Source organism: Burkholderia sp. Ax-1724, from assembly GCF_011752995.1.
In the GTDB taxonomy this organism is placed as follows: domain Bacteria; phylum Pseudomonadota; class Gammaproteobacteria; order Burkholderiales; family Burkholderiaceae; genus Paraburkholderia.
On the sequence record NZ_VWWL01000019.1, the window covers coordinates 57672 to 171192 of the forward strand.

At 62.9% G+C, this 113521-nt stretch carries 112 protein-coding genes and 2 pseudogenes (2 of these 114 only partly in view); 50 read left to right on the top strand and 64 right to left on the bottom strand.

Features of this window, described 5'->3' with window-relative positions; translation table 11 throughout:
* The 7 genes from F3J19_RS22085 to F3J19_RS22115 form a co-directional block, all read left to right on the top strand.
* On the top strand, positions 1-655 hold the end of the coding sequence (locus F3J19_RS22085) for an efflux RND transporter permease subunit (protein ID WP_167046024.1). The gene continues 2474 nt to the left of window position 1, outside the view; only the last 655 of its 3129 coding nucleotides appear in the window; its start codon lies beyond the left edge, outside the window; it ends in the stop codon at positions 653-655.
* Positions 656-669: 14 nt separating this feature from the next.
* The gene (locus tag F3J19_RS22090) at positions 670-2232 is read left to right on the top strand and encodes an efflux transporter outer membrane subunit (RefSeq protein ID WP_167046336.1); all 1563 of its coding nucleotides are present in this window, start codon (positions 670-672) and stop codon (positions 2230-2232) included.
* Between the two features lie 525 nt (positions 2233-2757).
* Positions 2758-3021 (top strand): hypothetical protein, encoded by a 264-nt coding sequence (locus F3J19_RS22095; RefSeq protein WP_167046027.1) that lies wholly within the window; start codon positions 2758-2760, stop codon positions 3019-3021.
* A gap of 31 nt (positions 3022-3052) precedes the next feature.
* Positions 3053-3349, top strand: a complete 297-nt coding sequence (locus F3J19_RS22100) for a hypothetical protein (protein ID WP_167046030.1) — start codon at positions 3053-3055, stop codon at positions 3347-3349.
* A gap of 166 nt (positions 3350-3515) precedes the next feature.
* A complete protein-coding gene (locus F3J19_RS22105; protein ID WP_167046033.1) occupies positions 3516-3752 on the top strand; it encodes a hypothetical protein in 237 nt (78 codons plus the stop codon).
* A gap of 44 nt (positions 3753-3796) precedes the next feature.
* The gene (locus F3J19_RS22110; RefSeq protein ID WP_167046036.1) at positions 3797-4105 is read left to right on the top strand and encodes a hypothetical protein; all 309 of its coding nucleotides are present in this window, start codon (positions 3797-3799) and stop codon (positions 4103-4105) included.
* Between the two features lie 2 nt (positions 4106-4107).
* A complete protein-coding gene (locus F3J19_RS22115; protein ID WP_167046039.1) occupies positions 4108-4371 on the top strand; it encodes a hypothetical protein in 264 nt (87 codons plus the stop codon).
* A 186-nt stretch (positions 4372-4557) separates the two neighbouring features.
* Here the strand turns inward: F3J19_RS22115 and F3J19_RS22120 are convergent, their stop codons facing one another.
* Positions 4558-7059 (bottom strand): penicillin-binding protein 1A, encoded by a 2502-nt coding sequence (locus F3J19_RS22120; protein WP_167046042.1) that lies wholly within the window; start codon positions 7057-7059, stop codon positions 4558-4560.
* Between the two features lie 541 nt (positions 7060-7600).
* On the opposite strand from F3J19_RS22120, the gene F3J19_RS22125 reads away from it, so the two are divergent.
* The 3 genes from F3J19_RS22125 (at position 7601) to F3J19_RS22135 (ending at position 10829) form a co-directional block, all read left to right on the top strand.
* Positions 7601-8293: a hypothetical protein gene (locus F3J19_RS22125; protein ID WP_167046045.1), complete on the top strand. Its 693-nt coding sequence runs from the start codon at positions 7601-7603 to the stop codon at positions 8291-8293.
* Positions 8294-8764: 471 nt separating this feature from the next.
* A complete protein-coding gene (locus F3J19_RS22130; RefSeq protein WP_167046048.1) occupies positions 8765-9445 on the top strand; it encodes a PspA/IM30 family protein in 681 nt (226 codons plus the stop codon).
* Positions 9446-9635: 190 nt separating this feature from the next.
* Positions 9636-10829: a tetratricopeptide repeat protein gene (locus F3J19_RS22135; RefSeq protein WP_167046051.1), complete on the top strand. Its 1194-nt coding sequence runs from the start codon at positions 9636-9638 to the stop codon at positions 10827-10829.
* 130 nt (positions 10830-10959) lie between these two features.
* Here the strand turns inward: F3J19_RS22135 and F3J19_RS22140 are convergent, their stop codons facing one another.
* A complete protein-coding gene (locus tag F3J19_RS22140; protein WP_167046054.1) occupies positions 10960-11646 on the bottom strand; it encodes a TetR family transcriptional regulator in 687 nt (228 codons plus the stop codon).
* Positions 11647-11907: 261 nt separating this feature from the next.
* Here F3J19_RS22140 and F3J19_RS22145 point away from each other — a divergent pair, with 261 nt between their 5' ends.
* Together F3J19_RS22145 and F3J19_RS22150 are read left to right on the top strand one after the other, a co-directional pair.
* On the top strand, positions 11908-13398 hold the full coding sequence (locus F3J19_RS22145; RefSeq protein WP_167046057.1) for an NAD(P)/FAD-dependent oxidoreductase: 1491 nt from the start codon (positions 11908-11910) through the stop codon (positions 13396-13398).
* 144 nt (positions 13399-13542) lie between these two features.
* Positions 13543-14541: an alpha/beta fold hydrolase gene (locus tag F3J19_RS22150; RefSeq protein ID WP_167046060.1), complete on the top strand. Its 999-nt coding sequence runs from the start codon at positions 13543-13545 to the stop codon at positions 14539-14541.
* 76 nt (positions 14542-14617) lie between these two features.
* Here F3J19_RS22150 and F3J19_RS22155 read toward each other — a convergent pair whose 3' ends face one another.
* The 5 genes from F3J19_RS22155 to F3J19_RS22175 all read right to left on the bottom strand — a co-directional run bounded on the left by F3J19_RS22155 (position 14618) and on the right by F3J19_RS22175 (position 18953).
* A complete protein-coding gene (locus tag F3J19_RS22155) occupies positions 14618-14803 on the bottom strand; it encodes a hypothetical protein (protein WP_167045885.1) in 186 nt (61 codons plus the stop codon).
* Between the two features lie 44 nt (positions 14804-14847).
* Positions 14848-15666 carry an ABC transporter permease subunit gene (locus F3J19_RS22160; RefSeq protein ID WP_167046063.1) on the bottom strand — a complete coding sequence of 273 codons (819 nt, stop codon included), beginning with the start codon at positions 15664-15666 and terminating at the stop codon, positions 14848-14850.
* Positions 15663-16595 carry an ABC transporter permease subunit gene (locus F3J19_RS22165; protein WP_167046066.1) on the bottom strand — a complete coding sequence of 311 codons (933 nt, stop codon included), beginning with the start codon at positions 16593-16595 and terminating at the stop codon, positions 15663-15665. The genes F3J19_RS22160 and F3J19_RS22165 overlap by 4 nt, the downstream gene beginning before the upstream one ends.
* On the bottom strand, positions 16592-17761 hold the full coding sequence (potA, locus tag F3J19_RS22170; protein ID WP_167046069.1) for a polyamine ABC transporter ATP-binding protein: 1170 nt from the start codon (positions 17759-17761) through the stop codon (positions 16592-16594). The genes F3J19_RS22165 and potA overlap by 4 nt, the downstream gene beginning before the upstream one ends.
* Before the next feature lie 91 nt (positions 17762-17852).
* Positions 17853-18953: a polyamine ABC transporter substrate-binding protein gene (locus F3J19_RS22175; protein ID WP_167046072.1), complete on the bottom strand. Its 1101-nt coding sequence runs from the start codon at positions 18951-18953 to the stop codon at positions 17853-17855.
* Positions 18954-19379: 426 nt separating this feature from the next.
* On the opposite strand from F3J19_RS22175, the gene F3J19_RS22180 reads away from it, so the two are divergent.
* Positions 19380-20681, top strand: coding sequence for an Nramp family divalent metal transporter (locus tag F3J19_RS22180; protein ID WP_167046075.1), 1302 nt, complete (start codon positions 19380-19382; stop codon positions 20679-20681).
* A 55-nt stretch (positions 20682-20736) separates the two neighbouring features.
* A complete protein-coding gene (locus F3J19_RS22185) occupies positions 20737-20940 on the top strand; it encodes a DUF1289 domain-containing protein (protein ID WP_167046078.1) in 204 nt (67 codons plus the stop codon).
* 283 nt (positions 20941-21223) lie between these two features.
* Here F3J19_RS22185 and F3J19_RS22190 read toward each other — a convergent pair whose 3' ends face one another.
* Positions 21224-22816 carry an ABC-F family ATPase gene (locus F3J19_RS22190; protein WP_167046080.1) on the bottom strand — a complete coding sequence of 531 codons (1593 nt, stop codon included), beginning with the start codon at positions 22814-22816 and terminating at the stop codon, positions 21224-21226.
* Between the two features lie 430 nt (positions 22817-23246).
* Between F3J19_RS22190 and F3J19_RS22195 the strand changes: the two genes are divergently transcribed.
* On the top strand, positions 23247-23456 hold the full coding sequence (locus tag F3J19_RS22195; protein WP_167046083.1) for a dodecin: 210 nt from the start codon (positions 23247-23249) through the stop codon (positions 23454-23456).
* Between the two features lie 298 nt (positions 23457-23754).
* Here the strand turns inward: F3J19_RS22195 and F3J19_RS22200 are convergent, their stop codons facing one another.
* From F3J19_RS22200 to F3J19_RS22215, 4 genes are all read right to left on the bottom strand, one after another.
* Positions 23755-24849, bottom strand: a complete 1095-nt coding sequence (locus F3J19_RS22200) for a BMP family ABC transporter substrate-binding protein (RefSeq protein WP_167046086.1) — start codon at positions 24847-24849, stop codon at positions 23755-23757.
* A gap of 159 nt (positions 24850-25008) precedes the next feature.
* Positions 25009-25938, bottom strand: a complete 930-nt coding sequence (locus F3J19_RS22205; RefSeq protein ID WP_167046089.1) for an ABC transporter permease — start codon at positions 25936-25938, stop codon at positions 25009-25011.
* A gap of 59 nt (positions 25939-25997) precedes the next feature.
* Positions 25998-27104 carry an ABC transporter permease gene (locus tag F3J19_RS22210; protein ID WP_167046092.1) on the bottom strand — a complete coding sequence of 369 codons (1107 nt, stop codon included), beginning with the start codon at positions 27102-27104 and terminating at the stop codon, positions 25998-26000.
* Positions 27105-27140: 36 nt separating this feature from the next.
* Positions 27141-28685 carry an ABC transporter ATP-binding protein gene (locus F3J19_RS22215; RefSeq protein ID WP_240159157.1) on the bottom strand — a complete coding sequence of 515 codons (1545 nt, stop codon included), beginning with the start codon at positions 28683-28685 and terminating at the stop codon, positions 27141-27143.
* 321 nt (positions 28686-29006) lie between these two features.
* Here F3J19_RS22215 and F3J19_RS22220 point away from each other — a divergent pair, with 321 nt between their 5' ends.
* A complete protein-coding gene (locus F3J19_RS22220; protein WP_167046098.1) occupies positions 29007-29939 on the top strand; it encodes a LysR substrate-binding domain-containing protein in 933 nt (310 codons plus the stop codon).
* Between the two features lie 139 nt (positions 29940-30078).
* On the opposite strand, the gene F3J19_RS22225 is transcribed toward F3J19_RS22220, so the two are convergent.
* Positions 30079-31515: an 8-oxoguanine deaminase gene (locus F3J19_RS22225; protein ID WP_240159138.1), complete on the bottom strand. Its 1437-nt coding sequence runs from the start codon at positions 31513-31515 to the stop codon at positions 30079-30081.
* Positions 31516-32110: 595 nt separating this feature from the next.
* Here F3J19_RS22225 and uraH point away from each other — a divergent pair.
* The 4 genes from uraH to F3J19_RS22245 all read left to right on the top strand — a co-directional run bounded on the left by uraH (position 32111) and on the right by F3J19_RS22245 (position 35806).
* Entirely contained in the window at positions 32111-32464 is a 354-nt protein-coding gene (uraH, locus tag F3J19_RS22230; RefSeq protein WP_167046101.1) for a hydroxyisourate hydrolase, read from the top strand.
* 253 nt (positions 32465-32717) lie between these two features.
* The gene (locus tag F3J19_RS22235) at positions 32718-33911 is read left to right on the top strand and encodes a urate hydroxylase PuuD (RefSeq protein ID WP_167046104.1); all 1194 of its coding nucleotides are present in this window, start codon (positions 32718-32720) and stop codon (positions 33909-33911) included.
* A 282-nt stretch (positions 33912-34193) separates the two neighbouring features.
* On the top strand, positions 34194-34460 hold the full coding sequence (locus F3J19_RS22240; RefSeq protein WP_167046107.1) for a helix-turn-helix transcriptional regulator: 267 nt from the start codon (positions 34194-34196) through the stop codon (positions 34458-34460).
* Complete coding sequence (locus F3J19_RS22245; RefSeq protein ID WP_167046110.1) at positions 34457-35806, top strand: type II toxin-antitoxin system HipA family toxin; 1350 nt, start codon at positions 34457-34459, stop codon at positions 35804-35806. The genes F3J19_RS22240 and F3J19_RS22245 overlap by 4 nt, the downstream gene beginning before the upstream one ends.
* Positions 35807-35997: 191 nt before the next feature.
* Here F3J19_RS22245 and F3J19_RS22250 read toward each other — a convergent pair whose 3' ends face one another.
* The 9 genes and pseudogenes from F3J19_RS22250 to F3J19_RS22290 all read right to left on the bottom strand — a co-directional run bounded on the left by F3J19_RS22250 (position 35998) and on the right by F3J19_RS22290 (position 43639).
* On the bottom strand, positions 35998-36510 hold the full coding sequence (locus tag F3J19_RS22250) for an ureidoglycolate lyase (protein ID WP_167046113.1): 513 nt from the start codon (positions 36508-36510) through the stop codon (positions 35998-36000).
* On the bottom strand, positions 36507-37517 hold the full coding sequence (gene alc, locus F3J19_RS22255) for an allantoicase (protein ID WP_167046116.1): 1011 nt from the start codon (positions 37515-37517) through the stop codon (positions 36507-36509). Before alc ends, F3J19_RS22250 begins: the two co-directional genes overlap by 4 nt.
* A 103-nt stretch (positions 37518-37620) precedes the next feature.
* Entirely contained in the window at positions 37621-38142 is a 522-nt protein-coding gene (uraD, locus tag F3J19_RS22260; RefSeq protein ID WP_167046118.1) for a 2-oxo-4-hydroxy-4-carboxy-5-ureidoimidazoline decarboxylase, read from the bottom strand.
* A complete protein-coding gene (gene puuE / locus F3J19_RS22265; protein ID WP_167046121.1) occupies positions 38139-39089 on the bottom strand; it encodes an allantoinase PuuE in 951 nt (316 codons plus the stop codon). The genes uraD and puuE overlap by 4 nt, the downstream gene beginning before the upstream one ends.
* Positions 39090-39498: 409 nt before the next feature.
* Positions 39499-40425 (bottom strand): muramoyltetrapeptide carboxypeptidase, encoded by a 927-nt coding sequence (ldcA, locus tag F3J19_RS22270; protein WP_167046124.1) that lies wholly within the window; start codon positions 40423-40425, stop codon positions 39499-39501.
* 224 nt (positions 40426-40649) lie between these two features.
* Positions 40650-41189, bottom strand: a pseudogene (gene tadA, locus F3J19_RS22275) (tRNA adenosine(34) deaminase TadA); the annotation flags it as partial.
* 200 nt (positions 41190-41389) lie between these two features.
* A complete protein-coding gene (locus tag F3J19_RS22280) occupies positions 41390-41794 on the bottom strand; it encodes a DnaJ family domain-containing protein (protein WP_167046129.1) in 405 nt (134 codons plus the stop codon).
* Between the two features lie 194 nt (positions 41795-41988).
* The gene (locus tag F3J19_RS22285) at positions 41989-42588 is read right to left on the bottom strand and encodes a 2'-5' RNA ligase family protein (protein WP_167046132.1); all 600 of its coding nucleotides are present in this window, start codon (positions 42586-42588) and stop codon (positions 41989-41991) included.
* 148 nt (positions 42589-42736) lie between these two features.
* A complete protein-coding gene (locus F3J19_RS22290; protein ID WP_167046135.1) occupies positions 42737-43639 on the bottom strand; it encodes a LysR family transcriptional regulator in 903 nt (300 codons plus the stop codon).
* A 269-nt stretch (positions 43640-43908) separates the two neighbouring features.
* On the opposite strand from F3J19_RS22290, the gene F3J19_RS22295 reads away from it, so the two are divergent.
* Both F3J19_RS22295 and F3J19_RS22300 read left to right on the top strand, forming a co-directional pair.
* A complete protein-coding gene (locus tag F3J19_RS22295; protein WP_167046138.1) occupies positions 43909-45237 on the top strand; it encodes an MFS transporter in 1329 nt (442 codons plus the stop codon).
* Positions 45238-45319: 82 nt separating this feature from the next.
* Positions 45320-46300 (top strand): amidohydrolase family protein, encoded by a 981-nt coding sequence (locus F3J19_RS22300; protein WP_167046141.1) that lies wholly within the window; start codon positions 45320-45322, stop codon positions 46298-46300.
* 85 nt (positions 46301-46385) lie between these two features.
* On the opposite strand, the gene F3J19_RS22305 is transcribed toward F3J19_RS22300, so the two are convergent.
* Together F3J19_RS22305 and F3J19_RS22310 are read right to left on the bottom strand one after the other, a co-directional pair.
* Positions 46386-46745 carry a hypothetical protein gene (locus F3J19_RS22305; protein WP_167046144.1) on the bottom strand — a complete coding sequence of 120 codons (360 nt, stop codon included), beginning with the start codon at positions 46743-46745 and terminating at the stop codon, positions 46386-46388.
* A gap of 173 nt (positions 46746-46918) precedes the next feature.
* Positions 46919-47599, bottom strand: coding sequence for a protein-L-isoaspartate(D-aspartate) O-methyltransferase (locus tag F3J19_RS22310; protein WP_167046147.1), 681 nt, complete (start codon positions 47597-47599; stop codon positions 46919-46921).
* 229 nt (positions 47600-47828) lie between these two features.
* Here F3J19_RS22310 and F3J19_RS22315 point away from each other — a divergent pair, with 229 nt between their 5' ends.
* Together F3J19_RS22315 and F3J19_RS22320 are read left to right on the top strand one after the other, a co-directional pair.
* The gene (locus F3J19_RS22315; RefSeq protein ID WP_167046150.1) at positions 47829-48668 is read left to right on the top strand and encodes a MetQ/NlpA family lipoprotein; all 840 of its coding nucleotides are present in this window, start codon (positions 47829-47831) and stop codon (positions 48666-48668) included.
* A gap of 29 nt (positions 48669-48697) precedes the next feature.
* A complete protein-coding gene (locus F3J19_RS22320) occupies positions 48698-49684 on the top strand; it encodes a sulfonate ABC transporter substrate-binding protein (RefSeq protein WP_167046153.1) in 987 nt (328 codons plus the stop codon).
* 132 nt (positions 49685-49816) lie between these two features.
* On the opposite strand, the gene F3J19_RS22325 is transcribed toward F3J19_RS22320, so the two are convergent.
* The 6 genes from F3J19_RS22325 to F3J19_RS22350 form a co-directional block, all read right to left on the bottom strand.
* Complete coding sequence (locus F3J19_RS22325; RefSeq protein WP_167046155.1) at positions 49817-51166, bottom strand: MFS transporter; 1350 nt, start codon at positions 51164-51166, stop codon at positions 49817-49819.
* A gap of 174 nt (positions 51167-51340) precedes the next feature.
* Positions 51341-52351 (bottom strand): Gfo/Idh/MocA family oxidoreductase, encoded by a 1011-nt coding sequence (locus F3J19_RS22330; RefSeq protein WP_167046158.1) that lies wholly within the window; start codon positions 52349-52351, stop codon positions 51341-51343.
* Positions 52352-52378: 27 nt separating this feature from the next.
* Positions 52379-53266 carry an amidohydrolase family protein gene (locus tag F3J19_RS22335; RefSeq protein WP_167046161.1) on the bottom strand — a complete coding sequence of 296 codons (888 nt, stop codon included), beginning with the start codon at positions 53264-53266 and terminating at the stop codon, positions 52379-52381.
* A 12-nt stretch (positions 53267-53278) separates the two neighbouring features.
* On the bottom strand, positions 53279-54124 hold the full coding sequence (locus tag F3J19_RS22340) for a TIM barrel protein (protein ID WP_240159139.1): 846 nt from the start codon (positions 54122-54124) through the stop codon (positions 53279-53281).
* Positions 54121-54861 carry an SDR family NAD(P)-dependent oxidoreductase gene (locus F3J19_RS22345; RefSeq protein WP_167046167.1) on the bottom strand — a complete coding sequence of 247 codons (741 nt, stop codon included), beginning with the start codon at positions 54859-54861 and terminating at the stop codon, positions 54121-54123. The genes F3J19_RS22340 and F3J19_RS22345 overlap by 4 nt, the downstream gene beginning before the upstream one ends.
* Positions 54862-54923: 62 nt before the next feature.
* Positions 54924-56270, bottom strand: coding sequence for an MFS transporter (locus F3J19_RS22350; RefSeq protein WP_167046170.1), 1347 nt, complete (start codon positions 56268-56270; stop codon positions 54924-54926).
* Positions 56271-56448: 178 nt separating this feature from the next.
* On the opposite strand from F3J19_RS22350, the gene F3J19_RS22355 reads away from it, so the two are divergent.
* Complete coding sequence (locus tag F3J19_RS22355) at positions 56449-57366, top strand: LysR substrate-binding domain-containing protein (RefSeq protein WP_167046172.1); 918 nt, start codon at positions 56449-56451, stop codon at positions 57364-57366.
* Positions 57367-57407: 41 nt separating this feature from the next.
* Here F3J19_RS22355 and F3J19_RS22360 read toward each other — a convergent pair whose 3' ends face one another.
* Positions 57408-58325, bottom strand: coding sequence for a glyoxalase/bleomycin resistance/dioxygenase family protein (locus tag F3J19_RS22360; protein ID WP_240159140.1), 918 nt, complete (start codon positions 58323-58325; stop codon positions 57408-57410).
* 493 nt (positions 58326-58818) lie between these two features.
* Here F3J19_RS22360 and F3J19_RS22365 point away from each other — a divergent pair, with 493 nt between their 5' ends.
* The 8 genes from F3J19_RS22365 to F3J19_RS32720 all read left to right on the top strand — a co-directional run bounded on the left by F3J19_RS22365 (position 58819) and on the right by F3J19_RS32720 (position 66763).
* A complete protein-coding gene (locus tag F3J19_RS22365; RefSeq protein WP_167046175.1) occupies positions 58819-60303 on the top strand; it encodes an MFS transporter in 1485 nt (494 codons plus the stop codon).
* 111 nt (positions 60304-60414) lie between these two features.
* Positions 60415-61485 (top strand): phosphate ABC transporter substrate-binding protein PstS, encoded by a 1071-nt coding sequence (gene pstS, locus F3J19_RS22370; RefSeq protein WP_167046178.1) that lies wholly within the window; start codon positions 60415-60417, stop codon positions 61483-61485.
* Positions 61486-61588: 103 nt separating this feature from the next.
* The gene (locus tag F3J19_RS22375) at positions 61589-62164 is read left to right on the top strand and encodes a DUF1003 domain-containing protein (RefSeq protein ID WP_240159141.1); all 576 of its coding nucleotides are present in this window, start codon (positions 61589-61591) and stop codon (positions 62162-62164) included.
* 120 nt (positions 62165-62284) lie between these two features.
* Positions 62285-63208: a polyphosphate kinase 2 gene (gene ppk2 / locus F3J19_RS22380; RefSeq protein WP_167046182.1), complete on the top strand. Its 924-nt coding sequence runs from the start codon at positions 62285-62287 to the stop codon at positions 63206-63208.
* Between the two features lie 146 nt (positions 63209-63354).
* Positions 63355-64134 (top strand): acetoacetate decarboxylase, encoded by a 780-nt coding sequence (locus F3J19_RS22385; RefSeq protein ID WP_167046185.1) that lies wholly within the window; start codon positions 63355-63357, stop codon positions 64132-64134.
* A 49-nt stretch (positions 64135-64183) separates the two neighbouring features.
* A complete protein-coding gene (locus F3J19_RS22390; protein ID WP_167046187.1) occupies positions 64184-64966 on the top strand; it encodes a 3-hydroxybutyrate dehydrogenase in 783 nt (260 codons plus the stop codon).
* A 9-nt stretch (positions 64967-64975) separates the two neighbouring features.
* Positions 64976-66226, top strand: a complete 1251-nt coding sequence (locus tag F3J19_RS22395) for a patatin-like phospholipase family protein (protein WP_167046190.1) — start codon at positions 64976-64978, stop codon at positions 66224-66226.
* Between the two features lie 6 nt (positions 66227-66232).
* Complete coding sequence (locus F3J19_RS32720; RefSeq protein ID WP_240159142.1) at positions 66233-66763, top strand: hypothetical protein; 531 nt, start codon at positions 66233-66235, stop codon at positions 66761-66763.
* 150 nt (positions 66764-66913) lie between these two features.
* On the opposite strand, the gene F3J19_RS22405 is transcribed toward F3J19_RS32720, so the two are convergent.
* The 4 genes from F3J19_RS22405 to F3J19_RS22420 all read right to left on the bottom strand — a co-directional run bounded on the left by F3J19_RS22405 (position 66914) and on the right by F3J19_RS22420 (position 73486).
* On the bottom strand, positions 66914-68140 hold the full coding sequence (locus F3J19_RS22405) for an acetate/propionate family kinase (RefSeq protein ID WP_167046193.1): 1227 nt from the start codon (positions 68138-68140) through the stop codon (positions 66914-66916).
* Positions 68137-69594 carry a bifunctional enoyl-CoA hydratase/phosphate acetyltransferase gene (locus F3J19_RS22410; protein WP_167046195.1) on the bottom strand — a complete coding sequence of 486 codons (1458 nt, stop codon included), beginning with the start codon at positions 69592-69594 and terminating at the stop codon, positions 68137-68139. The genes F3J19_RS22405 and F3J19_RS22410 overlap by 4 nt, the downstream gene beginning before the upstream one ends.
* Before the next feature lie 33 nt (positions 69595-69627).
* Positions 69628-72333, bottom strand: coding sequence for a DUF3141 domain-containing protein (locus F3J19_RS22415; RefSeq protein WP_167046198.1), 2706 nt, complete (start codon positions 72331-72333; stop codon positions 69628-69630).
* A 394-nt stretch (positions 72334-72727) separates the two neighbouring features.
* Entirely contained in the window at positions 72728-73486 is a 759-nt protein-coding gene (locus F3J19_RS22420) for an SDR family oxidoreductase (protein ID WP_167046351.1), read from the bottom strand.
* Between the two features lie 95 nt (positions 73487-73581).
* Between F3J19_RS22420 and F3J19_RS22425 the strand changes: the two genes are divergently transcribed.
* Positions 73582-74490: an AraC family transcriptional regulator gene (locus F3J19_RS22425; protein ID WP_167046201.1), complete on the top strand. Its 909-nt coding sequence runs from the start codon at positions 73582-73584 to the stop codon at positions 74488-74490.
* A 497-nt stretch (positions 74491-74987) separates the two neighbouring features.
* Here the strand turns inward: F3J19_RS22425 and F3J19_RS22430 are convergent, their stop codons facing one another.
* From F3J19_RS22430 to F3J19_RS22515, 19 genes are all read right to left on the bottom strand, one after another.
* Positions 74988-75227 carry a hypothetical protein gene (locus F3J19_RS22430; RefSeq protein WP_167046204.1) on the bottom strand — a complete coding sequence of 80 codons (240 nt, stop codon included), beginning with the start codon at positions 75225-75227 and terminating at the stop codon, positions 74988-74990.
* A 107-nt stretch (positions 75228-75334) separates the two neighbouring features.
* Entirely contained in the window at positions 75335-77392 is a 2058-nt protein-coding gene (locus F3J19_RS22435) for an AAA family ATPase (RefSeq protein ID WP_167046207.1), read from the bottom strand.
* Between the two features lie 2 nt (positions 77393-77394).
* Entirely contained in the window at positions 77395-77835 is a 441-nt protein-coding gene (locus F3J19_RS22440) for a hypothetical protein (protein ID WP_167046209.1), read from the bottom strand.
* Positions 77836-77840: 5 nt separating this feature from the next.
* Positions 77841-78767, bottom strand: coding sequence for a hypothetical protein (locus tag F3J19_RS22445; RefSeq protein ID WP_167046212.1), 927 nt, complete (start codon positions 78765-78767; stop codon positions 77841-77843).
* 283 nt (positions 78768-79050) lie between these two features.
* The gene (locus F3J19_RS22450) at positions 79051-79212 is read right to left on the bottom strand and encodes a hypothetical protein (protein WP_167046216.1); all 162 of its coding nucleotides are present in this window, start codon (positions 79210-79212) and stop codon (positions 79051-79053) included.
* 23 nt (positions 79213-79235) lie between these two features.
* The gene (locus F3J19_RS22455) at positions 79236-79808 is read right to left on the bottom strand and encodes a zinc ribbon domain-containing protein (protein WP_167046219.1); all 573 of its coding nucleotides are present in this window, start codon (positions 79806-79808) and stop codon (positions 79236-79238) included.
* A gap of 84 nt (positions 79809-79892) precedes the next feature.
* Positions 79893-80246 (bottom strand): hypothetical protein, encoded by a 354-nt coding sequence (locus tag F3J19_RS22460; RefSeq protein WP_167046222.1) that lies wholly within the window; start codon positions 80244-80246, stop codon positions 79893-79895.
* 263 nt (positions 80247-80509) lie between these two features.
* A complete protein-coding gene (locus F3J19_RS22465) occupies positions 80510-81058 on the bottom strand; it encodes a GNAT family N-acetyltransferase (RefSeq protein ID WP_167046225.1) in 549 nt (182 codons plus the stop codon).
* Between the two features lie 190 nt (positions 81059-81248).
* Positions 81249-82058, bottom strand: a complete 810-nt coding sequence (locus tag F3J19_RS22470; protein WP_167046228.1) for a TIGR02391 family protein — start codon at positions 82056-82058, stop codon at positions 81249-81251.
* An 8-nt stretch (positions 82059-82066) separates the two neighbouring features.
* Positions 82067-82588, bottom strand: coding sequence for a hypothetical protein (locus F3J19_RS22475; RefSeq protein ID WP_167046231.1), 522 nt, complete (start codon positions 82586-82588; stop codon positions 82067-82069).
* A gap of 321 nt (positions 82589-82909) precedes the next feature.
* Positions 82910-83308: a DUF2513 domain-containing protein gene (locus F3J19_RS22480; protein ID WP_167046234.1), complete on the bottom strand. Its 399-nt coding sequence runs from the start codon at positions 83306-83308 to the stop codon at positions 82910-82912.
* A gap of 28 nt (positions 83309-83336) precedes the next feature.
* Positions 83337-83744, bottom strand: coding sequence for a GNAT family N-acetyltransferase (locus F3J19_RS22485; protein ID WP_167046237.1), 408 nt, complete (start codon positions 83742-83744; stop codon positions 83337-83339).
* Positions 83745-84277: 533 nt separating this feature from the next.
* Positions 84278-85042 carry a DUF4145 domain-containing protein gene (locus tag F3J19_RS22490; protein WP_167046240.1) on the bottom strand — a complete coding sequence of 255 codons (765 nt, stop codon included), beginning with the start codon at positions 85040-85042 and terminating at the stop codon, positions 84278-84280.
* Positions 85043-85235: 193 nt separating this feature from the next.
* Positions 85236-85862: a hypothetical protein gene (locus F3J19_RS22495; protein WP_167046244.1), complete on the bottom strand. Its 627-nt coding sequence runs from the start codon at positions 85860-85862 to the stop codon at positions 85236-85238.
* A 13-nt stretch (positions 85863-85875) separates the two neighbouring features.
* Positions 85876-86463 (bottom strand): hypothetical protein, encoded by a 588-nt coding sequence (locus F3J19_RS22500; RefSeq protein WP_167046246.1) that lies wholly within the window; start codon positions 86461-86463, stop codon positions 85876-85878.
* A 26-nt stretch (positions 86464-86489) separates the two neighbouring features.
* Complete coding sequence (locus F3J19_RS32725; RefSeq protein ID WP_240159143.1) at positions 86490-86627, bottom strand: hypothetical protein; 138 nt, start codon at positions 86625-86627, stop codon at positions 86490-86492.
* A gap of 1 nt (position 86628) precedes the next feature.
* Positions 86629-86781, bottom strand: a complete 153-nt coding sequence (locus F3J19_RS32730) for a hypothetical protein (RefSeq protein WP_240159145.1) — start codon at positions 86779-86781, stop codon at positions 86629-86631.
* A 41-nt stretch (positions 86782-86822) separates the two neighbouring features.
* Positions 86823-87221: a type II toxin-antitoxin system VapC family toxin gene (locus tag F3J19_RS22510; RefSeq protein WP_167046249.1), complete on the bottom strand. Its 399-nt coding sequence runs from the start codon at positions 87219-87221 to the stop codon at positions 86823-86825.
* The gene (locus tag F3J19_RS22515; RefSeq protein WP_167046252.1) at positions 87218-87463 is read right to left on the bottom strand and encodes an AbrB/MazE/SpoVT family DNA-binding domain-containing protein; all 246 of its coding nucleotides are present in this window, start codon (positions 87461-87463) and stop codon (positions 87218-87220) included. The genes F3J19_RS22510 and F3J19_RS22515 overlap by 4 nt, the downstream gene beginning before the upstream one ends.
* 314 nt (positions 87464-87777) lie before the next feature.
* On the opposite strand from F3J19_RS22515, the gene F3J19_RS22520 reads away from it, so the two are divergent.
* Complete coding sequence (locus F3J19_RS22520; RefSeq protein WP_240159162.1) at positions 87778-87972, top strand: AlpA family phage regulatory protein; 195 nt, start codon at positions 87778-87780, stop codon at positions 87970-87972.
* A gap of 15 nt (positions 87973-87987) precedes the next feature.
* Here F3J19_RS22520 and F3J19_RS22525 read toward each other — a convergent pair whose 3' ends face one another.
* Genes F3J19_RS22525 through mobH form a run of 4 tightly spaced genes read right to left on the bottom strand, consistent with a single transcriptional unit; the run spans position 87988 to position 93520 of the window.
* On the bottom strand, positions 87988-88434 hold the full coding sequence (locus tag F3J19_RS22525) for an SET domain-containing protein-lysine N-methyltransferase (RefSeq protein ID WP_167046258.1): 447 nt from the start codon (positions 88432-88434) through the stop codon (positions 87988-87990).
* 56 nt (positions 88435-88490) lie between these two features.
* Positions 88491-89189 (bottom strand): DUF4400 domain-containing protein, encoded by a 699-nt coding sequence (locus F3J19_RS22530; protein WP_167046261.1) that lies wholly within the window; start codon positions 89187-89189, stop codon positions 88491-88493.
* Between the two features lie 11 nt (positions 89190-89200).
* On the bottom strand, positions 89201-91342 hold the full coding sequence (gene traD, locus F3J19_RS22535) for a type IV conjugative transfer system coupling protein TraD (RefSeq protein WP_167046263.1): 2142 nt from the start codon (positions 91340-91342) through the stop codon (positions 89201-89203).
* Positions 91343-91366: 24 nt separating this feature from the next.
* Complete coding sequence (gene mobH / locus F3J19_RS22540) at positions 91367-93520, bottom strand: MobH family relaxase (protein WP_167046266.1); 2154 nt, start codon at positions 93518-93520, stop codon at positions 91367-91369.
* Positions 93521-94224: 704 nt separating this feature from the next.
* Here mobH and F3J19_RS22545 point away from each other — a divergent pair.
* The 8 genes from F3J19_RS22545 to F3J19_RS22580 all read left to right on the top strand — a co-directional run bounded on the left by F3J19_RS22545 (position 94225) and on the right by F3J19_RS22580 (position 101337).
* Positions 94225-94671: a lytic transglycosylase domain-containing protein gene (locus F3J19_RS22545; RefSeq protein ID WP_240159148.1), complete on the top strand. Its 447-nt coding sequence runs from the start codon at positions 94225-94227 to the stop codon at positions 94669-94671.
* Positions 94668-95717, top strand: coding sequence for an ATPase, T2SS/T4P/T4SS family (locus F3J19_RS22550; RefSeq protein ID WP_167046269.1), 1050 nt, complete (start codon positions 94668-94670; stop codon positions 95715-95717). Before F3J19_RS22545 ends, F3J19_RS22550 begins: the two co-directional genes overlap by 4 nt.
* Before the next feature lie 67 nt (positions 95718-95784).
* Positions 95785-96132, top strand: coding sequence for a hypothetical protein (locus F3J19_RS22555; protein ID WP_167046358.1), 348 nt, complete (start codon positions 95785-95787; stop codon positions 96130-96132).
* Positions 96133-96144: 12 nt separating this feature from the next.
* Positions 96145-96510: a VirB3 family type IV secretion system protein gene (locus tag F3J19_RS22560; RefSeq protein WP_240159150.1), complete on the top strand. Its 366-nt coding sequence runs from the start codon at positions 96145-96147 to the stop codon at positions 96508-96510.
* Positions 96504-99188, top strand: a complete 2685-nt coding sequence (locus tag F3J19_RS22565; RefSeq protein WP_167046364.1) for a conjugal transfer protein TraC — start codon at positions 96504-96506, stop codon at positions 99186-99188. Before F3J19_RS22560 ends, F3J19_RS22565 begins: the two co-directional genes overlap by 7 nt.
* Entirely contained in the window at positions 99181-99981 is an 801-nt protein-coding gene (locus F3J19_RS22570; protein ID WP_240159152.1) for a conjugal transfer protein TrbJ, read from the top strand. Before F3J19_RS22565 ends, F3J19_RS22570 begins: the two co-directional genes overlap by 8 nt.
* Positions 99982-99992: 11 nt before the next feature.
* On the top strand, positions 99993-100277 hold the full coding sequence (locus F3J19_RS22575; RefSeq protein ID WP_167046271.1) for a hypothetical protein: 285 nt from the start codon (positions 99993-99995) through the stop codon (positions 100275-100277).
* A gap of 31 nt (positions 100278-100308) precedes the next feature.
* Positions 100309-101337, top strand: coding sequence for a type IV secretion system protein (locus tag F3J19_RS22580; protein WP_167046274.1), 1029 nt, complete (start codon positions 100309-100311; stop codon positions 101335-101337).
* A 2-nt stretch (positions 101338-101339) separates the two neighbouring features.
* On the opposite strand, the gene F3J19_RS22585 is transcribed toward F3J19_RS22580, so the two are convergent.
* Entirely contained in the window at positions 101340-101609 is a 270-nt protein-coding gene (locus F3J19_RS22585; protein ID WP_167046276.1) for a hypothetical protein, read from the bottom strand.
* Positions 101610-101684: 75 nt separating this feature from the next.
* On the opposite strand from F3J19_RS22585, the gene F3J19_RS22590 reads away from it, so the two are divergent.
* The 4 genes and pseudogenes from F3J19_RS22590 to F3J19_RS22605 all read left to right on the top strand — a co-directional run.
* Positions 101685-102431 (top strand): VirB8/TrbF family protein, encoded by a 747-nt coding sequence (locus F3J19_RS22590; RefSeq protein ID WP_167046279.1) that lies wholly within the window; start codon positions 101685-101687, stop codon positions 102429-102431.
* Positions 102428-103456 (top strand): TrbG/VirB9 family P-type conjugative transfer protein, encoded by a 1029-nt coding sequence (locus F3J19_RS22595; RefSeq protein WP_167046282.1) that lies wholly within the window; start codon positions 102428-102430, stop codon positions 103454-103456. Before F3J19_RS22590 ends, F3J19_RS22595 begins: the two co-directional genes overlap by 4 nt.
* 2 nt (positions 103457-103458) lie before the next feature.
* Complete coding sequence (locus F3J19_RS22600; protein WP_167046285.1) at positions 103459-104793, top strand: TrbI/VirB10 family protein; 1335 nt, start codon at positions 103459-103461, stop codon at positions 104791-104793.
* Positions 104727-105215: pseudogene (locus tag F3J19_RS22605) on the top strand (TrbG/VirB9 family P-type conjugative transfer protein); the annotation flags it as partial. The gene F3J19_RS22600 and the pseudogene F3J19_RS22605, both read left to right, overlap by 67 nt.
* A 575-nt stretch (positions 105216-105790) precedes the next feature.
* Here F3J19_RS22605 and F3J19_RS22610 read toward each other — a convergent pair.
* From F3J19_RS22610 to F3J19_RS22630, 5 genes are all read right to left on the bottom strand, one after another.
* Positions 105791-107149 carry an MFS transporter gene (locus F3J19_RS22610; RefSeq protein WP_167046288.1) on the bottom strand — a complete coding sequence of 453 codons (1359 nt, stop codon included), beginning with the start codon at positions 107147-107149 and terminating at the stop codon, positions 105791-105793.
* A gap of 335 nt (positions 107150-107484) precedes the next feature.
* Positions 107485-108228 (bottom strand): SDR family NAD(P)-dependent oxidoreductase, encoded by a 744-nt coding sequence (locus F3J19_RS22615; RefSeq protein WP_167046291.1) that lies wholly within the window; start codon positions 108226-108228, stop codon positions 107485-107487.
* 63 nt (positions 108229-108291) lie between these two features.
* Entirely contained in the window at positions 108292-109470 is a 1179-nt protein-coding gene (locus tag F3J19_RS22620) for a porin (RefSeq protein WP_205193149.1), read from the bottom strand.
* Positions 109471-109645: 175 nt separating this feature from the next.
* The gene (gene aroQ, locus F3J19_RS22625; RefSeq protein WP_167046294.1) at positions 109646-110092 is read right to left on the bottom strand and encodes a type II 3-dehydroquinate dehydratase; all 447 of its coding nucleotides are present in this window, start codon (positions 110090-110092) and stop codon (positions 109646-109648) included.
* 70 nt (positions 110093-110162) lie between these two features.
* Positions 110163-110684 carry a nuclear transport factor 2 family protein gene (locus F3J19_RS22630; RefSeq protein WP_167046297.1) on the bottom strand — a complete coding sequence of 174 codons (522 nt, stop codon included), beginning with the start codon at positions 110682-110684 and terminating at the stop codon, positions 110163-110165.
* A 496-nt stretch (positions 110685-111180) separates the two neighbouring features.
* Between F3J19_RS22630 and F3J19_RS22635 the strand changes: the two genes are divergently transcribed.
* The 3 genes from F3J19_RS22635 to F3J19_RS22645 all read left to right on the top strand — a co-directional run.
* Positions 111181-112104 (top strand): NAD-dependent epimerase/dehydratase family protein, encoded by a 924-nt coding sequence (locus F3J19_RS22635; protein WP_167046299.1) that lies wholly within the window; start codon positions 111181-111183, stop codon positions 112102-112104.
* A gap of 111 nt (positions 112105-112215) precedes the next feature.
* Positions 112216-113043, top strand: a complete 828-nt coding sequence (locus F3J19_RS22640; RefSeq protein ID WP_240159153.1) for a TIM barrel protein — start codon at positions 112216-112218, stop codon at positions 113041-113043.
* Positions 113044-113333: 290 nt separating this feature from the next.
* Positions 113334-113521, top strand: the start of a protein-coding gene (locus tag F3J19_RS22645; protein ID WP_167046302.1) for a LysR family transcriptional regulator. It continues 739 nt past the right edge of the window; 188 of the gene's 927 nt are visible here — the first part of the coding sequence; the start codon lies at positions 113334-113336; the stop codon falls past the right edge of the window.

A 113521-nucleotide genomic window follows, 5' to 3' on the forward strand; every position in this document is an offset into this window, starting at 1 on the left:
CGGTGCGCAAGGCATCGACGTCACGCACGCGGTGGACCGCGCGCTCGCACCGATCCGCGCGACGCTGCCGGTCGGCTACCGCATCGAGATCGGCGGCTCGGTCGAGGAAAGCGCGAAGGGACAAACCTCGATCAACGCGCAGATTCCGATCATGGTGATCGCGGTGCTGACGCTGCTGATGATCCAGCTGCAAAGCTTCGCGCGCGTGCTGATGGTCGTGCTGACCGCGCCGCTCGGGCTGATCGGCGTCGTGCTCACCTTGCTGCTGTTCGGCCAGCCGTTCGGCTTCGTCGCGATGCTCGGCGTGATTGCGATGTTCGGCATCATCATGCGCAACTCGGTGATTCTCGTCGATCAGATCGAACAGGACATCGCCGCGGGACACAAGCGTTTCGATGCGATCGTCGGCGCGACCGTGCGGCGCTTCCGGCCGATCACGCTGACCGCCGCGGCGGCCGTGCTCGCGCTGATCCCGCTCCTGCGCTCGAACTTCTTCGGGCCGATGGCGACCGCGCTGATGGGCGGCATCACGAGCGCGACGATCCTCACGCTGTTCTATCTGCCCGCGCTGTATGCCGCGTCGTTCCGCGTGCGGACCGACGAGCGCGAGCCGCCGACGCCCGCCGGCTCCGGCGGCGCGCATACCGGAAACTGAGCATGAGCACCCGCATGGCGACTCCCGCACTCCCTCGCCGCCCGCGCTTCGATGCGCGGGCCCGCATCCCGCGCATCCCGCTCGCCGCGAGCATCGCAAGCGTCACCTGCCTGCTCGCCGCCTGCGCGTTCGGACCGAGCGGCGAGCCGCCCGCGATGCCGCAGCCCGCGCACTACGGCGCCGAAGCATTGCCGACGCAAACCGTGCCCGCGCAAGGCGTCGCGCAGCAGTTCGTGAGCGGCGCGCAGCCGGTGCCCGAGTGGTGGAAGCTATACCGCTCGGATGCGCTGAACGCGCTCGTCGACGAAGGCCTGCGCAACAGTCCGACGCTCGCGGCCACCGACCGCAGTCTCGCCGCCGCGCGCGAGCAGTTGCGCGCGCAGGTCGGCAGTTCGCTGCTGCCGACCATCGACGCGGGCGGCCAGGCGATGCGCAATCGCGCGCTCGCGATTCCCGAAGCCGGGCCGAACACGTTTCTGTACAACGTGTTCGTCGGCCAGTTGCAGGCGCATTACACCTTCGACCTGTTCGGCGCCGCGCGCCTCGCGAACGCGGCACTTGCCGCGCGCGTGAACGTGCAGGTCTATCAGTTCGATGCCGCACGCCGCGCGCTGGCCGCGAACATCGTGAGCGCAGCGCTCACGAGTGCCGCGTTGCACGCGCAGATCGACACGACCGAACGGCTCGTGAGCCTCGCCAACGATCAGGCGCGCGACACCGCGCGGCGCTATGAACTCGGCGCGGTATCGCATGCCGATCTGCTGAACGCGCAGCAGAGCGCGGCCAGCGTGTCGGCGAGTCTGCCGGCGCTGAAGCAGCAATGGCTGACGACGCGCCACGCGCTCGCGGTGCTGCTCGGCCGCACGCCGGACACCGCGCCCGCCGATCTCGATCTCGCGCAGTTGCATCTGCCCGAGCAGGTGCCGGTCGTGGTGCCCTCGGAACTGCTGCGTTCGCGGCCCGATATTCAGGCCGCCGACGCCGCGCTGAAGGCCGCGGCGGTCGACGTCGGCGTGGCGACCGCGCAGATGTTCCCGAGCCTGTCGCTGTCGGCGTCGATGGGACAAGGCGGCTTTAGCTGGCCGGTCGCGCTGTCGGGCGCGGGCGCGATCTGGAGCCTCGGCGCGTCGCTGTCGCAGCCGCTGTTTCATGGCGGTGCGCTCTTCGCGCAGCGCCGCGCGGCCCAGGACACCTACGAGGCCACGGTCTCGCAGTACAAGCAGACCGTGCTCGCCGCGTTCCAGAACGTCGCCGATACGCTCGCCGCACTCGATCACGACGCGCAATCGCTCGATGCGGCCAACGTCGCCGCGCGCTCGGCACAGGGCGTGTTCAACGAGACGTCGGCGCGCTACCGGCTCGGCGCGCTGCCCGTTGCATCGACGCGCTCGAGCGAACAACAGTGGCGCAATGCGCAGCTCGACGAGATCCGCTATACGAGCGCGCGGCTGACCGACACGGCGGCGCTGTTTCAGGCGATGGGTAATCCGCCGGTGAGTGAGGTGGGAGCGTCGTTGCCTGCGGCTGCGGCTGCGGCGGCGTCGGATACGGCGACAAATGCCAACGTGCCGAACTAAACATGGGATTCCGTAGGGAGCATGGCGTACTTATCCCCAGTTTATGTTGAAGAGCCTGTTGAAAACTCTCTGACAAGCGCACTAACGCATTGAACGAACGGGGATTTGTCCGGGCGGCGCGAAATGAGCCTGTCGATCTGATTCTCTGACGGGCAAGTATTGGTGCCGCTGTCGCTCAACGGCGAGGCTTCGGGGTTTTACTTCCGGTCATGCCCGATCGTCGGTCGCCCGATGTCCCATGGAAATAGACCTACGGCCTGGTAAGGGCCCGGATCAATTCCTGGCTGCGAACCAAGCAATACATCGACCAGGACGATAACAGTCTCCCACAATGTTGCACGCTATCGTCAATTGCCACGAAGTGCGCTCCCGAGGCTGCCAGAGATGTACTTCAGCATTTGCAGCGGTTTCGGGGCCTCATTCTTTTGTCATACGCGATTCGACGCCATGATACGTTTGCCCGCTGATCTGACTTGGGTATGGACGGCGTTCCGACTCAACAACCAATGCGGGGGATTCCAGGTCATGCCCACACCACACTCTTTCGTCGTCTCATTCAACGAGGAACTTCAGCAATTCGAAATGTGCTCGCTCAAAGACTCAGACCTCACGCCGCTGCGTGAGAACGCCGTCGTCGCTCCGTGGCGTCTTGATGCCATTCCAGGCGGTGAGCTGACCGAGAACGTCGCCAATCGCCTCGGGGCATGTGCTCTCGGCATCCTCTCGATCTACCACCCCGGGCTTAAAGAGCGCCTGCGCGTGAAGCCGGATCAATTCCCGCTGCCGTGACGGCTGGTCAGTTTGAGAGGACGGGATTGAGATGGAAAAAAGGCCACCGCGATGCGTCGTCATCGCTTACGACGAAGATCAACAGGCACTGAAAATTTGCACGCTGTATCGGGACTCGCTTGCCAGACGGATGGATTCCGCCCTGATTGTTCCATGGCTTCTTGAAGATGTTGACTTCAAACTTGATGATGAATCGGCCCGAACCATCGGAGGCGTTATCTTCGGCCTTCTGGCCGTGCATCAACCGGAATTGAAGCAATACATCAGCGTCACCCCTCATCCGAACTCAATCGGGCATCCCGAGCCGCCTCAGTGCGACGAAAAGTAACCGGAACGGGCGCATGCGTAATAGCAGAGAACATGTATCGATACTCCTGGGCTTATGTACTGTGCCCACAACATACATTTCAGAGCTAGCCTCGACATGAAAATGGGCCGGATCAATGTAGAAACTATTAATGGCAAGCCACCCAAACAAGCGATGTGTCGTCGTCATGTGGTCCGAAGAAAAGCAGGCGCTCATCTCGTATACCTTGGACGTTGAAAAGATACTGGCCGTGACTCAACGTCTCTTTCCTATGGAATTGCCTCTCGCCAACTACGGTTACTCACTGGACGACGAGTTCGCACGACGATTCGGCGGTGCAACGCTAAATCTGTTAGCGCTGTCCAATCCCGATTTGAAACCACATATCAAAGTTACTCCGGCGCCAACCACGACTGATGAATAAGCAGCGCGCGTTTTCCAATTACCAGAGTTGCAGAGGATACTGACATGCCTAAGCCTCCCCGCGCGACAATCGTTTTCTACGACGAAGAAACACGGCAATTGAGGATATGCACCGTTTTTAGGCGCGAAGTGCAGTCAGTCATTGATCGCGAATTGGCCCGTAGCGGCGGGATGACGATTCCCCCCGATGCACAGGAGCATAGTTCGCAGCCGATCGATGATGAAGATGCCCGCAAACTAGGTGCACTGGCGATACTGATGCAGGCGGGCGTACACGACGATCTTCGTAAGCGCCTTCAGATCACAACTGCGGAGCCGATCAACTGGACGCCAACGCAACCAGCCACGGAGTAATTATGGTCACCGCAAAATCGTTTGTTGTTTCGTATAACCCGGAATTGCAGCAACTCGAAGTTTTCTCGGTTAAGGATGCAGACCTTGCCGCGTTGCGCGGAAAAAATGTCATTGCGCCATGGCGCCTCGAAGATATTCCCGGCGGAGAATTGACAGAAAACATCGCGAACCGACTCGGCGCAACAGCGCTCGGCATCCTCTCGATCTACCGCCCCGAGATCAAAAAGCGCCTGTGCGTGAAGCCGGATCAATTCCCGCTGCCCTGACGATCATGATGAACAACCCGTGCAGGGAATATTGAAGGTGCGTGATCCTGCCGTGGTCTTTCTATACGACGAAGCAACCCCACGGTAGCTCACAACTACCTGCCCTTCCTCAATCCGCCCAACCCCACAGCCAACGCAGCCCTCGTCAAAACACCACGAAAGCCGCGCCGGCTCAGAACCACAACCTCAAGGCTTGTTCGTCTCGAACAGATCCATGATCTGCTTCTTCTCGCTCGACGACACGCTCGGCGGCGGCACCGCCGGCGGCGTCATGCCGGCCGGCCCCACTCCGCCGACCGCGTCGCTCGCGCCCGCCGTCGGGGTGCCCGAGTCGAGGCCGATGCTCGCGACGAAGCCATGTCCCGGCAGCATGTCGGTGAAGAACAGTTCGCCGTCCATCGCGGTCACGCCATCGGGCTGCGGCGGCTCCGCCTGCGGCACGCCGCGCAACGCGCGCTGCATGTATTCGACCCAGATCGGCAGCGCGAGCTGCGCGCCGAATTCGCGGCTGCCGAGACTCTTCGGCTGGTCGTAGCCCATCCACGCGACCGCGACGAGCGACTGCTGATAGCCGGCGAACCAGCCGTCCTTGGCGTCGTTGGTCGTGCCGGTCTTGCCCTGCAGGTCCGAGCGATGCAGCACGTTGGTGCCCGCGCCGGTGCCCGCGGTCGCGACCGAATGCAGCAGACTGTTCATGATGTACGCGTTGCGCGGCTCGAGCGTGCGCGGCGCGTCGCGGCCGGCGACGAGCGGCTGCGCGCGCGAGATCGGCACGCCGCGCGCATCGGTCACTTCGCTGATCAGATACGGGTTGATCCGGTAGCCGCCGTTCGCGAACACCGAGTACGCGCCCGCCGACTGCAACGGCGTGACGAGGCCCGCGCCGAGCGCCATCGGCAGATACGGCGGGGTCTTGTCGGGGTCGAAGCCGAAGCGCTGCGTGACGAAGTCCTGCGCGTACTTCGTGCCGATGAACGACAGGATGCGGATCGACACGAGATTCTTCGACTTCTGCAACGCGAGGCGCATCGGCATCGGGCCATCAGGCTGATCGTCGTCCTTCGGCTCCCACGCGTCGCCGCCCGGCGTGCTCGGCGGGAAGTACAGCGGCGCGTCGTTGATGATCGTCGCCGGTCCGAGCCCCTTGTCGAGCGCGGCCGAATAGATGAACGGCTTGAAGCTCGAACCGGGCTGGCGCCAGGCCTGCGTGATGTGGTTGAACTTGTTCTTGTTGAAGTCGAAGCCGCCGATCAGCGCGCGAATCGCGCCGTCCTGCGGCGTCAGCGACACGAGCGCGCCTTCCACCTGCGGCAGCTGCGTGATCTGCCAGTTGCCCTTGTCGTCGGCCATCAGGCGCACGATCGAGCCCGGCCTGATGCGCAGCGTTGCCGACGCGCGCGGGCTCAATGCCGCCGCGACGAAGCGCAGACCGTCGCCCGTCACCGTCACCTGGGTGCCGTCCACCAGTTGCGCGGCCACCTGCTTCGCGCTCGCATCGGTCACGACGCCCGCGATGATCTCGCCGTTGTCCGGATGATCGGTGAGCGCGTCGTCGATGGTCTGATCGCGATCGTCGCCGGCCGCGGGCAGTTGCACGAAGCCCTCCGGTCCGCGATAGCCGTGGCGCCGCTCGTAGTCCATCACGCCCTTGCGCACCGCGTGATACGCGGCGTCCTGATCGGCGGAGTCGATCGTGGTCGTGACGTTCAGGCCGCGCGTATAGGTCTCGTCCTTGTACTGCGCGTACATCATCTGCCGCACCATTTCGGCGACGTACTCGGCGTGCACGCTGTACTCGTTGCCCGGGTTCTTGGTGTGAATCTCTTCCTTGATCGCCTCGTCGTACTGCTGCTGCGTGATGTAGTTCAGCTCGAGCATGCGCCGCAGGATGTACTCCTGACGGATCTTCGCGCGCTTCGGATTGACGACCGGGTTATACGCGGACGGCGCCTTCGGGAGGCCCGCGAGCATCGCGGCCTGGGCGAGCGTGATGTCCTTCAGGTCCTTGCCGAAGTACACGCGCGCGGCCGCGGCAAAGCCGTACGCGCGCTCGCCCAGATAGATCTGGTTCATGTACAGCTCGAGAATCTGGTCTTTCGTGAGCGCGCGCTCGATCTTGTAGGCGAGCAGCATCTCGTAGATCTTGCGCGTGTAGGTCTTCTCGCTGGAAAGGAAGAAGTTGCGCGCGACCTGCATCGTGATCGTGCTCGCGCCCTGCGAGGCGCCGCCGTGCGCGAGGTCGGCGAAACCGGCGCGCAGGATGCCGACGAAGTCGACCCCGCCGTGTTCGTAGAAGCGGTAGTCCTCGATCGCGAGCACCGCTTTTTTCATCTGGTCCGGAATGTCCTGAAAGCGCACGAGGCTGCGCCGCTCCTCGCCGAATTCGCCGATCAGCACGTGGTCCGCGGTATAGACGCGCAGCGGCACCTTCGGGCGATAGTCGGTCAGCGCGTCGAGCGACGGCAGTTGCGGCCCCATCACGACGAGCGCATAGCCGACGATCAGCGCCCCCACCACGACGGCGGTCGCGATCAGGCCGAAGAACCACAGCACGAACGACGTGCCGAACGAGCGGCGGCCGCGCCCCACGTCACGCGAAGCGGCATTGCGACCTGGAGTGCGTTGGCGGGAGTCCCGGTCTTCACCGGCCGGAGAATGGGAGGAATGCGGTCGTTTGATGATTGGCATGACTTGAATAGTGGGCGTGCAACCGCACGCCTGTCCGCGCGCTCGCGATGCGCGCCTGGGTCGTGATCGAGCATCCGGGCCTCGGCGTACGCCGCCGCGCGGACCTTGCCCCCGGCCGGCCGCACGGCACGCCTCGAACCCTGTCCGGCGCAACGTAACAGCACATTTTAAATAAATCGGCCGAGATTCAACGCAGTTTTTTTGTAAGAATTCCCTTCGTGAAGCGGCGCGCCAAGGCAAGGACCTGTAATTTCGGGAAGCGCATGGTGCGAGCCGCGCGCGACCGGCAATTTATGCGAGGTTATCAACAGAAAATGTTGAAAGGGCTGTGGACAAACTGCCTGGAAACGCTACAACTCATTGATGTCACGGGATTTTCGTGCAACGAACATTTCGTATCCGGGCAACTCGTCATATGATGAAGCCGGCGCGCCCGGCCCTGTTCCGCGCACGTGCCGACGTACCGTGAATGCACAGCTCGGACGCACGGCGCCGGATGCACGCCGTGCCCCACTCATGCCAACAAGCCTGCGAGCCGATCATGACCAAGCCCAGCGAGCGCATCGTCGTATTCGTCACGACCGCGCAGAAGCGCGCCATCACCCAGACCGCGGAGGATCTGGGCATCAGCGTGAGCGAACTGATGCGGCGCGCAGTGCTGAGCTTCGGCGCGACAAGCGAGCAGGTCAAGGCGGCGAGCATCGTCGACCGGCTGCGCGCACCGCGCGCGCCCGATGCGCTGAACGCGGCGCTGCAACGCGTCGCGCGCGGAACGCGGCATGCGCGAGCGACGACACCCGCGAGTGTGCCTCACAAGGCAAACGACGCCAAGGCGCCGGGCCATGCTGCGAGTGCCGCCGGGTCGGTGAACAGCGTGCCCGCAGCCGCCGATTCAGCCCATGCCTCAAGCACTGGCGACGCGACACGCGCTCCGTCAACCGGGCATGCCTTAGCGCCCCCATCCACCGGGGACCACCCCGCCTCCCTGCTGCCCGCCGGCGTCGCCGCGGCACTCGCGGCCGAACAGGACGAGCAGGCCGCGGCCACCGCCGAAGCCGTCGCGCGACTCACGGCGGCCCGAGCAGCCGAAGCCGACGACTCGCCGCCATCGCAGCCGCAGCCCGGCTCTGCGGCACCGCTGCGCAACTCGCTAAAGCGCCGCCGCCTCGACAAAGCCAGCGACGACGACGAACCGCGCAGCGACACCAGCACGGAAGGCGGCCGCTTCGCGTGAACGGCAATCACCACGCATGACGCCCGCCCGATGCTGCGTCGCTATGCACAAAGCACGCGCAAAACGCCTCAAGAAACCGCTCTCTGTTGCAGATCGTTACATCGGCGCATGACACATGACCAGCCGTCGGCAACCTGGGCCGCCACACCGATACCGCAACTACGACAACAGCCTCCGCCGCCCGGCAAAACCCGCGCGCAGCCGCCTCGCGCAAGCCATTTCGAGACAAAGCCGATGGTGTAATATCCGCCGTCAAGTGCAGGCTCGCGAGGCGCTTTCGCTCATCGAAACGTCATCGATTCAAGCCATGCTCGCGAACAATTCGGGGCCGCGCTATTGCAATTGGCCGGTACGCCCCGAACTCCGGTCCGAACGTTGCGCAGCATCGCGCGCGGCGGCGTAAAGTAGCAGTTCAAGGCAGTCGCGGCGCGTGGACATCGTCGGCGCCGCTTACATTCTCTGGAGGTTTTCATGTCGCTTTTTGACAGCATTTCGCGCACGCTCAAAGGTCTTCTGAACGATGCGGCCGACTCGGTGCAGGATCCGTCGCGCGACTCGCGCCAGATCGTGCGCGAACTCGACGACAGCATCGGCAAGGCCGAGAACTCGCTGATCGAGATTCAGGCACAGGTCGCCACTCAGCAGAGCAAGCGCGATGTTGCCGCGGACAAGGCGAAGAAATACGAAGACGGCGCGCGCCGCGCGCTGCAGTCCGGCGACGAGGCGCTCGCGCGTGAAGCGCTCGGCGCGCAGGCCACCGCCGAAGCCGAACGCGATGCGCTGACGAAGGAGCTGACCTCGCTCGAGCCGTCGGTCTCGCAGCTGAAGAGCCAGATCGATGACATGCGCACGCGCCGCAACGACCTCAACGCACGCTCGAACATCCTGCAGGCGAAGCAGCAGATCGCGCAGGCGAAGGATACGGCGGCCACCGCGCTGGGCGGCATCGGCGGCAAGAATCTGTCCGAAGATTTCCAGAAGCTCGAAGACAAGGTCGCGCTGTCGAACGCGCGTTCCGACGCACGCCTGAATTCCGCCGACGAGAAAAGCGGCAAGGCGCTCGACGACAAGCTCGCGGACCTGAACCGCGGCCCGTCCGTCGACGATCGTCTCGAAGCGCTGAAGAAGCAGCTCAACACGCCGGCGCAGTAATTGTGCAGCGATCAGCGTGCCGTGGCGAGCGTGCCGCGGTACGTGTACGTGAATCGCCGCGCCTTCGAGGTACGCGCGGCAACCGCAGTGCTTGCCGGACCGCCGCTCGCGGCAGAGCCGGCATACCGGCCGCTCATGGCGGCCACCGCAATCGACTGAAGGAGACGGGCGCGCCGCGCCCGGTCCGCACATGAAAAAATTTCTCGCAACCGCCTGCGCTTCGCTGCTGCTCGTTTCGGCCGCCGCGTTCGCGGTGCCGACGGTGCAGCAGATCGAATCGGCGATGTCGCAAGGCAACTGGCAGCAGGCCGATGCCGGCCTCACCGAAGTGCTGCAGGCGCATCCGAACAACGCGCGTGCGCACTACCTGTACGCGCAGGTGCTCGATCGCGAAGGCCATTACGGCGACGCGCTCGCGCAGGTGCAGCAGGCGAAGACGCTCGATCCGCAGATCCGCTTCACCGACCCGGGCCGTTTCGCGCAAACCGAAGCACGCCTGCGCCGCGATGCGGAAAACGCGGGCGGCAACGTCACCCGTCACGCCGCGAATCCGTTCGCGCAGCAGAATGCGCCTGCTGTGCAGCAACCGTCGGCGATGATGCCGCAAGCGCAACAATCTCATGGTCCGGGGGTGGGTATGTGGATCGGTCTCCTTATTCTGATCGCGATCATCGCGCTCGTGCTGCGCTGGACCTTGCGCCGCGCCCGCACGCAGGAAGACACGCGCGCCGACGACGAGCGCCGCACGCAACTGAAGCGAGCAACCGACATGCTGAACGCGGTGCGTTCGATCAAGCTCGACGTGAAGATTTCGACCGCGCCGGGTCATGAAGCGCTGGAAAAGGAAGTCGAAGCGACGGAAGACCAGTTGCGCGGCGTCGTCGAAACGCTCTCGAACGGCAAGAATCCGCTGCCGCCGTATCAGCTCGACGAACTCGAACAGCGTATCGCGAGCTTGCGCGCGCGCGCCGACGGCCGGCCCGATCCTGCCGCAGCACCAGCGCCCGGCAGCCAGCAATCGGCCTATGCGCAGGAAGCCGAGCGCTTCGGTAGCCCGCAGGCGCCTTATCCGCAGCAGGGTCCGTATCAGCAGCAGCCGCAGGTCATCGTGCAGCAAGGCGGCGGCATGGGTGGCGGCATGGGCGGCCTCCTGACCGGCGTGCTGCTCGGCGAGGCGCTGAACCATGGGCGCGACCGCGTGGTGGAGCGCGACGTGATCGTCGACGACGACGAATTGCGCCGCCGCGGCAACGATGGCGGCAACGATGGCGGCAACGGCGGCGGACTCGACTTCGGTCAGGGTTCGAACGACTGGAACGACAACAGCGGCGGCGGTATCGACATGGGCAGCAACGACGATTCGGGCGGCTGGACCGATACCTGATCCCCGACCCTGATCTGATATCGCGGGTCGCCATGCGGCCCGCGTCGACGAAAACAGGCTCCTTCGCGAAGGAGCCTGTTTTTTTGCCGGCCGGTTTTGCTGAGCGCTGCGCAGCGCGAATTCGTCGACCTCAAACCTGCGCCGGCTCATCCGCGCTACCGGCCGCGTGTTGCGCAAGCAGTACCGCCCCCGCGAACAGCCGCACGATGAAGCGCTCCGCATAATCGATCAAGGCGTCGCGCCGCTCGGCACTCGCGTCGATGTATTCAGCGGATAGATGAAACAGTTGCAGCACGACCTGCGTGCAGACTTCGTCGACGGTCCCGCGCGCTAACTGTGGCATCAAGTCGAGCTGCACGACGTCGTCCGCCATTTCCGCCGCCACCTCGTGCAGATTCGCGCGCACCGCTTCGCGCAGTGCCGGCGAGGTGCCGTGATATTCGGCGAGCGCGCTCAGAAACGCCGCGCGGTTTTCCTGCGCGAACGCAAAGAACGCCAGGCAGGCGCGACGCGGCACGCTATGCGGTTCGTCGTGCGCGGCGAGCCAGCGTTCGCGCCGCAGCATCGGCCGCAGACGCCGGCTTACCGATTCGACGGCTTCGCGCGCCAGATCGTCGAGCGTGCTGAAATGGCGATAGAACGTGTTCGGGTTGAGCCCCGCCTCGCGCGCGAGTTCGCGCAAGCCGAGGCTCGCGAAACTGCGGCCGCCGGCGGTCAGCCGCAGCGCGGCTTCGATCAACTTGCGTTTGCCGGGCGGCAATTCCTGGCCGGCGAGAAGCGCCGCTTCGGGGAAGGAGGTCATGGGGTTTTCGGGCATGACGCTGTAGGTGCCACAGTGGGTACCACGGTAGGTGCCGCCGTGGGTCCGTTTGATAGCAGCACTCTAAACGATCTTGACGCAATGTGTACAGTTGTCTACCCTGCGCTTTACGCTGCGCGTGTAGACAGGCGTAGACGTAGAGGCTGCCCGCCTCGGCCCGACGTTCGCAACCGGAACGAACACCCGTCGGCGTAACTGTCGGCGTACCCATTCGCCCTACCTGTCCTACACCGCTTTCACCCCATGCCGGAGACCACCGTGACGCCTGCCCCTTCCGCTTCATCCGCGACGCCGCGCATTGCGATCGTCGGCAGCGGCTTTGCCGGCATCGGCATGGCGATCCGTCTGCTGCGGATGGGCATCGCGTCGTTCACGATCTACGAGGCCGCGAGCGATATCGGCGGCACGTGGCGCGACAACACCTACCCCGGCGCGGCCTGCGACATCCCCTCGCATCTCTATTCGTTTTCGTTCGAAGCGAACCCGTCGTGGTCGCGCGCATTCAGCGGTCAGGCCGAAATCCTCGCGTATCTGCGGCACTGCGCGCGCAAGTACGGCATCGAGCGCTACGTGCGCTGCAATGCGAAGGTGAGCGCGGCGCGCTTCGACGACACGCGGCAGCTCTGGCATGTCGACATCGATACGAACGGCACACGCGAAACCGTCGAGGCCGACGTGCTGATTGCCGCGAGCGGCCCGCTCTCGCGTCCCGCCTTGCCGCGCATCGCGGGCATCGAACGCTTCGCGGGCAAGCTGTTTCATTCGGCGCGCTGGGACCATGCCTATCCGCTCGACGGCAAACGCGTCGCGGTGATCGGCACCGGGGCCAGCGCGATCCAGTTCGTGCCGAGAATCCAGCCGCGCGTCGCGCACCTCGATCTGTTCCAGCGCACCGCGCCGTGGGTCATGCCGAAGCCCGACAAAGCCGTCGGCCCGCGCATGCAGCGGCTATTCCGCGCGCTGCCGTTCACGCAGCGTCTCGTGCGCAGCGCCATCTACTGGCAGCTCGAATCGCGCGCGCTGGCGTTCGTCGTCAATCCGAAGCTCATGAAGCTGCCGACGAAATTCGGTCTCAGCTATCTCGAGCGTCGTGTGCGCGACCCGGCGCTGCGCGCGAAGCTGACGCCGAACTACCGGCTCGGCTGCAAGCGCATCCTGCTGTCGAGCGACTACTACCCCGCGGTTTGCGCGCCGAACGTCGAGGTGGTGACGAGCGGCATTCGCGAGATCGTCGCCGATGGCATCGTGACCGAAGACGGTGTGCATCGTCAGGTGGACGCGATCATTTGCGGCACCGGCTTCCAGGTCAACGACGTGCGCGCGCCGTTCGAAGTGAGCGGACTCGATGGCGCCGATCTGAGCACGCTATGGCTGCGCGACGGTCCCGAAGCCTATCTCGGCACGAGCATCGCGAACTTTCCGAACTTCTTCATGATCGTCGGCCCGAATACGGGGCTCGGCCACAACTCGATGATCTATATGATCGAGTCGCAGTTGCAATACATCGTCGATTGCCTGCGCGTATTGCGCAGGCGGAACGCTCGCACGATGACCGTGCGCGCCTACGTGCAGCGCGATTTCAATGCGCGTCTGCAACAGGACATGCGCCGCTCGGTATGGACCACGGGCTGCCATAGCTGGTATCAGACGAATAGCGGCAAGGTCACGGCGATCTGGCCCGGCTTCACGTTCGCGTTTCGCAGGCGCACGCGGCGCGTGCGGCCCGAGGATTACCGCTTCGCGCGTTGAGGCTGGGCGTGCCGCCCTGCCTGGCGCCGGGCCTGGCGCTTTACTTGCTGCCGGGCTGCCGCAGGCAAGGCGTGACTGGCGAAAAGCATGCGGCCCCCGAGCGACACCCACACCGAACAACTAACAACACAGGGAGATAAGAACATGGCAGACACCGGCTCCACCTCATCCGCTTCCGCTGCGATGCTGCCGCGGCGCCCGCTCGCCGCGCGTCTCGGCATCACGAGCGTGCCGCGCGACGAACTGCGTCGGCGCTATACGCAAAGCGGCTCGAAGTTCGTGACGATCATGGGCGCCGACGTGCATTACGTGGACGAAGGTGCAAGCGAAGACGCGGGCCAGGGCAGCACGATCGTGATGATTCACGGCTTCGCTTCATCGCTGCATACGTGGAACCGTGTCGCCGACGAGCTGAAACGCGCGCATCGCGTGATCCGTCTCGATCTGCCGCCGTTCGGCGTGACGGGACCGCTGCATTCGGCGAGCGGCGCGATCGAAACGATGGACCTGCCGACCTACCGCCGCTTCATCGACACGTTCATGCAGGCGCTCGGCATCGCGCGCGCGACGCTGATCGGCAATTCGCTCGGCGGCCTGATTGCATGGGACTACGCGCTGCGCCATCGCGGCGCCGTCGAGCGGCTCGTGCTGATCGATTCGGCCGGCTTTCCGATGAAACTGCCGATCTACATCGACCTGTTCAACCGCTCGCTGGTGCGCGTCAGTTCGCCGTGGTGGCTGCCCGAGGTGATCGTCACAAGCGCGGTGCGCAACGTGTATGGCGATCCGCGCAAGCTCGACCCGCTGACGCTGCGCCGCTACGTCGAGTTCTTCCACGGCGAGGGCACGCGCGCGGCGATCGGCAAGATGGTGCCGACGCTCGACTTCCGCGCGCTCGACACCGAGGCGCTGAAAACGCTCGACGTCCCCACGCTCGTGCTGTGGGGCGCGAAAGACCGCTGGATTCCGACCGCCCATGCCGCCGAGTTCGCGAGCCGCATTCCGGGCGCGCAATCGGTCATGTATGCGGAACTCGGCCATATTCCGATGGAAGAAGCGCCCGAGCGCGTGCTCTCCGATCTGCGCACGTTTCTGGGGACGCCAGCGGTTCATGCGCGGGTCCAGGCGGACGTGCAGGCCTGAGGAAACGCGCCGCGCCTCGGTCTAAGCCGATGCATCGATCCGCCAGCCTTGCCGGCACCGCCGCAGGCCGGCGCTCTCAGCCGCCGCCGCTCAGCAGCCGCAGCAGGTCCCACAGGAACTTGCAGATCATCACGATCAGTTCCCACAGTCGGTAAAGCGGCTCCCAGTCCATCACGCGCGCCAAGCACTCGAGCAGGGTCATCGGTTGGAAAAACAGCAGTCCGCACAACAGCGGTCGAAGAAAGAAATAGCCGCCGCGCACGCGGCGCGCCGCACGTCCTTGCGCGCGGGCACGCTACGTCCGCGTCACACCGCCATCATCGCGCGCTTGCGCTCGGCGCGCTGCATGACGAAGTTGGCCGCGACCACCCCGACCGTCACGACCGCGATGAACAGCGTCGCAAGCGCGTTCATCTCGGGATTCAGGCCCAGGCGCACGCGCGAGAACACGACGAGCGGCAAGGTCGTCGAACCGGGGCCGGACAGGAACGCCGACAGCACGAGGTCGTCGATCGACAGCGTAAACGACAGCAGCCAGCCCGACACCAACGCCTGCGAAATCAGCGGCAGCGTGACGAAGAAGAACACGCGCAGCGGCGTCGCGCCGAGGTCGAGCGCGGCCTCTTCGAGCGACGGATGCAACTCCCGCACACGCGACTGCACGATGATCGCGACGTACGAAATGCACAGCATCACATGGCCGATCCAGATCGTGAAGATACCGCGTTCGGCCGGCCAGCCGATCAGGTGCGCCATTTCGATGAACAGCAGCAGCAGCGAGATGCCCTGAATCACTTCGGGAATCACGAGCGGCGCGTTGATCATGCCTGTATACAACGTGAAGCCGCGAAAGCGCCCCATGCGCGCGAGCACGAAACCAGCCCAGGTGCCGATGACGACCGACGCGAACGCCGTCATCAAACCGATGCGCAGCGACAGCCACGCCGAGGCGATCAGCTCGTCGTCGTGCAGCAGCGCCGCATACCAGCGCGTCGAAAAACCGGTCCAGACCGTGACCAGTTGTGATTCGTTGAACGAATACACGACGAGGCTCACGATCGGGATATACAGGAACAGAAAGCCGATGCCGAGCGCGATCAGCTGCAACAGGCGATTCGGCTTCATTGGCGGCCCTCGTCCAAGGCCTTCGCCTGCGCATGCTGGAACAGCGCCATCGGCACGAGCAGCAGCAGCACCATCGCGCACGTCACGGCGGATGCCATCGGCCAGTCGGCGTTGTCGAAGAACTCGTTCCACATGACGCGGCCGATCATCAGCGTGTTCGCGCCGCCGAGCAGCTCAGGGATCACGTACTCGCCGACCGCCGGAATGAACACCAGCAGGCAGCCCGCGACGATGCCGTTCTTCGAGAGCGGCAGCGTGATCTGCCAGAACGCCTTCCACGGTTTCGCACCGAGGTCGTAGGCGGCTTCGAGCAAGGTCAGGTCCATTTTCACGAGGTGCGCGTAAAGCGGCATCACGAGAAACGGCAGGTACGAATAGACCATGCCGATATAGACGGCCGTGTTCGTGTGATACAGCTCGATCGGCGTATGAATCAGCCCGATCGACATCAGGAAGTTGTTCAGCAAGCCGTTGTTCTTCAGGATGCCGATCCATGCGTAGACGCGGATCAGGAACGACGTCCAGAACGGCAGCATCACGGCCATCATCAGCAGATTGCGCGTGGCCGGATTCGAGCGCGCGATGTAGTAGGCCATCGGGTAGCCGATCAGCAGACACAGCACGGTCGAAATCGCCGCGACCACCACCGAATTGACGTAGGTCGCGAAGTACAGGCTGTCGGTCAGCAGAAACGCGTAGTGCGACAGGTCGAGCGTGATATGCAGCGCGCCGTCGGCAAAGTCGACGAGGCGCGTATACGGCGGAATGCCGAGCTGCGAATCGGCGAAGCTGATCTTCACGACCAGCAGGAACGGCACGAGGAAGAACAGCAGCAGCCAGATGAACGGCCCCGCCACCACCGCGGTGCGGCCCGTGAGCTTCAGGCGCCGCACCGGCCACACGAAGAACGACACAAGCGCCTCTTTCATGACGTCAGCACCACGCCGGCCGATGCGCTCCAGCGCACGTACACTTCGTCGCCCCAGGTAGGCGGCTCGATCTCGGTGAGCGCGAGGCTCGTCACGTTCGCGATCACGGTCTTGCCGCCCTCAAGCTTCACGTGATAGAGCGAATAGCCGCCCATGTACGCGATATTCGTGACGACGCCCTTGCCCCAGTTGTGCGCGCCCTCGGGCGGCTTGCGCGTGAGCGCGATGCGCTCGGGGCGCACCGAGATCGTCACGGGCATGCCGAGCGGCCCCGTGATGCCGTGATTGACGTGCAGCTGGCACGGCAGGTCCGGCGTTTCGATAAAGACGTGATCGGCTTCGTCCTCGACCGTATGGCCGTCGAACAGATTGGTCGAGCCGATGAATTCCGCCGAGAAGCGGCTGTTCGGATACTCGTAGACCTCGTGCGGCGTGCCGAGCTGAACGATCTGGCCTTCGCTCATCACGGCGAGGCGGCTCGCCATCGTCATCGCTTCTTCCTGATCGTGCGTGACCATCATGCAGGTCACGCCGACCTGGTCGAGAATATTGACGAGTTCGATCTGTGTGCGCTGGCGAATCTGCTTGTCGAGCGCCGACATCGGCTCGTCGAGCAGCAGCAGCTTGGGGCGCTTGACCAGCGAGCGCGCCAGCGCGACGCGCTGCTGCTGGCCGCCCGACAGCTGATGCGGCTTGCGCTTCGCGAAGCGGCCCATTTGCACGAGTTCGAGCGCGTTGTGCACGCGGTCTTTCAGTTCGGCCTTCGGCACGCCTTCCTGCTTGAGGCCGAACGCGACGTTCGCCTCGACCGTCATATGCGGAAAGAGCGCGTACGACTGGAACATCATGTTGACCGGCCGGCGGTACGGCGGCAGTTGCGCGAGGTCTTCGCCGTCGATCAGGATCCTGCCCGAGGTCACGGTTTCGAGCCCGGCCATCATGCGCAGCAAGGTCGACTTGCCGCAGCCCGAACTGCCGAGCAGCGCGAACAGCTCGCCCTTCTTCACCGACAGATTGACGCCCTTGACCGCCACGGTCTCGCCGAACTTCTTCACGACGTCGACGATCTGGATGAACTGGTCCGCTGCGTCGCCCGTCACGGCGTTCGGGCCCGGGGACGGCGCGCCCACCCCCGCCAGCGCGCCCGGCTGGTCACTACTGATCATAATGCTGCTTCACTCCGGCGTTTGACGAACAAAGCCCCCGGTGAACACCGAGGGCTTCATGATGATGCGGATTCCCTGCTGCGCGCCGCGCTCAGCGGCCGGACTTGAGTTCGGTCCACAGCCGCGTTTGCAGCCGCTGGATTTCCGGCGGCAACGGCTTCAGCAGGAACAGCGTCTTGATGGTCTCAGGCGACGGATACACGGCCGGATCGTTCGCGACGTCCTTGTCCACGTACTTGCGCGCTTCCAGGTTGGTGCTCGGATAGTACACGGCATTGGTGATCGCGGCGTGTACCTGCGGCGTCTCGATGTAGTTGATCCATTCGAGCGCGGCTTCCTTGTGCTTCGCGTCCTTCGGAATCGCCATCACGTCGAACCAGACCGGCGCGCCGCCCTTCGGAATGTAGTACTCGATCCTGTACGGCTTCTTCGCTTCGATCGTGCGATGCTTGGCGATCACGACGTCGCCCGACCAGCCGTACGCGAAGCAGATGTCGCCACCGACCAGATCGTTGATATAGCCCGACGAGTTGAACTGCGTGATGTACGGACGGATTTTCTTCAGCACTTCGAGCGCGGCGCGATAGTCGGCCGGGTTCGTGCTCATCGGATCCTTACCCATGTAGTGCAGCGTGGCCGCGAACATCTGATCCGGCGCATCGAGCACCGACACGCCGCAGGCCTTCAGCTTCGAGATGTTCTCGGGCTTGAAGAGGATGTCCCAGTTATCGAGCGGGGTGTCCTTGCCGAGAATCTGCTGGGCCTTCGTGACGTTGTAGGCGAGCCCGGTCGTGCCGTAAGCCCAGGGCACCACGTACTTGTTGCCCGGATCGGCGCCGGCGACGAGCGCCATCAGCGACGGGTCGAGATATTTAAGGTTCGGCAGCTTCGATTTGTCGAGCGGCTCGAAGATGCCGGCGGCGATCTGCTTGCCCGCGTAGTTGCTGGTCGGCACGACGATGTCGTAGCCCGAATTGCCGGTGAGGAGCTTGGCCTGCAGCGTGTCGTCGCTGTCGTAGTTGTCGTACCTGACCTGCACGCCGGTCTGCTTCGTGAAGTTCGGGATCGTGTCCTTCGCGATGTAGTCGGACCAGTTATACACGTTGAGCTGCGTATCCTTCGCAGCGGCCGTCAACCACGGCGCCGCGCACAAGACCAGCGCCGCCACCTGCCCCACTACCCGTCGTTTCATCCCGTTCTCCGATCCCGTCGTCACTCAAGCCGCTGCGTCGCGCGCGGCCCCCGAAAACCCCGAAAACTACCACCAATTACCGCGCGGTCCAAAAAAAACGCCGAGCTGTCGCGCAAACGGCACAGCTCGGGCCGCACCGCTGCAAAATGGCCGCAATTTTAACGGGTTATCGGCGCGTGTCCACCTAAAATTATGCGGGATTATGGGGCTGATAACCGGGTGGCCGCGGCTTGCGCCGGCGTCGCCAGCCCGCCGTTATCGCACTGTCATCCCGTTGTCAGGTGAGCGCGCGAGTAGCGGTGCACAATAGGCGCTTGAGGCTGGCGCCGCCATCATGCAATAGCCGCCCTGCCTCGCTCCACCGCCCGCCGCGCGCGACGGGCAGGTGGCTTGCAAGAGGATGCGTCTCTCCGACCTCAGGCACCGATGAACACCAATCCTTTCGCGTTGCGCCCCAACCGCCGCCGGCGTCTGCCGGGCGAGCCCACGCGGCCCGCGCACTGGTTCTCGTTCCTCGGCGCTGGCGCGCTGATCGCGGTCGGCTATATCGACCCCGGCAACTGGGCGACCGCGCTCGGCGCCGGCGCAGGCTACGGCTACCGGCTGCTCGGCATCGTGCTGCTGTCGAGCGCGATGGGGATGCTGATGCAATGGCTGTCGTCGCGGCTCGGCGTCGTAACCGGGCGCGACCTCGCGCAGCTATGCCGCGAGCGCAACGGCCGGCGCGCGACGCTGTTCCTGTGGCTGACGAGCGAGGTCGCGATCATCGCCTGCGACGTCGCCGAGGTGGTCGGCAGCGCCGTTGCACTGCAACTGCTGCTCGGCGTCTCGCTGACGGTCGGCGTGATGATGTCGGCGGTCTGCACGTTCGCGCTGCTCGCGCTCCAGCAGAAAGGCGGCCGCCGCCTCGAAGCGGTGATCGCCGTGCTGATCGGCTTCGTCGGCCTGTGCTTCGTCGTGCAACTCGCGCTCGCGCGGCCCGACTGGCGCGCGGCGCTGGCCGGCACCGCGCCGAGCGTCGAGCTGCTGAGGAATGCGGGCATGGTGTGGCTCGCGGCCGGCATCGTCGGCGCGACGGTCATGCCGCACAACCTCTATCTGCACTCGGCGCTCGTCAAGCATCACGCGCCGGACGGCAGCGACCCGCGCATCAAGGTCGCGCTGCACGTGGTCAATCTCGATACGTTCGGCTCGCTCGCGTTCGCGTTCGTCATCAACGCGGCGCTGCTGATCGTCGCGGCGGCCGTGTTCTACGCGAGCGGGCATCGCGACGTGACCGATCTCGCCGACGCGCACCGGCTGATCGCGCCGCTCGTCGGCAGCCGCTGGGCCAGCATCCTGTTCGCGGCGGCACTGCTCGCCTGCGGCCTGAGCGCGACCGTCACCGGCACGCTGGCCGGTCAGACCGTCATGGAAGGCTTTCTGCAAATCCGGCTGCCGCGCTGGAAACGCGCGCTGCTCACACGCGCGCTCGCGATCGGGCCGGCGCTGCTCGCGGTCGCGCTGTTTGGTCCGCGCGGCTCGAACCAACTGCTCGTCGCGAGCCAGGTGGTGCTGAGCCTGCAATTGCCGCTCGCGGTCGTGCCGCTGATCCGCTACGCATCCGATGCGAACCTCATGCGCGGCTGGCGCGTGCACGGCGTGCCGCTTGCGCTCGCGTGGCTGTCGGCGGCGTTTATCGTGATGCTCAATGGGGCCTTGCTGTGGCAGTTGGCGCTGGGCGCGTGACGCTTACGCATCGGGTAACATGGCGGGACTCCGCTTTTGCGCCACAAGGTTTCCGATGACTTCGAATCTTCACGATCTCCCCGACAGCCCGTGCGTCGGCGTCTGCTCCACGCTGTTCGATGAAGTCTGCAAAGGCTGCGGCCGCACCGCCGACGAAGTATCCAACTGGGTGTTCCTCAGCGACGAGGAAAAGCGCGCGATCTGGGAACGTATCAAACGGGAAGGCACGGCGATGCGTTTTCAGTACGACCGGTTGTAGGCCAGACAAGCCGTAGGCCGGTTTTCTCCGCAAATCGCGGGGAATGCGGGTGAGGCAGGTCGCGCATCGTGTCGTACCGCGCCTGAATGCCATGCCATGGAAAATGCCGGGACATCCCGGCATTTTCTATTTTTGCGGCCGGCATTCGTGTCCGGATAAGGAAACGCCTGCGCCACAGCAAAAAGCCCGCCGAGGTATCCACCTCGGCGGGCCATCGGGTTCCATCAGGTTTCGCTGCGCTGCCTCAAGACAATCGAGACAAACCAGCTGCCTCGAACAGGCTTTACTCCACGCCCTGACTCGTCAGGAAGTCCTCGTAATTACCTCCGAAGTCGTTCAACGTCCCATCGGTCTTCACTTCGATGATCCGGTTCGCGAGGCCGCTCACGAATTCGCGGTCGTGCGAGACGAAAATCAGCGTGCCGTCGAACTTGTCGAGCGCGATCTGCAGCGACTCGATCGACTCCATGTCCATGTGGTTGGTCGGCTCGTCCATCAGCAGCACGTTGTGGCGGCCGAGCATCAGCTTGCCCCAGATCATGCGGCCCTTCTCGCCGCCCGACAGCACCTTGACCGATTTGCGGATGTCGTCCGCATTGAACAGCAGGCGGCCGAGCGTGCCGCGCACCATCTGCTCGTCGTCGCCTTCCTTGCGGTACTGGTCGATCCAGTCCATCAGCGTGACGTCAGTCGGAAACTCTTCGTAGGTATCTTGCGGCATGTAGCCGATGTTGGCGTTTTCCGCCCACTTCACCGTGCCGTGATCGAGTTGCAGATTGCCGAGCAGCGAGCGCAGCAGCGTGGTCTTGCCCGCGCCGTTCTCGCCGATGATCGCGATGCGCTCGCCCGGCTGCACGCTGATGCTGAAGTTGTTGAAGATCGAGCGTTCGTATTTCTTCGAGATGGTGTCCGCCACCACCGCGATGTTGTGCAGCTTCTTCTCGAACTCGAAACGGATAAACGGGTTCTGCCGCGACGAGGGCTTGAATTCCTCGATCTTGATCTTGTCGATCATCTTCAGACGGCTGGTGGCCTGGCGCGCCTTCGACTTGTTCGCCGAGAAGCGGCGCACGAAGTCCTGCAGGTCGGCCACGCGCTCCTTGGCCTTCGCATTGGCAGCCTGCTGACGCTCGCGCGCCTGCGTGCTGGCGAGCATGTAGTCGTCGTAGTTGCCCGGATAGACTTTGAGCGTGCCGTAGTCCATGTCGGCCATGTGCGTGCAGACCTGGTTCAGGAAGTGCCGGTCGTGCGAGATGATGATCATCGTCGAGTTGTACTGGTTCAGAACATCTTCCAGCCAGCGGATCGAGTTGATGTCGAGGTTGTTGGTCGGCTCGTCGAGCAGCAGCACGTCCGGCTTCGAGAACAGCGCCTGGGCGAGCAGCACGCGCAGTTTCCAGCCCGGCGCCACGTTGCTCATCGGGCCGTTGTGGTCTTCGATCGCGATGCCGATGCCGAGCAGCAGTTCGCCCGCGCGCGCTTCGGCCGTATAGCCGTCGTACTCGGCGAATTTCGCTTCGAGTTCGGCGGCGTGCATGTAGTCGTCGTCGGTGGCGTCGGGGTTCGCGTAGATCGCGTCGCGCTCGGTCATGGCGGCCCACATTTCGGTGTGGCCCATCATCACGACGTCGAGCACGCGCACGTCTTCGTAGGCGAACTGGTCCTGGCGCAGCTTGCCGAGACGCACGTTCGGTTCGAGCATCACGTTGCCCGAGCTCGGTTCGAGATCCGAACCGAGAATCTTCATGAAAGTGGATTTACCGCAGCCGTTCGCACCGATCAGGCCGTAGCGGTTCCCTTCCCCGAATTTGACCGAAATGTTCTCGAAGAGGGGCTTCGGCCCGAATTGCATGGTGATATTGGCAGTAGACAGCACGGCGCGTCCCTTTGAATGTGATATCGGCGAAAAACCCAATATTTTAGCAGACTATCGCTAATCTAACCCGCACGGACTGCGCCGCTTTGCCTGACGGCCCCATCCGTTGTTGCGGCGTCGGTAATACGGCGGTGAAAACCGGCGGCTCGGTATCGATCGGTATCGGCAAATTTCGTGGCCGCGCGCCACGGCGGGATGGCCGGCCAACGCCGCACGGCCTGACGGATCGGGCCGCCGCATGTTACGTGCCGCGCATGACGCCGCCTTAACGGTCACACACCCGGCCACGCCACCGCCCCAGGCATGCGGCCACACGCATCACCCATAAACCGTGCACATCGTTGCCTATACTTTTCGAAGGCGCTTGTCTCGCCCGCGCCCGGCCGAACGGCGCTTTGCCGATCTGCGGCGCAGACCCAGGAGAACATCCATGTCAGAGCACGTTTACAAGAAGATCGAACTGACCGGCTCGTCGACGAAATCGATCGACGACGCCATCAGCACCGCCATCGCCAAAGCGTCGAAAACGCTGCGTAATCTGCACTGGTTCGAAGTGACGGAAACGCGCGGGCAGATCCAGGACGGCAAGGTCGCGTACTGGCAGGTAACGCTCAAGGTAGGCCTGCGTATCGACGACTGAAAGCAGGATTGAGCAGCGGCGTTGCAGTGTCGTGACACGGCGGCAGTCCGGCACCGCGACGCCGCGGAAGCGGCGGTAAAAAAAGCTGCGGCCGCGCTGAGGCGGACGCAGCTTTTTCGCAGCGTTTTCGTGAAACCGGCCCGCTTGCCGCAGCAGATGTCGCAGACGAGCCGCTCAAGAACCGGCCGCGGCTACAACGGGCCAGCGCTCACCGGCCGATACCTGCCGACACCTGCCGATACCCGCCGGACACCGCGAACCGGCCCGAGGCGACATACCCCGGCCGCCCTGCCGCGCCTCACTTCGGCAACGTCCCGTCCACCCCCTCGACATACCAGTTCAGGCGCTGCAATTCCGGATCGGTCAGCGTCTTGCCGTCCGGAATCTTCACCGCCCCCGACTGATCCTTGATCGGCCCCGTGAACACGTCGCGCTTGCCGCTCGCGAGTTCCTCGCGTTTCGCCGCCACCTGTTTCTGCGCATCGGCCGAAATCGCCGACGTGTTCAGGTCCTCGAGATTGACCGCCTTCTGCGGCAGACCCCACCACACCGGATCGTTCTTCCACTTGCCGTCGAGCACCTGCAGGATCACCGCGTTGTAGTACACGCCCCAGTGCGCGACCACCGAGCCGAGATGCGCGTCAGGGCCGAACTTCTTCATGTCCGAATCCCAGCCGAACGCATGCACGTGTTTCTCCGACGCGGTCGCGAGCGTCGCGCTCGAATCGGTGTTCTGCAGCAGCACGTCGGCGCCCTGGCCGATCAGCGTTTCGGCGGCCTGCTTTTCCTTGCCCGGATCGAACCAGCTGTTGATCCAGATCACCTTCGTATGCACCTTCGGATTCACCGAGCGCGCGCCGAGCGTGAACGCGTTGATGTTGCGCACGACTTCCGGAATCGGCACCGACGCGACGAAGCCGAGCGTGTTGCTCTTCGTCACGTAGCCCGCGGCGACGCCGGCCAGATAGGCGCCCTGGTACATGCGCACGTCGTAGGTGCCGAAGTTCGGCGCTTTCTTGTAGCCGGTCGCGTGCAGGAACACGATGTCCGGGAAGTCTTTCGCCACCTTCAGCTGGAAGTCCTGGAAGCCGAAGCTCGTGCCGAAGATGATCTTGTTGCCCTTGTTCGCGAGATCGCGGAACACGCGCTCCGAGTCGGCCGATTCCGGCACGTTCTCGACGCGCGTGATTTTGATCTTGTTGCCGAACTTCGCCTCGACTTCGCGCGAGCCCTGGTCGTGCGCGAAGGTCCAGCCGGCATCGCCCGGATTGCCGATATAGACGAAGGCGACGCCCGGCACATCGGCGGCCTGCGCGGTTTGCGCGAGCGGCGCGGCGAGTGCGAGCGAAGCCGCGCACGAGGCGAAAGCGGTCAGCAGATTTCTTCTCTTCATGTGGTTCCCCTGTCGTGTTAACCGGAATGTGCAGCGCGGAATGTGCAGCGCGGACTGTGATGAGCGAAACGTGAAGCGCGGACTGCGATGAACGGACTGTGAAGCGCGAATGGCAATGAGCCGATGATGAAGCGCGAATCGCCAAAAACGCCGGCCCGCTCAGCCCGCCGAAAAAAACGGCTTGCCGAGCGATGCGGGCGCATTCAGACGGATCGTGTTCGGATTGCGCGAGATCAGCGCGAGCACGACGATCGTCGCGACGTACGGCAGCATCGCGAGGAACTGCGTCGGCACCGGCACGCCGATCGCCTGCGCATAGAACTGCAGGCCCGTGACCGCGCCGAACAGCAGCGCGCCGATCAGCAGACGCCCGGGGCGCCACGTCGCGAACACGACGAGCGCGAGCGCGATCCAGCCGCGCCCCGAGGTCAGATTCTCCTGCCACAGGTGCAGATTGACGATCGAATAGTAGCCGCCGGCGAGCCCCGCCATGCCGCCGCCGAAGGCCACCGCGCCATAGCGCACGCCGACCACCGGAAAGCCGACCGAGTGCGCAACCTGCGGCGATTCGCCGACCGAGCGCAGCACGAGCCCGGCACGCGTGCGATACAGGAACCAGCCGATCGCGGCAAACATCAGGAATGCGAGGTAATCGAGCGGCGTGAGGGTAAACAGCGCCGGGCCGAGCACCGGAATCTTCGAGAGGCCGGGAATGGTCCACAGGTCGATCGTCGCGCGCACAGCGGCCGACGTGTACGGCTTGCCGACATAGGCCGACAGGCCGATGCCGAAGATCGTCAGCGACAGGCCGGTCGCGACCTGGTTGGCGAGCATCGTCAGCGTGAGGAACGCGAACAGCAGCGACATCGCGAGACCGGCGCCGATCGCGGCGAGCACGCCGAGCCACGGGCTGCCCGTGAGCGCCGTGACCGCGTAGCCGCTCACGGCGCCCATCAGCATCATCCCCTCGACGCCGAGGTTGAGCACGCCCGACTTTTCGGCGACGAGTTCGCCCGCGCCCGCGAACATCAGCGGGATCGACGCGGTGATGGCGCTCGACGTGAGCGCACTGGCTTGCTGGATATCCATAAGCGGCGGATGAGCGGATAAGAAATGGATAAGAAGCGGACAAGAAACGGATCAGCGGATTAACGGGCTGCGACGGCCGCCGAGCGGCGCCGCACACGGTAGTTCACGAACAGATCGGCGCCGAGCAGGCAGAACAGCAGCAGCCCCTGGAACACGCCCGAGAGCGCCTGCGGCAATTGCATCGAGGTCTGCACCGCTTCGCCGCCGAGATAGAGCAGCGCCATCAGCAGACTCGCGAGCACGATGCCAAGCGGATGCAGGCGCCCGACGAACACCACGATGATCGCGGTGAAGCCGTAGCCCGGCGACCAGGTCGCCTGCAACTGGCCGATCGGACCGGCGATCTCGCCCATGCCGGCGAGCCCCGCGAGACCGCCGCTGATGAGCAGCGAGGTCCAGACGGTCTTCGTGTCGGAGAAACCGGCATAGCGCGCGGCGAGCGGCGCGAGTCCGCCGACGTTCATCCGGTAGCCCGCGAAGCTCTTGCGCATGAAAAGCCATGCGAGCGGAATCGCGATCAGCGTGAGAAAGACCGAGGCGTTGAGGCGCGTGCCGCGCAGCCATATCCAGTGCCAGTCGCCATAGAGCGTCGGATAGAGCGCGTCGCCGCCGAACATTTCCGACAGCGGAAAATTCATGCCCTGCGGATCGCGCCACGGGCCGCTCACGAGATAGATCAGCAGTTGCGTCGCGACGTAGGTGAGCATCAGGCTCACGAGAATCTCGTTGGTGTTGAAGCGGCTCTTCAGGAACGCCGGAATCGCGGCCCACGTCATGCCGCCGAGCACGCCGGCGAGCATCATCGTCGGCAGAATCCACCTGCCGCTTGCCTGATCGAAATAGATCGCGACGCCGCTCGCGGCAATGCCGCCGAGCAGCATCTGCCCTTCGGCGCCGATGTTCCAGACATTCGCGCGATAACCGATCGCGAGACCGAGGCCGATCAGGCACAGCGGCGACGCCTTCAGCAGCAGTTCCGACCAGCCGTTGATGCTCGACAGAGGCTCGATGAAGAACGCGTGCATCGCCTGCAACGGGTCGCGGCCGACGAGGCCGAAGATCAGGAAGCCGATCGCGAGCGTCAGCAACGCGGCGATCAGCGGCACGGCAAGCTGCATCGCGCGCGAGGGCGCCGTGCGGGCTTCGAGTCGATAAGGAAGCGTCATGAATAGCGTGTAATGGTTCGGGTTCGGTTCGGTGAGTCACGCATGCGCCGGCTGGTCCGGCGCGCCCTCGCGGTCGCCGAACAACCCCGCCATCCAGCGGCCGATTTCCTCGGCATGGGTCGCGCCGGTCGCACGCACCGGCGAGAGCCGGCCGCCCGCGAGCACCGCGAGGCGATCGCAGATATCGAACAGCTCTTCCAACTCTTCGGAGATCACGAGAATCGCGACGCCGCGCGCCGACAGATCGAGCAGTTGCTGACGGATAAACGCCGCCGCGCCGACGTCGACACCCCATGTGGGCTGCGCGACCACGAGCACCTTCGGCGCCTGCAGGATCTCGCGGCCCATGATGTACTTCTGCAGATTGCCGCCCGACAGACTCTGCGCGAGCGCGTCCGGGCCGCCGCAGCGCACGTCGAATGCATCGATGCAGCGCTTCGCGAACGCGCGTATCGCGCCCGCGCGAATCCAGCCCGAGCTCACCATCTGCTGGCGATGCGCGGTGAGCAAGGCGTTGTCCGCGAGACTCATCGCCGGCACCGCGCCGCGGCCGAGACGCTCTTCCGGCACGAAGCCGAAGCCGAGCGCGCGCCGGCCGCCCGCGCCGAGACGCGCGGCCGGCTTGCCGCAGATCGTGATCGCATCGGCCGGCACGCTGCGTTTTTCGGCGCGCTTTTCGCCCGACAGCGCCGCCAGCAATTCCGCCTGCCCGTTGCCCGACACGCCCGCAATGCCGAAGATCTCGCCCGCATGCACGCTGAACGACACCTCGTGCAGCGACGTGCCGAACGGGTCGTCGCTTGCCACCGACAGCCGCTTCACGTCGAGCAGCACCGCACCCGGCTGGTGCTCGCGCCGCGTGTAATCGGGCAGCGAATGGCCGACCATCAGTTGCGCGAGCGATGCGTGCGTCTCGTGCTTCGGCTTGACGTGACCGGTCACGCGGCCGCCGCGCATGACGGTCGCGGTGTCGCACAACGCCTGGATTTCGTCGAGCTTGTGGCTGATGTAGAGAATGCTGCAACCCTCGGCCGCGAGCCGGCGCAGCGTCGCGAAGAGCTTGCGGACCGCTTGCGGCGTCAGCACCGAAGTCGGTTCGTCCATGATTAGCAGCCGCGGCTTCTGCCGCAGACAGCGCACGATTTCGACGCGCTGCCGCTCGCCGACCGTGAGGCTGTGCACGTGACGCTGCGGATCGATGTCGAGGCCATAGTCGGCCGACACCTCGCGAATGCGCTTCGACAAGGTCTTCAGATCGAACGGTTCGTCGAGCGCGAGCGCGATGTTTTCGCCGACCGTCAGCGTCTCGAACAGCGAGAAGTGCTGGAACACCATGCCGACGCCGAGCTTGCGCGCGGCCGCCGGATTCGCGATCTCGACCGTCTCGCCTTCCCAGCAGATCTCGCCGGCATCGGGCCGCACCGCGCCGTAGATGATCTTCATCAGCGTGCTCTTGCCCGCGCCGTTCTCGCCGAGCACCGCGTGGATTTCGCCCGGCGCGACGACGAGCGTGACGTCGTCGTTGGCGCGCACGGACGGATATTGCTTGGTGATGCCCGTGAGCATCAGCCGTGGCGCCATGGTGCCCGTGTTCGATGAACCCGGCCCCGGCTGCGCGGCGGCGTTGCCGCCAGAGGGAAAGTCGCTCATGTGATTGCGTCGTGCGTCAGTGACTGCCGGTTTCCGCGCGGGTTCGTCCAGCGTGCCCGCGAACGATCCGTCACCATAATCGGATGACGATACCTAATTCGCCCTACTCAGTCGAGCCGCCAAAATTCCCGCAAACCCGCGCCACTGCGACCTCTGCGGGTATGCCACCCTTGACGGCATGTTTCGTCCATATTAAAACGCTTATACCCACACGCCCATTCGATCAGCCAGCACATATATTTCGGAGAATCCATGAGTCAGCAACGCGAGGCGATCGACACGTACCTGCTGCGGGTCCTGCACACGCTGTTGATGGAGCGCAGCGTCACGCGCGCCGCCGTCAAACTCAATCAATCGCAACCGGCGATCAGCGCCGCGCTGCGCCGTCTGCGCGACATCACCGGCGACCCGCTGCTGGTGCGCGGCAAGTCCGGCATGGTGCCGACCGAATACGGCCTGCGCCTGCTCGAACCGGTGCAGAACGCGCTGCGCGAAATCGAGCGCATCAAGTTCCAGCAGCACAACTTCGACCCGGCCACCTCGATCCGCTGCTACCGGATCGGCTGCCCCGACTACCTGAACGTGCTGTTCGTGCCGACCGTCGTCGAACGCTTTCGCCAGGCCGCGCCGAACGCGACGCTCGAATTCCATTCGCTCGGTCCCGCGTTCGACTACGAACTCGCGCTCGAAGACGGCAAGCTCGACATCGTGGTCGGCAACTGGCCGGAGCCGCCCGAGCAGTTGCATCTGTCGAATCTGTTCGTCGATCAGATCGTTTGCCTGATGAGCAACACGCATCCGTTCGCCAAACGCGGCGGGCTTACGCTCGACCAGTACCTGAACGCGCCGCATCTCGCGCCGACGCCGTATTCGGTCGGCCAGCGCGGCGCGATCGACGTGCACCTCGCGCGCGAGCGCTTAAAGCGCCACGTGGTCGTCACGCTGCCGTACTTCAATCTGGCGCCGTACGTGCTGATCAAGTCCGACCTGATCTTCACGACCACGCGACTCTTTGCCGACTACTACGCGAAGTTCCTGCCGCTGACCGTGGTGCCCGCGCCACTCGATTTCCCGCCGATGCAGTACTACCAGCTGTGGCACGAGCGCGTGCATTACTCCGACGAAGTGCGCTGGCTGCGTGGGCTCGTCGCCGAGGCGACGAAGACGTTGATCGACAAGCCTTGAGGCTGCCCCGGGGGCGAGGTCTTTGGCCCGTCCCCTGCCTGTCTTTCGCCGACCCTCTTCTCGCTGCCCGTCGGCCCCCGCTGGTCAGCCTGCGGTTCAGCCCGCCGTTTAGTCCGCTAATCAGCGCGTTAGCAGGGCCCTACACCGCCGCCTCATACAGCACCCGCGCCAGCCCGTTATGCCGCTCGATGACCGGCCCGAGGTCGAGCGTCGTCAAGCGTCCATCCCGCACGACCACCTGGCCGTCGATCACGCTATGGCTCACCTGCGACGGCGCGCAAAACACCAGCGCCGCCACCGGATCATGCAGCGCGCCCGCAAACAGCGGCTGACGCAGATCGAACGCGATGAAATCCGCCGCCATGCCGGGAGCGAGCGCGCCGATGTCGTCGCGGTTCAGCACGCGCGCGCCGCCGAGCGTGGCGATTTCGAGCGCATCGCGCGCGCTCATCGCATCGGGGCCGAAACCGACGCGCTGCAGCAGCAGCGCCTGGCGCACCTCGGCGACCATCTGCGCGCCGTCGTTCGAAGCCGAGCCGTCGACGCCGAGCCCGACCGGCACCCCCGCCGAGCGCATGCGCCGCACGCGCGCGATGCCCGACGCGAGCCGCATGTTCGAGCAAGGACAATGCGCGACGCCGGTGCCGGTGCGCGCGAACAGTTCGATGCCGGCGTCGTCGAGTTGCACGCAGTGCGCATGCCAGACGTCGCGGCCGACCCAGCCGAGATCGTGCGCATACTCGGCCGGCGTCATGCCGAACTTCTCGCGGCTGTACTCGACGTCGTTGACGTTCTCGGCGAGGTGCGTATGCATCGACACGCCGTACTCGCGCGCGAGCAGCGCCGATTCGCGCATCAGATCGCGGCTCACCGAAAACGGCGAGCACGGCGCGACCACGACGCGCAGCATCGCGTAACGCCCTTCGTCGTGATACGTCTCGATCAGACGCTGCGTGTCCTTCAGGATGTCCGCCTCGCGCTCGACCACCGAATCGGGCGGCAAGCCGCCCTCTTTCTGGCCCACGCTCATGCTGCCGCGCGCCGCATGAAAGCGCATGCCGATGCGGCGCGCAGCGGCGATGCTGTCGTCGAGACGGCTGCCGTTCGGGTAGATGTACAGATGGTCGCTCGACGTCGTGCAGCCGGACAGCAGCAGTTCGGCCATCGCAGTTAGCGTCGAGACTTCGATCATTTCGGGCGTGAGGTTCGCCCACACCTTGTAGAGATTCGTGAGCCAGCCGAACAGTTCGGCGTTCTGCGCCGCCGGAATCGCGCGCGTGAGGCTCTGGTACATGTGGTGATGCGTGTTGACGAGGCCCGGAATCACGAGATGGCCGCGCATGTCGAGCACCTCGTCGGCCGTATGCGGCAATTGCGCTGTCGGGCCGACCGCGACGATGCGGTTGTCCTCGATATACAGGCCGCCGTCGCGCAACTCGCGCCGCTCGCCGTCCATCGTGACGAGTACGTCCGCGTGCTTCACGAGCAGCGTTTTTTTCGGTTTGCCCGCCGTCGCCGTCTGGGATGTTGCCTCGCTGGATGGCGTATTCGTGGCTGCTGCCGGTTCCATCGTCATTCGTTTTCTCCGCCTTTGTGCTTTCGGTGCTGTCGTGCAAAGTCGTTCGAACGCGATGCGGCGGCACGCGAACCGCGCCGCCGCGTTCCGTCGAACGCCGTTGGCCCGGTTACCCAGCGTGTCACGCCGTCTTCGGGAGTTGCGCGGGTTTGAACCTCGGCGTTGAACCTTGAACTATCGGTTCATCGCGCGCCGCGCATAACGTGAACCTTGCGTGGCCAAAATAACGGCCGCAACTCGCGCCGTTGCGATACCCGGATTCACGCCGCCGATATAGTGGTCCGTTTTTTGTCCGCGCTACGATGATCCGGCGAGCGCCTGCCGCGCCATGCGCGGGAAATAAGCGGGAAACAGGCCGGCAATAAGCCGGAAAGCGGCGCGCGCGGGCTTTCAGAAGGCTGTCCGTCATGCGCCAGCTATTATCTTTCCTATCGCTCGCGCGCGGGACGGCGCATCCTTTCTACAATGACTTCCACGGCGCTCGCTTCAGTTCGCCGACGGGTATGTAGCCACTGACGTGGAGCCTCGATCCGCCGCTAACGTTAATGGATCGGGCCGCCACCGACACCTCGCATTCACACAAGGACAATTGCGAATGGGCAAGCTCACTACCCACGTGCTCGACACCGCGAACGGCCGTCCCGGCGCGGGCATCAAGGTCGAACTCTTCGCGCTCGCGGGCGACACGCGCCGCGTGCTCAAAACCACCCTCACGAATCACGATGGCCGTTGCGACGAGCCGCTGCTCGAAGGCGATGCGCTCGTCGCGGGCGAATACGAACTCGTGTTCGGCGCCGGCGACTACTTCGCGTTGCTCGGCACGCAGCTGCCCGAGCCGCGTTTCGTCGATCGCGTGGTGCTGCGCTTCGGCATCGCCGATACGGGCGCGCACTATCACGTGCCGCTGCTCGTGTCGCCGTGGGCTTACAGCACGTATCGGGGCAGCTAGGCCACGGGCACCAGGCCACGGAGCAACCAGGCCGCGTACGCGAGAGCCGCGCCCGAACGCATTGCGCGGATGCTCGCCGGTCCCGCGGAGGAGACACGAGCGACGACCGGCGAACCTGCGCGCAACGCGATGGGCCGCACGCCCCGCGATACCCATAAAAACCCGTGCTGCGTCTTTTACCCCGCAGCCGGCGCGATGACCGGCAACGTCGAACGTCATCGCGCGCACAACGAATCAGAAGTGGAGGAGTTTCATGGAAGGCTTTATCACCGACTGGCTGAACCTCGCGATTCGCTGGTTCCACGTCATCGCCGCGATTGCGTGGATCGGCGAATCGTTCTATTTCGTCGCGCTCGACAACAGCCTGAAACCGCCGACCGATCCGAACCAGCGCCGCCGCGGCGTGTTCGGCGAGTTGTGGCACGTGCATGGGGGCGGCTTCTACAACATGCAGAAGTACACGGTCGCACCGCCCGAAATGCCTGACGACCTGCACTGGTCGAAGTGGCCGTCGTACACGACGTGGATGTCGGGCTTCGGTCTCTTTACCGTGCTGTATCTGTTCTCGCCGAGCACTTACCTGATCGACAAGAACGTGCTCGACATGGGGCCGGTGGTCGCGGTCGCCTCGGCAATCGGCTTCCTCGCGGCCGGCTGGATCGTCTACGACTCGCTGTGCCGCATTCTCGGCACGCGCGACAAGCTGCTCGGCATCTGCGTCGGCGCCTACGTGCTGATCGCGGCGTACCTCGCCTGCCATATCTTCGCGGGTCGCGCGGCGTATCTGATCATGGGCGCGATGCTCGCGACGATCATGTCGGCCAACGTGTTCTTCGTGATCATTCCGGGCCAGCGCAAGATGGTCGACGCGATGCTCAAGGGCGACACGCCGAACCCGATCTACGGCAAGCGCGGCAAGCAGCGCTCGGTGCACAACACGTATTTCACGCTGCCGGTCGTGTTCGCGATGCTGTCGAACCACTACGCGATGACCTACACGCATCCGTACAACTGGGCCGTGCTCGTCGTCATCATGCTGGCCGGCGCGCTGATCCGCCAGTTCTTCGTGATGCGCCATCGCGGCCAGGTGCTGTGGTATCTGCCGCTCGTCGGCGTCGCGCTGATGTGCGTCGCGCTCGCGTGGACCATGCCGCGCCCGGTGGTGCCGCAGGCGCAGGCCGCCAACGCGCCGACGCTGAAGGTCGCCGACATCGCGCCGGTGCTGCAGCAGCGCTGCGTGGCCTGCCACTCCGCCCATCCGACGATGATGGGCAGCGCACCGGCCGGCGTGATGATGGATACGCCCGACGAAATCTCGCAGAACGCGCAGCGCATCTATCAGCAGGCGGTCGCGCTGAAGGCGATGCCGCTCGGCAACGTCACGCACATGACCGATGAGGAACGGATGAAGATCGCGGCGTGGTTCGAGGGAGGCGCAGCGAAGTAAGGGTGGGTGCCGGGCGAGCGATCCGGCACCGAAGTCGAGGCTGCAATGTGACGCGGGCTTGTCGCGGGAGCGGCAAGCCCGCTGTCGTTTGGCGATGGTGGCGTATGTGGTCGGCAGAATCGATATAGCACTTTGACGCCCTGAGTTGATGCCCTGAGGCCACAAAAAGCATCGAAAACGGGAAAAATGTAGCCCAAGAGGCACAAAAATAAATCGCATTTCTGTGTCTCCTGGGCTACAATTCAAGCTGAATTCGCCGAATTTGATGCCCTGAGGCTACAAATGACCCACCTCGCCGATGTCTCCGAGATGCTCAAAACCGTGCGGCGCAACAGCAACCTGTCGCAGGAAGAACTCGCGCGCCGCGCGGGTGTTGCCCGCACGACCGTCGCACGTATGGAAACGCTCGCCAAAAACGACATGAGCGTGTCCGTGCTCGTGCGCCTGCTCGAAGCCGCCGGCTACGACCTCAAGTTCGTCGCTCACGGACACGGCCGCACGCTCGAAGACATCCTCGCGGAACAGCGCAGCCCGGACGCGCAGCCATGAAGCTCGACGTCCAGGTACTCGGCAAAAACGTCGCCACGCTGTTTCGCGAACGCGACGACTATGTGCTCAAATACAACGGCGACGCGAGCGCGGCCGACTTCATCAGCCTGACGATGCCGGTGCGCGAAGAGGCCTGGCGCTGGCCGCGTGACCTGCATCCGTTTTTCCGGCAGAACCTGCCCGAGGGCTATCTGCTGAATCTGATCCGCGAGCAGTTCGGGCCGCTGCTCGACGGCACCGATCTCTCGCTGCTTGCCGTCGTGGGCTCGATGGGGATTGGCCGGGTCACGGTCACGCCCGAAGGGGTCGCGCCGGGCACCGAACTCCAGGCGCTCGACGTCGAGGACATCCTGCACGGCGACAACTCCGCCGAACATTTTGCGCAGCTCGTCCGCGAATACGCGCGGGCCGCCATCTCAGGCGTCGTGCCGAAGTTCATCGCACCGGAAGCGACGCCGCCCGTTGCGCCCACGCTGTTGCCGCTCGGCAAACCCACGCTTCGAACGAGCCGCCACATCGTCAAGGGTTCGGACGACAACACGCCGTTTCTCGGTTTCAACGAGTTCTATTCGATGCGCGTGCTGGAGAGGCTCGGCGTTGCGCCGGTTGCGCGCACGCGGATGTCGGACGATGGCCGCGCGCTGATCGTCGAACGCTTCGACGTCGATGCGCAGGGATTTCCGGCATATGGCGTGGAAGACATGTGCGGCCTGCTCGGCTTGCCGCCGCACGAAAAATACAATTCGACCAGCGAAAAGCTGCTCAACGCCGCGCGCGCCTATCTGCTCGATCGCGACGCCATGCGCGCGCAACTTCAGCAGCTTGGCTGGCATCTGCTGACGAACTACGTCGTGCGCAATGCGGACTGCCACACCAAGAATGTCGCGCTGTTCTATACCTCGATTGACGATGTCGCGTTCACGCCTGTCTACGACGTCGTAACGACGCAGGCATATCCGCGCTTCGCAGCCAATCCGCCGGGCCTGGCCGTTGACGGCCGCAAGACCTGGGCAGCCGGCAAGACACTGGAGCGCTTTTTCAACACCCGTATGGGTATCGCGCCGCGTCAATATGCGCAGATGGTCGAGGCGTTATGCGACTCGGCGGTCGACGTCGGCCATGAACTGATCGAAGCGGCCCGCAACGAACCGCAGTGGCGCGCGCTCGCCAAGCAGATGCTGCATGCGTGGGACGACGGCATGGCCTCGTTGCGCTCCTCGAAGAAAAGCCTGCAATTCAAGGGGCTCAAGCCGGCAATCGAAGCAGCGGGATTTTCGGCGCCCGAGCCGCCCGAACGGACAAGAGAGGTGATCGGACATTCGCCGCTGCTTGGCAGGCGAAGCTGAGCGCGCACGCTGGCGTCGACGTTGACGCGGCCCTTGATGCAAGCCTGAATGCAAACCTTCATGCAACCTCTGAAGCCAGCGTTTTCGTCTCGCCAACCACCGCCCCCATAAAAAAGCCCGCGACATACCCTACGTCGCGGGCTTCCCCTTCAAACCGGCACGCTACCGGCTATCCGGCAGTCGTCTTGCCATCAAACCGCCACCGCGCTCAACGCATCCTCGGTCAGCCACAGCGGCTCGTCGAGATCCTGCTCGTTGAGATTGAGCCCGTCCCCGCCGCGATCGACAACGATAAAGTCGCTCACCTCCCCCAACGCGATCAGCGGATGGTGCCACACGCCCTTCGCGTAGTTGACACCCTGCCAGCCGCTCGTCACGAACGCGCGAATCCGCGCCGGGTCGAGTTCGCCCACAGGCGCGACGACGACCAGATACGGCTTGTCGTTGAGCGGCACGAACGCCTGGCTGCCGAGCGGATGACGCTCGAGCATCTTCACCTCGAACGGCAGCGTGCGCGGCTGACCACGAAACAGATTGACAAGCGTGCGGCCGTTCTCGTCGCTCACGTCCACTTTCGCGAGATCGTGATAGCGGATCGTCGTGCCGAGATTGATCGGAATCTGCCGTGCGCCGTCGAGTTCGATCACGTCGCCGAATGCGGCGAATGCGTCCTTCGTCAGCGGTTCGATGGCGAGCGTTTTCATTCGAGCGTACCCCACAGACGCAGACGCGACACGCCGCCGTCCGGATAGATATTGAAGCGCACGTGCGTGACCGGCCCGAGCGCCGCGATCTCGCTTTCGAAGAAATGCTGCTTGTCCATCTGCAGCTTCTGTTCGCCGAGCAGCACCGGCCAGAACATCGCCTGCGTGACGAGCGAGCTGTCGGTGCCGCCCTTCACGTACGCGGCCTGGATCGAGCAGCGATCCGGATAGTTGCCCTTGAAGTGCGCGGTGTCGACTTCGATCTTGCGGATCACGCCCGGCTGCGCGAGCGCGACGATCGCCCAGTCGTTGCCCGGCTCGCGGCGACGGCGCGTTTCCCAGCCGTCGCCCATGTTGACGCCGCGGCCCGGCATCAGGATCGTCGAGGCCGCGCCGAAGTGCTGGTTGTTCGCGCCGACCAGATACGCGCCGTTTTCCATCGCGGCGAGATCGAACTGCTCGGTGCGGCTCGCGCCGGCCCAGTCGACCTGCGGCTGACCGTACACGCGCAGACGCGCGATGCCGCCGTCCGGATAGATGTTCACGCGCAGATGCGTGTACGCGTTCGCGTCGCTGACCTCGAGGTAGTGGTGACTATTGCCCTGCAAGGTAGTCGACGGCACGATCTCGGTCCATTGCGTCGCCTGGTTCGGCGCGCCATCCACGACGCGCGCCGCTTCCACCGACGCCGCCGGCGGGAAGTTGCCGGTGAAGTGGCTCGTGTCGAGGTCGAGCCCCTTGATGACGCCCGGCCGCGCGAGCTTGACGACGCACCAGTCGTAGCCGGTCGTACGCTTGCGGCGCGTTTCCCAGCCGTCCATCCACTTGCCGTTGTCGTCGTACTTGCCCGGAATGAAGACGGCCGGCTCCGGATTCAGCATGCGGTCCTTCGGCGCGAAAAATTCGTCGCTGGCCGCGAGCGCCTGCGCGCCCAGACGCGGGTCCGCCAGGTTCACGTAACGGCGCGTGAATTCCGGTGCGTTGGGATCGAGAATCGGAAGTGCCATCTTTGTCGTCCTTGATATCGATTGGTATGGGTGCGGAAAAAACGTTACGGTTCGCGGCCTGCGCCGGATGACCGGCTACGCCCGCCTGCCGGGCGCGATGACGTCACGCGTCGATCAGGTCGTCGAGCCGGAAACGTGCGATGCGATAGATCTGATCGAGGCTCGCGCGCATTTCGTCGGCATGGCTATTGTTCACGCGCGATTCGAAGTTCGCGATGATGCCGTGACGGTCGTAGCCACGCACCGCGAGAATAAACGGGAAGCCGAATTTCTCGCGATACGCATGATTCAACGCATGCAGCTTGTCGAACTCCGCCTGCGTGCATTGCGCAAGCCCCGCGCCGCTCTGCTCGCGCGTCGATTCGGCGGTCAGCTCGCCGCGCACGGCGGCCTTGCCGGCCAGTTCCGGGTGCGCGTTGATGAGCGCGAGTTGACTGGCTTCGCCGGCCGTCTCGACGATCTTCGACATCCGGTGATGCAACGCGTCGATGCTCGCAAACGGCCGCTCGCGCGCCGCGATTTCCGCGACCCACGGCGAGTGCTCGAAGATGCCCGACAGCGCCGCGACGAACGCGTCGGTAGAGAGGCTGTTGAGTTGGTCCAGGGTGTATTGCATCGCCTTCATGCCGCTGCCTCGCGGTTGTCTGGTTGGTAAGGATGATGTTCGTGCCAGTGCCGCGCGATGTCGACGCGCCGCGCGACCCACACGCGCTCGTGCTGTTCGATGTGATCGAGAAAGCGCTGCAGCGCGCGAAACCGCCCCGGCCGCCCGAGCAGCCGGCAGTGCATGCCGATCGACAGCATCTTCGGCGCTTCGGCGCCTTCTGCGTAGAGCACGTCGAATGCGTCGCGCAGATAGGTGAAGAAATGATCGGCGGTATTGAAGCCTTGCGGCGTCGCAAAGCGCATGTCGTTGGTATCGAGCGTGTACGGCACGATCAGTTGCGGCACCTGCCGGCCGCCCGTCACCTCGACGTCCATCCAGAACGGCAGGTCGTCGCCGTAGTAATCCGAGTCGTACAGGAAGCCGCCGTATTCGGCGACGAGCCGATGCGTGTTCGGGCTGTCGCGCCCGGTGTACCAGCCAAGCGGCCGCGTGCCCGTGACACGCTCGATCGCTGCCATGCCGAGGCGCATGTGCTCGGCCTCCTTCTCCGGCGACATGTCCTGATAGTGAATCCAGCGATACCCGTGGCAGGCGATCTCATGACCGAGTTCGACAAATGCGCGCGCGAGCTCGGGATGCCGTTCGATCGCCATGCCGACGCCGAACACCGTGAGCGGCAGGCCGCGCTTTTCGAATTCGCGCAGGATGCGCCACACGCCCGCGCGCGAGCCGTATTCGTAGATCGACTCCATGCTCATATGACGCGCCGGATACGCCGCCGCGCCGACGATCTCCGAGAGGAACTGCTCGGATGCGGGGTCGCCGTGCAGCACGCAGTTCTCGCCGCCCTCTTCGTAATTGAGCACGAATTGCACCGCGACCCGCGCGCGTCCCGGCCAGTTCGCGTGGACCGGGTGGCGGCCGTAGCCGATCAGATCGCGTGGGTAGTTCGGGTCGAGTGGCATGGGCTGACGAATGCGTGGTAACGGGACGAAAAATGCATGTGAGGCTCGGGCAATGCGCGGGCCGGTATGGGATTCATACCGGCTCGCCGAGTTGACCCAGTGTAGCGAAAACGTCCGGGTGCGCCCATACACATGGGCAGATAGTGCGTGTTACACGGAATGTATGTGCGGGGCCGCGGTTTTAGCGTTTACCCGTGGATGGCGGGGGTGCAATGGGGTTGTGATCGACGCTCAGGATGCCGTAATGTGGGGAGCCCCAGGCACTGTCGGTTAGTTGCGTTTTGATGATGAAAAGAAAGCAGGCCAGCGCTGCCCGCTTACGTCTTTAACGTCTTCACGTCTCTGCTTCCTCCCGCCCGCTCCTGCCCGTCTGCGTCCTGCTCTATGCGCCCCGTTCAGCCCTCCGGCCTCAGGCCAGGCAGGGATAACCCGACAACGTCAACCTGAAACCGTGCGCGTTGGCGACGAGATGCGCGTCCGCGCCGACCGGCAGCGTCAGCATGTTGCGGATATGGCCGAACTGCAGCCCCGTGACGACCGGAATGCCGATCAACGCCCTCACCTGCTCGATCATCGCGTGCAGGTCGTAGCCGTTGTCGTACTCGTAGGTCTTGCCGCCCGAGAAATCGCCGAGCACGAGTGCCTGCTGCTGCGCGAGAATGCCGGCCAGATGCAGTTGATAGATCATCCGCTCGATGCGGAACGGCTGCTCGTTGACGTCCTCGAGAAACAGGATGCCGCCTTGCACCGGCGGCATGTACGGCGTGCCGACCAGCGACGCCAGCACCGCCAGATTGCCGCCCCACAGCATGCCCGACACGTCGACCGTCTGCGCTTGCGGCGAGTTGCCCGTCACGGTCATGGACGGCTTCGTCAACGCCGACCAGAAATGCCGCATCGTGAATTCGCTCAGCTCTTCCGCGCCGAAATCGCTCATCAGCATCGGGCCGCCGAAGGTCTTCACGCCGGCGCGCGCGAGCAGCGCAAGCTGGACCGCGGTGAAGTCGCTATGGCCGACCAGCGCGACCGGCTGATCGACGAGCCGCCGCCGCAGCCCTTCATAGTCGAGGCCATGCAGGATGCGCACCGCGCCGTAGCCGCCGCGCACGGCGAGCACGACGTCGGGCAATGCGCGCGACGGATCGGCGAGCCGGTTCAGATCGGCCGCGCGCTCGCCGTCGGTGCCGGCAAAACGCTGATAACGGCGCATCGCCGCCGCTTCGCCCTCGACCCGATGCCCCTGCGCGCGCAAGCGATGCAACGCGCGATGCAAGCCTTCCGGATCATGCGGATACCCGGACGGCGCAATCAGTTCGATGGTGCGATGAGCGATCATGGCAAGGCCCGTTGCGGGTTGTCGTTTTAGAGCGGCGGAGTTGGGGGCGATTCGCTGCTGGGGCGGTCGGTGTCGGTCGCGGTGTCGAGGCTGGTGGTCGCTGCGCTATTGGCCGGAACCTGCGTGCTGGCGTCAGCCGTCTTTTCCGTGGATTTTTCCGCTGCCTGTTCTCCGCTTCCTGTCGTGGCTTTTCCCGTCTCTTCGCCCATGCCAACGACCTCGCCTCGCGCCGCCGCGCGGGCCGCCCGGCTCGCGCGACGCCGCTCCGCGAAAAACGAACTCAGCGCCTCGCCGCATTCGGTTTCGAGCATACCGCCGCTCACGCTCGTGTGGTGGTTCAGTTGCGGATTCGCGAACGCATCGACGACACTGCCGCACGCGCCGGTTTTCGGATCGCGCGCGCCGAACACGACCCGCGCGATGCGCGCGTGCATGATCGCGCCGGCGCACATCAGGCAAGGTTCGAGCGTCACGTAGAGTTCGCAGCCCGGCAGGCGATAGTTTTCGAGCGCCTGCGCGGCGGCGCGCAACGCGACCATTTCCGCATGCGCGGAAGGATCGTGCGCGCCGATCGGATGGTTGAAGCCCTTCGCGATCACTTCCTCGCCACGCACGATGACCGCGCCGACCGGCACTTCACCCGCCGCGCGCGCTTCTTCGGCGGCGGCCTGGGCCAGTGCCATGAAACGCAGGTCACGTTCGGAAACGACGGGGATTTCGGGAGACTCGGGTGGGACGGCGGCGGTAGCGGAAGCAGCCGCGATGCCATCGGCCACCGGCGCCACGGCAGTACCGGCTACGTCAGCACGAGCGGATTCGGCACCGACAGCCGGCGAAGATGGCGCAGCGACGTCGGCAGCGTTCGCACTCGCACTGCCGCTCCCGGCACCCGCGCAACCGGACCCGCTACAGCCCTCGGCCGGCCCCGACGCATCCGCTGCAGCGGCTTGAACGAAGGGCTCGCTCACCGTGAACCCGCGACGGTTTGATCGGGATTGCCGGCACGCTCCGACAGACGTTCGGCGATCCGGCGGCAGTATTCGCGCGGCAGAACGAGCGGACCGCCGCGCAGCGATTCGAGCGCCATATCAAGTGCGAGCATGCGCGCCTGAAGACGGCAACGGGTTGCCGGATCGCTCACGGCATTGAGCTCCGTTTGCAGGTCGCGTAACGCGCGCAACTGTTCGACAGCGGGCGGCACAAAACCCGCGTTTTTCAGAATCCGGTTGGCGACGCGCACCTCTTGCGGCACCAGTGCATCGTCGTCGAGAGGCAGCGGCGCTCCCGCACCCGGCAAGTCGTCGAACTCTCCGCGCGCGGCGGCGGCGGCGGCAATACGCTGTTCGACAAGCGCATCAAGCAATTTCATCTGCAATCCACTACGTTGCGGCCCGTGCATTCTATCAGGGAGCGCACGAGCGTTCAGGCTGCCTCGCCGGCATAAAACCGCCGCCGATCCGTGGCCTTCGTAGCCTTCGTGGCTTTTCTGGATCGCGCGAATTTGCCGCCCCCAGGAGCGAAACCCGGGTGAAGCCCCGCCGCCGACCAACCGCTCACTCTCCATCAAGGCTCTCCCGTCAACGGCCAGCGCGCGAGGACGATGTGCCGCGTACGCCCCAGCAAACTGTGGATCAGCGCAAATTCCCGCACGTTCCAGCCCGCTGGCTCGACCGGGCGACGCTCGGCCCAAGGTATCCCATAGGCGAGCGTCACGTGCGGCTCGAAGTGTGTATCGGACCCGAAACTGGGCCCGAAACCGGCGGTTCGCAAGGCCCCGCCGAGCACCTCGTGCAGCCTATGCAGCCCCTGTACGCCATCCTCGCCGACCAGCACCGCCGGGCCTGGCCGCGGCTTCTTCGCGAAGCTCTCGAGCGCGTCGAACTCGGCCGCGAACGGCGCCATGCTGACCGCGGCGGCCGCCCGCTTCGCCGCGTCGACGTATTCCGGCGGCAAGCCGCCCGCGAAATTCCCCAGATGGCGCAGCGTGACATGCAGGCGGCCCGCCGCGAGCGGCTTGCTGCGCGCGCGCGCCTCGTCGCAGAGCTGCCGCGCGAACTTCGCGATGCCGGCCGCCGTATGGGTGTCGGGAAAGACGGCGAAAAAAAGTCCGTCGGTTGGCGTGGGCGGCGCCTCGAGTCCGGGCAGCCACAGTTGTTCAGGCATCTTGCCTCGTTCCTTCGCTGGTTTCCGCGCGAGTTTTCACGTGTCCGTTCGTGCGCTGCGCGCGCCGCCTGCACTCGCGGCCGGTCTTTCCATCATACTGTATATTCATACAGTATTTCATGCCCCACGCAAAAAAACCAGGCCCCGGTTACACCTCGGCCGGCTTGCCGATGCGCTTGTACCAAAGCTCGATAAACGACTCGGCGGCCGGCGAGAGCGAATGCCCGGCACGCCGGATCAGGTTCACGTCGCGCGTGACGGCGGGCGCTTCGAGCTTGCGCGCGACGAGATCGCGGTGCGGAAAGGCGCCGAGCAGAATGCCCGGAAAGATCGCGATACCGAGACCCGCCTGCACCATCGAAAGCCCGGTCGTCATATACGACACCTCGTATTCGACCGGCTTGCGCGTGCCGAGCGCAAACAGCGTTTCGTCGATCAGCGTGCGGATGCCGCTCGTCGAACGGATGCCGATCCATGGGTACTGCAACGCATCCTTCCAGCTTACGCGGCGCTTTTTCGCGAGCGCCGAATCCTTGCGGCAGATCGCGCACAGCCGGTCGCGCGCGAGGCATTGCAGCGTGATGCCGTCGAGCCGGTCGCTGATCGTGCCGATGCCGAATTCGACGTCGCCGGTCAGCGTCGAGGCGGTCAGCCGATCGGGCGCGGCGTCGTCGACCGACACCTCGATGTTCGGATAGAGCGCGCGATATTCCGCCAGCAGCTTCGGCACGATCGCCGCCGCGATCGACGGCGTGGCCGCGAAACGCAACTGGCCGCGCTTGCGCCCCGTCAGTTCTTTGGCGCTCGACTGGATCGTTTCGAGATCGCGCAGCATGCGCTCGACGGCCGGCAGAATTTCGTGCGCGGCCGCCGTCGGCCGCAACGCACGCGACGTGCGATCGAACAGGCGCAGGCCGAGCGCTTCTTCCATCTGGCGAATCAGCACGCTCACCGCCGGCTGCGTGATGAACAGCTCGTCGGCCGCGCGCGTGAGCACGCCGAACCGGCACACGAGTGCGAACGCGCGCAGTTGCTTGATCGTGGGAGTCATGAGAGCAAGGTCATAAGGGCAAGATCATGAAGGCAGGGGTCGTGAGGACAAGGCCATCGAGACAATCCAGCAAAAGCACAATCATAAAGTTACTTTATGCAAGCATTGATTTTGTTCGATTGTTTTCATGCCGACAGTACCCTACATTGCTTGCCTACGCATTGCACCGACGCCGGCAGACCGGCACGGCCATGCAATAGCGCGGCGGCGCGCCGAAGCGACGGGCGCGACCGGATAAAACGACAGGCGAGCCCTCGCAGGAGACAGTCGTGACAACGACAGCAACCGATTCACGCAGGCGCTGGCTAGGCGCCGTGGCATCGACGCTCGGCAACGTGCTCGAGTGGTACGACTTCGTGGTGTTCGGCTTTCTGTCGATCATCATCGCCAAACAGTTCTTTCCGAGCGACAGCGAATACGCCGCCTTGATGCTCACGACCGCGACGTTCGGCGCGGGCTTCGTCGTGCGTCCGCTCGGCGGGATTCTGCTCGGCATGTATGCCGACCGCAAAGGACGCAAGGCCGGCCTGACGCTCGTGATCGCCCTGATGACTCTCTCCGCCGCAATGATCGCCCTCACGCCGGGCTTCCCGCAGATTGGCCTGATCGCGCCGGCGATCGTGCTGTGCGCGCGTCTGCTGCAAGGCGTGTCGGCCGGCGGCGAATTCGGCACCGCCACCGCGATGCTGATCGAGTACGCGCCGCCGACGCGCCGCAATCTCTATGGCAGTTGGCAGATGTTCGCGCAGGCGCTCGGTGCGCTGCTCGCGGTCGCGATGGGCAGCGCACTCACGCATCTGTTCACGCATGAGGCGCTCGAATCGTGGGCGTGGCGCCTGCCGTTTCTACTCGGTCTGCTGATCGGTCCGGTCGGTTTCTATATCCGCCGCAATCTGCCCGAAACGGAAGCGTTCGAGAAGCTCGGCCAGCGCGCGAAGGTGCCGTTCTCGCGCGTGCTGACGCACTATCCGCGCGAGCTGTTCGTCGCGCTCGCATTGAGCGCCGCGCTCAACGTCATGTCGTACGTGATCATCACGTATCTGCCGATTTACGCGGTGCAGAATCTGCATATGCCGGTGACGCTGCCGTTCACCGTGCTGCTCGCGAGCGTGCTGCTGCGCGTCGTGATGATTCCGGTGTTCGGCCATCTCGCCGACCGCATCGGCGGCGCGCGCATGATCCGCGTCTCGCTCGTGCTGTTTCTCGTCGTGCTGTATCCCGCCTACTACTGGATCGTCAACGCGCCGTCGATGGCGTCGATTCTCACGGTCGAACTGAGCTTCGCCTTGCTGATCGGTGCCTCGAACGCGCCGATTCCAACCGCGCTCGCCGGCCTCTTTCCGACCGAAGTCCGCTCGACCGGACTCGCGATCTCGTACAACATCGGCGCGGCGCTGTTCGGCGGCCTGTCGCCGCTCGTGCTCACATGGCTGCTGCATGTGAGCGGCAACAACATGATGCCTGCGCATTTCTGCGCGGTGTTCTTCGCGCTCGGCCTGATCGGCGCGTTCATGCTGAACCGTCACGCACACGACGGCAACGATTTTGCCGCGCCCGCGCCGCTTCCCTCCTATCCGCACGGCGATTCGCATCGATAGATCGTCAGTATCGCGAATCGTTCGCCTCGAACCGAAGGCGCATGGAGCGCCTTCATGCCCTTTCTTTTTCCGGAGAGCTTGCATGCCTGTCATCGACGTTCACACGCACATCTTCACGCACAAATGGCTCGAACTGCTGCGGCAGCGAGGCGGTGCCTACAACATCCAGACCCGCCCCGACGGGCAGCAGGAAGTGTTTCGCGGCAACACGCCGGTCGTGATTCCGCAGAAGGGTCATTTCGATTTCGACATGCGTATCCGTCAGATGGACGAATCGGGCATCGACATCTCGGTCGTTTCGCTGACCTGCCCGAACGTCTATTGGGGCGATCAGGAAACGAGTTGCCTCGCCGCGCGCGAATCGAACGACACGCTTGCCGAAGCGCAAACGAAGTACCCCGGGCGCATCCGCTGGTTCACGTCGTTGCCGTGGGAATATCCGCAGGCCGCGCTCGAAGAACTGCGCCGTACCTGCGATAACGGCGCGAGCGGCGTGATGGTGCTCGCGAACGTGGCGGGACGCAGCCTCACCGATCCGATGTTCGCGCCGATCTGGGCCGAGATCGACCGGCGCGCGCTGCCGGTGCTCGTGCATCCGACCGATCCGCCGGGCGCCGAACTGATGGACATGACGAAGTTCGATCTGAGCTGGGCCGTCGGCTTCATGTTCGACACGACGCTCGCGATCACGCGCATGATCTTCGAGGGCTTCTTCGATCAGTACCCGAACCTGAAGATCATCGCATCGCATGCGGGCGGTGCATTGCCGTATCTGGCCGGCCGCTTCGAGAAGGGCAACGAGGTCGAGATTCCGCAGCGCCGTCAGATGAAGCGCAAGCCGATCGACTATCTGCGCCATATCTACTACGACTGCATCACGTACAGTCCGGCCTCGCTCGAATTTCTCGTCTCGGTCGTCGGCGCGGATCGCGTGATGTTCGGCACCGACTGGCCGCATCAGGTGCACGATATTCGCGGCGCGTTTGCGAACACCGCGCGTCTGCCGAAGGAGCAATGCGAGGCGGTGCGCGGCAACAATGCGCTGCGGGTGTTCGGTTTCTAGGAACGCCAAGGGGTTAATCGGGAGACGCTCATGCTCCCGGCGAGCATGACGGTGATCGACACCCGCCCGGATATGAGCGCTGCGATCAACGCCGGAATACCTCGACGCGAGGTGTTTCGGCGGAAAAAGCGGAGCGCAGCGCCCATTCCTCATAGGGTTTTGCGCCGGCCAGATACGCCGGCAACTTCATTGCCAGATCATGCCAGACGGGATCGCCCTCAGGCACGGTCAGGGTACGGCCATCGTTCAGGCCGACCAGCAGCAAGATAGTATTCCCGACCAATTGATCCGACCGCGTGGCGACCACTTCGCCAATATCCTGCCAGGCAATGTACTGCTCGCCTTGCGGGTGCTTCACGGTAAGACCCTGGTCGCTCAGGGATAGCGAGACGGAGAGTCTGCGCGATGGCAAGCGCCCGAGCAGCCAGGCGTTGATCCGGCTCATTATCATGTCGTCACTCTATTTCCATTGGATCGAAGCGAGGCGCCAGATATCCGCTGCTGCCTCATTACTTACATTGTGGCCGATCCGGCCCGCCATCCGGCAACCATTTTCAATCGCGTTCTAAAGGGACCCGCGAACGCGTCGGCCTGACGCCGGCGCGGCGGCTTCCCTTCTCACCACTCCGGCCGCCCCGTCAACCCTCCCCGCTCGGGCCAGCCGTCGTCGCCGACGAGCGGCACGAACCTCACTTCGTCGAACGAAGTTTCCTCGTATTCCTGCTCGCTGCGGCGCACGATCTTCACGAGCCGCTGGCGCCCCGCCTCGCGCCCGATCGGCATCACGAGGCGGCCGCCGCACGCAAGCTGCGCGAGCAACGCCTTCGGCACGTGCGGGCCGCTCGCGGCCGCGACGATCGCGTCATAAGGCGCATGTGCCGCGAAGCCGGCGGTGCCATCGCCGAGATGCACCGCCACGTTCGCGTAACCGAGCCGCTCCAGGCGTTCGCGAGCGGCCTCGACCAGTTCGGCGTCGCGTTCGATCGAATCGACGCTCGCCACGATCCGCGCGGCAATCGCGGCGGCATAGCCGGAGCCGGTGCCGATATCGAGCACGCGGTCGCCCGGATGCAGCGCCGCCGCTTCGAGCATCCTCGCGACGATAAACGGCTGCGAGATCGACTGCCCGCCGCCGATCGGCAACGGCGAATCGTCATAGGCGAATTCTCTCCAGCCCGGCAGCACGAACGCATCGCGCGGCACGCTGCGCATCGCCGCCAGCACGTGGGGGGCGCGCACGCCCCGGCGCACGATCTGCCGCTCGACCATGCGCTCGCGCGCCTCGGTGAAATCGCTCATCGCAGCCTCCTGCCGGTCGCCACGCCGACCGGCCCCATCAACCCAGCATAAGCCGTGCCGCCGGAATGCGCGCAACGCGTGCGCGGCCGTCCCGCGAACCGCCCTGCTCCATCCCGCGGCCTTGCGCTTATCCGCGATAACGATAGCGCTCGATATTATTTGCGCGGCCACGGGCGCCTCTCTACGATCTGATGACCTTCATTTCCCTTCATTCGATAACAGCAAGATCATGAGAACAACGAACCTGCTCAAGACCGCCTTTCTTTCTCCGTTGCTCGCGGCTCTTCTCGTCTGCGGCATCGTCGGCGCGCAACCGGCACACGCGGCCGGACAGACCGTGCGCGTCGGCATCATGTCCGGCGAAGACGAGGACGTATGGCGCGCGGTCGCGGCCAATGCGGCCAGACAGGGCATCACCGTGAAGGTCACGACGTTCTCCGACTATACGCAGCCGAACGAAGCGCTTGCGCAGCACGACCTCGACGCGAACTCCTTCCAGCACAAGCCGTATCTCGATGCGCAGATCGCCGCGCGCCACTACGATATCGTGCCGGTCGGCTTCACCTATGTGCAGCCCATCGGCCTCTATTCGGTCAAGGTGAAATCGGTCGCGGCGCTGCCGCAGAACGCGACAATCGGCGTGCCGAACGATCCGAGCAACGAAGGCCGCGCGCTGCTGCTTCTGCAGGCGAACGGGCTCATCAGGCTACGGCCCGATGTCGGTCTGCTGCCGACCGCGCGCGACATCGCGGACAACCCGAAGCACATCCGTATCAAGGAACTCGACGCGGGCATCGTGGGCCGGGCGATTAGCGATCTCGACGCAGCCGTCGTCAATACCGACTGGGCGATCAAGGCCGGCATCCAGATTCCGCAGCAACGCATCGCGCAGGAAAAAGTGCCTGGCAATCCGTATCGAAACTTCATCGCGGTCAATGCCAACGATGCGCGCACCCCCTGGGTGAAGGTTATCGTGGACAGCTATCAGCAGGCCAATGTCGCCTCGGAGATTCTGAGCGTCTATCGCGGCGCGACACTGCCGGCATGGGACGGCGCGCCGCAGCACTGACCACCCTCTTTCTTCCACCGCTCGCCATCATGTCCACTCAACGAACGACCCGCGATCGTCGCGCCTTCCTGAAACTGTCGCTCGGCGCCGCGGCGCTCGCCGCATCGTCCGCCAGCGCGCCACCCGCTTTCGCACAAGGAACCTCGGGAACCTCGCGCACCTTGCGCATCGGCAATCAGAAGGGTTATCTGACTCTGCTCAAGGGGCGCGGCACGCTCGAAAAACGGCTCGCGCCGCTCAACGTCTCGGTCAGCTGGACCGAGTTCGCGGCGGGTCCCGTGCAACTGGAAGCACTGAACGTCGGCTCGATCGATTTCGGCGACGTCGGCGAAGCACCGCCGATCTTCGCGCAGGCCGCCGGCGCGCCGCTGGTGTACGTCGCCGCGACGGTCAAGCGTCCGCAATCCGAAGCGGTGCTCGTGCCGCCGCAATCGACGATCCGCTCGGTCGCGGACCTCAAGGGTAAACGGATCGCGCTCAACAAGGGCAGCAACGTCCACTACTTTCTCGTGCAGTTGCTGCGTCAGCATGGCCTGCAATACGCCGACGTGAAGCCCGTGTTTCTCGCGCCCGCCGATGCGCGAGCCGCATTCGAGCGCGCCTCGATCGACGCATGGGTAATCTGGGACCCGTTCTTCGCGGCCGCGGAAAAATCGCTCGGCGCGCGCGTGATTGCCGATGCGAACGGCGTGGTCGGCAATCGTGCGTACTACTTTTCGTCGCAGAGCTATGCCGCGAATAATCCCGACGTGATCCGCATCGTGATCGAGGAACTGGACAAGATCGACCAATGGGGCCAGCAGAACCGCGACTCACTCGCGAGCGAACTGGCGCAACTCTGGGGTCTGCCGAAACCGGTCGTGGACACGGCCGTGCAGCGCCAGCAGTTCGGCACGCAGCCGATTACCCGCGCGATTCTCGGCGAGCAGCAGCAGATTGCCGATACGTTCCTCGAACTCCGCCTGATTCCGAAGCATGTCGACGTGTTGAAGGCCGCGCCTTCGAATCTCGCGTAGCGGCAGGCGCCTATGAGATGAACCCGTACTATCAGTTCGAGTCGTGAGCACGAACACCGCGTGCGGTGATTGCCATGTCGATGCAATCACCGCACGCGGTTGTCGTCACCGATCGTGACTACTATGACGCGCTCATGCCGCCCGCTTCAGCGGCGCCGTATCGTCTGGCAATTCGATCCGCTTGATATCGCCGAGAATGAAGATGTACGACGCCGCGCCCAGTATTGCCACCGCGCCGATGAACATCAGCCCCCAGTAGAACGACCCCGTCAGTGAGACGATCGCACCGATCACGATCGGTGTGACGATGCCGGCGATGTTCGCAGTGAAATTGAAAATACCGCCGGTGAGTCCCATCAGGCGCTTCGGTGCGATATCGGGAATGATCGACCAGCCGAGCCCGCCCATGCCCTGACCGAAAAACGCGAGCGACAGCACCGCGATCACGGCCGTATCGCTCTGCACATAGAGCGCGACCACGATGCACGCCGACAGCAGCAGGCCGGTGATGATCGGCAGCTTGCGCGAGAGGTTCACGTTGCCGGTACGGCGCAGCAGCAGATCGGACACCCAGCCGCCGAACAGCACGCCGGCCGAAGCGCCGAGGAACGGCAGGATCGCGAAGAAGCCGATCTTGAGCCACGCCATATGACGCTCGGTGACCAGATAGGTCGGAAACCACGTGAGAAAGAACACCACGGTCGAGTTGCCGGCGAACTGGCCGATCGCGGCACCCCAGATTTCACGGCGACGCAGCAGGCGGCCGACGTCGTGCCACGAAAACGGCCGCTGTGCGTCGGTAGCCGTCGACAGGCCGCCGCCCGCGCCGATGTACTCGCGCTCCGCGTCGTTCATCGTGCGCGACTCGTGCGGCTCGTGATAGCGCAGCCACCACACGACCGAGAACGCGAGGCCGACCGCGCCGACGATCACGAACATCGCGCGCCAGCCGAATGACTCGATGATCCAGAACAGCAGCGGGCTGAACACGGCAAGGCCGATGTACTGCCCCACCTGATAAATACTGGTTGCCCGTGCGCGTTCGCGCTGCGGAAACCAGTGGCCCACCACGCGGCTATTCGCGGAGAAGCAGGGCGATTCCGCCACACCGAGTCCGAGGCGATAGATCATCAGCGAAATCAGTCCTCCTGAGAGTCCGTTCAGGATGATGAAGGCCGACCAGCCCGAGACCGCGAGGAAATAGGTCTTTTTCGCGCCGATGCGGTCGAGCAGCAGGCCGGCCGGAATCTGCGAGAGCGTGTAGGTCCACGAGAAAGCGGAGAACACGATGCCCATCACGCCGGCCGACAGGCCAAGTTCCTTCGTGAGGCTCGGCGCGGCGATGCCGAGCACCGTGCGATCGAGGTAGTTGATGACGGTGCCGATCGCGAGTAGCGCGAGAATCGCGAAGCGGGCTCGCGAGCGGCGCGCCGGCGCAAGCGCCAGGTCCGCGGGTGAAGAAAGCGTTGTGTCAGGCTTCATCTTTGTCTCCGATATGGAAAGCGCAAATGTTGTCGATGCGTCTTTGCGTCTGTCATGCTCGCGAGCCGATGCGCGACATCCCGCCTCGGCTCGCGGTTACCCGGCACGCCGCGTGGCGCGCCCTGCCTTCATACGTCACGATGAACCGGGAAAAGCCGCGATCAACGCAGCCGTTCAGACGTTTTCCCAGTTGCCCGAACGAATGCTGCGCGCAATCGCTTCGAGCGTCGCGATCGTATCGATCGACTCCTGCTCGCTGCTGCCGTTCCAGTGCTCGGCTCCAAGCGCGACCGCGCGCGCATAGCTTTCCGCCTCGGCGAGGAAGCCGTTGCCGCCCGCCACGCTGATCGTTTCGCGCGGCGTCGTCGCGGGCACGCCGCGGCGCAGATGGATTTCGGGCAGCCCCGCATCGGGCGGGCTGTTGAGGAAGGTCGTCTCGAGAATGCCGTCGGTGCCGGAGATCAGCGCGTGGCGGTGGTAGGCCGTGTTGAAGCTGCACGCGATCTGCGCGAGCAGGCCGCTCGGAAATTCGAGGTTCGCGATCACGGTGAGGTCCACTTTCGTGTCCGACCAGCGCGCCACCGCGTTCACGCGCGTGGGTTTTTCGCCGGCCACCATGCGCACCATGCTCATCGCGTAGCTGCCCGCGTCGAGCAACGCGCCGCCGCCGCGCTCGGGGTCGAGGCGGATATTGGCCGGATCGCTGAACTTGACGCCGAAGCACGCGAACACGGTCTGCACGCGGCCGATCGCGCCTTCGTCGAGCAGGCGGCGCAGCGCGAGCGTCTGCTCCTGCGCGCGGTACGGATAGGCCTCGGCGAGAAACCGGCCGTTACGGCGCGCGGCCTCGAACATCGCGACGGTCTCGTCCTTCGAGATCGCGATCGGCTTTTCGCACAGCACGTGCTTGCCGGCATCGAGCGCCTTGATGACCCACTCGGCGTGCATCGTGTTCGGCAGCGGCACGTAAATCGCCTCGATGTCAGGATCGGCGAGCAAGGCTTCGTACGAGCCGTGCGCGCGCGGCACGCCGACCTCGCTCGCAAACTGTCTGGCCTTCTCGAGATCGCGGCTCGCGACCGCCACCACGTCGATGAGCGGCGAAGACGCGACACCGGCGATAAACGAGCGCGCGATTTTTGCGGCGCCAAGCACGCCGAAACGCAGAGGTTTGATAGTGTCCATGGTGTTCAGAAAATCCCGGGAAACAGGTTAGGAAGCAAGAGATTCGACACGGGCGCGCGGCGACGAGGCAGGCTCCCCGCCATGCGCTTCGTCGAAACCGAACAGCCGGCGCGGCGTGTCCCACTGGATTTGCCGCCGCACGTCGGCATCGGGCACGATCGTCTCGAACAGCGTCAGCAGCGGACCATAATCGAGCCGCTCCGGCGCGCGCAGGAACGGCCAGTCGGACCCCCACACGCAATGCTCGGGACCGAACGCGCGCAACAGCGCCTGCGCATAGGGCCGGGTGTCCTCGTACGGATGCGCGGTACGCGAGTACTTCTGCCAGCCCGACAGTTTCACGCACGCGCGGCCGCTATCGGCGAGACGCAGCAAGGCGTCGAAGCCGGCCTGAGCCACGCCGTCCACGCTGTTCGGCCGGCCGCAATGATCGACGGCGAGCGCGGCAGGCTGGCTGGCGAGCCAGGGGCCAAGCTCGGCCATCTGGTCGCCCGCGACCTGAATCTGCGCGACCATGCCGAGGTCGGCGAGCATACCAAAGAGCACGCCCGCTTCGCGCACGAGCTCGATGCCTTCCATCGCCGGATTGAACGCAACGCCCACCACGCCCGCGCGGCGCAACGCGGCAAGCTCGCCGCGGCTGATGTCGTTGTCGACCACCGCAATGCCGCGAAAGCGCGTCGGATAGGTTTCGAGCGCGTCGAGCAGGCAGCGGTTGTCGGTCCGATAGCCGCTCGTCGGACCGACCAGCAGCGCGTGGCGCACGCCATACGCATCCATCACGCGCACGAACTGCGCCGTGGTGCCGATTTCCTGCTGCGCGGGCCGATACGTGGTGTCGTCGCGATACGGAAAGCGGATCGGATCGAACACGTGGCAATGGCAGTCGATCTTGTCTTCGTCGAATAGGCTCATGGGCTGCTCCACTCAGACGGCCGGCGCCGATCCCGCCGCCGCGGCCGCGCGCTCGACGACGCGGCGCGCGCCGCGATAGGCCAGTTCGAGGCGCGCTTCGGCATCCAGCGCCGGCATCGGCATCTCGACGCTCAACGCCACCTGCGGCGGCACCGCGCGCAAGAGCGCTTCGAGCGGCAGCGCACCGTCGCCAGGGGCGAGCCGCGCGGTACGCGCTTCGAGAATCGCTTCGTCGTCGTTGGCCGGCAGCGTGGCGGGCGCATCGCACAACTGCACGAAGCCGACCGACTGCGGCGGCAGCGCGGCGACATCGTCCGGCGTGCTGCCCGCGCGCGACAGATGCAGCGCGTCGATCACCAGCCCGAGATTCGGATGCGCGGCGCGTTCGAGCGCCGCGCGCGCCTGGGCGAGCGTGCCGACATGGCGCCAGCGCATGAATTCCAGATCGATCCGTAATCCGAACGGTTGCGCGAGTTCGGCGAGCGCGGCCAGATTCGCGGCGAGCCGCGCCGCGTCGGGATCGTCGCCGGACACGCTCACGCAGCGCGCGCCGAGCCCGGCGGCCGCTTCGAACAACGGCGCGAACGAGGCGGCATCGAGCGTCGGCACGAGCGGAATGAATTCGACGTCGCACACGGTGACGCCCTCGCCCGCCAGCGCGTCGCGCAACTCGCGATGCGCGTCAGTGCCGGCCATCACCGGATACGCGATGCCGCCAGGCATGGCCGGATGCATGCGCAAGCCGACGCCAGCGAAACCGGCGCGCGCGGCGAGCCGCACCAACGGCGCGGGCGCGAACTCGAGCGCTGTCAAATGCGCGACGGCAAGCGAACGCGCAGGGTTTTGAGCGGGGTTCAATAGGTGGCCCTCCCGCCGGTCAAATCGAACGTGAAGCCGGTCGTAAAGCTGCATGCGGGGCTCACGATCCAGCTCACCATCCGGCCGACCTCTTCGATTTGCAGGAAACGGCCGAGCGGAATCTTCGCCTTGCTCGCCTCGATGTGCTCGGGCGACATCTCGCGGAACAGCTCCGTTTCCACCATCGCGGGTGCGATGCAGTTAATCATCACATTGTCGCGCGCGAGTTCCTTCGCGACCGCCTTGGTGAAGCCGATCACGCCGGCCTTCGCCGCCGAATACGCGGAGATGAACTGCACGCCTTCCTTGCCCGCGATCGACGCGACGTTGAGAATGCGTCCGCCGCCGCGCGCGCGCATATGCGGAACCGCGACGCGGCAGCCGTAGAACACGCTGTTCAGATCGACGTCGAGCACGCGCTGCCAGGTCTCCACCGGATACTCCCAGCTCGGCACCACCGGCCCGTTGATGCCCGCGTTGTTGACGAGAATGTCGACGTGGCCCAGTGCCGCGACAGTCGCCTCGAACGCGCTCTCGACCGACGCGTAGGACGACACGTCGACGGATTGCAGATGGTCCGGCTCGAAGCCGAGCTGCGCGGCGTCGCAATGGCTGACGTCGAGGTCCCAGATCGCGACGCGAGCGCCGTCCGCTTTCAGCTGGCGTGCGATGCCAAGCCCGATGCCGCGCGCCGCGCCGGTGACGATCGCGACCTGGCCGTCGAATGAGTGGCTCATGGAGAACGTTTCCTTTTGAGGTTGCACAAGAGTTCGGGGAGAAGACTTCACACCGCGGAGGTTCACACCGGGGCCGCCGTGCTCTTCAGCACGATCCGCTTGATGTCGCCGACCACGAATACGTAGGACAGCGCACCGATCAGCGTGACCGCCGAAATGAAGGCGAGCGCGTAGACGAACGAGCCGGTTGCGTTGACGATCAGCCCGATCACGAGCGGCGTGACGATGCCGGCCGCGTTCGCGAACAGGTTGAAGATGCCGCCGCTCAGACCGAGCAGACCCTTCGGCGCGATGTCGGAGACGATCATCCAGGCGAGCGCCGACATGCCCTGCGCGAAGTACGCGACGCACAGGATCGCGATCACGGCCGCGGTCGAATCGACATAGTTGGCGAGCGCAATGCTCGAGGCGGCCAGCAGCCCGGTAATCACCGGCAGCTTGCGCGACCAGTTCAGCGAGATGCCGCGGCGCAGCATCGCGTCGGAAATCCAGCCGCCGCTCAGCGTGCCGACCGAGGCGGCGATAAACGGCAGCACCGCGACCATGCCGACCTTGAGCCACGGCATGTGACGCTCGGTGGCGAGATAGGTCGGAAACCACGTGAGAAAGAACACGTTGGTCGAATTACAGGCGAACTGGCCGATACAGATGCCGAGCATGCTGCGGCGGCGCAGCAGCGCGCCGATGTCGGACCAGCGAAACTGCATCGTCTCGCGGCTGCCGTCGACCACGCCGCCGCCGTCCGCGATGTAATCGAGTTCGGCGCGGTTCGCCGCCTTCGACTCATGCGGCTCGCGAAAGCGCAGCAGCCACACCGCGCCGAACGCCACGCCCACGGCGCCGACCATGCCGAACAGCGCGCGCCATCCGTAGCGCTGTTCGAGCCAGAACAGCAGCGGGCTCAGAAACGCAAGGCCGACATACTCGGCGAACGTGTAGACGCCCGTCGCGCGCGCCCGTTCGCTCTGCGGAAACCAGACCGCGACCACCCGGCTGTTGGTCGGAAAGCACGGCGCCTCGGCCGCGCCGATCAGAAGCCGCATGATGAGCAACGACACGAAGCCGGCCGCGAGCCCCTGAAACCCCGTGAACAGCGACCACAGCGTCAGCGCGAAGAAATAGGTCCAGCGCGTGCCGACCCGGTCGAGCAGCACGCCGCCCGGAATCTGCGCGGCGGTATAGGTCCAGGAAAAAGCGGAGAAGATCACGCCCATCAGCGCGGGCGTCAGGCCCAGCTCGTGGCTCATGCTGGGGGCGGCAATGCCCGCGACGCTGCGATCGAGATAGTTGATCATCGTGCCGATCGCGAGCAGCGCGAGGATGCCGAAGCGCGCCCGCGTGCGTGCGGAGGCCGGCACGGCAGCACCGGCGCTCGCGGAAAACGTCGGCGGTGTCGGGGTCGGATTCATCGTGTCTCCATCGTTGATTTCTGCGGCGCCGCCGGCTTCGGGCGCTTCCGCGCAACCGGCGTGCGGTCTTCGAGGGAGATAGTAGGGAGTAACCGGCCTGCTGTCGTATGCCGAGTTTCAGCTATCCTATAACTTTTGGTTAATCGCCCCGCGCGCGGGATTCGCGGGAGGAGGAAGGATGCGCTTCAAGCTGCGGCAAATGGAGGTATTTCGCGCCGTGATGCTCACGGGCTCGATCAATGCGGCCGCGAGAATGCTGTACGTCTCGCAGCCGGCCGTGAGCAAGCTCGTGTCGCACACCGAAACCACGCTGGGCTTGCGTCTGTTCGAGCGCACGAAGGGCCGGCTGATTCCGACGGCCGAGGCGCAGGCGCTGTTTCGCGAGGTCGAGCAGGTCTATCAGTCGGCGCTGCGCGTCGACGAATTCGCGCGCGCGCTCGCGCTCGGCCCGGCGAGCCTGTTGCGCGTCGCGTGCAGCCCGTCGCTCGCGACCGCGATCGTCGCGCCGGCCATCGTCGAGCTGAAGCGCAAGCTGCCGGGCTTGCGGGTCGACTGGCACACGACGCTGATGGCCGAAATGCCGCTCGAAGTGCTGAGCAAGACCGTGGACGTCGCGGTCACCTCGATGCCGATCGAGCACGAGCATCTCGACGTCGTGCCGTTCATGCGCGGGCGCATGGTCTGCGTGCTGCCGCCCGGCCATCCGCTCGCGGAACGCAGCAGCATTGCGCTCGCCGATCTGACCGCCGAGCCGATGATTCTCTTCAGGCGCGACATTCCGTTCGGCACGACCATCGTGCGGGGCTGCCAGCATGCCGACGTCGAACTGACCTCGGTGGTCGACGTGACGCGCGCCGATCAGGCGCTGGCGCTCGTGCGCGGCGGCCTCGGGCTCGCGATCGTCGACGAATTCGCGGCCGCCGAGGGCGATTGCATCGTGCGGCCGCTGACCGAAAACCTCGAAATGACTTCGACCTTCGTCTATTCGAAATTCTCGCCGCCGACCCGCAACGCGATGCTGCTGATGCAGGCTATCTACCGGCGCGCCGAGCAACTGGGGCGGCAGATCGGCAGCATGCCGGACGACACGGCCTAGCACGGCACCTCACGGGCACACGGGCGCACGGTTGCGCCCGCTCAAAACACGCCGCTGCGTGCATCGGCGCCCTTGCGGTAGTCGCGGTTCGTCTGCTCCGGATTGCGGTTCACGAGCGGCCGCGCATACAGCGGATGATGCAGGCTCCGCACCTCGTGTTCGAGTTCGAAGCAACGCGCTTTCGACGACGGATCGACGATCTCGGCGAACCGGTACTGGTGCGGCTCTTCTCCGTAAGCCGTGCCGTACTCGACGAGGCGCGCATAGGGCTCGGCAAAGCGCGCGGCGTAAACGGCGATGTGATGCCCGTCGTAAGGCGGAATCGGCCCGGACGTTTCCACATACAGCAGTTGCTGATGCGTTCCCACGTCGATCACCGCGCAGGGCGAGCCGCCCTGCTCCCGCGTGGCGACGTTCGCATGGAAGACGTCCGCATAGAAACGCGCGATGGCTTGCGCGCTGCCAACGGGCACGTCGAGCTTCACGTATGCCATGCCGAGATCGATTTGCGACCACGGCGCGTCGGCGGGCCGGCTATGCGGGTCGAGACACTCGTAGCGATTTCCCCAGGGACAGGTCACGTCGATGCAGCCCGCGCGCTCCGTCCAGCCGAACCCGGTGCCGGCGAGCAGCGGTTTGACCGCTTGCAGACGCGCCAGCAGCGCGTCGAGTTCGCCGACCACGAGGCCGACGCTGCCGCGCAGGCACTGTGCCTTGCCCTGCGGCAGGTGGATCTGCGAGCGGCCGATGTTGATCCACATGTTGTTCACGCCGGTCATCAGGAACGGATCGCGCGTGAGGCCGAGTCCGCTGACGTAAAACGCCGTCGCGAGCACCTGGTCGGGAATCGTCAGATTAATGTGTTCGAGCAGGATCAGATTACCGGTGTCGTCGTGCGCGTAGGAGTGTTCCATGAGATCGGCCTTGCGATTGTTGAACGAGTCTATGACGGGAAACATGCGGGAAATTATGCCTCAGCATTGCCCGGCACCGAATTGGACGCGTCCGGGCAATATCGAAGACCGGGTTTCGGGACATGAGAATCCGCCCACGTATTCTTTCGCTTGAAAGCCTATTCATACGAACTGCTATTTATTTTCATCTGCCCGTTATTCGACGATGAAAACATTATCCCGATGTCGTCGAACGGACGTTCCATCTCTCCGAATTGCCCTGCTCACGGCACGCCAGGCCTGTTCCCTGTCAGACATTAGAACAAACATATCGGGCGTCTTACGCCGGCATGGATAAGGTTTTTGCAAGCATTCGCAATTGTCGAAGCAAGTATTTATTCACCGTATTCCTTACGATCCTGATCTACGCGTTGCATGTAAATGAATGTCACAGGCTCGACACGAATCCATTTCTAGAATGAAGGCGCGGGACTGGTAAAGGCCACGCACAAGCGCGGAACCGAGGCAATAAAACCTTGATTGCAAAGGAATGACCAACATGGAACAAACGGTAGCCGCATCTTCCCTGGGGCGTGTCACCACGAAGTCGGTTCAGGACTATATCGACGAATGTCCGATCTGGCCCGACGGCACCCGCCTGACCTCCACGCCGATGACGGCGATGCAATGGCGCATCTGGTCGCTCGCCGCGGCCGGCAAGTTCTTCGAAGGCTTCGTGGTGTTCATGACGGGCGTCGCCTTGCCGCTGATCTCGCGCGAGTTCGGCATCGGCGCGGCGCAGAACGGCCTCGTCTCCGCCGCGAGCCTCGTCGGCATCCTGGTCGGCGCGCTGGCGCTCGGCGGCATGTCCGATTACTTCGGCCGCAAACGCATGTTCATCATCGAGATGATCCTGTTTTGCGTATTCCTCGTGCTGCTGACCGTCTGCGCCAATTTCATCTCGCTCGTGGTCTGTCTGTTCGGGCTCGGCGTCGCACTCGGCTGCGACTACCCGACCGCGCACATGATCATCTCCGAGAGCATTCCGAGCGCGAGCCGCGGCAAACTCGTGCTCGGCGCGTTCGGCTTCCAGGCGCTCGGCGCGCTCGGCGGCACCGCGGTCGGCTATCTCGTGCTGTCGATCCTGCCGACGATCGAGGCATGGCGCTGGATGTACGCGACCGCCATCATTCCGGCGGTGATCGTCACGCTCGGCCGCTTCTTCATCACCGAAAGCCCGAGCTGGCTGCACGTGCGCGGCGACGTCGAGGAAGCCGAGCAGGCCGCGCGCCGGCTGCTCGATCGCCAGCCGCAATACCCCACGCACATCGAGCTGCCGCGCGAAGCGGAAAGCGCCGAAAGCCACGGCGATTCGAAGTCGTTCCTCACGCTGTTCTCGAAGCAGAACCTGCGCGCGACGATCTTCTCGTCGGCGCCGTGGTTCCTGCAGGATCTCGGCACCTACGGGATCGGCATCTTCACGCCGACGATCCTCGCGATCGCGCTCGGTAGCAAGCCGGACCACGTGCGCAGCATCAGCGATCTGATCATGAACGACATCCTCGCCGCGAAGGGCGCGGCGCTGACCACCACGCTGCTGATCGTCGGGATTCTGTTCGCCGTGATGCTCGCCGACAAGGTCGGCCGCGTGAAGCTGCAGGTCTTCGGCTTCATCGGCTGCGCGGCGGGCCTGTTCGTCGCCGCGCTGTCCGGCAGCTTCGACGGCAACACCAAGACGACGCTGATCTTCGCGGGCTTCATGCTGTTCAACTTCATGACCAACATCGGCCCGAACGCGCAGACCTATCTGCTCGCGGGCGAAGTCTTCCCGACCCGGATTCGCGGCGCGGGCGCGGGCTTCGCGGCGGCGGTCGGCAAGGTCGGCGCGATCATGACCGCGTTCCTGTTCCCGATCCTGCTCGCCACGATCGGCACCAGCACGCTGCTGTACTGCCTCGTCGTGACCTCGCTGTTCGGCGCGGTCGTCACGTGGATCTTCCGGATCGAGACGACCGGCGTGAACCTCGACCGCATCGGCCAGTAAATGGGCCAACCCGTCGGCCAGTAAAGCGGTCGACAAGCAGCCTCATACCATCACGAACACCCGCGCTGGCCCGACGCGGCCAGCGCGCTTCGATACACGACAGAGGACACGATGAGCGCAGCACAACGCAACCAAACCGTCGCGCGCATGACGGCCTGCCTCGCCATGGCGCTCGCCGCCGCGATGCCCGCCGCGCACGCGCAGCAGGTGACGCTGACCGAGACCGGCTCGACGCTGCTCGCACCGCTCTTTTCGACCTGGAGCGAGGCCTACGCGAAAACGCATCCGGGCGTGCGCATCAGCGTCGGCGCGACCGGCTCCGCGGCCGGGATCGAGCAGGCGATCGCCGGCAAGGTCAACATCGGCGCCTCGGACGCCTACATGTCCGACGCCGACGCGATGAAGCATCCGCAGATCATCAACGTGCCGCTCGCGATCGCCGCGCAGACGGTCAACTACAACCTGCCGGGCCTCAACGACACGCATCTGAAGCTCGACGGCCCCACGCTCGCCGGCATCTACACCGGCGCGATCCATCAGTGGGACGCACCGGCGATCGCCGCGCTGAATCCGGGCGTGCATCTGCCGCATCACGAGATCGTGCCGGTGCGCCGCGGCGACGGCTCGGGCGATACGTTCGTCTTCACGCAGTTCCTGACGTTCTCGACGCCCTCATGGGAAAACTCGCTCGGCTACGGCACCACGGTCGACTGGCCGACGGTATCGGGCGCGGTTGCCGCAACCGGCAACGCCGGCATGGTCAACGCCCTGAAGACGACGCCGTATTCGGTCGGCTATATCGGCGTGAGCTACGCGAAGGACATCGCCGCAGCCGGGCTCGGCACCGCCGCGCTGAAGAACGGCGCGGGCGAATTCGTGCTGCCGACGAAGGCGACGATCACCGCCGGCGCGGCCTCGCTCGGCGTGCGCACGCCGCCCGACGAGCGCCTGAGCCTCGTGTTCTCGCCGGCCGCCGGCACCTATCCGCTCGTGAACTACGAATACGCGGTCGTGTCGACGAAGCAGCCGAGCCCCGAGCTGGCCGCCGAGATTCGCAAGCTGCTCGAATGGTCGATCGTACCGTCGGATGAAAACGCGGCGTATCTCGAAGCCGTGCATTTCATTCCGCTGCCGCCGCATACGTGGGAGCTCAGCATCACGCAGATCGAGTCGATCAGGTAAGCGCCATACCGCCACCGCATCGCGCCTGCCTCACCACTCGAAGCCCCTTTGCACGACACGGCGCCTCATGCCTGCCCGCGCTCGCGCGGGCAGGCATCCCTTCATGCGGGACCTTTTCTGTTTTCTGTCCGATACGATGAACGACCTCGCCAACAGCAGCAACGAACAGCAATCCGGGCGCCATCACTACCGCTTCCATCTGCCGCACGTTCACCTGACCTCGGTGTTCGGCGACGACTGGTTCGCGCTCAAGGCCGAACAGTTCGCGCGATTCTTCGGCACGCCGACCTTCCTCATAGGGCAGACGGTAGTCGTGCTGGTCTGGATGATCGTGAACCTCGCCGGGTGGACCAAGTTCGACGCGTATCCGTTCATTCTGCTGAATCTGGCCTTCAGTCTTCAGGCAGCCTACGCGGCGCCGCTGATTCTGCTCGCGCAGACGCGCCAGGCCGATCGCGACAAGATGCATGCCGATGCCGATGCATTGCACCGCGAAGCGTTGGCGCAAGCGAGTTCGCAGCGCCAGGAAGCGATGGCGCAGCAGACCGCGCAACTGGTCGCGCTGCTGGAGCAGAACACGGCACTCACCACGCTGACCAAGCAGTTGAGCGAACGCATCGAGGCGCTCACGGTCGAGCTGCATGCGAAATTGTCGCCCGTCACGAAGTCCGATCACTAGGCTGCGCGAGATCGACCGAACCGTAGCAGATAGCCCCCACGTATTCGACACCCGACGAACCGCGGAACAGAACGCCTCGTTTCCGCGAACAGATTGCATCGACCGACAGGAGCCCTATCGATGAGCGAGCATGACACGAACCCCACGAACGCCGACGCAACGCTGCATCAGCGCCTTCAGGCCGACCTGATCGACAGCTGGGACGAAGAGCTGGAGATGGAACTCGACGACCAGCGCTTCGGCGTACCCGGCACGTCCGACGACGCAGCGCGCACGAGCCGGCGGCATTATTTCCGCGAACTGTTCCGCCTGCAGGGCGAACTGGTCAAGCTCCAGGACTGGGTCGTCAAGACGGGGCACCGCCTCGTCGTGGTCTTCGAGGGACGGGACGCGGCCGGCAAAGGCGGCGCGATCAAGCGCATCACGCAGCGCCTCAATCCGCGCGTGTGCCGCATCGCCGCCCTGCCCGCGCCGACGAGCCGCGAACGTACCCAGTGGTATTTCCAGCGCTACGTCGCGCATCTGCCGGCCGCCGGCGAAATCGTGCTGTTCGATCGCAGCTGGTATAACCGCGCCGGCGTCGAACGCGTGATGGGTTTCTGCACGGACGAGGAATACGAGGAGTTTTTCCGCTCGGTGCCCGAGTTCGAACGGATGCTCCAGCGCAGCGGCATCCAGATCCTCAAGTACTGGTTCTCGGTCACGGACGACGAACAGGAAATGCGCTTCCAGGCGCGCATTACCGATCCGCTCAAGCAATGGAAGCTCAGCCCGATGGACCTCGAAAGCCGCCGTCGCTGGGAAGCGTATACGCACGCGAAGGAAGTCATGCTCGAACGCTCGCATATCCCCGAGTCGCCGTGGTGGGTAGTCGACGCCAACGACAAGAAGAGCGCGCGCCTGAACTGCATGCACCATCTGCTGAACCAGGTGCCGTATCTCGAGACCGAGCACGCGGCCATCGATCTGCCCGCGCGCGTCCATCACGAAGACTACATTCGCCACCCGGTCCCCCCCGAGATGTACGTGCCGAACATGTACTGAACGGTAGTCGCCATACCGCGCCCGTTGATGGCGCGGTATGCGCCGGTTCTGCACGATCTGTCAGGCTCTCTTGCAGCGCGGCCTTTCACGAGGCTGCCGCTCGCCTCCTGCCTCTCATCCATCATCCGCCATTCATAAGGATTCCCATGGACCTCGCCTCGATCCACAAAAACGCCTTTGCGATGCCCGTTCATAACCCCGCTTATCCGCGGCCGCCGTATCGCTTCATCAATCGCGAATACTTCATCATTTCCTATGAGACGGACCCCGACGCGCTGCGCGCCGTGGTTCCGGAGCCGCTGCATCCCGAGAACAATCTCGTGCATTACGAATTCATCCGCATGCCGGATTCGTCGGGCTTCGGCGACTACACCGAAAGCGGCCAGGTCATCTCGGTGCGCGACCAGCACGGGCATATCGGCAACTACACCCATTCGATGTACCTCGACGACGAAGGTCCGATTGCCGGTGGCCGCGAAATCTGGGGCTTTCCGAAGAAGCTGGCGAGGCCGACGCTCGGCGTCGACGGCAACGACACGCTGCTCGGCACGCTCGACTACGGCACCCAGCGCGTCGCTACCGGCACGATGGGCTTCAAGCACGTGCCGCTCGACGTCGAGATCGAACGCAAAAAGCTCGCGGACACGCCGAACTATCTGCTGAAAGTGATTCCGCACGTCGACGGTTCGCCGCGCGTGTGCGAGCTCGTGCGCTTCTTCCTGCGCGACGTGAGCGTGCTCGGCGCGTGGTCGGGTCCGGCCGCGCTCGAACTGCATCCGCATGCGTTGGCGCCCGTGGCCGATCTGCCGGTGAAGCGCGTGGTCGGCGCGCGGCATGTCATCGCCAATCTCACGCTCGATATCGGCGAGGTCGCGCTCGATTATCTGGTTCCCGTGGAGAGCGTGAAGCTCGCGGCCAATCTGTAACGCTTCGTGAATCAACAAGATCAAGAAGATCAACAAGAAGGAAAACGATATGTCATTGAACAATAAAGTCGCGCTCGTGACCGGCGCGGCAAGCGGTATCGGCGAACAATGCGCCTACAGGCTCGCGAGTCTCGGCGCGGCGGTCGTGATCGCCGACCTCAATCTCGACAACGCCCAGAAGGTGGCCGCCAGCATCGTCGCCACGGGCGGCAAGGCGCTGGCCGTGGCGATGGACGTCACCAGCGAAGCAGCGGTCAATGACGGGGTGGAGCGTGCGGTGCAGGAACTGGGCAGTCTCGACGTGCTGGTGTCCAATGCCGGCATCCAGATCGTCGCGCCCATCGAAGACTATGCGTTCGCCGACTGGAAGAAGATGCTGGCGATCCACCTCGACGGCGCCTTTCTCACCACGAAGGCCGCGATCCGGCACATGTACGCGAGCGGCAACGGCGGTTCGATCGTGTATATGGGCTCGGTGCACTCGCATGAAGCGTCGAAGCTGAAGTCGGCCTATGTGACAGCCAAGCACGGCTTGCTCGGGCTCGCCCGCGTCGTGGCGAAAGAAGGCGGCCCGCGCGGCGTACGGGCGAATGTCGTGTGCCCCGGCTTCGTGCGCACGCCGCTCGTCGACAAGCAGATTCCCGAGCAGGCGAGAGAGCTCGGCATCTCCGAAGCCGACGTCGTGAAGAACGTCATGCTCAGGGAAACCGTCGACGGCGAATTCACCACGGTCGAGGACGTCGCCAATACGGTAGCGTTCCTCGCGAGCTTCGAGTCGTCGGCGCTCACCGGTCAGTCGGTGATCGTCAGCCACGGCTGGTCGATGCGATAAGGGGTACGTATGACCGGTACAAGAAAAATCGGCGTGCAGCCGGAGGTGTTCCCGCTGCCGCGCTACGACGAAATCGCCCTGGTGCTGCAAGGCGGCGGCGCGCTCGGCTCCTACCAGGCCGGCGTCTACGAAGGCCTGATGCAGGCGGGCGTCCATCCCGACTGGATCGCCGGCGTGTCGATCGGCGCGCTCAACACGGCGATCATCGCCGGCAACGCGCCGGAACACCGCGTCGAGGCGTTGCGCGGCTTCTGGAATTCGATCTGCCATCCGGCGGACTGGCTCGGTGGCCTCGGCAGTTGGGCGCTGCCCCGCATCGGGTTGCAGGATCTGTCGCGCAAATGGGCCAGCATCTGGGCCGCGGGCCGCGCGCTGACCGAGGGCCAACCCGGCTTTTTCGCGCCGCGCTTCCCCTTGCCCGTCGCGGGATTCGAAAAGAAAAGCCCGAGCGGGGTCAGCTACTACCACACCGCCGAATTGAAGAAGACGCTGTTGCAGTTCGCCGATTTCGACCGGATCAACGACGGCGAGATTCGCGTCTCGGTGGGTGCGGTGAACGTGCGGACCGGCAACCTCGTCTACTTCGACAACACGAAAATGCGCCTGACCCCGGAGCATTTCATGGCGTCGGGCGCGTTGCCGCCGGGATTTCCGGCCGTCGAGATCGACGGCGAGTACTACTGGGACGGCGGCCTCGTCTCCAACACGCCGTTGACCGAAGTGCTGCGCGATGCCGAGCACAAGGACACGCTGGTCTTTCAGGTGGACCTGTGGAGCGCGAGCGGCAATACGCCCGGCGACTTCCTCGACGTGTCGGAGCGCGCCAAGGACATCCAGTATTCGAGCCGCACGCGCGCGATCACCAGCATGCTCGCGGAGCGCCAGAAGCATGCGCGCTTCATCAAGGAACTCCTTGCGCATGTCCCGGCCGAGATACGCAAGACGGACCCGCTGTTCCGCCTCGCCGAACAGGCCGCCGACGGCAGCGCGATCAACGTGGTGCACCTCATCTACAAGAACAAGCCGTACGAGGGTCACTACAAGGATTACGAGTTCAGCATGGACACGATGCAGGAGCACTGGGAGAGCGGTCTCGACGACATTCGCGCTTCGTTTGCCCATCGGGAGTGGTTCGATGTGCCGAGCCGCGAACAGGGCTTCGTGACGCACGATGTGCATCGGCCCTCCGGTTCGGTTCCGGAGTCCGAACGAAGCGTGCCTGAACTGGTGCTGCATACGGAAAGAAAGGACGCGGCCTGAGCGGAGTTGGCGCGAGGCGTCGGCGGCAAGACCGGTGCTGCGGCAGCCGGTCGCGGACGCTTCGATATCCGCTTTGACATTCGCTTCGACGTCAGCGTCACTTCGGGCCGCGATCGCCCAAGCCAGGGCGATCGCGGGCCACGCTTCGAAGCCAGCCCAACAGTCAGGATAACTGGAGATGAGCCGGTGGGCCGTTCCATGAAAACGGTCCACGTCAATCGGCTATGCGAGAATCACGCACTATTCCCATCGGCCAGGCGAGCGACAGCCATGAACCCACCCCTGATGAACCTGACGGCCCCCCAACTTTCCGGCGACGCGACACTCTGGTTTTCGGCCTACGCCTTCGGTTGGGGATACTGCGCCTTCGCGCTCCCTGCCGAAACGGTCCGCGAAAAACTCGGCGCGGCGAACGAGACGCCGAAGCAATTGATGCTCGCGTTCGAACTCGGCAAGCGCCGGCTTTTGCAAGCCGTCGAGCAGAAAGTACTGCCCATTACCGGTGAACGGATCACGCTGTCGAGCGCCGATCTCTGACGGCGGAGCGGACCGGCGCGGCGGCGGCGCGCTTCAAGGGCTTCGGGCGATCCCGGCGCTTCAGGCAGGAGCCGAAGGGAGATCAAGTCTCACACACCCCGCCGGCCCCTACACCCGCTTATCGCCTCGTCCCTCGCCGCATCCCCTGCCTCACCGAGCCGCTTCCGAAACCGCCGCGATTTCCGGCGCAATCCGCGCCGTATTCAGTGTATGCCGCGCGATCATGCCTTCCTCGTCGGTCGGCACGCGCAGCGCGAGCACCCGCGACAGATGGGACGAGATCACCCGTTCGTTGGCATGGTTGCGCGCCTCGTCGATCTCGACGCCGATCCACGCCATGCCGGCCAGCACCCGCTCGCGAATCGGCGCCGCGTTCTCGCCGATACCGCCCGTAAACACGATCGCATCGAGCCCTTCGAGCGCCGCTGCGAGCCCGCCGACTTCGCGCCGGATGCGCGACACGAAATAGGCGATCGCCTCGTTTGCCTCGGGACTCCCGGACGCCAGCAATACGCGCATATCGTTCGACACGCCGCCCGACAGCCCGAGCAGCCCCGAGCGCTCGTAAAGCATCGTCGAGATTTCCTGCGCATCCATGCCCTGCTGCATCAGATACAGCAGCACGCCGGGATCGACCTGGCCGCAGCGCGTGCCCATCGGCAGGCCGTCGAGCGCGGAGAAGCCCATCGTCGAGGCGATCGAGCGGCCGTCGCGCATCGCGCACATCGACGCGCCGTTGCCCAGATGCGCGACCAGCACGCGGCCCCGTGCATGATGCGGGTAATGCACGCGCAGATAATCCGCGATGTACTCGTACGAGAGCCCGTGAAAGCCATAACGGCGCACGCCCTGATAGAACAGCTCGCGCGGCAGCGCGAAGCAGTCGTTCAGAAACGGATGCGCGCGATGAAACGCCGTATCGAAGCACGCGACCTGCGGCACCTCGCCGAACGCCTCGCGCGCGGCATCGATGCCGGCGAGGTTGTGCGGCTGATGCAGCGGCGCGAGCGGCACGAGCAAGCGCAACTGCGCGATCACCTCGTTCGTGATGAGCACGGGCCGATCGAACAGCATGCCGCCATGCACGACGCGATGCCCGATCGCGCTGATGACCGCGCCGGCCATCTCGCGGGCGATCCATTCGATGATGGCCTGCAAGGCATCGACATGGTTCGGCGCGTCGATCGAGGCGTCCCACTGATGCTGCCCGTCGTCCTTCGCCTTGAAACGCGACGCGCCGCCGATCGCCTCGACGAGCCCGGTCGCGCGCCGTCGCAGTCCGTCCACGTCGTAGAGCGCGAACTTGATCGACGAGGAACCGGCGTTGAGCGTGAGCAGCGCGGCGCCGGCGGTGTCCTGCCGCAGTGCGGCGCTCATGACAGATTCTCCCTGGCGTTGTCCGCCGTCACGTCCGCGGCCATTGCGTCCGCGGACGTCACCGCGCTCGTGCCTTCGCGCCGCCAGTGGTCGTAAAGAATCGCCACCGCGCACGACGCGAGGCGCGCCTGGTCGTTGTCGGCGCGGCTCGTCAGCATGACCGGCACGCGCGCGCCGACCACGAGCCCGGCCGGCTGGGCGCGCGAGACGAACGTCAGCTGCTTGGCCAGCATGTTGCCCGCTTCCAGATTCGGCACGATCAGCACCTGCGCCGCGCCCGCGACCGGCGACACGATCTTCTTCGTGCGCGCCGCGGCGGCGTCGATGGCGTTGTCCATCGCGAGCGGGCCATCGACGAGCCCGCCCGTGATCTGGCCGCGATCCGACATCTTCGCGAGTATCGCCGCATCGAGCGACGAAGGGATGCTCACGTTGACCGTCTCCACGGCCGAGAGCACCGCCACACGCGGCAACGGCACGCCGCACGCGCGCGCGAGATCGATCGAGCTCTGCACAATGTCGGCCTTGGTCGGCAGATCGGGCGCGATGTTGATGGCCGCGTCGCTGACGAAGAGCGGATGATCGAGCGTCGGCACGTCGAGCACGAACACATGCGAGATGCGCCGTCCCGAGCGCAGGCCGCCGTCCTTCTTCACGACGTGCGCGAGCAGTTCGTCGGAATGCACGTTGCCTTTCATGATCGCGCGCACCTCGCCCGCGTGGACGAGCTGCACGGCCTTCGCGGCAGCCGCCTCGTGATCGGCCGCGTCGATGACGGGCACCTCGCCGAGTGCTTCGCCGCACTCCGCCGCCGCTTCTTCCAGACGCGCCCGCGCGCCGATCAGCACCGGCGTGATGAGGCCGCGGCGCATCGACAGCAGCGTGCCGCGCAGCGAGTTCGGATCGTCGGGCCACACGACGGCGGTCGGCAGCGGCGGCAGACTCGCCGCGATCTCGATGAGCCGCGTGAAGTGATCGTGCTGGTCCATCAGCAGCGCGGGGCGATCCGCTTCGTTGGTCACGACGCGATGCAGCGGCGCGAGCACTTCCGCGCGGCCTTGCGCGACCATCTCGCCGTCGACCACCTCGACGCGGAATTCGAGCATCGCGCGCGGACGCTCATGCTTCTCGAGCACGCGCACCGTCACCCGCAACGTATCGCCGACGCGCGCGCGCTCGCCGAATTCGAACTGTTGCGCGAGCAGCAGCGTGCCTGCGCCCGGCAGCAGATTGCCGAGCACAGCCGAGACCAGCGAGCCGATCCACATCGACGGCGCAACCGTGTCGCTCTTGCCGTCGCCATCGACGTCGATGCCGGGCATATGCATCGGATTCAGATTGCCCGACGCATGCGAGAACAGCACGATGTCGCGCTCCGCGACGACGCGCTCGACGACGGCTTCGTCGCCGGCATGCAGTTCGTCCCAGGTCCTGTTGCTGTGGCTTTCTTCCATGGCGCTCGTCCTCGTCATTTCAGGTGATCCAGGTTAGTCCGTCGCGTGGCCGTTCAGGCGCGCCCGCGCCTGCTCGATCCAGCCCTCGCGCATCACGCGGCCGCGCGCATTGAGCTTGAGGTCCAGCCATGCCGCCTCTTCCGGCTCCAGCGCCGCGAGTTGCGCGTAACACTCGATACCCAGTTGATGCAGCTTCTCCGCCATGCGCGGGCCGACACCCGCCAAGCTTTCGAGATCGTCGGGCTGTTCGCCGTGGGCGCGCGGCTCGATCTTCGGCGCGCGCGGCACCGGCGTACCGCCAACGGCGAGCGCGGGATGGCCGGCCGCCTGCGCGTCCGTGGCCAGGTCGGCCGCGAGCGCGGTCCGCGCGACCGGGCCCGCCAGCGCCGCCGGTCCGGGACCGGCGGCAAGCGCTGCGGCCCCCTGCATGCCGAGCATCTGCTGGAAGCGTTGCAGCAGCACCAGCGCGGCCGGATGCATCGTCTCGACGGAACCCGAGACGTCGACCACGGCGGCGAGCGCCGTGTGGCGCTTGTCTTCCGTGTCGAGCAACAGCGGCAGCGTGGCAAGCGCCTGCTGCGGCTCCAGATCGACGATGATCTGCTGCTGGCGCAGCAGCTTCGCGAGCGCCGCTTCGTCGAAATGGCCGAACCGGTCGGTATGCGTGAGCATGTCGAGCACGCGTTCCATGCGCGAGCGGCGCAGATAGCCGCGCGCCTTCGACATCAGCCCGAGCATGCGCACCGCGCCCTCGGCCGCGCCGCCTTCGGTCATCGCCTCGAGTGCGGCGCGCACTTCGGGCAGCGCGCGCAGGTCCTTGCCACGGCGATGCTCCGCGCCCTGCAATTCGTGGTGGCCGATGCCCTTCATCAGCGGCGAGCCGTAGATCGCGTGGAAGATCGTTTCGCGCCAGCCGTCGCGCATGCCGCGATACAGATTGAGCTGGTTTTCGACGACGAGCGCGCCGATGCGCTCGAACGCCGCGAACGGATTGTCCAGATCGACGGGCTGACGCTGCGCACGTGCCGTCGCAGCCCACGCCTCGACCGGCTTCATGAGCGGATTCTGGTCCGAGAAGAGGCTGCGGCGCAGACGGATCGGCTGGAAATCGCGCGCGGCCTGCGCGGACTCGGGCGTGACCGCCGCGCGCACGAACGGACGCACGGCCAACTCGTACAGCTCGGTGCCCATTTCCGACAGACGCGCGACGGACGCGAACAGCGCTTCGTCGTCGCGGCCGTCGTCGATGCCGAGCAGGTCGTCGATCGTGCGGGCCTCGAAGCGGATATGCACGCGGTCGGCGGCATCGTCGAGCTTCATTTCGTAGAGGCCGGGCGGCAGGCCGTCGATGGCGCGCAGCGTCTCGGTAATCGCGTCGTGCTCGCGCGTGGCGATCTTCGCCGATACGAAAATGCCGAGATGGCCGATCGACTGATGGATCATGTACACGATGCGCTGGCCGCGCATCTTGATCTCGTCGACGTTCGCGTAGAGGTCCGCGATCCAGTTGAGCGCCTGTTGCGGCGGCGTGATGTTGTCGCCATGCGAGGCGAACACGACGATCGGCGAGGTGATGCGGCGCAGGTCGATGGCCTCGCCGCCGAGCCGCGCTTCGCCGCGCGCGAGCCGGTTGCCGACGAACAGGTTCTCGACGATCCAGCGGATTTCGGCCTCGTTCATCAGATGGAAACCGCCCCACCAGCGCTCGAAGCCGAGATAGCGCGACGCTTCCGAGTCGATGTGCGAATACAGGTGGTAGTACTTTTTGAACAGATGGTTGGCCGGGTCGAGACCCTCGAAGTTGAGCACGAGCCACGCGCCGTCGAACACGCCGTTGCCGAGGTCGGACATGACGAGCGCCGGCAGTACGCCGCCGGACAGGCCGCCCGTGTAGCGCATCGGGTTCTCGCCGGTGCGGCCCGCCCAATACGACATCGGCGCGCCGTTGACGACGACCGGACCGGCCAGATCCGGCGCCGATGCCGCGAGCAGCATTGCGGCCCAGCCGCCCTGGCAGTTGCCGATCACCGCGGGCCGGTGCGCGTTCGGATGACGGCGCGCGATCTCGCGCAGGAATTCGACTTCGGCGTCGCGCACGTCGGCCATGGTCTGGCCGGGTTCCGGTACCGGGCGGAACACGACGAAGTAGACCGGATGGCCGCCCTTGAAGGCCTCGCCGACCTGGCTGTCCGGCTTGAAGCCGCCGATGCCGGCGCCGTGGCCCGCGCGCGGATCGATAATCATGAACGGCTGCTTGTCGTCGTCGATCGTCACGTCCGCCGGCGGAACGATGCGCACGAGCGAATAGTTGACCGGCAACGCCAGTTCGCGGCCGTCGATCAGGAGTTCGTACTGGAAGTCGAGCACCGGCGGCATGCCCGCCTTCAGATGCTCGACGTAGTTGTTGCCGCGCTGGCGCAACGTGTCGAGCATCAGCACCTGGCGCTGCACGGCATCGGTCAGGTAGCCGATCCAGTCGGCCATCCAGCTGGCCGGCGCATTCGAGGTCCGCGCGTGCAACTGCTTCAGCTCGTGTTCGATGGTGTGCTGCAGTTCGTCGGCGAAAGCGGCGGCCGCGTGGCGCACGCGGCTGGCCTGGTTCCACGCCACTTCCGACACGGTATTGCCGAATTTACGCTGGTCGGCGAAGGCGCGCAGCAGGGCTTCGCCGCCCTGCCAATAGCGCCCGTACAGCGTTTCGAGAACGTCTAAGCCTTGATCGACACGGCCATCCATCATCGTTTTCTCCATGACTCGTTAGCGTGCGGGTCGGCTCTTCGTGGAGCCAGGCGATCGTGAGCGCGGGGCTCGCCAATCCGCATCACAGTAGTGACGTGTGGTGACAGAGAAGTGAATGCGCGGGATCGTCAGGGCGACTCGCGCGATGAGGCATGGAATGGCGGGGAGATTGGCGGATCGTTCTTGGGGGGTGGGGGCGAAGTTCGGTGGGTGGCCCGTTGGTAGCCGGTTCGTGGCCGGTTCGTGGCCGATTGGTGCGGCGTGGTCACGGCTCGGACACCGGAATGTCATTGAAGGGGTGGTAGCAACGGCATGGCCTCATCGGCAGCGGCGTCGAACCGCGATGCCGTCAATTGCGCGACCATGCCGTCACGGTGCTGCTTGCGCCTCGCGCTTACGCTACCGCCGCCGGACTCAGCGCGGCCAACGCCACCGCGTCCGCGCCGGCGGGCAAACGAATCGTGCTCGACGGGTCGTGCGCCGCGCGCCACACCGCTTCCGCCACATCCAGCGCCTGAGTGACAGGCCCGGACGATTGCGCCCATCCCGCGAAGACGCTCTGCGCCAGATCGGCGTAGGCATCGGGAATGCCGCCCATCCGGGCTCGCGCGTTTTCCCCGAAACGGGTTTCCGGCGCTCGCCCCGGCAACACGAGGTTAACGCGCACGTTGAACGGCTCAAGTTCCAGCGCCAGCGATTCGGTGAACGCGTTGATCGCCGCCTTGCTGGCGGTGTACACCGAGAGCAGATGCAGCGGCTTGAACGTCACACTCGAGGTGACGTTCACGATGACCCCTGCCTGGCGTTGCCTGAATTGCGGAAGCACGGCGTGGGTCATCGCCATCGTGCCGAACGTATTGGTCTCGAAGACCTCGCGCACTGTATCCATCGAGGTGCCTTCAAAGGCATTCAGCAGACCGATGCCGGCGTTGTTGACCAGCACGTCGATCGGCCCGGCGGCATCCACGGCGCGGCGAATGCTTTCCTGGTCGGTGACGTCGAGCGCCAGCACGCGCAGATTCTCGGAGCGCGGCAGCACACCCTCGCGCGGCGTGCGCATCGTGGCGATGACCTTCCAGTCGCGATCGAGAAAGTATTGGGCGGTTTCGAGGCCGAAGCCGGACGAACAGCCTGTGATGAGGATGGTTCCCATGCGTGATCCCGGTTGTCTGTGGAACCGACACAATAGACGCGCGGACGCGGACTGCCTACAATCAAAGGTCCACATTTCGCCTTCATTCGTCCACCATGATCGACCCGCTTGCCGAGGTGGTCACGTTGCTTCAGCCGAGGGCCGCGTTCTCGAAAGTGGTCAGTGGCGCCGGGGCCTGGCGCGTTCGCCGCACGGAAGCAGGCCGCCCCTTCTACTGCGCGCTGCTCGGCGGTTCGTGTCACCTCGCCGTCGATGGCCATGAGCCGATCACGCTCGTGGCAGGTGATTTCGCGCTGGTTCCCTCGGCGCATGGCTTCACGATGTCGAGTCTCGACCCGGCGACAGCGGAGGACCGCGACACCGAGCCCATCGCCTTAGCCGACGGCGAATTCCGTCTCGGAAACGAAAGCGGCTCGCCCAATGCGCGCTGGCTGGTCGGTTACTGCGTTTTCGGTTCGCCGGATACGGCCTTGCTTGTCTCGCTGCTTCCGCAACTCGTGCATGTGCGCGGCGAGAAGCGGCTGACGGCACTCGTGGAACTCGTCAACGACGAATCGCGTGCGAGACGCCCCGCACGCGACATGATCCTGGAACGCCTGCTGGAAGTGCTGCTGATCGAAACGCTGCGCTCCACGGCGAGAACCGGCGCATCCCCTGGCCTCTTGCGCGGATTAGCCGACGAGCGCCTCGCCGCCGCGATACGGCGGATGCACGAGAGTCCCGCCCAGCCCTGGACGGTCGCGCAGTTGGCCAAAGAGGCCGCGCTCTCGCGCTCGGCGTTCTTCAAACGCTTCAGTCAGACCGTGGGGCTCGCGCCGATGGAATATCTGCTCACGTGGCGCATGGCGTTGGCCGAGAGCCTGCTGCGGCAGAAAGCCAGCATTGCGGATGTAGCGCAGCGGGTTGGCTATAGCTCGGCGAGTACGTTCAGCATCGCGTTCACGCGTCATGTCGGGCTACCGCCTCGGCGGTATATGCTGGAGCGGGGGGAGTTGGTGCGGTAGTGGGGGTGGGTTATGTGATGCGATGTGTCGAACGTCGGCTCGGACTCGGGTCGACGTGGTTTCAGACCGGACGGTGGTTTAAGTCGGGATGGTAAATGGGACGGTGTTAATCCGGGTTCTTGGTTTTTGTCGCCGCTTCTACCGCCAACCTGTCTTGCAGGTTGGCGGTAGTTCAGGAACAACGTCCTGATTTACTCCCACTCGATTCTCTATCGGGCCTGCGAAACCAGCAACGGCGGGCGATTGGGACGATCCGTTTAAGCATGATACCGTAAAGCGTACCGCCCTATGTGTTCGTCTAGGGCCTTACATTATGCGTGCTATGGTAGCGCGAAATTTCTCTGGACCGGCCCCTTTGTCTAAAGTCGTTCAGGGACGTCGACCCGTCGACCAAAACACCCTGCTCCCTCACACGCATCGCCAGATTCGAAGCTCGTAAACGGCGTACGTGACGGTATCGCCGCCGACCAGACGCTGCCCGAAGCCAATACCGTTATTCAATACCGACAAAGAGTACCGCTCCAGTCCGTGAATGAAGAAGAAGCTGTCAGGTCAATCGAAGTGCTCGGCACGAGCACAGATTGGATAAGCACGGAGCCCAAATCGCCGTATGCACTAGCGTACAGAATGACACGGTCTGCGTACTGCTCGTGAGCAAGCAGTTCATAGAGGTCCACCTGCTCCTCCTTGCGCCCGACACCAACCCCGGTGTCCGTGGTCAGGATATTGGCGGGCATTTGCCTGATGTCCGACATGTCAATTCATTGAGGTATGTTCGCAAGAATGGGGTTCGCGTTTGCCTTTAGGGTGTAACGGGAATTGGGCGTCCGGCGGCGCTGTGCCATCACATCACGCCATCGTGAGCAAGCGGTCCGACGACCTTCTGAGGGAGCTGGATGAGGTGAAACCTGCTCCCCTCGGTGACCTCCTCGAAGACCAAATCACTGTCTTCGAACGAGGCGGCAACGATGCTTTGAAGCTGCTTCTCACCACTGAAAATTTGCATCAACGCCTTCTGGCTGTTTGTGCTCATCGAGTGTTGCCCGGGCTCGTCGAACAGAAGCACGCCTGGATGGTTGCCCGTGAAGTCCCGTTGGTTCGACGTCTGGTAGATGGCAATAAGATAGGCCCAGATTAGCCGGACAAAGTCGCTCGCGGACGACTCCCACTTCATATCCCTACGCTTCACCTGTCTAAGCGTCAAATCGTCTAACGCCGGCAGCAGCGTTTCGGGATTGATGCGAATGTCGGACGGAATCGCGCTGCTGTACTCGAATGATGACGCGTTGGCCCGGAAGTGTTTCTCCAGAATCGAAATCTTCGTGCGGTCTCGCTGTGAGTACAGGTCCCGCGGAAAGTCCTGCTTCGCCTGTTCAGCCAGACCAAGACGCCGGGCCAGCTCGGGCCCCTCTTCGAGGAAGGTCGACAGACGTGTTTGTGCGGCCTCGTATTCGCGTATTTCGCGCTCAAGCGTTATCTGCTTCCTGACCGAGGCTTCGAGTACAGCATCCGACTGCGAAGTGCTGCGCCGGATACTGACGACATAAGCCCGCTGCTCGGAGATGACAGCCTCCAGCTGTTTCAGCACTGCTCCGCTCTGTTCCAGGTCGCTCGAGAGCCCGGCGATTTGTCGCCCGAGCATGCGAACCTGCGCTTCAAGGTACTCGACGTTCGAATCCAGGTCCATTGGCTGGATGCCCTCTGCACGACCTGCCAAAGTGGTCGTCGCAGAGCCGCATGTCGGACACTCCTCCTTCGCGGTGGCTAGCTCCATGGCCCCGCCAAGCTCTCGAAGCTTGCGCGTAGTCTTGTTCTTCTTGAGGTCGACTTGGGCCTCCAAGAGGAGCTCTCGGAGCTCCGCAAGCGTTGCCCTACGCAGCCGCTCCTCCGTCGCCATCTCCTCGTATTGGGTCATGACGCGCTCGAGCTTCGATGTCTCCGATTCGAGCAGACGAATCACATCGGGAGACTCGGACGTTGGACCAGCTCGGCGCTTCGCATCAATCTCGTGCCACTCCTTGAGCTTCGCTGAAATGGCTTCCTGCAGTGGAACCTCTGCGCCACTGAACTGCACCGACAACGATGCGTTCTCCGCCTTGAACTCCTTGCTAAGAGCCTTGGGAACGCCTTTCAACGATACGCCGGTCGAGCGCAGGCTGCCATGCAAATCGGAGTACGCATTCGCCCACTGGAACTGCAGCGCGGTGATGAGTTGCTGATTGCGGGCCTTATCTTCTTCGAGCTGAAAGTTGTCCAATCCGAGAAGATATTGCACAACGCGCGTCGGCGCTGACAGTATCTGATAGAAAGGGATATTCGCGATGTAGTCGGTCCAGCCACGCTTTTGCTCAATGAAGAGCGCCGCAGCAATCACCTGCGGATAGAGTCGCGTCAGGCCGCCAGTCGAAGACTGGACTCGCGGTAGCTGCATCCCGACAAAGCGCTCGAAGTAGTTCAGGAAACCTTGCTCATCCTGGGCGGCGCCGCCATCGTGGAGGAACAGCGGGACGGGCGCTCGAGCCACGATTGTGCTGTCTGTTAGCAGCGCCCCGTCGAAGACTTCGACAAGCTTCGTGCTTTTTTCGGCGTTCTTGATAGGACGGCGGAATGTCACAGTGCTGCCAGCCGTGTTGCGTACTTCGACGAGCACGGCGGATTCGTCGATTTGTCGCACGCTCCCGTCGAACTGGAAGCTGTCTCGCACAGCCGACGTAAGGGCGCGCTCGCCCTTCATCCCGACCACCTCTTCCAGGCCAAGGCCATACATCAGCGTATTGACCAGCGTACTCTTGCCAGACGAGTTGTTTCCGCGAATGACGTTGAGACCGCCCTTAAAATCGCACCGAAAACCAAAGCGCTCGCCGCAACTATTTATTCTCACTTCCGCTGCGCTGATAAACATGCCTATACCCACCTATTGACGATGGTCTGAACCATCTTTTCAGTAATCGAGGTCTTCAACTTGGACAGAAGTGCGCGCTCATCGTCGTACAGCTCCTCTCTGGCGGCGGACGCACAGAACTGAGCGCCCTTCTCAGTCAGCTTGACACCCGTCGTCGTGGCTTCGAGCAAGCCGTCCGCCTTCGCCAAGGCGACTGCCGTATCAAGTGCAGGGTCGAAGCCCCAAGCCGGGAAATCCAACTCGCCGGATTGTGCAGCAGCGGCAAGCTTGTCGCGGCGGGCGCTGCTCTTAAGCGCCCAATTGAACATCTGGAGCCGGACCATGCTCGACTTCTTCCCATACGAAGCCAGATACAGCACCAACAGGACCTGCACGATTTTGTAGAGCGGCCGATGGTCCGGAATGACGACAGACGGTCGGACGGTAAATGCGAGGAAGGTCATGGCTGTTAGGACTCGCTGAAGTCAAGTTGACAGACAGCGAGCCACCGAGAAACCATCAGGTCTGCAAGGGTTTGTGCATCCACCACTCCCATGGTCGTTCTCGGCTCGCCTGCAAGACGCTCACTGAGCTCCGACTTGATACGGTCAATGAGCTTCTGTGGCTCATCCGACCACGTGAACTGAAGCTCAGTCATCTCATCAGCATAGCGGCCGATGACGTGAACAATCTGTTCGTACGCTAGAGGAGACACCTTCTCGATGTTCGACAGGTGCATGTCGCATTCGACAAATTTGCGCTCAGTTGTATCGTTCAGCGCCTTCAGGCTGCGCTCGAAATCGGGACGGTTGGACTTGCTCTGCAGCCGAACTCGATTTTTACGGTCCACAAGTTTCTGAAACGCTTCGGGTGCCTCCGGCAGCACAACCGCCGGTGGCAACGTGGGGCCGAGGTGCAGCCTAGCCCCCTGGCTGCGTCGATACTCTTCAAATTGAGTGGCGTAGTGTTCAGCATCCTGGATGAATATCGAAAAATTCGACTCGAGGATGGAGCATTGCCACGCTCGCGCTTCCGCTTCCTTTTTTCGTGCGTGTTTGTGGATGTCATTGTGAGGAATGACAGGCGTCACAAACAGCCAAGAACGGATTTTCGTGTCACCGATTCGCGCCCTAATCTCTTTCGCATAGCGATTGAGCTTGGGTATATCGGTAGTTATCTTGTCTCGAACTGCATCATGAAGTTCGCTCTGGGTGTAATTCTTCTCAGGGCAATAGCATTGAAACGCATGACCATCAGCAGTCCAGCCTTCGATTCCAAAATCGCCCGGAGATGCCTGCATGTTTTGATACCGGTCCCCGTACTTCAGAACGAACGCCGCTCGGCACATGCGCTCCCAGCTCGGGCCATCCAGGTGGCCTAAGGTCGTGTGATTCAAGTTTCCCCCATATTACTGGCGTCTTCTGCAGGAGAGTTGAGTTTCCTCACGCCGCGGTCGACCGACGAATGGCCCGCGCGCACCCCGTCGCATGCTTGGCAGCGCGCTCTCGTCGCTTTCAGTTCACTTCACACAGTATCAGGAAAATCAGACTCAAAGGTCAAACGCATGTGTTCTGGGGGCTTCGAACGGCCACATCCTTACAATTACGAAAGAAAATTTGACCTCTGCCCACATTTTGCTTGACCCTTACATACGGAAAATAGGTAACCGTTTCGACGTCCTACTGCGTCTCGCCGATCAGCAGGTGCGCGACAGGCGCCTGAGCCAATCCAGGCGCGCGATAGAAGAACGACGTCGCGAAACCCAGTTTCTCAAGCTCCTTGCACAACCGAGCGATTTTCTCGGCAACCACGGTGCTACGGTCTTCACTGGCTGTGCTCATGGAATTTTCCTTTGCGTCCGAAGTCAAACGAACCCTAGATGTGCAACTAGCGCTGTCGTGGCGTTCAACGTTTCCTTAGCTTCCTGCTGATGAACGATCTTTCCCGCATGAGCCGCCCGATTCCTTCGTTCCGCGGACGCCTTGAATGCGTGCCACTCGGCCAAACCAGCCACGTCATCGTTCGTCAGTGCAGTGTAGAAAGCCCGGATCCGCTCATTGGCCAAGTTGTAGCCGTTGAGAAACTTCAACATGGGATCGGCCATATGAGGAAACGTGCTTTGTGCAAATGCTCTTGCAATAGCTCGCTCCGCAGCGACTTCGCACGCCATGTGAGCCACGAGTACTGATATCCCGTACTTGCCTGCCGAATACAGATCACGGGCCTCCCCCAGTAAGATCGTTGGATAGGGGATGACCCGCGCGTCCGCGCTCGCCGTCATGGTTATAGTTGTGTGCGCTGAGAGAGACAGCTGTCGACTGGTACTGCCGCATTTCGGACAAGGCATCCGCTCGTCCAGGGCGGACGAGGCGGATTCCGCGATTTCGGTACCGCACTGGCTGCAACGGTTCGAATCAACCTTCACAGTAGTGTTCATCTGTTTCCCTTTCTCAACGCGTCCTTTGCCTCAGTCGTCACGGCCAACAACCAGCCGTGGCCAACGCCGCCCAATCACGCTGGGTTACAACATATCGTGAGTTGCACGCGCGTGGTTCAGCGCTTCTCGCAGTGGCAACGAGCGATCGTGATTGCCCTGCCAGCCAAGCACCCTCCCCGAGCCCAGCTTCGCAGCATACTGGGCATTGCTCACTGCGCCGTGAATATTTCCTGATGCGTAGTGTCGAATCGCTTCGCGCAGAAAATCTTCTTCGCATTCGAACGCGTCCCGGCCACGATGGGTGGCCTGATCGAGCAGGCGTTCAATCAGGACATCGGCAGGACCCTCGACGAAAAAGCCGTTGACCTCTTTCAAATCCAGGCCTTCACTGGCGGCGTGATAGTCGAGAGCGTCTTTATTGGGTACATAGGTGTTCATGATCGTGTTTTCCTCGCGTTGCCGCGTTAATGCCACTCGTTCGTGCCGGCGCGCGATTCGCTGATGCCGGAAAGGCGCTTTGCGCACAGGCGATGACTTTGTGATCAAGGTCGCAGGGTACGGCTACTGGTCCGGCGACAGACGATACATGAAGAAATCGGTGGGCCCGTGTAGCGTTTTCCTGCGAGTGCCTACGCGGGTTCTCGACTGCCACGCGGCCTGCAAAGCCGATCGTAGACCGAAAACGCCCGATTTCCGGCTCATCACGCACGATTGCCGTGAAGATCAAACCCGAACAGCCTTGCACCGTCCTCAGAGAATTGAGGATGTACGTGAACGTCGGGAGCGTCACTCAATACCTCGGCAAGCAGAATGCGGGCGATGCCCTTGCCCCGGCTCGAGGGCGTCACATACACGGTATGAATGACCTTGGTGCACTCGGTGGCGAAGCGGTTTTGAACGCCAAGGACTTTATGGGAAACCTTCAACTCCACCACGCCCAGGATTGCTGAACCGGGCGCATCCCGGTAAAGATATCGCAGCCTGTAGCGCACTTCCGTCGGGAAACCTGGCCACTCAGCGACCTTCGCATCGTGTCGCCCAGACGCCACGTCCACCTCGGCGAGGCGGACCGGTTCGCCGTTTGGCTGAGCGATCTGGATTGGGCGCCATTCGACATCCTCATCGCCAAACAGGTCGGGTTCCCGAAGCAGTGAGTCAAATTCGTACGGCCCGCCCAGATAGAACTTTCCCTCCAGCGCAGAGGGGATGCGGATGAGGGATTGCCGGTCAAGCGGCTTTACGAGCCTCATGGGTGTTTTCCGTTCAGCTGTCTACGTTACCTTCGTTCTCTGGTTCAATAACCTGATAAAGCTCATCTTTTGGAGAATTCTTCTTTCCGGTCGGATTGAGCCAGCTCAACTCGTGCCCGTTTAAGTTCACCGCTCTGCTCGCGCCTTGTTGGCGGCTTCTTGTACCTTCCTCAAGGTTTCTTCCAGTTTCCTATATGCGAGCCGGCATCACGGCCGCATCCAAGCGGCGGTGAATTAGCGAGGCTAGCGTCAACAGATCTTCTGCATCATTTTTGCTCATGTTCCAAAGCAGCTTCGGCGCGTGCGCCGTGGTGTTCCGAAACATCCCGAACATACCTTTCACTAGGTTGGCAAAGCCACGTTGTTCGCTGAGCTGGCTTTCATCTGCCAAGGAGTTAATCGCCAGCATAGGTGGATTGCCACCAAGCGCTCGGTCAACCAAAGCCGCTCCGTCATCGGTTAGTCCTGTCCTTTCGCGCAGTTTCGCCGCGACACTTTTTGTTGCTTCGAGGACCGTGTGAAAATAGTTATCTGCGACAAGTTCTGAGCGGCAAAATGCCAGTACATCGGCATGAACCCCTCGAGCCGCTAGATCCGCGCGCAATTCGTTGGCCCTGCGGATCGCGTCAGGAAGTGTGGATGCGCGTGCGCTCTCAACCAGCTCTCCATCCTCCTGGACCTGGAGACCAGCGAACGCCAGCCCTCGATTGAGGTTCGCTCTCATTGGCTCAAATCGCTGCGGACTGTGGGCGTAGCGGTCGGGCTTCATCGCGAACCGAATGAACGCCAGAATGTTTCGCCGATGCCCTAGCCGATTCTGGCAGTTTGCAAACGCGTTAAATAACCGGGTCCATTTCGTAATGCCCGGATCAGTATCGTCGATCCGAGCCGTGGTCAGCAGGTGCCCGATTTCGCCTCCTGTAAGGCCATCGTCGGTATGGCCCAACGCGCGGGCGATAGCCTCAAGCTGGCTCGATGAAAACGTCAGTTCGTCGCTCACGTGGTTTTCTATACCTCTTCAAGCACTGTGATCTGGCCGCTCAACAATACTTCCCAACAAGGCAGGTGCAATCCGCTTATGACAGGCCCTTGTGCTCCAGCCCAGTACGCGTGGGCAAACTCGGAAGCCCGCAGGGTCGATGTGCTGACATTAAGGAGACTCATGTTTGCGACAAACCCTTCGGCCGCGTCAAGGCACCAGATTTTCGCATTCGGTGCGCCCGCACGTGCTCGCCATGCGATGGCTTCACCTAGGTCCCTCCATGCACATGTCGCTGTGAACCGCGAGGGCCGAGTAGGAAAATGGGCTCGACGAACATATTCAAAAATCAACTCGGTAGCTGCTTCTCCGTTACCTGATTTCACGTCAAGGTTCAGATACTGCTGTCCATGCGCTGAGACACCGTCGGGAAAGAGGTAATTGCAGTGCTCCTCCAAATCAGGAGCCGCAGCCAGATCGAGCTTACTCAAGTCGACAGCTTGGCCAGCGACAAAGCGCGCTCGGCGGTCGACGTGAAAGTATGTGGTCATCGCCTTTTTTCCGCCGTTATTTCGGTTTTCGTCAGGTTGCCGCAGACGCACAGAACGTCGCTGCAACCTGACGCAACGCCGCCATCGCTGCAAAGATCGCCGCTGTCGTATTCCAGCACGATTGCGCTCTGGTCGTAGAAAAGAAATCAGCGCCATCGACGGATATCGTACCGTCGTGAAAGATTCCGTCTTGCTTCGTGTGACAGTGTGCCACCCAAGCAGTCGCGGACCGCCACCAACTATATGCCGCGATCGCACCTATCACCACAGCCTCCCGAGTCAGTAGAGCCGATATCGCCACGATCCTCGCTTTTATTGACTTCAGTTCAGGCCGAGTTTCTGCTTTGCGTAGGCCTGAGCCAAGCCTACCGACACCGAAACCAAACTAGACATTGCGGCCCCGGGTAGCTCCTTCTTCACTTTTTCCCACACACTCTTCTCGGAAATTGCCTCAGCAAAGTCGTGCCCCCTCGAAGTCAACCGCAGCGGTAAAACAGACCAGGATGCATGCCCATCCACGCTCTTGAACAAACCAAATCCAGAGTCCCCATCGTCCTGCTCGATAAGCCCCTGGTCATTGAACAATTTCATATGAAATTCGAATTCTGGAGTTTGATATGAAAGTCCGCCTTCGTCAAAATCTTCGATGGTGAACGTTGGGCTAGGATGCTCCAGAATGAGCTCAATCATCCGCTTGATATAATCGTGATCAATTCGCATGGTGTTTTCTCATTTTTCCACGCAAGTCCTATAGAGCTTTCGCCATCCGGTCGGCGCGGCCATGTTCAACGCTGAAGCCGTTCCTGAGGTACCACCGTGTTAGAAACTCTCGACTCGTGCCGTCATCGAGCGGGTAGGCCTCTAGGCGAAGCATTGGTAGGTGATTACGCCTCGCCACCATTTCGGCGTGCGCCAGAAGCGTTGCGCCGACACGGTTTCGCCTGTAAATCGGCACAACAAAAATCTCGCGGATGAACGCGCACGGTGGCCGATCAAGAAGGTCAAGGACCAGCAGACCGGCCTCATCGTCTCCGATACGCGCCAAGAAGAAATAGGCCCATCCGCCGTCCGATAGCTTCGCTCGCTCCAGCAGCAGCTTACTGGCAAGGTTCCGCCATTCCGAAAACTCAAGAACTTCGATAGTCGCTCCCATCATAGCTTCCCTACCATTAACGCTGTCAACGACGTTAGCGTCGTTAACAGCGTATTTTCAATTGTTTCAGTATCTCGCGGCCGCTACTTCTTGGCGCCTTCCTTCACTGAAGGGCCGCCGCCTTCAACTCTTGTGCGGCGCTGTCGATACGCTCTCGAACGTCTTGGGGCTGCTCGTAGAACCAAGCCCAAGCTGTTTCCCAATCATCAAATTCTGGTACTCCCGTCAACGGTGTACGCTAAATTTCGCGTCACCAGATCGGCCATTCGCTCCCCGAACGCTCGCCGACGGTCCTCGTCGACCGCGCACAAGCGGTCCAACTCGGTCCTGGCTTATTGGATCGAGGCGAACCTTCCGGAAGTCGTCACGCCGTCCCGGAGCACGACGTAACGCCCATCGCGCATTCCGATTGTGTATTCGTGATCGGCCATCATGCGACCGCCGTACTCAACGTCTTTGCATGGGCCTGAAACGCCACGATGCTTCCCTGACTATCATGGAGGAGCCCGAGTTCGTATGCGTCCATCTATATTTTCCTATTCGTCATCGACCTTGCCGATCGCAACTCCTTTGATCGAACCATCGTCAACGGCGCCAATTCGTAACGACTTCCTCGGACGCGGATGCCGCGGAGGGATGCGTGACGCGATTTCAAGAACGGACTTGCCGCTGATCACGGTACGTTTGATGAAATGTTCCAATGCTTCAAGCAATTTGCGCAATTCGGTCTCATCTGGAGACCAGCCACGATGAGCGGCTGCGTTTCCCGCGTTCGCCACGGTTGCCAGAACGTTCGCCTCCGTTTCTCCAACAAAGCCGCTTTGGATCAAGCCTTCCACCTTCTTCTCAAGTGGCAAACCGGGGTCGATCTTAAGAAACTCTGTCGTTCTATCGAGAGCCGTCCGGAGTCCCACCGCCGCCAAGATGAGTGCGCCCGCTTCTTTCGCATCATATGTTTGGGTCAGAATCGTCGCGAGCTGGGGGTCTATGTTCGACAAATCCCAGATCCAGTCTGGCCGGTTAGTGGTTTTCTCAGGCATCGGATAGGTTGTCACGGTGATCGGGTGATAATATCCCTGAGCACCGTCGACACCTACTCGAATGTCCCAGTCCTCAGAGTCCCAACTACCGCGCCAGTAGAAAACGGTTTCACAGCCCAAGCACTTCAATAGTCGATGATCAACCTGTCCGTTGGTCGCGTTACGCCCATCCATCCACTCCCACGGTTCATCAAGTGCACCATGCACGCTACAGTTCCGTTCCCCCTCGCATCGCGGACAAACGGCCTTGAAAATTTCCATCGATCTTCACCTTGTCGGGCAGGTTCCGATTTTTCAGCTTGAACGCCCCTTACCGCAGCGGCCGCATTCGTGAAAATGAATGCCGCTATCGTTAAGTATGTAGTGGTAGTGGGTTCCCGGCGCCCATTGATGCCACCCGATAAGACACGCGAGCCGTCCGATCCATCTCTGCAGCATGAGCCCTCCTGATTTCCTACGCGTCGGCTTTGTCAATCTTTCGCTTTTTGCGTTCCTGCCGAACAAATGGAGCGGCTGTCGCTGCAACCAGCAATGTGTAGCGATCCTCCTCTGCCATCGCCTCGCCGTGAAAGATGCCCTCGCACATGTCCAGCAGATCAGAAACGAGCCCGTATTCGCACCCGGCTTCAGTGAACGTGGTCACCATTGCCGCAACTTCGTCTGTTACGCGGAGCTCCGACTTCGCTACCGGCGCCCGCTGGTATGACTCGTTTGCCCCGCGCTGGAGGTCGACGAGGAATGCCGCGGCATCTTCGTCGAGACCGGTGTTCGGCACAGCCACCTCCATCAGAACGCGCAGCGTATTTTCAAACCACGCTTTGCCCTGCCATGGGCCGTCATGTATCGCCGCCATGTAGTCGATCGCTCGAGCAACTATCTCCCAGTCACCTCGCTGCTCTATTGCCCATTCCGCGTGCTCTTCTGCAACCGATGTGAGTTCCGCAGCAAGGCTATCAACGACATCGTTCGAGGCCGCCCCTTGACGCCAAAGCACTACCCGCAGAAAACGCAGGGACGCGTAGTGCAATCCTCTTCCCCACGGTCGTTGGGACACCATCGAGGCTTCGTTTGACTCAACCATAAGCTCTATTGTCCTAGTTGTCGTTGATTCGGGTTTGCCAATCGGTCAGCAACTTCAGGCACTCTGCATTGGAGATCAGTCTTTTCCTCAAGGCCGTCTCGAATGCGTCTATCGCCGCAATCTGAAGCGTTGACAACTTTGCTCGGCATATATCCGCTGCCGGAGAGGCTATCGAGCCAGGTGGCGCGGCACACTCTCTATCCACCAGGGCCGCGACCGGCTCGACTTGCTTGCTCTCTTCTGCCATGTCCACATTCCCGCCTTCGAGGATTGCAAGAACACGCGCATGCAAATGCTCAGGAACATTGGCCTGCCAGTTATACCCTTCAGGCCACGAGCTGACCCAGTCCTTGAATCGCGGCGGACCGTCCCTACGCGGGTGTATAGGCGCGAATAGAAGCGCACAAGGATGATCAATAAGCTCCGGCCAAACTTCATGCCAGTCATCCGGTCGCAAATCCCACCGCATCACACCGCTGTCCGGCCAATGGGCCTCTTCGGGACGCGTGTCAACCCAGTAATGCACCTGCGGGCCGGCTTCGCCCAGTTCGGGATCGGCCTGTTTCCACCGGCACTGGTAACGATTTTTAGTCTCGTCCATCCCGAATTGCGTCCTTCTTTCCGTGATTAGTGAACCCGGCGCCATGCGTCATCAATCGCACCGAAAACGATTGGAACAAAATCATGGCCTTCGAACGACACCGGCCGGTTGTCCTCCGGATAGTCGAGCGCGGCAGGCGCGCGAAGCATGTCGAGAACGCGCATGCTATGCTTCGCCGGTCGCTGCCACCTGCGCGAGCACTTCCGCCTCAATCTTGTGCAGGAGCGCCCACGTGAGCAAACCCGCGGCGCGGTGACGCTGCACCACCGCGGGCACGAATTCCTGTACCGCCGCATTGGCGGAAAACAGCACATCCATTTTCTGGTCCTCGCATTCCCTGATATCGGCTTGAGCCGCGATTACTTGACCACCTGCATTCCTGCGACTTTCGATGCAGTCACATCGAAGGTTGCCGTGTATTCACATCCGGCCACGTGTCCAGACCGCTCGATCAGGCAATCCGCAAAATCCGCCTTGTCAGACGCCGCAAAAACCCGCAGCGCCTTGCGCACCGTATCCGCCCCTTCGACGAGCAGTTCCTTCGTCCCGACCATGGATTCGAGAATGTCCTTCAACGGTCCGCGCTCAACGCCGTAGCAACGCGCGAGCACCCACACGAGTTCGACCAGCGCAACCTGCGAAACGTAACCGGGGCGCTCGGCCGACAGGGATTCCATGAACGCCGTCGCCCGCTTCGACTGCACGGCGTCGTCCTGAGCGAAGTAGCGGACTAGTACGTTCGTATCCAGTCCGATCATCGTGTGGACGCTCCCTGCTCGGCGATGGCTCGGTTCATGTCCTCGATCGACACTGGCTTGGCGGGCTTCTTCACAATGCCCTTGAGCGACGCGAGTGCGCGCGTGGCCGGATAAACCTCGTACCGGCCCGATTCCTCGTTGAAGCTGAATTCGATCCGGTCGCCAGATTCCAGGCCAAGCTGGTTGCGCACGTCCACCGGGATCGTGACCTGGCCCTTCGATGTAATGGTTGCTGATGGCATGACTGGCCCTCCAATACGCCTTACTTTATGGTAAGGATGCAGCGAAGGCAAGGAAAATCCGCTGCAGTCCTACCGACAGGCTATTGCCCGAGCGTCCGTGCGGGGCCAACTGCACACGTCAACAGAAATAAGCGGTAACAAAGTGTAAATCCGAATTGTCACAGGGCGCGATCAATACGTTCAGCAAGCTCATTGTTCCACCTGTTCCATCACGATGTTGTTTCAGTATGCCCATTGCGGCGAGGCGGCCTCTATGGATAATCGGACATGACTAGGGCATCCCGGAGTCGTGCGAAATGGACCAGGTAATGCGGATGAAGGACGTCGTCAAAAAAATCGGTCTCTGTCGAGCCACCATCTATTCGATGATCAGCCGCGGAGAATTCCCGCGCCCTATACGTATCGGTGAGCGTGCGACCGGATGGCGTGAGTCCGAACTGGAAGCATGGCTTGCCAGGCGATCAGCGGCGAGAGAGCAAGCGGGACGGACGCTCCACCGGAGTCACTGACTCCCTCTGCTGGAATCACGGCTCATCGACTGCCAGCATCGTTCCCCTGCATCCGGGAGCGCCGCATCGACAGACATAGCCCAGCCTGATCTCGTCGTCGGCCGATTCGTCTGTGACCAGTTGGTAATCGAGGAACAGTTCATCGCCGGGCAAAATCATGGTCGACGCGTGAATGAATACGCGATCGCCGATCTCGATGGCCTCACAGTTTGCATCACATGAGTGATTGAGCCAGCGCGCGCTGTTTCCCCGTTGTCCGCCATCAATCACGCGTCCGTCCGACAGCCCGAAGAACCACGTGTGACCGGACACACCCCGCCTCCGGTGTTGCCTGACCGCTGTTTGCCACGCGATCAGTTCACCCTTGTATTCGAGAATCCGTTCGCCGGGTTCGAGCGCCTGAAGCGCGAATACGCCTCGCCCATGCACGGGCGAGCGCCGGACCACCACACGTCGCTGCATCAACTGTCTTTCCCCTCTTCCATTGTCGAAGCGAAGTATAGGGAGGCTATTGCTACCTATGTATATTTCTTGAAGTACTTCGCCATGTTCCAGACCGCGAGCAGCATCATCACCGAGACTGGCCAGAAGAGGAGATAGACAGGCAGGCATAACGGTGCAACGAGCCACACGATGGCCGTCAGTGGTATTACCCCGAATGCAAGCGCATGCTTTGCATGGTGATAGCGGGTCGCAGATTCGTGGCCGCCCTGCGACCGCCTGACGTGGCGCGCTACCAGTCCATCTGTGAGTGCGACCGCAATGGCCAGCACAAACTGCGGGATCGTCATCAGCAGCATCGAGACGCGAACGCCGAACAGCTTCATTCCGACCATCGCCACGATCAACACCTCGCGTGCCGATCCGGTAAACGCGGGCCGCAGCATGGAGCCAAGACCCTGAGCCGGCAATGTCCCGGCCTGCCAGGCCCGCGCAGAGGCATCGACGCCCGTCCAGCCAAACCAGCTCCAGTACGCGAGGTCTGCGGCACGTGTAGCCAGATCGGGATCCGACGTCTGTCCCAGGTAATAGCGAAGCAGCGCCTCGATCCCCCCCGCCGGATCGTCCCGCCAGAAAAAGTAGGCTGCGGCAATGTCGGCCAGCACCGACAGGAGCGATGCCAGCAGCAGCCATAGCATCGCATGGATCGCCAGATCGACGATCCAGAAAAACGACTTCACACCGTCCGCATTGCCATCCCGGCGCGTCGCGTTCATGCCCGCTCCTCTCAGAATCCGGCCCCCTTGCCCTCGACCGCCCAAGGCTCGCTGGACGACTGCTGGATGTAAGGAGCGACTGGCAGGAAGCTACCCACTGCGCCGCCGATAACATCCGGCGCCACGCCGCCTGCGTCGTCGAACGACGACACGGCCTGCACATAGGACGCGTACTTGTCCCGCATATCGGCCACCACCTCGTCCAGTCCGGGCAACATGATGGGATCGCTCTCCTCCAGCAGCGGCAGCCGCACCTTGACCAACTGGCCGCCTTCGATGAGTGCAAACGCCTGCCCCTTCGGCAACTGCGTGAGATCGGATGGCTGTAGCATCGGCACAGGGTGCACCGAGATCTGGTCGTGCGTCTGCGCCGTGAAATGCACGCCCTCACCGCGCCGTACTGCATCCGTCGCCGACGAAGCAAGTGTCAGTGTCTTCACATCGACCATAGGCAACTGGTCGGTGAGGATCTTCGCGGTCGTCACGTATTTCACACGCAACATCACGAGCGTGTTGAAGTTGCCAAAGATCTGCTCGGCCTTGGCTCGCGAGCCTGTCTTCGCCTCCAGATCAGCGCTGGTCTGCGTGTAAGCTGTCACCTGGTAGCCCGCTCCCCCTGCCTTGTTGACCAGTGGCACGAATTCATCACCCACCAGTTCGTTGAACTCATCCGCATGGATCGACACACGACGCTTTCCGCCAGCGGCGCTCTGGCCGTATCCGTGCCCGTACTTGTAGATCCGGCCCGCGGTCGATGTGAGATCCGCGAACATCGCATTACCCACTACGCCCGCAACCTCGAAGTCGGACAAGGCATCAAGGCCAACATACACAATCCCACCGCGGTCCATCACCCGGTTCCAGTCGAACACGGGGCGCGGGTCGTCCGGATCGCCGTAGTCGGGCGACAGCAACTCCGACGTACGTCCCGTGGTGAGCTTTTCCAGGAGAGGATAGAGCGACGAGATCAGCTTGTCGAAGTAAGAGCGCTCGTTGCTGATCACCGAGAGCAGGCCGTTCGCGATCGGATCGGTCCAGCCCCGCTGACGGATCAGGTTCGCGACCTGCAGCACTTCCTGGTTGCGCTGCAGTCGCATTGCCTGCTTCGCCTCTTCCCTCTCGAGCGCCTCCAGCCCATCTTCCCAGCCCGGGTGATCCCGATCGAGCCAGAAGCGGAAATACCGCAGTGCCAGCCCGTCGATGTTCACCGCATTCTGGTAGATCATCTCGTAGGTCGGACGGATGCCGAGCGCGCTCATTGCGCGGGCCATCACGTTTACGAAGCGCCAGACGAAATCCCGGAACGCGGCCGACTGTCCTTCTTTCGGCAGGTTGCCCGCGATGCGGGTTGCAACCTCCGTGATCCGCGAGTAGGTGCCGACCGGGCTGTACCGTGCGGATTTGTCGGGATAGCCCAGATGGAAGAACGTGAACTCGCCCTCGCGACCGCATCGCCTCGCTTCCGCATACATGCGCAGTAGCAGATCGACGTCACCCTTCGGATCAAACACGATGACGACATCGCCACGGCGGATATCCTCGGCGACCAGGACCTCGCACAGCCGGGTCTTGCCCACACGCGTGGTGCCGAGCACGGCCATATGACCAACGCGCTCGCCCAGGTCGAACCAGATATCACGCTCTTCGGGCTCGACACCGTGCAGGGCGGGATCGCCGCCAGCGGGTGGCAATGGTGCGACGGGATTCCACCAGCCCTGGCGTCGCGTGATCTGCGCGAGGCGACCATCGGGATGCCGCCGCTCATAATCCCGTGCGTGGTCGTAGAGATCGTTGCGGGCAAGCAGTCGCCGGTTCTCGGGAAGCCGGGCCTGATACAGGCGGTGCGTGTGAATGCCACTCCACCGGAAACCGCGACCGAGAAACACCTCCCTAGTCGAGCACGGAATCGCTGCGGCCGGAATCACGTACTGCGGCAGGCGCCGCAGGTTGCGCTGGAAGCGGATCAGTTGCCATGCCTGCCTGGCGCGCACCCAGGCCAGTGCGAGCAACCCGAGGCTCGTCACACCGCCTGTCGCGGGGGTGACCAGGAACAGCGTGGGATGGGTCCAGAGCACGCCCGTTGCGGCGAGCGCAACAACCGACGACAGCAGTTCGACTGGTCTGCGAAAAAGATTTTCGACTGGATAGCCCATCGCTTGCCCGTCCTGCCCCGACGCTTACGGCTGCGGCAGACCGTCGGCGTCTTGCGCCGGCTTCTGCTTCGACTGGATCATCGCGTTCGGCGACGGAACGGGATTGAAGAACCGCTCGGGCTCGGGCACGAGCATCACGGACAGTTGCCGTCCGCCGGCACCCTTGATTGTGTAATGGAGCAGGTAGGAGCGCGCGGCGCTGCCCGAATCTGCCGCCACCGGATAGCCCGACTTCTGAAAATCGCGCTGCACCTGCTTCCATGGCTCGGGCGTTCTGCCGTCCTCAGCCGGTGTCTGTTCGATCGCTTCCGGATGCGCCTGCGCGAAGTCCCGGAAGACTGCGGGTGTCACGAGCAGCATGCCCTCCGGCACGAAGTGCACCCGCGCCATCGATTCGTTGTACGGCAGAGTGCCGGTTGCAATCCCTTCCTGGACCCAGGCCATGAAACGCTCGGCATTCGGTCGCGGTTTCCGGCCGCCCTCGCGTGCAACCACGGACCGTGCCGGCGCCTTCGCTTTCTGCTTCGGGCGCATCGGTGAGGCGACCTGGTCGGGCACAGGTCGGTCTGCCGTATGCGCCTTCCCGTCGCGAACTGCTTCGGCCTGCAATGTCGATGCACTCTCGACGTCAGGCAGAAAAGCCGGCGCGTCGCGGCGAGAAGCTGGCTGCGGGACAGTTGCCGTTGACACCGGTATGGGCCTATGGACTGCTGCGCCAGTCAGATCAGGCATCACGAGCAACATGGACAACGCTGCGTCGGTTCCCGCCGTGGGCGCGCCCCCATGAACAGCCGTTGCCTCAGCGGGTCCGGGTTGATCCGGCTCGTCCGCGTCCGGCGAAGCGGACTGGACGTCTACCGTATTGCCAGGCGGCGCCGGTGACGCATCCCCGACCGGCGGCGACGCCGCGTCCATTCCAGCCTCGACGACCTCGACCACCTGCACTGCGCCAGGTGGGAGTGAACGAGGATACTGGCGCGGGTCAGCGTACAGCCTGTCGAACGGAAAGCGCAGGACCGTAAAGGTCTGCTTCCAGGTCCCAACCATGATCTTGACGGTCCAGATCGCACCGCCTTCCGGCGCCGGGATCAGTGCCCCATATTCCTGCCACGTGTCGAACAGCCGGTTGTTATCGGACGGGATACCGGCGGCGCCGGGTTGCTGCTGTTCGTTTCGTGCCAGCCACGCCCGCACGGCCTCGGCGAGCGTCTTCGCCACACACCACAGGGATTCGCCATCGCAGTATCCGGTGGCGCCCGCACGGTTCATTGGCAGCTCGCCTTCGGCGAGCAGGCGGCGCAGCCCACCCATCAACCGCTCGATCAGCGGAACCGTCCGGGCCGTCGCAAACCGGGTGCGTGGCCCTGCGAGCAGGTTCTGTGCAACCGAGCGCCGGTCCGCCTCACCCACAATCTTCGCGAGCGCCCCGTCCTTTGCGCCGGCGTCGCCGGAGAGGTACGCGGCAAGCTCATCGATGACCGGCGGATACTGCGCAAGCCAGCCGAGCGATGCGGATGGAACCAGGCGCTGGAGCAGTACGATAGGCAACCGCGCGTGCGCGCCATAGTCGCGCTGTGCAGGTTCCGGAAAATCCACCCGGTACCACTCACCGCCCTGTCCGTTCATGCTGCCCGCCAGCGGCACCCATGGCCGAGCTGACGTACCGCTCACAATTTCAACTTTCAGGTCTGCCAGGGGTTTGCCGATGTCGTGCAGCAACGCTGCCACCAGCACGGCATAACTGCAACGCGCACCATGCTGCATCTGGTCCTCGGGACTCGCGCCGAGCGGCAGGCGGTAGCCCTCGCGGAAATGCAACGAATACCGTGCCACCTCAAGCAGATGGATCAGCAGGCCGCCCGGCTGTGCATGGTGATGCGACTCCGATGCAGGCAGTAACTGGACGAATTCGGTGAGCCGCTGGATCAGCGGCTCGACGTCCCGGCGCTCGCTATCAACCGACAGGCCCAGGCTGCTTCCAATATGACGGACTGTGCCCTGCATGCCAGTTCGCACAAGGAGCTCGCTGGAACCGAGTACCGGCAGATGCTGGGCCGACGGAGGCCGCTGCCGCGATGTCCGAACGGCAACAGATGCAGAGGGTGACGCTGGCTGGGACAGCCTCGTAGACGCCGCGGAAGAAAGTCCCAGCCAGGTCAGAGCAGTACTGGGTGCCATGCAGGGTTGCCGTGGTAATGGAAAATCGGGAAATCCGGTCGAGCGGACTGCGCAACGCCTCGCTTCATGTCCCCACAGTACGCAGCCGCCCTCACTCACGGTCCGGAATGACTGCATGGCAAGCGGTCGTCGCATGCAGTCATGTCGCACGTGCGGATACTGGAGATTACGGTCAGCCAGGCAGTCCTTTCCTGGCCTTGTGCGGCGTGCGCCGCGGCGTTTTTCCCCTTTGTCGCAGCACCCTTTTTCTCCCTTCGCTCTTTGCGCCTTTCAGCGGGTGAAGCGTCTCATCCCAAGCTTCACCCGCGGCCTTTGGATAGGGCCCTTTCCTTTTCATAGTCTTTTACTTCCCTTGCCTTTGCAGCCTTCTCCAGACCCTTCTGCATTTCACTGGACGGTTCACATGGAAATGATCGGACTGCCGGGCTGTTCGCAAAAAAACTGCTGTGCTGCCCGCGCACCCGGACAGGGATTCACCCCATCGGCGAACCGTCCCTGTCTACAGTGAACCCGTCGGTCCGCTCCCCCAGGGCCGACGCGCGCTGTTGGCCTGCCGGGATGCTCCCCGCGCCTGGCAGGCTCTTTTTCCGGTGGCTGGCGCAGCCGCGACATGCGAATGAATGAGGTCCAGGGTGACGCGTGCAGGGATCGTTCTGACTGGTGCAGTGATGTGCGGGCTGGCCTTCAATTGCCGTGCCGACTGCATGGACGACGCCGCGCGCTTTCATCACGTGAGCGTGCGGCTCGTCCACGCGATCGCCACCGTCGAATCCGGACAGCATGCAAACGTCGTCCATCTGAACACCGACGGCAGTACCGATATCGGTCTGATGCAGATCAACAGCCGGTGGCTCACGACGCTCTCGCGCTTTGGCATCTCACGCTCGGACCTCCATGACCGCTGTACCAATGCCTATGTGGGTGCATGGATCCTGTCGCAGAACCTCCATCGCCTCGGCCTGAACTGGGATGCTGTCGGGGCCTACAACGCAGGAACGCGTGGGAAGCGCATGGCTTACGCGCGCCGTGTCTATCGCACACTCAACATGACCCCGCCCCTATCGTCCATGCCGGCCGCGCCTCGTACGACACAGCAGCCAGGACTGATCGCGAAGCTGCTCCGGCCGCTCACATGGGAAGGCAATCAATGAGCCGGCTGACGTACGAATACGCGATTGAGGTGCTGAACGACTATCTCGGTCCGCTACAGCCGATGCTCGCCGATCCCGAGGTACAGGAGATCATGGTCAACCGCGCCGACGCAGTCTTTGTCGAGCGTAACGGAAACCTGGCGTACGTCGCCGGTTGTGACCTCGATCCGGACGCACTGGACCGCGCCATCACGATCCTCGCCAACGTCAATGCGAAGGAGCAGACGCCGTTGCTGGATGCCCGGCTACCGGGCCTACGGATCGCAGCCGCCCGGCATCCCGTTGCCGTCCACGGCGACATGATGTCGATCCGCAAGCACACGCGCCGCCGGATTGAACTCGCTGACTACGAGCGCAGCGGCGCATTCGACGTGCTCTCCGGTACGCAGTCACCGGCTGCGCGACGCCGCAATACTGCGCTGCTGGAACGACTGGCTTCGGGCGGCGACGCGCTGCGCGAGTTCTTCGAATGGGTCATGCGCGAGCGCATCAACGTTGCATTTTCAGGTGGCACCTCATCGGGTAAGACCACGCTGCTCAACGCCATGATCGACGCGATGCCGCCGGAAGATCGCGTCATCACGATCGAGGATACGGCCGAACTGCAGGTGCACGCACCCAATTACGTCGCCTTCGAGACGAATCTCGGCATCACGGTCCGCGACCTCGTGCGTTTCTCGCTACGTGTGCGTCCGGACCGGATCATCGTTGGCGAGGTCCGTGGCGCCGAAGCCTTCGACCTGATGGAAGCGCTGAACACCGGGCATCCCGGTTCCATCGTCTCGTTCCATGCCGACTCTTCTGACACGGCGCCTGCCCGGCTGGAGTCGCTCATCCGCATGAGCGACGAAGGGCGGCTCCTGTCGATCGACGACCTGCGCCAGAAGATCGCCTCCACGTTCCGGTTCTTCGTCCACGCCGAGCGTCAGGGTGCGGTGCGCGGTCCGGTCGAAATCCGCGAAGTGCTCGGCGCGCCGAACGGACGCTACCAGACCCGGTGCCTCTTCTCCCGCTATGCCTCCCACGAGGAGCTGGTCCATGCATGAACGAGATCAATACGGTCGCGTCGCCCGCATCACTGGCCGCGTCATCACTGCACTCCATCACCACTGCATGGATCTGCGCACTGCGTGGCGAACCCTTGCCGTTCGCCATCACCGCGTGTTGCGCCTGTTCTTCGCTGCCGTCTGGCTCGGCACACTCCCGGCCATTGCGCACGCCGGCATCTGGAACGGCGGGCTGTGCACCGTGTATCAGGACGTGCTCGACAACGAGCTTCTGGAAGTCGTGTCGCTTTCGGCGCTGGTTGGGTCGATCGTGTTGTGGTTGCTCGATGACGGGCGCAGCAACATCAAGACGCATGTGCTGCGCGGTGTACTCGGCACGCTGGCGGTCCTCAACATGCCGCTGCTCTGGGCGCAGGTGTTCAACCACGGTGCCGCGTGCACCGGCAGTATCTGACGGAAGACCCGCATGGAATCACTCCGTTCCGATAGCCGTGATGCATCCGGTGAGCCCGTTGATCCGCCAGATCCGCTTGCCGCACGCATCCGCAAGACCATGCTCGAACCGTTCCTGCTGCTCGGTATCGACCGCAAATGGTGTATCGCGCAAGGCGCTATCGTCATCACGTTCGCCGCGGGCCTACGCAATGGCTGGGTGCTGCTCGCCGCGCTGGTCACGCATCCCGTGCTCTGGCTCGCCGTGCGGCGCGACCCGGACCAGATCCGCTGCTATGCGAAATACAGCCGTCAGGGCGACTACTACGAGCCCCGCCAGCTGCTGCGCCAGAAGATCAATGCCCGTCCCAGGGGCTTCGCCCGGGGGATGCCGTGCTGAAGCCTGCTATCACGCATTCGCCATTTGACACGGAATCGCTTGCGCGCATCGCGCAGCGCACCGATGGTGACCGTCGTTCCACCGCCGAAATGGTGCCGTGGCTCTTTCGCTTCAGTGATTCGCTGATCGTCAACAAGGATACATCCGTCATGGCAACCTGGGAGTTCTCGGGACCGGACGCCGATGCACTGTCAACCGGTCACGTGCTCGAACTGATGGAGAACCTGATCGCATCACTGCGCGACATTGCGCGCCGCCCCGTGACGATGTGGTGGACGGTGCACCGCCGTCGCAGTGCCCGGTACCTGAGCGTGCCAATGCCGGACCCGGTTTCGCAACGCGTCGACGATGCACGACGCGATACGTTCGAGCATGGCGCGAACTATACGAACCGCCACTTCGTCACGTTCACGCTGGCTCCCGAGGTCGGCATCGACCGGTTTGCGGGCAAGGTCACGCATGGCATGACGCATAACCGGCTGTCGATTGTGCAGGCTCTGATGCAGGCGGTGCGCGGCACGTTCTCCGACCAGTACCTGTTCGCCTATACGGCATCGGAGCTGGCCGCCGTCGTCGAGACCTTCGAGAATATCCTGTTCGGCTTCGTCGCGGGCAATCCACGACTTGCCTGCCACCGACTTCGGGGCGACGCGCTGGGTGCGTTCATGCACGCCTGCTGCTCGCCGCCCAGCGATCACGTGCCGGCCGTGCCGATACCAGACATTCCCGCACTGGACCTCGCGATGTGCGACACCGAGGTCCGACCGGGCCACGACTATCTGCACTTCTACTCCCACGGTCGCCAGCGATTTGCGATCGCCACAGGGATTCCGGCGCGCCGCGACTTCTGGCCGGACAGCGTGCTGCCTACGGGTCTCGACGGCCTGCTGAAAGTGCCGGGCGAGCTGACGGTCAGCCACTGCTTCCGCCTCACCACACCGACCGCCGCGATGCGCTTCATCGACGGCGTGCGTCGCTATCACGAAGGGCGGCGGCTCGACACACGTTCGCTGCTGGCGGCCACGCTACGCGGCGGCGACACATCCGGTGCGCGCCAGAACCAGTCCCGCTCTGCTGCGGCGGACGACGCCAACCGGCGCGCCGGCAAGGTCGAGATGGCCGAGGAAATGTATGGGTATTACAACCTGTCGGTACTTTCCTTCTCGCCGGTTTTCGAGACTACGCCGTTCGATGATGACACGTCAGTCGAAGCGGCGTGGACACAGGCTGTCACGACGCACCGGGCCGTCGAGGAAGCGCTGCGCGCGGCGCATTTCACGCCGGTACGCGAGACCCTCCATGCCTTTTCCGCCTTCGCGACCAGCATCCCCGGCATGTGGCGCGAATGCGCGCGGTGGTCGTTCATCGACACGGCAGCGCTCGCGCGACTGCTGCCGCTGCGCGGCGTCTCGGACGGCCATCGCATCAACGCGCACCTGACAAAGGAAACCGGTACGCTCTGCCCGGCGCTTGCCGCATTTCCGACCGAGTTCGGCACGCCCTACTGGTTCACCGCGTTCCTCGCCGACGTCGGGCACATGCTGGTGTGCGGACGTACCGGGTTCGGCAAGACAATCTTCATGCTGCTATGCGCGACGCTGTTCCGCAAGTATCCGAACGCGTGGCTGTACGGGTTCGACAAGGACCTGTCGATGCGAATCCCGACGATCCTTCAGGGCGGGCGCTATCTGCAGTTCGATCATGATGCCGCCGGGGCTTCCGATGAGGAACGTGCAAAGATTAACCCTCTCGCGCTGCTCGCGGCCCTCCGGCACCGGGAATTCCTCGTCGAATGGATCGCGATGCTCGTGCAGCAACGCGGCACGTATCGGGTCACGGCCAGCGACCGCCGCGAACTGGAGAAGGCACTCGCTGCCACACGCAGCCGCACCGACAGGCGACTGTGGCGGCTGCGCACGGTCCACGCATCACTGCCTGCCGGCCCGCTCGCTGATGAACTGGCCCTGTGGGTCGGCTCATCCGTTCACGCCCACTACTTTGACAACGTCAGCGACAGCTTCGACGACACGCAGTGGGTGTCGATGGCCACCGACCGGATTCTCGCGAATCCCGTGATCGCCCGACCGTTCCTGTCGTATGTGACGTACCGCATCCAGGATTCGCTGGAGCAGCGGCGGGCACAGGGCGTCATCGGACCCACGCTCGTGATGCTACCCGAGATCTGGAACCTGCTGGACGACGATGCGTTCGCTGCGCAGATCGGCAACTGGATTGTCACGATGCGCAAGAAGCTGGGTTGCGTGTGGATGGATGCGCAATCTCCCGAGCAGGTCTCGACCTCGAAAATCTGGCCACAGATCCGTGACAACGTACTCGTGCGCGTCTTCGTACCGGTCGAGAACTTCACACCATCCGCGAAAACTGCCTATCAGCGCGACTTCGGCCTGTCCGACGGCCAGATCCGCACGATCCAGCAGCTCGTCGCGAAACGTGACTACTTCATCACCGAACAGGGTGGTGCATCGCGGCGCGTCTCCATTCCGCTCGATCCCGCGTCGATCGCCATCCTGCGCTCGGAGATGAGCGCGCAGCTCATGTTCGACCGGTACCTGCACTCCGGTCAGCCCGACTGGAAAGACCGCTACATTGATGAAGCGATGGGCGAGGCCTGCACGGGTGTAGCTTCAGCATTGGAACAGGACGTCCATCATGCGTAAGCCCACTCTTCGCATCGTCGCCTTAACTACCCTCGCCCTAGTTCTGCATGCCACCACCGTTCACGCCGGCGGCGGCCTGACCGGCGGCGCCACCGAAATCACCCAGTTGCTGAACCATGCCGAGCTGGCGTCGTCGGTCGCCCAGCAGGCGCAGATGGTCGAGCAGAACGTCCAGGCGCAGATCACCCGCCTGCAACAGTACGTCACGATGGTCCAGAACCTGAAGCAGGTTCCCACCTCACTGATCGACCAGACCATCGCCCCGTACCGCACGCAGATCGCGAACTTCCAGTCGCTCTCGACCGCCATCACGCAACTGCAGCAGGCAGCCAGTGCAACGAACGGGCTCTTTGACCGGAGCCTCTCGGAGATGAACACGACAGGCATGTCACCCGCACAGTGGCTGTCGGCCTACACGTCGCTGGCTTCGACCCGCGGCGGTCTCTACCAGCAGCAACTCACGCAGGACACGCAGAACCTGGACACGCTCGCGCAGCGTGCGCAGAACCTGCAGCAGATCCAGTCACAGATTCCCGGTGTGACGGGCACCGTACAGGGGCTGCAGATGCTGAACCAGCAGTCGAATGTATTAGCCGGTGAAATGGTCGACCTGCATGCACTCGTGCAGCGCCAGGTCGCACAGCAGATGCAGGACCGTATCACGCAGTCGCAAGCTCAGGGCAATGCCGCGCAGCTTGCCGCGGCGCGTGCCGCAGCGCTCGGACAGGCCAACCAGCAGGAGCAGCAGACAACGCAGGGGGCACCCAACTTCGATCTGCTACAGGACCAATAGGGGCACAAGCAATGCTGCTGCGCTGGCTGATCCGCCATCTCTGTACGACACCTGCCGAGCTGCGTGTGGTGCTGCACGCGCTTCACCAGTACCGACTGCGCATCCTGGTGCCGTTCGGGGAGCGTGACCCGCACTGGTCGTTCGACCGACGCATCACCCGCAGCGTGCGTCTGTCGCTGCTCGTCGGCCTGCTGGTCGTGCACGTCGAAAGTCCGCAGGTTTTTGCAGCGGCCTGGATCGCACTGCCGCTCGCCCTGCTGCTCGCGTTACTGCGGCTCAGCGGCGCCCTGCGATAGCACGCCGCTCAACCACGATCAGCCCACGCTCATGAACGACGTCATCTCCGTGCTCAATGCGCTCTTCGCTGCGATGCAGGCGAAAGGCTCGAGCCTGCAGACACTCTTCCTGTCTGACGGTGTGGATCTGCTCGCTGCACTCGGTCTCGTCATGGCGACGTGGCATGTGTTTCTGTGGCTGCTCGAAGGCGACTTCCCCGGCTTCTTCGCGAACATGTTCCGGCATCTGATCCGGTGCGCGGTAATCCTCGTCATGCTCACGGCGTGGTCGGGCACAGTACACGGCTATTTCGTCGACAACATGCAGACTATGGCGTCACGCGTTTCCGGTGGCGAGGGCAACCCAGGCGATCTGCTGCGCGCGCTCGTCAATGCCGCGTCGACCATCATGCAGGGCGTACGCACCGAAGCCGCCCAGGTATGCGAACAGGTGCCGGACATCTCGCCTGACGGAGTCGTGATCCCGAACACTGACCATCAGGTGTGTGGAACCACAAACGACGCCGGAGCGAATTCCGCAGGCCTGAACTCCATCTGGACACTGGTCAAAAATCTGCCGCTGATCCTGCTCGCGTTTCTGGCGAAGGCGCTCGCAGTCATCGCGATCGCATTGATGACGATGATCTTCGTGGTAGTCGTGCAGTTCGGCTCGTTCCTGCTCGACATCGCCTTCTGCCTTGGGCCGGTGCTCATCCCCTGGTATGTTCTGCCCGCTGGCGAATTCCTGTTCAACGGATGGCTGCGCTTCACGATTTCAGCGGGACTTTTCAAGGTCGTTGCGTGGCTGATGATGGCCATCGTCAATGGTGGCGTACTGCCTGGAATCGAGAGCCTCGTGCAGCAGGCCGCTGCGCAGAACGGCACGAACAGCGATGCCTATTACGCGACGAACTACCTCGCGATGCTGGCGCTCGCGCTGGTCTGCGGTGTGGGCGCTTTCATGATGTGGCAGGTGACGGATATTGCACGCGCTCTTGTATCTGGCAGTGGCGGCGGCGGGTCAGCTGGGTTCGGCAAAGGCTCAATTGGCCGAAACATCACACCCAAGCCATTGAGGTGAATTCAATGATGCTGATGTTTCGAACTCTCTTGAATGACGTAGTAAGCAGTCCGCTCATCGTCCAGGCGCCGCTGCCTATCCATGTCCGCACGCAGGGACTCCTCTCTCTCCTTCGGTGTGGTCCTGATCCACGACCAGGCGATGAATACGACTGCGCCTGCCAGCATCATCGCCACACTGAAATGCTGCGCGCCGACCTGATACAGGATAAACGCGGCGAACAGCAGGATCGGCACCACGAAATAGAGCAGGATAATCTTGAGCTTTGCCATGGCTGCACCCTCGCAGCAGATGAACTGGATCCCAGTGTAGCACCGCGGGCGTGCCCTTGCCGGAGGGGTTAGGTCATGCGCAAACACCTGCCCGCTCGAAGTTCTTCCGGCACTGAAATATCAGGCGCTGATCTTGCACCTCCACCCAACACCGGAGAGGCTGTCTCAGCCTGGTTTGCGGCATTCCAGCGCCCCATCTGGGAAAAGCGTCTCACGGTCAAGGTGGCTGCGGCATTCGCGCTGATTGCCGCTGGCGAATGCGCCGCACTGATCGTGCAGGGTGCACATAGCGGCCCCCGCCCCTATTTTGTTGAACACGACGAAAAAAGCGGCGCGGTGTGGGTTTCCGACCGTTACGCGGAAACCTACTCGGTCACTGCGGCGAACAAACGCTATTTCCTCGTGAAGTGGGCCTCACGCGCGTTCACGATCGAGGCCGACAGCCAGGACACCCTCACGCGCCAGATACCGGCAGCCTTCGGCTGGACGTCGGGTGCCGCCACACAGGAACTCGAAACCTACATCACCGTAACCGACCCGGTCGCACAGCGCGTCGTGCAGACACTCGGTCTCACTCGCGAATTCGTCGAGAACTCGACGTCGTTCTCGCCGGACGGCCAGGTGGCCTATCTGATCTTCACGCTGATCGAGAGCGTGAACGGCAAACCGTCCCGACCGAAACAGATGCTGCTCACGGCCAGTTTCCTGCTCGCACCCGAAACGCTGAAACCCGGTGAAGAGAAGGACAACCCGATCGGGCTGCGCATCACCCACTTCAGCCTCACGCCCTATGCAGGCGTCAATCCGGGAGCAACACAATGAAGCCCCTCATCCCCGCCGCGTGCATTGCCGCGCTGTTTGCCACATGCATAGGGACAGCCGGGGCACAGGTCGCGACGTCTGCGCCCGTCCCCACCGCTCCACTCCCCGCCAGTATGGTGACCGCCATCCCGCCACAGTCATCCGCAGATGCGCGGCGCGCGCCGCGACATCCACGAGCCCAACACTCGTCCACATCCCGCACCCACATCAATGGCCCATACCCGGCGCCCGACGATTCGTCGCTCGTCGTCTATGACTATGACCCGGACTATCGGTATCCGGTACTCGTACGCACGAACGAGGAGACCCACCTGGTCTTCGGGCCAGACGAAGAAGTTGTTGGCGTCTACCTGTCCGATACCGGCAAACGATGGCTCGAACATACCGCGCTCACGAAGCGCGATGTGTTCATCGAGGCGCGCCTGCCAGCGCTCGACAATGCGGCCACGATCATCACGACACGCCGACGCTACGAGCTGGACCTGCGCTCATCGGACAATGAATCAGCTTATCAACGCGTCTCCTGGCACTACCTGGATACCGACGCACAGGTGACGGCGGGACAGGTCTCGCCTTTCGGTATCGAATATCCGGGCAACGCTCCAGCAGCAAACACGACCGGACAACCGGACGGAAGTACACAAACGAAATTGTCTGCATCGGGTGACATGCACCCTGCCGGCCCGCGCATCACGCTCGATCAGGCGAACTTCGACTATCGCATCGAGGGCAATGAGCCCTTTGCACCTGTGACGGTCTTCGATGATGGACGGTTCACCTACCTGCAGTTTCCTCAACACGCCGAGCTGCCGGCCATCCTGTTGATGGACGACAAGGGACAGGCTGAGATCGCGAGCTTCATTCCGCTCGGTAACGACTTCTTCGAGGTGCAGCAGATCGCGACATACGGCCTGCTACTGAAACGTGGCAAGGAGGAAGTGCGGGTCTTCAACGGCCGCGGTCACGGCTGTGGGCTGTTTGGTTGTGACGCGGCTCACGTGAAGAACATTTACGGAAAGCCCTAACCATGCCTGCCCCGGAAAACAGCAATGCTCCGCTGACGCCCGAACCTGTCAGGTTGACACGCGTCCGGCGCAATCTCGCGAAAACACTGGTCATTGCCCTATGCTCGGCGCTGCTTGCAATCGTTCTTGTCCACGCGCTGTCTCACCCGCACGAGACAGCTGCTGAACGGCGCGAGCGTGAGCAGATCGAAGCGGACGCGCGTCAGCCAAAGGCTTCACCTGACGCGATCCGAAAACGCCTCGCAGATCAGCATACCCTGGCGCTGGCACGCGCGAGTAATGCGGCGTCGGGCGCGAGCGCCCCGCTCGGCGGCACGCCGCTTGATGACATCCCGAAAGGCGCGCCCGGAGACGATACCGGACCACTCCCCCGAAACTACCGGACTGCCGGCCAGTCGTCCGCCATAAGCGACGCCGATCGTCTTGCACAGCAACGGCAGATCGAAGCCATGCAGAGCCAGTCACTTGTCGCCTACGAGGATACTTCCAGCGGCACAGCCAGCACGGCCGACGGGAATGGTCTTCCGCTCGAGCACATCGCAAATAGCCTGACACAACGCTCCAGCAGCCAGGCCGCACCAGCCAGTTCCCCATCGGATCGCACGTCGGGCTCAATCACCTCAGGTTCGTCACCAGGCAGCGTGTCCAGCGCCACCGATCGGCACAACGTGGACTGGATCAGGCACCAGGGAGAAGAACCCGACGACGCGAGGCCATTGATTCCGGTTCCCATCAGCTCGCCCTACATGGTGATGGGTGGTACGCCGATACCCACCGTGATCCTGCAGGGCGTGAAGAGCGATATGCCCGGCACCTTCCGCGCGATGATCGATCGGGACATCTACGACAGCATCGACGGGAGCTGCAGGCTGATCCCGAAGGGCACGCGGATTCTGGGCCGTACGAATAATGACGTGGCGATTGGCCAGGATTTGATGCTGATGGCCGCGACACGGATGATTTTCCGGCACGCAACGATGCGTCTGGATGGGTTGACCGGCAACGACCCCGATGGCGAAGCTGGCGTCACCGCCGCCGTCAACAACCACTTCTTCAAAATCTTCGGATCGACATTCCTGATCGCGGGCGTCGCCGCCTGGATTGGCCACAACCAGAGCCAGCCAGGCGGCACGACCATCAATGTCAATGGCGGTATGTCGACCGATGTGTCCGGGGCGGCCGCGCAGTCGCTGTCCCAGACCACACAGACTATCCTTCAACGCAATATGAACATCCAGCCGACGCTGAGGCTGGAACCGGGTCAGCGCATCACATTCATCACGCAGCGCGACATGATGCTGCCACCCAACATCACCGACGGGAGGTGCAAACGATGAAACATCCCACCACCGTGCTTTCTGCGGCCGCGCTGCTTGCTGGCTGCATGCTTCAGTTGGCTTGTGCCGGGCCGTCCCCCATATCGGGACCGGTCTACGACTTTGAGTGGCATTTGAGCGGTGCTGCCGAAGCCCGGCCATACCAGGTATTCGACGACGGACAACGAATCTATTTGCAGTTTGACGATCCCCAACACATACCCGCCGTTTTTGCGGACACGCCTGCAGGTCTTGTACTGCTGCACTGGCATCCCGATCCACCTTACGTGATCGTCAACCAGATGGAACCGGCACTGGTGTTTCGCGCTGACAACGAGGAAGCCCGCGCGGTACGCGTCGCGCCGCACGGGCCGCCGCATATCGCCCATTTCGGCGATGCTTCCCCTACGCAGACTCCGCCTCCTCGTTCAACTGCACGATAGCTTTCGGCATGTGCGTTTTTCGACAACGTAATCGGATGCCGCAGCTAATTTCTGTTTGCGCAGCGTAACAATCACTGCGAGTAGCAAACAGCTAACAAACGGCGCCTGCCAGCCACTTTCCGTCGCTCACCCGAGCCAGGTAACGCTCACCCAAACGGCTGGTCCATTCCGAAACCCGCCCGAGGCTTGGCACCCACATATTGACCATTGCCGACGGTTGCAGATCAGACGCAGTACGGCCGCCGCAGGTCGCATTGCTGTCATTCGCAAACGGGCGCCGGTGAATAGCGGCTATCGCTGTCGATGAATGAGTCTCATCGACCCCTTTCTGCCAGTCGAGTCGTCGTATTACCAATGGCCGTTATTAGAGCGGACAGGTCATTCCGCGCTGTTACCCAACGCTATGAACTCGGCCACTGCGGACGTTGAAGTGTTGGGCACAGTGGGGCAGTTGATAGGCTCCTACGACCATATAACGGTCATATGCATTTTGAAGGAAAGGCCGCTTGGATCTGTCCGGTGTGCAAATTCTGGCGACTTGGAGCACGGCCTTCACGGGCATCATCGTCGCTCTTTTATGCGTTTCCAACACGCTTGTGAGTGCCGTCCATCTCGCCTTCTGCACGGCCGGTTCCTTCAAATGTTGCCGCTGATTGCGACGATCGATGCAGTAGCCCAATCAAGATTCCTCCGACCAAGACGACTATGCTCAGGACAAGCAATCCACCGACGCCCGATCCGAACTTCATGTCGGCCCACGCCTTCACATTGGGCGATACAAAATTCCCGATGTTCCCGATAGTACCTACAAGAGCGATGCCGAGCACCGACGCGATCCCGCCGACGTAGTTGGTCAGCATCGTCCAGAAGATCGGCTGAACGGCCCACAGGCCCGCGACTGCAAGACACATTGCGACAACAGTAAGAATCGGTGATGTCCCCGTCGAAGCGACCATGGCCAGAGAAGCGACGATCATGCTTGCTGCACCGAAGAGCGCGAGTCGACGTCGTTGGGCAGCAAGGCGCGGTACTACGAAGGTAGCGATAAGAGCACACGTCCACGGGATGGCGACAACCAATCCTACGATCAGTCCTGGCGCGGTGCCCAAGAGTTTTCCGATGAACGTAGGGAGATAAAAGACGACGATCGACACACCCATCTGGATCAGAAAATAGATCAGGCCGAAATAGAGAATCGTCGGATTGGCCAGTGCAGCAGTGATGCTAGCCGGACCGTGAGAAAGCTTGGCCGATTGCTCCTTGCTCAACTCAGCGCTGATAGCGCGCTTTTCTTCATCAGAAAGCCATTTTGCGTTATCTGGGCGATTATCCAGATAGAAGTAGGCCCAGATGCCGACGGCGGTCGCGCCCAAACCTTGGAGCAAGAACATCCACTGATATCCGGCCAAGCCCGCCAGGCCATCCATTTTGAGCAGCAGGCCAGACAACGGAGAGCCGAAGATAAAGGCGAGGGGCGCGCCGAAGTAGAAAAGACCCATTACTTTGGCGCGACGATGATCCGGAAACCAGTAAGTCAGGTAAAGGACCACACCTGGGAAAAAGCCCGCCTCACATGCGCCAAGAAGAATGCGGATGATGTAGAAGCTGGTTGGTCCCTTGACGAACATCGTTAGCGCAGACACGATTCCCCACGTTACCATGATCCGGCACATCCAGGCGCGAGCGCCTACCTTATGCATAGCTAGGTTGCTAGGAATCTCCAAAGCAACGTACGCGATAAAGAAGATGCTGGCGCCAAATGCAAACGATGCGTCAGAAAGTCCAACGGAGTCTTGCAAAGCCTGTTTGACAAAGCCAATGTTCGCGCGATCAAGAAATGACATGATGTACATCAGCAGCAGAAACGGAATCAGCCGCTTTGTCGACTTAGATACGGCTCGGTCGACCAATATTTGATCAGTGATTAAATTCATTGAAGTCTCCTCCGATTGGGATGAAATCTGTTCCCGATGAGCGTGTAATCGCAAACTTATAAATTTTTTGGCATCGGCTGCTACTGTGATCCACTTTATTCCTGCTCATCGCAGGGATAAATGGGGGCTTCGGCACAACATTTGTGAATTGCAGTCACGATATGAGCGAAAGTGCCGGGTAGACAGGGTGATAAGCGCCCAACCAGATGTCTTTATCCGGTTCTCACGATCATGCGATGGCAAGGCGCGTCGAAGCTGTACCACTGCGTCAGCGGTGCGCCGCTACTAGACACGCCTGATCAGTAGCACTAGTTTCCCCGTCCGTTCCGCGTCGCTCAGTATGTGGCGCGGCCACCCGAGAGATCAAATGCCGCACCCGTGGAAAACGAGCACTCTTCGGTCGACAACCAGGCGACCATCGATGCCACTTCGTCGGGGCGTCCGGGACGGCCCAGTGGAATTTTTGCCAGCACAAACCCGCGCTGCTCTGGCGTCATCTTCTGCAGCATGTCCGATTCAATAGCAGCCGGGGTCACGCAATTGACGCGGATCTCGGTGTCCGCGAGTTCTTTGCCCAGAGACTTCGTCAACGCAATCACTCCAGCTTTTGACGCGCCGTAGGCTGCCTGATTGGGATTTCCGTCCTTGCCACCCATCGAGGAGAGATTGACGATACGACCATGGCGGGTGCTTCGAAGGTAGGGCACGACTTCGCGACAGCAAATGAACAGACCAGTCAGGTTGATGTCAATGACCCGACGCCAGTCGTCGATCGAATAGGACTCGACCGGACCGATCGAGCCGTTGATGCCAGCTGCATTAATGAGAACGTCGATCGACCTAAACCTCGCATGAACTTCGGCCGCAGCTGCGGCTACACTCTTTTGATCGGTAACGTCCACTTTAGAGGCGAATGACGCGCGCAACTTCTCGGCCGCAGCCTTCACGGCCTCCCTGTTGACATCCCATAAAACAACCTTGGCCCCCGATGCGATAAACCTCTCGGCAATCGCAAACCCGATGCCGCCCGAGCCGCCGGTGATGACACAAACACGATCCTGCAGGTCTAGCTTGTTCATGATCTGAATCCAAAGTGATAGTGAAACATCGCGATGCTCGTGTGATCGCGACCTTGATTCAATTTAGAATCTGTGGCGCAACGCGGCTCGAATGGCAAACTGGTGATTGTTGGACGAGTCACCTAGATTACCGATGTTGGCAACTGCACCTGCGCCGGTCGACGATGTCCCGGAAGCTCGTTGATACGCACCCTCAAGATACACATCTGTACGCTTCGAAAGGAAGTAATCCGTCATCAGGCTGACCTGGTTGTAGTGCTGATTGCCTACGGATTGTCCGTTAGCCTGGGTGACGGACGCCCCCTTGAGGTAGTCATACGCTGCCATCACGAAGAGATCAGGCGATACAGCATATTTCGCCGCCGCATCGACGTTGCTGAATCTGGCCATCCCTCCAGCAAAGGCTCCACTCAGGTTGGCGTACTGGATGTTCGTGTAAGAGGTTGTCAGTGAGAGCGAGCCGATGGTATATCCTGCGCCGCCGCCGAATACCTGATACGCAGTCGCGCTCGCATATGCCTTGTTCAGGGTGTATGCCAATACCGTGGCACCATTCGCGTTGCTGGTAAAGAATCCTGATCCTGCTGTCGCTGACGTTGGATTCTTGAAATATTCGTACGCGGCACCAAGCAGGATCGGACCGTTGGAATACGCAACACCAACCGAATAGCCGCTGTTCGCTGTGGTATTGCCTGCGACACCACCCACGCTATATGTGCCGCCAAAGGTCAGGCCCGCAAAGTTCGGGCTCATATACCGGACAGAGTTGTTCAGACGCAGCGAGTTTCCCGTATTGTCGAGGTCTGCGGGATGGATGAACAGGGTCGAGCCCGCTTGCGCACCCTGTGATGTGACGGGCTGCAGGAAGTACAGGATTGCATCGTACTGGCGACCAAACGTCACGCTACCGGCCTTCGAACTATTCAGACCGACGAAAATCTGACGTCCGAACGCCGTCCCACCTTGTGCGAACTGACCATTATTGATGTTGATGCCCGACTCCATCGTGAAGATCGCCTGCAGGCCACCGCCCAGATCCTCTGCGCCCTTGAAACCCCAACGGCTACCGTTAATGCCGCTCGTCGAGTCCAGCATCACCTTCTTGCCGCCCGTGGTTCCGCCAGAGTTGTTCAGGAACTGGACGCCCTCATCGATGATCCCGTACAGGGTGACGCTGGATTGAGCGTGAGCCTCCGTTGCCATCATGCCAAGAACTGCCAGCGCCATAATTGTCTTTTTCATCCTGATCTCCTTTGATAGATATGAGTTTATTTAGTATTACTATGTATTAAAATTACTTATCACAGGAGGCTTCGCTCCTTGCGATCTGCGCACTGTCTACAGGGAAATTATTTGAGGGGGACTGCCATGGTCCCTTGCGCTGATCTGCTCCATCATCCCAAGCGAGACTTCGGACCTACCGGTTTGATACAAGCTGCTCGGCCAGCGATGCAAGCGCGACTTCATAGCCTAGCGGACCGAGTCCACAAATCACCCCGACCGCTGCAAGCGAAACGAGTGACTTGTGGTAGATCGACTCGCGCTTGTGGATATTGGTTACGTGGACTTCGACGACGGGAAGATCGGAGGCCTTCAATGCATCAAGGATCGCAATCGAAGTGAACGAATAGGCAGCGGGATTGATCACGATGCCCGCTGCTTCCGTGCGCGCCTCTTGAATGATATTGATCAGTTCACCTTCGACGTTCGACTGTTTGAAGACGATCTCCAGACCAAGCCGCTGCGCCGCGTCGAGGCATCTTTGCTCAACCTGCGCGAGGGTCGTGTGGCCGTAGAGGTGCGGCTCCCGGATACCGAGCAGATTGAGGTTGGGACCATTCACGATATAAATGGGTTTGGTCATGGTTATCTCCTATATATGTGTGTTAGTGAGTACGGGGACCGCCGGAATCGAATCCGGCATGAATCAGGATTCAGCCTTCTTCAGGCGTTGGTAGCCAATCAGCATCCGTCGGCCATGTAGGGGACGTTTGCTTGGGATGATCGGCCCGGAGTGGGATCGCGCGAAGACGACGCAGGCGCAGATGACGCATCTTCCAGATGCCATCGACGCGGCAATACTCCTCCTCGTAGTGCCCAAAGCCGTGTATGCCGCGAGCTTGAGGTGCATCGGGCAACCCGATGGGCTCGTCCCACTCCATGTAGTCTTCCATCGCCCAAACCGCTCGTGCGAGGTCTGGACCAACAAAAACAATGTCGGGCATATGGCAATGGTGAAACGTCACCGCGTCTTTCAGACGGGCCGTGACGCCTTTGATAAACGTAGCGCCGTCTGAACCATTGGGTGCGGAGCCGAAACCGTCGAAGCGGATGTCGTCCGCGAAGAGGGTTTTCAGTGCGTCGAACTGCTTGGTATCGATGTACCGGCAATATCGCGCCTTGAGCCGCTTGATTTCCTCGACGTCAAGCAGACGCTGCAGCTTGTATCTATCCACGATTGGCTCTCCTTTACTGATCACTTGCTGTTTTCCGGGTCAGTGAACCGGAATAAGCGGCCGAAGACAGTTGAACAGCCCGCCCTCGCGCACGGCGATGATGTTTGCGCGGAACTCATTACGGCAGCAAGTGCCGTTGCATCCGAGCTCGCCAAATAGGCAGATGTCTCCGTTCTTATGGCTGCCATCGTATTGCCTTTACTTTGGACAAAAAAGGGGGGCGGAGGAACAACATTAATGAATCTAGTTCACATATCTCTCTTGTGTTTATGTGAACCTAGTTCATCAATCTTGTTCCGCAAAGTGGATTTATCTCATCCCAAAGCAGTAATAGCATGCTGTAAGGGGTTGGGCGAGTTCTCATGGTCCCGGAATCGCCAGAGATGCAGACTGCAGACCGAGCTGCGCGCGATCTAAGCAACCGACTAAAGCCCACGACCATTCAATCAGCTGGACAACAGCCGCTCGATATCGGCAATGAAATAGGAGAAGTTTCATGAAAGTATTTGTGACAGGCGCCACGGGTTACATTGGCGGGTCCGTTGCAACGGCATTGATGGCAACTGGTCACCAGGTCATCGGTCTGATCCATCCCGACAATGATCTGGCCGCGGTTCGCGAAAGAGGCATTGAGCCAGTTGCGGGCCTCCTCGATGACTCCAGGTTGCTCCGCGAGGTCGCGTCTGGAGTGGACGGTGTGATCAATACCGCCAACGTAGACCATCGAGGTGCGGTAGACGCCCTCCTCGAAGCTCTCGAAGGCAGCAACAAGCCGTTCATCCAGACCAGCGGCTCGGGAGTGATTGCGGATGGAGCAGGTGGTGAAGCCACGGATGCGATCTACAACGACGACACTCCGCTGAAGGTCTTGCCCGCCCGCGCAGGTCGCGCCGCATTGAACGAAGTCGTCCTTGGCGCAGCATCGAAGGGCATCCGTACCGCTGTCATTCTGCCAACGATGGTCTATGGGACCGGCACCGGCTTGAATCCCGCCAGCGCGCAAGTACCGCAGATGATCAAGGCCGCGAAGAAATTCGGTGAAGGCAAATACGTTGGTCGCGGACTGAACCGCTGGTCTAACGTCCACATCGAAGATCTTGCGGACCTGTACGTTGCGGTTCTGGAACGGTCGGAACCGGGCAGATCGTATTACGCTGAGAACGGTGAATGTTCGATGCGTGAAATCGCTGAAGCGATCAGCCGTTTGCTCGGCTTCAACGAAGCGGTCGGGAGCCTCAGCATTCCCGAGGCGATCGAGCAATACGGTGAAATGATGACAACGCTGAGCTTCGGCTCCAATAGCCGTGTTCGCGCTACTCGTGCCCATGATGAACTCGGTTGGGGACGCAAGCAGCTCTCGCTGATCGACGACATCGAGCGCGGCTCGTATGCCGAAATCGAAGCTGTCGGGACGCGATAGTCTCTAGTTCGGACGGTTACTGTTACTCCCTGTACCGTCTCGTCGCGTCAGTCTTTAAAGAAAGCGACGTTCGGCGCTAGCTCACAACCGCGCCGAACGCAAAGTGCACACATGGAAGAGACAATGCATCATCGTTATTCGCTTGCTCATCTGACCGCGCTTGGCCTTACACCACCTGAACTCGTTCAGGCCGCCGCTGACGCCGGATATCAGTACGTGGGACTGCGACTCAACAGGACGACTCCCGAAGAGGCGCTCTACGACCTTGCCAACGATCGAGCGCTCATGCGTGAGACGAAGGCGCGTATGGCCGATACCGGAGTACAGGTATGGGACATCGAGGTCGCTCGGATGGACCCTGCCCGGGATCATCTGCACTATCGCGACTTTCTCGAAGCCGGTGCTGAGCTAGGCGCACGACATGTCGTTGCGCAGTTGCCCGACCCGGATCGCCATCGCGCCACGGACCGCTTTGGTTCGCTGTGCGATCTCGCGAAGCCTCTCAATCTGAACGTGAGCCTTGAGTTCGTTTCCTGGACAGAGACGCCCAGCCTTGTTGAGGCAGCAAGGGTAATGCGAGAAGTCAATCGGTCAAACGCGAGCATACTCATCGATCTGCTCCACTTTGATCGTTCGTTCTCCAGCAAGGAATTCCTCCGAACGCTGCCGCCTGAATGGTTTCGCTGGGCGCAGGTCTGCGACGTCCCGACGGGACACCCACCTGATATCGCTGGCCTGATCTACAACGGACGTCGTGAGCGTCTCTTTCCCGGTGAGGGAGGCATCGATGTAAAGGGGATACTGTCTTCCTTGCCCGACGACATCGTTTACGCACTGGAGATCCCGGGCGAGCCTTCCGTAGCGAAAATGGGATATCAACACTACGTTCGTCGGGCGATTGCCACATCTCGCCAGTTTCTCGATCAGCCCGAGGGCTAATTCAGATAAGTGTCGCGCGCGGTGCCAAACAGTCGGGCACTGCGCCGATCCATCCTGTCGTCACAGACGCGAAACGCGATCGAAACGGGCACGTAGTCGCGTCCTGACGGGTCACGTTGTTGACCGCCGCGAGCGGTCATCGTGCTGCTGACAGCTACGCGCCAGGATTGGAAATCCATGCCAAGTCGTTCATCCCTATACACAGAGATATTTGGCGACGGTATGATTACCGCTCTTACGGTGATAAATTGCGTTTCTACATACGTGATTTTTGAATCAGGCGCTCAGATATGGACTTCGATCTCCAGGCCTTCGTTCAAGTCGTTGATCGCGGTAACTTCACCGTTGCTGGAGCAGATCTCGGCCTCACACCTTCTGCAGTATCGAAGCTGGTATCGCGACTGGAAGATCGCCTCGGCGTCACGTTGCTGCAACGGACAACGCGAAAGATAGCGCTGACCACCGAAGGAGAAACGTT

Excerpts from the sequence above, each read along its gene's own strand:
- F3J19_RS22090 (WP_167046336.1), top strand. The coding sequence starts at position 670 with ATGGCGACTCCCGCACTCCCTCGCCGCCCGCGCTTCGATGCGCGGGCC.
- F3J19_RS22095 (WP_167046027.1), top strand. The coding sequence starts at position 2,758 with ATGCCCACACCACACTCTTTCGTCGTCTCATTCAACGAGGAACTTCAG.
- F3J19_RS22100 (WP_167046030.1), top strand. The coding sequence starts at position 3,053 with ATGGAAAAAAGGCCACCGCGATGCGTCGTCATCGCTTACGACGAAGAT.
- F3J19_RS22105 (WP_167046033.1), top strand. The coding sequence starts at position 3,516 with ATGTGGTCCGAAGAAAAGCAGGCGCTCATCTCGTATACCTTGGACGTT.
- F3J19_RS22110 (WP_167046036.1), top strand. The coding sequence starts at position 3,797 with ATGCCTAAGCCTCCCCGCGCGACAATCGTTTTCTACGACGAAGAAACA.
- F3J19_RS22115 (WP_167046039.1), top strand. The coding sequence starts at position 4,108 with ATGGTCACCGCAAAATCGTTTGTTGTTTCGTATAACCCGGAATTGCAG.
- F3J19_RS22120 (WP_167046042.1), bottom strand. The coding sequence starts at position 7,059 with ATGCCAATCATCAAACGACCGCATTCCTCCCATTCTCCGGCCGGTGAA.
- F3J19_RS22125 (WP_167046045.1), top strand. The coding sequence starts at position 7,601 with ATGACCAAGCCCAGCGAGCGCATCGTCGTATTCGTCACGACCGCGCAG.
- F3J19_RS22130 (WP_167046048.1), top strand. The coding sequence starts at position 8,765 with ATGTCGCTTTTTGACAGCATTTCGCGCACGCTCAAAGGTCTTCTGAAC.
- F3J19_RS22135 (WP_167046051.1), top strand. The coding sequence starts at position 9,636 with ATGAAAAAATTTCTCGCAACCGCCTGCGCTTCGCTGCTGCTCGTTTCG.
- F3J19_RS22140 (WP_167046054.1), bottom strand. The coding sequence starts at position 11,646 with ATGCCCGAAAACCCCATGACCTCCTTCCCCGAAGCGGCGCTTCTCGCC.
- F3J19_RS22150 (WP_167046060.1), top strand. The coding sequence starts at position 13,543 with ATGGCAGACACCGGCTCCACCTCATCCGCTTCCGCTGCGATGCTGCCG.
- F3J19_RS22160 (WP_167046063.1), bottom strand. The coding sequence starts at position 15,666 with ATGAAGCCGAATCGCCTGTTGCAGCTGATCGCGCTCGGCATCGGCTTT.
- F3J19_RS22165 (WP_167046066.1), bottom strand. The coding sequence starts at position 16,595 with ATGAAAGAGGCGCTTGTGTCGTTCTTCGTGTGGCCGGTGCGGCGCCTG.
- potA (WP_167046069.1), bottom strand. The coding sequence starts at position 17,761 with ATGATCAGTAGTGACCAGCCGGGCGCGCTGGCGGGGGTGGGCGCGCCG.
- F3J19_RS22175 (WP_167046072.1), bottom strand. The coding sequence starts at position 18,953 with ATGAAACGACGGGTAGTGGGGCAGGTGGCGGCGCTGGTCTTGTGCGCG.
- F3J19_RS22180 (WP_167046075.1), top strand. The coding sequence starts at position 19,380 with ATGAACACCAATCCTTTCGCGTTGCGCCCCAACCGCCGCCGGCGTCTG.
- F3J19_RS22185 (WP_167046078.1), top strand. The coding sequence starts at position 20,737 with ATGACTTCGAATCTTCACGATCTCCCCGACAGCCCGTGCGTCGGCGTC.
- F3J19_RS22195 (WP_167046083.1), top strand. The coding sequence starts at position 23,247 with ATGTCAGAGCACGTTTACAAGAAGATCGAACTGACCGGCTCGTCGACG.
- F3J19_RS22200 (WP_167046086.1), bottom strand. The coding sequence starts at position 24,849 with ATGAAGAGAAGAAATCTGCTGACCGCTTTCGCCTCGTGCGCGGCTTCG.
- F3J19_RS22205 (WP_167046089.1), bottom strand. The coding sequence starts at position 25,938 with ATGGATATCCAGCAAGCCAGTGCGCTCACGTCGAGCGCCATCACCGCG.
- F3J19_RS22210 (WP_167046092.1), bottom strand. The coding sequence starts at position 27,104 with ATGACGCTTCCTTATCGACTCGAAGCCCGCACGGCGCCCTCGCGCGCG.
- F3J19_RS22215 (WP_240159157.1), bottom strand. The coding sequence starts at position 28,685 with ATGGCGCCACGGCTGATGCTCACGGGCATCACCAAGCAATATCCGTCC.
- F3J19_RS22220 (WP_167046098.1), top strand. The coding sequence starts at position 29,007 with ATGAGTCAGCAACGCGAGGCGATCGACACGTACCTGCTGCGGGTCCTG.
- F3J19_RS22225 (WP_240159138.1), bottom strand. The coding sequence starts at position 31,515 with ATGACGATGGAACCGGCAGCAGCCACGAATACGCCATCCAGCGAGGCA.
- uraH (WP_167046101.1), top strand. The coding sequence starts at position 32,111 with ATGGGCAAGCTCACTACCCACGTGCTCGACACCGCGAACGGCCGTCCC.
- F3J19_RS22235 (WP_167046104.1), top strand. The coding sequence starts at position 32,718 with ATGGAAGGCTTTATCACCGACTGGCTGAACCTCGCGATTCGCTGGTTC.
- F3J19_RS22240 (WP_167046107.1), top strand. The coding sequence starts at position 34,194 with ATGACCCACCTCGCCGATGTCTCCGAGATGCTCAAAACCGTGCGGCGC.
- F3J19_RS22245 (WP_167046110.1), top strand. The coding sequence starts at position 34,457 with ATGAAGCTCGACGTCCAGGTACTCGGCAAAAACGTCGCCACGCTGTTT.
- F3J19_RS22250 (WP_167046113.1), bottom strand. The coding sequence starts at position 36,510 with ATGAAAACGCTCGCCATCGAACCGCTGACGAAGGACGCATTCGCCGCA.
- alc (WP_167046116.1), bottom strand. The coding sequence starts at position 37,517 with ATGGCACTTCCGATTCTCGATCCCAACGCACCGGAATTCACGCGCCGT.
- uraD (WP_167046118.1), bottom strand. The coding sequence starts at position 38,142 with ATGAAGGCGATGCAATACACCCTGGACCAACTCAACAGCCTCTCTACC.
- puuE (WP_167046121.1), bottom strand. The coding sequence starts at position 39,089 with ATGCCACTCGACCCGAACTACCCACGCGATCTGATCGGCTACGGCCGC.
- ldcA (WP_167046124.1), bottom strand. The coding sequence starts at position 40,425 with ATGATCGCTCATCGCACCATCGAACTGATTGCGCCGTCCGGGTATCCG.
- F3J19_RS22280 (WP_167046129.1), bottom strand. The coding sequence starts at position 41,794 with ATGAAATTGCTTGATGCGCTTGTCGAACAGCGTATTGCCGCCGCCGCC.
- F3J19_RS22285 (WP_167046132.1), bottom strand. The coding sequence starts at position 42,588 with ATGCCTGAACAACTGTGGCTGCCCGGACTCGAGGCGCCGCCCACGCCA.
- F3J19_RS22290 (WP_167046135.1), bottom strand. The coding sequence starts at position 43,639 with ATGACTCCCACGATCAAGCAACTGCGCGCGTTCGCACTCGTGTGCCGG.
- F3J19_RS22300 (WP_167046141.1), top strand. The coding sequence starts at position 45,320 with ATGCCTGTCATCGACGTTCACACGCACATCTTCACGCACAAATGGCTC.
- F3J19_RS22305 (WP_167046144.1), bottom strand. The coding sequence starts at position 46,745 with ATGAGCCGGATCAACGCCTGGCTGCTCGGGCGCTTGCCATCGCGCAGA.
- F3J19_RS22310 (WP_167046147.1), bottom strand. The coding sequence starts at position 47,599 with ATGAGCGATTTCACCGAGGCGCGCGAGCGCATGGTCGAGCGGCAGATC.
- F3J19_RS22315 (WP_167046150.1), top strand. The coding sequence starts at position 47,829 with ATGAGAACAACGAACCTGCTCAAGACCGCCTTTCTTTCTCCGTTGCTC.
- F3J19_RS22320 (WP_167046153.1), top strand. The coding sequence starts at position 48,698 with ATGTCCACTCAACGAACGACCCGCGATCGTCGCGCCTTCCTGAAACTG.
- F3J19_RS22325 (WP_167046155.1), bottom strand. The coding sequence starts at position 51,166 with ATGAAGCCTGACACAACGCTTTCTTCACCCGCGGACCTGGCGCTTGCG.
- F3J19_RS22330 (WP_167046158.1), bottom strand. The coding sequence starts at position 52,351 with ATGGACACTATCAAACCTCTGCGTTTCGGCGTGCTTGGCGCCGCAAAA.
- F3J19_RS22335 (WP_167046161.1), bottom strand. The coding sequence starts at position 53,266 with ATGAGCCTATTCGACGAAGACAAGATCGACTGCCATTGCCACGTGTTC.
- F3J19_RS22345 (WP_167046167.1), bottom strand. The coding sequence starts at position 54,861 with ATGAGCCACTCATTCGACGGCCAGGTCGCGATCGTCACCGGCGCGGCG.
- F3J19_RS22350 (WP_167046170.1), bottom strand. The coding sequence starts at position 56,270 with ATGAATCCGACCCCGACACCGCCGACGTTTTCCGCGAGCGCCGGTGCT.
- F3J19_RS22355 (WP_167046172.1), top strand. The coding sequence starts at position 56,449 with ATGCGCTTCAAGCTGCGGCAAATGGAGGTATTTCGCGCCGTGATGCTC.
- F3J19_RS22360 (WP_240159140.1), bottom strand. The coding sequence starts at position 58,325 with ATGTTTCCCGTCATAGACTCGTTCAACAATCGCAAGGCCGATCTCATG.
- F3J19_RS22365 (WP_167046175.1), top strand. The coding sequence starts at position 58,819 with ATGGAACAAACGGTAGCCGCATCTTCCCTGGGGCGTGTCACCACGAAG.
- pstS (WP_167046178.1), top strand. The coding sequence starts at position 60,415 with ATGAGCGCAGCACAACGCAACCAAACCGTCGCGCGCATGACGGCCTGC.
- F3J19_RS22375 (WP_240159141.1), top strand. The coding sequence starts at position 61,589 with ATGCGGGACCTTTTCTGTTTTCTGTCCGATACGATGAACGACCTCGCC.
- ppk2 (WP_167046182.1), top strand. The coding sequence starts at position 62,285 with ATGAGCGAGCATGACACGAACCCCACGAACGCCGACGCAACGCTGCAT.
- F3J19_RS22385 (WP_167046185.1), top strand. The coding sequence starts at position 63,355 with ATGGACCTCGCCTCGATCCACAAAAACGCCTTTGCGATGCCCGTTCAT.
- F3J19_RS22390 (WP_167046187.1), top strand. The coding sequence starts at position 64,184 with ATGTCATTGAACAATAAAGTCGCGCTCGTGACCGGCGCGGCAAGCGGT.
- F3J19_RS22395 (WP_167046190.1), top strand. The coding sequence starts at position 64,976 with ATGACCGGTACAAGAAAAATCGGCGTGCAGCCGGAGGTGTTCCCGCTG.
- F3J19_RS22405 (WP_167046193.1), bottom strand. The coding sequence starts at position 68,140 with ATGAGCGCCGCACTGCGGCAGGACACCGCCGGCGCCGCGCTGCTCACG.
- F3J19_RS22410 (WP_167046195.1), bottom strand. The coding sequence starts at position 69,594 with ATGGAAGAAAGCCACAGCAACAGGACCTGGGACGAACTGCATGCCGGC.
- F3J19_RS22415 (WP_167046198.1), bottom strand. The coding sequence starts at position 72,333 with ATGATGGATGGCCGTGTCGATCAAGGCTTAGACGTTCTCGAAACGCTG.
- F3J19_RS22420 (WP_167046351.1), bottom strand. The coding sequence starts at position 73,486 with ATGGGAACCATCCTCATCACAGGCTGTTCGTCCGGCTTCGGCCTCGAA.
- F3J19_RS22425 (WP_167046201.1), top strand. The coding sequence starts at position 73,582 with ATGATCGACCCGCTTGCCGAGGTGGTCACGTTGCTTCAGCCGAGGGCC.
- F3J19_RS22430 (WP_167046204.1), bottom strand. The coding sequence starts at position 75,227 with ATGCCCGCCAATATCCTGACCACGGACACCGGGGTTGGTGTCGGGCGC.
- F3J19_RS22435 (WP_167046207.1), bottom strand. The coding sequence starts at position 77,392 with ATGTTTATCAGCGCAGCGGAAGTGAGAATAAATAGTTGCGGCGAGCGC.
- F3J19_RS22440 (WP_167046209.1), bottom strand. The coding sequence starts at position 77,835 with ATGACCTTCCTCGCATTTACCGTCCGACCGTCTGTCGTCATTCCGGAC.
- F3J19_RS22450 (WP_167046216.1), bottom strand. The coding sequence starts at position 79,212 with ATGAGCACAGCCAGTGAAGACCGTAGCACCGTGGTTGCCGAGAAAATC.
- F3J19_RS22455 (WP_167046219.1), bottom strand. The coding sequence starts at position 79,808 with ATGAACACTACTGTGAAGGTTGATTCGAACCGTTGCAGCCAGTGCGGT.
- F3J19_RS22460 (WP_167046222.1), bottom strand. The coding sequence starts at position 80,246 with ATGAACACCTATGTACCCAATAAAGACGCTCTCGACTATCACGCCGCC.
- F3J19_RS22465 (WP_167046225.1), bottom strand. The coding sequence starts at position 81,058 with ATGAGGCTCGTAAAGCCGCTTGACCGGCAATCCCTCATCCGCATCCCC.
- F3J19_RS22475 (WP_167046231.1), bottom strand. The coding sequence starts at position 82,588 with ATGACCACATACTTTCACGTCGACCGCCGAGCGCGCTTTGTCGCTGGC.
- F3J19_RS22480 (WP_167046234.1), bottom strand. The coding sequence starts at position 83,308 with ATGCGAATTGATCACGATTATATCAAGCGGATGATTGAGCTCATTCTG.
- F3J19_RS22485 (WP_167046237.1), bottom strand. The coding sequence starts at position 83,744 with ATGATGGGAGCGACTATCGAAGTTCTTGAGTTTTCGGAATGGCGGAAC.
- F3J19_RS22490 (WP_167046240.1), bottom strand. The coding sequence starts at position 85,042 with ATGGAAATTTTCAAGGCCGTTTGTCCGCGATGCGAGGGGGAACGGAAC.
- F3J19_RS22495 (WP_167046244.1), bottom strand. The coding sequence starts at position 85,862 with ATGGTTGAGTCAAACGAAGCCTCGATGGTGTCCCAACGACCGTGGGGA.
- F3J19_RS22500 (WP_167046246.1), bottom strand. The coding sequence starts at position 86,463 with ATGGACGAGACTAAAAATCGTTACCAGTGCCGGTGGAAACAGGCCGAT.
- F3J19_RS32725 (WP_240159143.1), bottom strand. The coding sequence starts at position 86,627 with ATGCGCGTTCTCGACATGCTTCGCGCGCCTGCCGCGCTCGACTATCCG.
- F3J19_RS32730 (WP_240159145.1), bottom strand. The coding sequence starts at position 86,781 with ATGGATGTGCTGTTTTCCGCCAATGCGGCGGTACAGGAATTCGTGCCC.
- F3J19_RS22510 (WP_167046249.1), bottom strand. The coding sequence starts at position 87,221 with ATGATCGGACTGGATACGAACGTACTAGTCCGCTACTTCGCTCAGGAC.
- F3J19_RS22515 (WP_167046252.1), bottom strand. The coding sequence starts at position 87,463 with ATGCCATCAGCAACCATTACATCGAAGGGCCAGGTCACGATCCCGGTG.
- F3J19_RS22520 (WP_240159162.1), top strand. The coding sequence starts at position 87,778 with ATGAAGGACGTCGTCAAAAAAATCGGTCTCTGTCGAGCCACCATCTAT.
- F3J19_RS22525 (WP_167046258.1), bottom strand. The coding sequence starts at position 88,434 with ATGCAGCGACGTGTGGTGGTCCGGCGCTCGCCCGTGCATGGGCGAGGC.
- F3J19_RS22530 (WP_167046261.1), bottom strand. The coding sequence starts at position 89,189 with ATGAACGCGACGCGCCGGGATGGCAATGCGGACGGTGTGAAGTCGTTT.
- traD (WP_167046263.1), bottom strand. The coding sequence starts at position 91,342 with ATGGGCTATCCAGTCGAAAATCTTTTTCGCAGACCAGTCGAACTGCTG.
- mobH (WP_167046266.1), bottom strand. The coding sequence starts at position 93,520 with ATGGCACCCAGTACTGCTCTGACCTGGCTGGGACTTTCTTCCGCGGCG.
- F3J19_RS22545 (WP_240159148.1), top strand. The coding sequence starts at position 94,225 with ATGGACGACGCCGCGCGCTTTCATCACGTGAGCGTGCGGCTCGTCCAC.
- F3J19_RS22550 (WP_167046269.1), top strand. The coding sequence starts at position 94,668 with ATGAGCCGGCTGACGTACGAATACGCGATTGAGGTGCTGAACGACTAT.
- F3J19_RS22555 (WP_167046358.1), top strand. The coding sequence starts at position 95,785 with ATGGATCTGCGCACTGCGTGGCGAACCCTTGCCGTTCGCCATCACCGC.
- F3J19_RS22560 (WP_240159150.1), top strand. The coding sequence starts at position 96,145 with ATGGAATCACTCCGTTCCGATAGCCGTGATGCATCCGGTGAGCCCGTT.
- F3J19_RS22570 (WP_240159152.1), top strand. The coding sequence starts at position 99,181 with ATGCGTAAGCCCACTCTTCGCATCGTCGCCTTAACTACCCTCGCCCTA.
- F3J19_RS22575 (WP_167046271.1), top strand. The coding sequence starts at position 99,993 with ATGCTGCTGCGCTGGCTGATCCGCCATCTCTGTACGACACCTGCCGAG.
- F3J19_RS22580 (WP_167046274.1), top strand. The coding sequence starts at position 100,309 with ATGAACGACGTCATCTCCGTGCTCAATGCGCTCTTCGCTGCGATGCAG.
- F3J19_RS22585 (WP_167046276.1), bottom strand. The coding sequence starts at position 101,609 with ATGGCAAAGCTCAAGATTATCCTGCTCTATTTCGTGGTGCCGATCCTG.
- F3J19_RS22590 (WP_167046279.1), top strand. The coding sequence starts at position 101,685 with ATGCGCAAACACCTGCCCGCTCGAAGTTCTTCCGGCACTGAAATATCA.
- F3J19_RS22595 (WP_167046282.1), top strand. The coding sequence starts at position 102,428 with ATGAAGCCCCTCATCCCCGCCGCGTGCATTGCCGCGCTGTTTGCCACA.
- F3J19_RS22600 (WP_167046285.1), top strand. The coding sequence starts at position 103,459 with ATGCCTGCCCCGGAAAACAGCAATGCTCCGCTGACGCCCGAACCTGTC.
- F3J19_RS22610 (WP_167046288.1), bottom strand. The coding sequence starts at position 107,149 with ATGAATTTAATCACTGATCAAATATTGGTCGACCGAGCCGTATCTAAG.
- F3J19_RS22615 (WP_167046291.1), bottom strand. The coding sequence starts at position 108,228 with ATGAACAAGCTAGACCTGCAGGATCGTGTTTGTGTCATCACCGGCGGC.
- F3J19_RS22620 (WP_205193149.1), bottom strand. The coding sequence starts at position 109,470 with ATGAAAAAGACAATTATGGCGCTGGCAGTTCTTGGCATGATGGCAACG.
- aroQ (WP_167046294.1), bottom strand. The coding sequence starts at position 110,092 with ATGACCAAACCCATTTATATCGTGAATGGTCCCAACCTCAATCTGCTC.
- F3J19_RS22635 (WP_167046299.1), top strand. The coding sequence starts at position 111,181 with ATGAAAGTATTTGTGACAGGCGCCACGGGTTACATTGGCGGGTCCGTT.
- F3J19_RS22640 (WP_240159153.1), top strand. The coding sequence starts at position 112,216 with ATGGAAGAGACAATGCATCATCGTTATTCGCTTGCTCATCTGACCGCG.